Consider the following 115,343-nt stretch of genomic DNA (forward strand, 5'->3'; position numbering starts at 1 on the left):
CGCACCGCCGCACCGCCGCACCGCCGCACCGCCGCACCGCCGCACCGCCGCACCGCCGCACCGCGTCCCGTACGACCCGGTACCACCGCTTCGCGCGAGCCGCACCCGCGCCGTACGGGTCAGACCGCACGTCGCACCGCACGCGCGTGCACCCCACACGCACGCCGCGCACCGCCCGTACCGACACCGCAGGCCGCGCCGCGGCCGTCCCGCGGCCCCGGCCGCCGCACACGCCGAGGGGATACGCCATGGCACCAGCGCCACCCGACCCAGCACTGCTCACCATGTCCGGCATCACCAAGTCCTTCCCCGGCGTCCGCGCCCTCGACGGTGTGGAACTGTCCGTCAGGGCCGGCGAGGTCCACTGCCTGCTCGGGCAGAACGGCGCGGGGAAGTCGACCCTGATCAAGGTGCTCGCCGGCGTACACCAGCCCGACAGCGGTGTGATCACCTGGCGCGGCGAGCAGGTCTCCCTGAAGTCGCCGACCGCCGCCATGCGCCTCGGCATCGCGACCATCTACCAGGAACTCGACCTGGTGGAAGGCCTGTCGGTGGCCGAGAACACCTTCCTCGGCCACGAGCCCACCGCCGCGGGCTTCGTCGTCAGAGGGCGGGAGGCCCGCCGCAGGGCCGCCGCCCTGCTCGCCCGCCTCGGCCACCCGGAGATCCCGCCCGGCCGGCTCGTCGGCGACCTGTCGGCCGCCCAGCGACAGATCGTCTCGATGGCCCGCGCGCTCTCCCACGACGTCCGGCTGATCGTGATGGACGAGCCGTCCGCCGCACTCGACCCCGACGAGGTCGACAACCTCTTCAGGATCGTGGCGACCCTCGTCGCCGACGGCGTCGCCGTCGTCTACATCTCGCACCGGCTCGGGGAGATCCGCCGCATCGGGGACCGGGTCACCGTGCTCAAGGACGGCAGGACCGTCGCGGTGGACCTGCCCGCCAAGCGGACCCCGGCCGCCGAGGTCGTGACCCTGATGACCGGGCGCGCCGTGGAACACGCCTTCCCCGAGCGCCCGGCCCCCGCGGCCGAGCGGGGCGAACCGCTGCTGCGGGTCGAAGGACTCAGCAGGCGGGGCGAGTTCGCGCCGCTCGACCTGACCGTGCACCCCGGCGAGATCGTCGGGCTCGCGGGCCTCGTCGGCTCCGGCAGGTCGGAGATCCTGGAGACGGTCTACGGCGCGCGCAAACCCACCACAGGCCGGGTCGTCGTCGCGGGCAGGCCGCTGCGTCCCGGCAGTGTGCGTTCCGCCGTGCGCGCCGGGCTCGGCCTCGCACCCGAGGAGCGCAAGGCCCAGGGCCTGCTGACGCTGGACACCGTCACCCGCAACGTGTCGGTGTCCACCCTCTCCCGCTTCTCCCGCGGCGGCTGGCTCGACCGAGGCGCGGAGCGCACCGCGGCCCGCGCCGCCACCAGGGAGCTGTCCCTGCGCCCCGACAACCCCGACGCTCCCGTGCGCACCCTCTCGGGCGGCAATCAGCAGAAGGCCGTGCTCGCGCGCTGGCTGCTGCGCGGCTGCCGGGTCCTGCTGCTCGACGAGCCGACCCGCGGGGTCGACGTCGGCGCGCGCGCCGAGCTCTACGCCGTGATCAGGCGGCTGGCCGGCGAAGGGCTCGCCGTGCTGCTCGTCTCCAGCGAGGTGCCCGAGGTGCTCGGCCTCGCCGACCGGGTGCTGGTGCTCCGCGAGGGCCGGGTCGTGCACCGCGCCCCCGCCGCCGAACTCGACGAACACCGCGTGCTCGACCTTGTGATGGAAGGGAGCCCGACACCATGACACAGCCTGCCTCCGAGGCACAGCAGGGTGGGCCCGCCCCCGCCGCGAAGGCGCCGCCCGCGGGCGGCGCGGACGCCGCCGGGGGGCCGCCGGGCCGGGGCGCGGGCGGCCGGAGACCCGCGGGGCTGCGCTTCGACGCCCGCAACCTGTCGCTGCTCGGTGTGCTCGCCGCGCTCGTCCTGGTCGGCGGGGTCACAAGACCGGACGAGTTCCTCGCGCTCAGCAACCTGCAACTGGTACTGACCCAGGCGTCGGTGATCGGCGTGGTCACGGTCGGCGCGACTTTCGTCATCACCAGCGGCGGCATCGACCTGTCGGTCGGCGCGATCGTCGCCCTCGCCTCCGTGTGGGCCACCACCCTGGCCACCCAGAGCTACGGCTTCCTCGGCATCGCCTTCACCGCCGTGGTGGTGGGCCTCGGCTGCGGCCTCGTCAACGGCGTGCTCATCGCGTACGGCCGGATGGTGCCGTTCATCGCCACGCTGGCGATGCTCGCCTCGGCCCGGGGCCTCGCGCTCCAGCTCACCGACGGCAAGACGCAGGTCGTGAGCGTGAGTTCGGTCCTCCGCCTCGGCTCGCGCGACAGCTACATCCTCGGCGTGCCGCCGCTCGTGCTGGTCTTCGCAGGGGTCACGGTCGCCGGCTGGCTCGTCCTGAACCGCACCACCTTCGGGCGCCGCACCGTCGCCGTCGGCGGCAACCCGGAGGCCGCGCGGCTCGCCGGCATCGACGTGCGCAGGCAGCGGCTCTACCTCTACCTGCTGTCCGGCCTGTGCTGCGGCATCGCCGCCTTCCTGCTGGTCGTCCTCTCCGGCTCGGGCCAGAACACCAACGGCAACCTGTACGAACTCGACTCGATAGCCGCCGCCATCATCGGCGGCACCCTGCTCAGCGGCGGCCGCGGGACCATCGTCGGCTCCGTGCTCGGCGTGCTGGTGTTCACCACCATCACCAACATCTTCGCCCTGAACAACCTCCAGACCGACGTGCAGCAGATCGCCAAGGGCGTGATCATCGTCGCCGCCGTGCTCGTGCAGCGCAGGAGCGCGCGCCCCGGCGAGGTCTGACCCCGCTCCCGTACCCCTGTGCCCCCGTACTTCCTGTGCCCCTATGCGAAAGGCCACTTCCCTCATGCCTGTAACGAGCCGCAGAGGACTGCTGTTCGGCACCGCAGCGATCGGCGCGGGTGCCCTCCTGACCGCGTGCACCAGCAACGAGCCCGAGGCCGAGGCCTCCACCACCCCGCGGGACGCCGCGGACGACAAGCCCGGCAAGCGCGTCACCATCGGCTTCGCCGGGCCGCAGGCCGACCACGGCTGGCTCAACGCCATCAACGTGCAGGCCAAGCAGCGCGCCGAGTCCTACTCCGACGTGACGTTCGTGCCGACCGAGGGCTCCAACGACACCGCGGTGCAGATCGGCCAGATCGACACGCTGATCAACAAGAAGGTCGACGTGCTCGTGGTCCTGCCGGGCGACGGCAAGGCGCTCACCCAGGCGGGCCTGAAGGCGATGCGGGCCGGCATCCCGGTGATCAACCTCGACCGCGTCTTCGCCACCCCGCAGGCGTACCGCTGCTGGATCGGCGGCGACAACTACGGCATGGGCCTCAACGCGGGCCGCTACATCGGCGAGAAGCTCAAGGACAAGCCCGACGCCAAGGTCGTCGAACTGGCGGGGATCGACAACCTGGAGCTGACCAGGCAGCGCACCCAGGGCTTCGACGACGCGCTCAAGACCTACCCCAACATCCGGAAGGTGGCCCGCCAGGCCGCCGACTTCACCGTCGAGTCCGGCCAGGCGAAGATGGCCCAACTCCTCCAGGCGCAGAAGCAGTTCGATGCCATCTGGAACCACGACGACGACCAGGGCGTGGGCGCTCTGCGCGCCGTCGACCAGGCCGGGCGCGACGGCTTCCTGATGGTCGGCGGCGCCGGCGCCAAGTCCGCCATGGACCACATCAAGGCCGACGACAGCGTGCTCAAGGCGACCGTGCTCTACCCGCCGAGCATGGCGGCGTCCGCCATCGACCTGGCCCGCGCCCTCGGCCAGTCGAAGGGCATCAGCGGGATCTCCGAGGCGGAGATCCCCACCCAGATCGCGGTGTTCTCCGCCGTCGTCGACAGGTCCAACATCGACACGTACCTGCCGACCGGGTTCAACTGACCGGCTCGGGCGGGTGCGGTACACCCGCCCGCACGGCCGGAACCACCGCCCACGACACAGACGAGGAGTGTCCCGTATGACCCCCACGGAAGCATCGGAGGACGAGGCCGGTGCGCCGCCGACACTGGGTGTCGGCATGGTCGGATACGCCTTCATGGGCGCCGCGCACTCCCAGGGGTGGCGCACCGTGGGCCATGTGTTCGACCTGCCGCTGCGGCCCCGGCTCGCCGCGGTCTGCGGCCGGGACCCGGCCGCCGTGCGGGACGCGGCCGCCCGACTCGGCTGGGCGGCGGCCGAGACCGACTGGCGGGTGCTGATCGCCCGGGACGACATCGATCTTGTCGACGTGTGCACACCGGGCGACAGCCACGCCGAGATCGCGATCGCCGCGCTGGAGGCGGGCAAGCACGTCCTGTGCGAGAAGCCGCTCGCCAACTCGGTGGCGGAGGCGGAGCAGATGGTGCGGGCCGCGGAAGCGGCGCGGGCCAGGGGCCAGTTGGCGATGGTCGGCTTCAACTACCGCAGGGTGCCCGCCGTCGCCCACGCCAGGACGCTGATCGAGCAGGGCAGGCTCGGCACCCTGCGGCACGTGCGGGTCACCTACCTCCAGGACTGGCTGGCCGACCCGGACTTCCCGCTGACGTGGCGGCTGCGCCGCGAGTACGCCGGCTCCGGCGCGCTCGGCGACCTTGGCGCGCACATCGTCGACCTGGTGCAGTACCTGGCCGGGGAGCCGATCGCGGGTGTGTCCGCGCTCTCGGAGACCTTCGTCAAGGAGCGTCCCGTGCCCACCGGCCCTTCACAGGGCCTTTCGGGCAGTGGCGGAGGCGCCCTCGGGCCGGTCACGGTGGACGACGCGGCCCTGTTCACCGGGCGTCTGGCGTCCGGCGCGCTGGCCTCCTTCGAGGCCACCCGGTTCGCGGCGGGCCGCAAGAACGCGCTGAAGCTGGAGCTCAACGGCTCGGAGGGCTCGCTCGCCTTCGACCTGGAGCGGCTCAACGAACTGTCCTTCCACGACCACACCGAACGGGCGGTCTCCGCGGGCTTCCGCCGGATCCTGGTGACGGAGCCGGAGCACCCGTACCTCGCGGCGTGGTGGCCGCCGGGGCACGCGCTCGGCTACGAGCACACCTTCGTGCACCAGGCGCGCGACCTGGTGGAGGCCGTCGCGCGCGGCGAGCAGCCCGCGCCGTCGTTCGCGGACGGCCTCCAGGTGCAGCGGGTGCTCGCCGCCGTCGAGCAGAGCGCGGCGGACGACGCCCGCTACACCCCCGTCCCCGCGCCGCGGCCCGGGGCCACCACGCCCCTCGCCGCGGGTGCGGCCGGCCGACCCTGAGGAGCATCCGCCATGCCACGCCCGTTCACCCTGTTCACCGGACAGTGGGCCGACCTGCCGCTGGAGGAGGTGTGCCGCCTCGCCCGGGACTTCGGCTACGACGGCCTCGAACTCGCCTGCTGGGGCGACCACTTCGAGGTCGACAAGGCCCTGAGCGAACCCGGCTATCTCGCCGGGAGGCGCCAGTTGCTCGACACGTACGGCCTGAAGTGCTGGGCGGTCTCCAACCACCTGGTGGGCCAGGCCGTCTGCGACGCCATCATCGATGAGCGCCACCAGGACATCCTGCCGGCCAGGATCTGGGGCGACGGCGACCCCGAGGGCGTCAGGCGGCGCGCCGCGGCCGAGATCGAGGACACCGCGCGGGCCGCGGCCGCCTTCGGCGTCGGCACCGTCATCGGCTTCACCGGATCGCCGATCTGGCACCTGGTGGCGATGTTCCCGCCCGTGCCGCCCGGCATGATCGAGCGCGGCTACGACGGGTTCGCCGAGCGCTGGAACCCGATCCTCGACGTCTTCGACGCCGAGGGCGTCCGTTTCGCCCACGAGGTGCACCCGGGCGAGATCGCGTACGACTACTGGACCACCCACAGGGCGCTCGAAGCGGTCGGCCACCGCACCGCGTTCGGGCTGAACTTCGACCCGAGCCACTTCGTGTGGCAGGACCTCGACCCGGTCGGCTTCCTCTACGACTTCCGCGACCGGATCTACCACGTCGACTGCAAGGAGGCCCGCAAGCGCCTCGACGGCCGCAACGGCCGCCTCGGCTCCCACCTGCCCTGGGGCGACCCGCGGCGCGGCTGGGACTTCGTCTCCGCGGGCCACGGCGACGTGCCCTGGGAGGACGTCTTCAGAATGCTGCGCTCCATCGGCTACGAGGGGCCCGTCTCCGTCGAGTGGGAGGACGCCGGCATGGACCGCCTCGCGGGCGCCCCCGAGGCGCTGCGCGACCTGAAGAGGTTCGACTTCGACCCGCCGAGCGCGTCGTTCGACGCGGCCTTCGGCGGCGGCCGCTAGCCCCGCCACGGGGAGGTGCCGGCCGGCCCGGTGGCGCGCACCGCCACCGGGCGGGCCGCCCTGGCCGCGCAGGCTTTGTCCTGACGCAGCGAAAAGAAGAAGCGCATCCGTGCGCAAGGTCTTTCCGCCAAGGACGAACCCCGCTACCGTCCACAGAGGGCGCACAGGCCCGAACGAGCGGGGCGCGACGGCCCGCGCCACCACCGCCGTCGCCCCGCCGCGATAACCGGGCGAGCCCGGCAGAGGTACGAACAGCCCGCGTGACGGAGGACTTTCGTGCACGGACGACGCTCGGGACCGGCCACTCCACCGGCCACTCCAAGGACTTCCTGAACCCCGCGCGGGAGCCGGGGCCGGGACACCGCGGGACCCGGGCCCCGCGGCCCCACCGAGCCGGCGGCGGGTGGTACCCCCCGACCGCCGCCCCGCACCAGCGCGGCACCCGCCGCGGGGCGCCGTGCACACCGTCCCGCGGCACCAGGACGCGGACCGGGCCGCGCGGACACCACAGCACAGCACAGCACACCGGCACGCACATCGGCGGCAGGAGGCAGTCCGTGACGACGACAAGCAGTGAAACGGCCACAGCGCGCACCGGGGTCTGGCTCGTCGGGGCCCGCGGCTCCGTCGCGACCACCGCCGTCGCGGGGTGCGCGGCGGTCACCGCGGGCCTGCACCCCGCGACCGGCATGGCCACGGAGACACCGCACTTCGCCGCCGCCGGGCTGCCACCGCTGTCCTCCCTCGTCTTCGGCGGGCACGACACCGCGAGCTGCCCGCTGCCCAAGCGCGCCGAGGCCCTCGCCGCCGCGGGTGTGCTGCCGCACGGCCTCGCCGGTGCCGTCGCGGCCGAACTGGCCGCCGCGGACGCGGAGATCAGACCGGGAGGGCCAGCGCCCGGCGACACCAGGAGCGACGAGGAGCTCGTCAGCGCGTTCGCCGGCGACATCGCGGACTTCGCCCGCCGCACGGGAGTGGAACGCACCGTCGTCGTCAACGTCTCCTCCACGGAGCCACTGCCCGCGCCGGGCGATCCGCGCCTGCCCGCGAGCGCGCTCTACGCGTCCGCCGCACTGCGCGCGGGCTGCGGATACGTCAACTTCACCCCGTCGACGGGTCTGCGCACGCCCGCGCTCGCCGAAGCGGCCACCGCGAGCGGCCTGCCCCACGCGGGCAGGGACGGCAAGACGGGCCAGACCCTGCTGCGCTCGGTGCTCGCCCCGATGTTCGCCCAGCGCGCGCTCCCCGTACGGGCCTGGTCGGGCACCAACCTGCTGGGCGGGGGAGACGGCGCCGCGCTCGCCGACCCGGCCGCGGCGGCGGCCAAGAACGCGGGCAAGGAGCGCGTGCTCGCCGACGTGCTCGGCACCGTGCCCGAGGGCGAGGTCCACATCGACGACGTGCCCGCGCTCGGTGACTGGAAGACCGCGTGGGACCACGTCGCGTTCGACGGGTTCCTCGGCGCGCGGATGGTCCTCCAGACCATCTGGCAGGGGTGCGACTCGGCGCTCGCCGCGCCCCTCGTGCTCGACCTCGCGCGCCTCGTCGCCCGCGCGCACCAGGCCGGGCTCTGCGGGCCGCTGCCGGAACTCGGCTTCTACTTCAAGGACCCGGACGGGCCCTCCGCCGCCCTCGCCGAGCAGTACGCGGACCTGCTGGCCTTCGCCGCCCGGCTCGGGGCGAGCGCGTGAGCCCGCTGCGCCGCGCCCGCGACTGGGCCGAGCTGCTGCGCGTCTCGGCGCTTTTCACCGTGCCGGGGGACGCGCTCGCCGGAGCCTCGGCGGTCGGCGCGCGGCCGGGGCGCGCCACCGCGCTCGCCGTCGGCTCCTCGCTGTGCCTGTACGAGGCGGGCATGGCGCTCAACGACTGGGCCGACCGTGCCGAGGACGCGGTGGAGCGGGTGCGGCGCCCGATCCCCTCGGGCCGGATCTCCCCGCGCGCGGCGCTCACGGCGGCCGCCGCGCTCACCGCGGCGGGGCTCGCCCTCGCGGCCCGCGCGGGCCGCCGCCCGCTCGCCGTGTCCTCGGCCGTGGCCGCGACGGTGTGGGCGTACGACCTGGGGCTGAAACACACCGCCGCGGGGCCGCTCGCGATGGGCGCGGCCCGCTCGCTCGACCTGCTGCTCGGCGCGGTGGCGGCCCCCGGCGCGAGCATCCGCGCCGCCCTGCCGGCGGCCCTCGTACTCGGCGCCCACACCACCGCCGTCACCGCCGTCTCCCGCTCCGAGACCGAGGGCGGCGCCCTCGCCGCGCCCCTGGCGGCCCTGGCGACCGCGGCCACCCTCACCGCCGCCCTCCTGCCCCGCACGGTGGCGGGAGGCGCCGGGCCCGCGAGGCCCACGCCCGGCGCCCGGTCCCGGGGCGCCGCCGCGGGCGCCGCCACCGGAGCCGGGCGGGCCGCAGCCCCAAGGACCGACGCCGTACGCACCGGAGCCGTCCCGCCCGGCGCCCCCCTGGCGGCCGGGGTCCCCCCGGCCGGAGCCGTACGCACCGCAGCCGCCCCGCCCCTCCCCGCTTCCCTCGCCGCCGGGGTCCTCGCCGTCGGCTATCTGCGGACCGCAGGACTCCCGATGTGGCATGTCCTGCTCAATCCCTCGCCACCGCTCACCCAGCGCGCGGTCGGCGGCGGCATCCGCGCCATGATCCCGCTCCAGGCCGCGCTCGCGGCCCGCGCGGGAGCCCCGCGGGCCGGGCTCGCCGTCGCCGCGCTCGCCCCCGCCGCGCGGCTGCTCGCCAGGAAGGTGAGCCCCACATGAGCCTCCGCCTCGGCTACGGCACCAACGGCCTCACCGACCTCAGGCTCGACGACGCCCTCGCCCTCCTCGCGGACCTCGGCTACGAGGGCGTGGGCCTGACCCTCGACCACATGCACCTCGACCCCCTCGCCCCCGGGCTCGCCCGGCGCACCGCCGCCGTCGCCGCCCGCCTCGCCGCACTCGGGCTCACCGCCACCGTGGAGACCGGCGCGCGCTACGTCCTCGACCCGCGCCGCAAACACGGCCCCACCCTCCTCGACCCCGACCCCGCGGCCCGCGCGGCCCGCGCCGGCCTGCTGCTCACCGCCGTACGCGTCGCCGCCGACCTCGGCGCGCACGCCGTGCACTGCTTCAGCGGCGTGCCCCGACCCGGCTGCGCCCCCGAGACCGCCTGGGGCCGGCTCGAAGCGGGCTTCACGCCGCTGCTCGACGCCGCCGGGCGCGCGGGCGTCCCGCTCGCGGTGGAGCCCGAGCCGGGCCACCTCGTGGGCGACCTCGCCGCCTTCCACCGGCTGCGGCGCCGCCTCGGCGACCCCGGGCCCCTCGGCCTGACCCTGGACATCGGCCACTGCCAGTGCCTCGAACCCGAGCCGCCCGCGGCCTGCGTGCGGGCCGCCGCGCCCTGGCTGCGCCACGTGCAGATCGAGGACATGCAACGCGGCATCCACGAGCACCTGCCGTTCGGCGACGGCGAGATCGACTTCCCGCCCGTGCTCGACGCCCTCGACGCCGTCGGCTACCGAGGCCTCACCGTCGTGGAACTGCCGCGCCACTCGCACGCGGGACCCGAACTCGCCCGCCGATCCGTCGAGTTCCTGCGAGCTGCCCGTACCGCGCCGAAGGGGGCACCCGCATGACCCCCACCCGGGACGGCCTCGCGCCCCGCCTCACCGCGGCGGGCCTCGCCTGGCTCGACGCCGCGCTCGCCGAGGCCGCCGCACCCGACGACGGCGCCTGGGAGCTGCGGTTCGCCGCCGCCGGACGCCACGTCGGCCAGGACGCCGCCGACGACGCCCGCTTCCTCCTTCTGGAGTGCGCGGGCGCGGGACCCGCCGTCCTGACCCGCCTCTACCGGCAGGGCACCGGCGCCGAACGGCGCGCCGTGCTGCTCGCCCTGCCCGCCCTGGTCCCGGGCCCCGAGGCCGTCCCGCTAATCGAGGACGCCCTGCGCGCCAACGACACCCGGCTCGTCGCCGCCGCCGTCGGACCGTACGCCGCCACCCACCTCGACCCGCACGCCTGGCGGCACGCCGTCCTCAAGTGCCTCTTCACCAAAGTGCCCGTCGACCGGGTCGCCGGCCTCGCGAAGCGCGCCGAGGGCGACGGCGAACTCGCCCGCATGCTCGGCGACTTCGCCGCAGAACGCAGCGCGGCAGGCCGCCCCGTGCCCGCCGGCCTGCACCGCGTACTCGCCCTCACGGGACTGGAGTCCTGATGCGCATCTTCGACCCCCACATCCACATGACCTCCCGCACCACGGACGACTACCTGGCCATGTACGACAGCGGGGTGCGCGCCCTCGTCGAGCCCTCCTTCTGGCTCGGCCAGCCCCGCACCTCGCCCGCCAGCTTCTACGACTACTTCGACGCGCTCCTCGGCTGGGAGCCCTTCCGCGCGGCGCAGTACGGCATCGCCCACCACTGCACCCTCGCCCTCAACCCCAAGGAGGCCGGCGACCCCCGCTGCGCTCCCGTGCTCGACGCGCTGCCCCGCTACCTCGTCAAGGACGGAGTCGTGGCCGTCGGCGAGATCGGCTACGACTCGATGACACCGGCCGAGGACCACGCGCTCGCCGCGCAGCTCCAACTCGCCGCCGACCACGGCCTGCCCGCCCTCGTCCACACCCCGCACCGCGACAAGCTCGCCGGACTGCGCCGCACCGTCGACGCCGTACGCGAGTCCGCGCTGCCGCCCGAGCGCGTACTCCTCGACCACCTGAACGAGACCACCGTCAAGGAGGCCAGGGACAGCGGCTGCTGGCTCGGCTTCTCCATCTACCCCGACACCAAGATGGACGAGGACCGCATGGTCGCCGTCCTGCGCGCGTACGGCACCGAGAAGGTCCTCGTCAACTCCGCGGCCGACTGGGGCAGGAGCGACCCGCTCAAGACCCGCAAGGTCGCCGACGCCATGCTCGCCGCCGGGTTCACCAGCGCCGACGTGGAGCAGGTGCTCTGGGCCAACCCCGTCGCGTTCTACGGCCAGAGCGGACGCCTCCAACTCGACGTGCCCGCCCCACGGAGCGCCCACGAGGGCAACTCCATCCTGCGCGGCGGGGAGTGAGGCCATGCGCTTCCGCCACCCCGACGGCTCGACCGTCCACCTCTCCTACTGCACCAACGTCCACCCCGCCGAGACCCTCGACGGCGTGCTCGCCCAACTGCGCGACCACTGCGAACCCGTCCGCAGACGGCTCGGCCGCGACCGCCTCGGCATCGGCCTGTGGCTCGCGCGACCCGCCGCCCGCTCCCTGGTCGACGACCCCGCCCGGCTGCGGGGGCTGCGCGGCGAACTGGACAGGCGCGGCCTCGAAGTCGTCACCCTCAACGGCTTCCCCTACGACGGGTTCGGCTCCGACGAGGTCAAGTACCGCGTGTACAGACCCGACTGGGCCGACCCGGAGCGCCTCGCCCACACCACCGACCTCGCCCGGCTGCTGGCCGCCCTGCTGCCCGACGACGTCACCGAGGGCACGGTCTCCACCCTGCCGCTCGCCTGGCGCACCGCCTACGGCGCCGACGCGGCCCGCACCGCGCACACCGCCCTGACCACGCTCGCCCGCCGGCTCGACGCCCTGGAGGAACTCACCGGCAAGTCCATCAGGATCGCCCTGGAACCCGAACCCGGCTGCACCGTCGAGACCACCGCGGACGCCATCGCCCCCCTCTCCGCGATCGCCTCGGACCGCATCGGTGTGTGTGTCGACACCTGCCACCTCGCGACCTCCTTCGAGGACCCGCTCCCCGCGCTCGCCGCGCTCGCCGCCGCCGGCATCCGCGTGCCCAAGGCCCAGCTCTCCGCCGCACTGCACGCCGAACACCCCCACCTGCCCGACGTGCGGGCGGCGCTCGGCGCGTTCGCCGAACCCCGCTTCCTGCACCAGACCCGCACCCGCACCCCCGCGGGCCTCCACGGCACCGACGACCTCGACGAGGCCCTGGCCGGCGGCGCGCTGCCGGACGGCGCGCCCTGGCGCGCCCACTTCCACGTGCCCCTGCACGCGCCGCCCGCGCCCCCGCTCACCTCCACCCTCGACGTCCTGCGCACCGCCCTGACCGCCCTCGTCGGCGCCGCGCGGCCCCGCACCCGCCACCTGGAGGTCGAGACCTACACCTGGCAGGCGCTCCCCGCCGCGCTGCGGCCCCGCACCCGCGGCCGGCTCGCCGACGGCATCGCGGCCGAACTCGTCCTCGCCCGCGACCTGCTGACCGACCTCGGCCTCAAGGAGCTGCCGTGACCACGTCCCCGCACGACGGTCCCGTACCCCTCCTCGTCCTCGACGTCGTCGGTCTCACCCCCCGCCTCCTCACCCACATGCCGAGGCTGCGGCAGCTCGCGGACGACGGCTCGCAGGCCGCGCTGGAGACCGTGCTCCCCGCCGTCACCTGCAGCGCCCAGTCCACATTCCTCACCGGCACACTCCCCGCACAGCACGGCATCGTGGGCAACGGGTGGTACTTCCGCGAACTCGGCGACATCCTGCTGTGGCGCCAGCACAACGGACTCGTCGCGGGCGACCGGCTGTGGGACGCCGCGCGGCGCGCGCACCCCGGTTACACCGTCGCCAACATCTGCTGGTGGTACGCGATGGGCGCCGACACCGACTGGACCGTCACCCCGCGCCCCGTCTACTACGCCGACGGCCGCAAGGAACCCGACTGCTACACCCGGCCGCCCGGCCTGCACGACGAACTCACCGCCGAACTCGGCACGTTCCCCCTCTTCCACTTCTGGGGACCGGGAGCCGACCTGGTCTCCTCGCAGTGGATCATCGACGCGACCCGGCACATCCTGCGCACCCGCGCCCCCGACCTCGCGCTCGCCTACGTGCCGCACCTCGACTACGACCTCCAGCGCCACGGCCCCGACGACCCGCGCTCCCTGCGCGCCGCCGCCGACCTCGACGCCGCACTCGCACCGCTCCTCGACGAGGCGAGGGAGCAGGGCCGCACCGTCGTCGTGCTCTCCGAGTACGGCATCACCAGCGTGTCGCGGCCCGTCGACATCAACCGCGCCCTGCGCAGGGCCGGACTGCTCGACGTGCACACCCAGGACGGCATGGAGTACCTCGACCCGATGGCCTCGCGCGCCTTCGCCGTCGCCGACCACCAGGTCGCCCACGTCTACGTCCGCAGGCCCGGCCGCCCGGGCGAGCTGACGGCCGTGCGGGAGGCGCTCGCCGGACTCGGCGGCATCGCCGAACTCCTCGACGACGCGGGCAAGAAGCGCCACGGCCTCGACCACCCGCGCGCAGGCGAACTGGTCGCGGTCGCGGAACCCGACGCCTGGTTCACCTACTACTACTGGCTCGACGACGCCCGCGCCCCCGACTTCGCGCGGCTCGTGGAGATCCACCGCAAGCCGGGCTACGACCCGGCCGAACTGTTCATGGACCCCCACGACCCCTACGTACGGCTCAGGGCCGCAGCCGCGATCGCCCGCAAGAAGACCGGCATGCGCTACCGGCTCGCCGTCGTCCCCCTCGACGCGGCCCCGGTCCGCGGCAGCCACGGCCGCCTCCCGGCGAGCGACGAGGAGGGCCCCGTCCTGCTGTGCTCCACGCCCGGTGCCGTCGGCGGCCGTGTGGCGGCGACCGGCGTGAAGTCCCTGCTGCTCGGCCTCGCAGACCCCCAAGGAACCCCGAAGGAGACCCGTCCATGAAGCGCAGGAAGACCGTCGACGCCGCACTCGCCCACCGGCTCAGCAGGCGCGGCATGCTCGGCGTCACGGCGGGCGCGGGCGCCACCGCCCTGCTCGGCCTCGGCGCGGGCACCGCGGGCGCGGCGCCCCGCGCCCCGGCGGCGGGCAGGCCGGCGCCGACCAGGCCCGTGCTGCCGCCCGGCCGCCTCGGCATCCAGCTGTACTCGCTGCGCGACAAGATCCAGGAGATCGGCTTCGCCTCCGTCTTCAAGGAGCTGTCGGAGTTCGGCTACGACGAGATCGAGTACGCCGGCTACACCCAGGGCATCGGGCCGATCTCCGTGAAGCAGATCGCCCGACTCGCCAAGAGCTACGGCCTGGGCGGCATCGGCAGCCACGTCAACTACCACAGCGACGACCCGGCCGCCTACACCTTCGCCACCAGCCTCGGCACGGTCCTCGACGACGCCGAGACCCTCGGCCTCGAACACATCGGCACCGCCTCGAGCCCCGGCCGCTACGGCAACACCGTCGACGCCTGGAAGCGCGCCGCCGCCGAGTTCAACACGTACGGCGAGGCCGCGAGAGCCCGCGGCATGAAGTTCTACCAGCACAACCACGGTGACGAGTTCGCCTTCGCCGCCGACGACCCGGACGTGCGCCTCTACGACGTCCTGCTCGCCGAGACCGACCCGCGCTACGTCTTCCTCGAAATGGACATCTACTGGGCGTACACCGCCCAGTTCCGCTTCAGCGTCACCCCCGAGGGCAGGCCGCGCCCCTTCGAGCCCATCGACTACGTGGTCCAGCAGCCCCACCGCTACCCGCTGTTCCACGTCAAGGACGGCGTCCACGACCCGCAGGCCGCGGACGGCTACGACATGGTCGACGTCGGCGACGGCGACATCGACTACAAGACCTTCATCCAGAAGGTCAACGCCACCCACAAGGGCCGCACCACCCACCACTGGCAGGTCGAGCACGACCAGCCCGTGGACTCCCTCAAGTTCGCCCGCAGGTCCGCGGACCACCTGCACGCGCTGACGGAGCGGCGCCGGGGCTGACCCCCGGCCGCCGGGACCGGCGGGAGCACGCACCGCGGCGGACGGCGACCCCGTGCGCCGCCCGCCGCCGGTCGGGGTGCGGTCAGGTGGCCCCGCCCACCGGGCTCGGCGCGGGCACAGAGCCGCGCCGCCCGGCCCCCGGATGCCGCAGCAGCAGTGCGAGCGCCGCTGCGACCAGCGAGATCACGCCGGCCGTGACATACGCGCCGTTGTAACCCCAGGCGTCGATCACCATCGAACCGAGCCCCGAGCCGAACAGGCCGCTGATCACCTTGCCGCTGTACGCGATGCCGTAGTTCGTCGCGTTGTTGTTCTCACCGAAGTAGTCCGGCACAAGCGTGGCGAACATCGGGTAGAACGCGCCGCCGCCGAACCCGGAGAAGAACGCGAACACCAGGAACAGCCACTCGCTGTGGATGTCGCCCGCCCACAACACGCCGAACTGCGAGAGGCCGAGCACCAGGATCACGATGATCAGGGCCGTCTTGCGGCCCACCACGTCGGACATCCAGCCGACGACCGCGCGCCCGACGCCGTTGACGACGGACAGGACACCCGCGGAGTTGGCCGCGACCAGCGGCCCGAAGCCGACCTCCTTCGCGAACGGCACCTGGAAGGACACCCCGAAGATGGACACGCCCGCGGTGATCACGAGCAGCACCCAGATCAGCGGCAGCTGGCCCGTCCGCAGGGCCTCCATGGGGGTGTACTGCTTCACGGCAGGCGGGTTCTTCGCCAGGGCCCTCGCGGTCCTCGCGTCGCCCTGCCGCCGCGCGAGCGGGTCCACGTGCGCAGGCCACCAGTTCTTCGGCGGGTCCTTGAAGAACCAGGCCACCGCGAGCAGCACCACCATCACGTACACACCGACCAGGTCGAGCACCGTCCGGTAGTTGCTGGTGTCGAACGCGAAGTTGAACACGAAGATGAACGGCACGGCGCCGTACGCGAAGCCGCCGTTGACGAAGCCGGTCGTACTGCCGCGCCGCTCGGGAAACCACTTGCCCGTCATGTTGATGCAGGTCGAGTAGACCAGACCGGAACCCACCCCGCCGAACACACCGAAGCCGATGACGGCGAGGAACACGTTGTGGAAGTGGGATATCGCCAGGAACCCCAGCAGGGCGAGGACCGAGCCGAGCAGCACGGCGCCCCTGGCCTTCAGATACCCTTTCTCCCGCAGCCAGCCGGTCGGGAACGACACGCCTGCCTGGAAGAACGTCCACACACTGAGGATCCAGAAGGTGTTGCTCTGGGTCCAGTGGTGGGCCTGCGAGAGCACGTCCTCGGCCGAACCGTAGGCGTACTCGAACACACTGATCGCGAACATCGCCGCCCACGGCAGCCACATCATCAGCCTGCGCGAGTGGCCGAGGATCTCCCGGTCGCTCTCGCCCACGCGGTAGACGCGGCCCCTGCCGTCCGTGACCTCGCGGTAGCCGGCCGACGCCGCCTCCCGCCCCACGTCGCTGCTCATCTCTGTGATCGTCTCCTTCGGCTTCCAAAGAACCTGGCCAGCGCCCCCTGTCCGGACTCTTGGTGCTTCAGGAGTTCGGTTACGTGGTGAGCAGCCCCGCCGCGCGGGCCCACCGGTACTTGGCGCCCAGCGCCTCCACCGGCTTCTCCGTGGTGTACGGGTACGCCACCACGCCGTGCTCGTAGAGGTAGGCGCACGCCTCCTCCACCTCGGTGTCGCCCGCGAGCGACGCGACGACGGGCTTCTCGATGCCCCGCTCCCTGAACTCCGCGACGACCCGCGCCGTCAGCTCGGCGAAGACCATCGGGGGAGTGACGATCGTGTGCCAGTAGCCGAGCACCAGCGCGTGGATGCGGGGGTCCTCAAGACCGAGCCGGATCGTCTTCTCGTACGTCGAGGGCGGCTCGCCGCCCGTGATGTCCACCGGGTTGCCCGCGGCGCCGAACGGCGGGATGAACTTCCTGAAGGCCGCGTCGAGATCCTCCGGGATCTCCATCAGCTGCAGGCCGTTGTCCACGATCGCGTCGGACAGCAGCACCCCCGACCCGCCGGCCCCGGTGATGATGACGACGTTGTCGCCCTTCGGCGCGGGCAGCACGGGCAGCGCCCGCGCGTACTCCAGCATCTCGCCGAGGCCCGGCGCCCTGATGACGCCCGCCTGCCGCAGCACGTCGTCGTAGACGGCGTCGTCGCCCGCGAGCGCGCCCGTGTGGCTGCCGGCCGCCTTCGCGCCCGCCGCCGTGCGGCCCGCCTTCAGCACCACCACGGGCTTCTTCGGCACGGTGGCCCTGGCCGCCTCGACGAAAGCCCGGCCGTCCTTGAGGTCCTCAAGGTGCATCGCGATGCACTCGGTATGCGGGTCCTCGCCGAACCAGGTGAGCAGGTCGTCCTCGTCCAGGTCCGACTTGTTGCCGAGGCCGACGATCGCCGACACACCGGTCTTCGTGGTCCGCGCGAAGCCGAGGATCGCCATGCCGATGCCGCCGGACTGCGAGGTGAGCGCGACCCCGCCCTTCACGTCGTACGGTGTGCAGAACGTGGCGCACAGGTCCTGCCAGGTCGAGTAGTAGCCGTAGATGTTGGGCCCGAGCAGCCGGACGCCGTACTCCTCTGCGATGGCCACGATCCGTGCCTGGAGCTCGTGTTCGCCCGTCTCGGCGAAGCCGGAGGGGATCAGCACCGCGTTGGGTATGCCCTTGCGGCCCACCTCTTCGAGCGCGCCGGGCACGGACTTCGCCGGGATCGCGAACACCGCCACGTCCGGCTCGCCCGGCACGTCGGTGACGCTCCTGTACGCCTTGCGGCCGAGGATGTCGTCGGCCTTCGGGTTCACCGGGTGGATGTCGCCGCGGAAGCCGCCGTCGACCAGGTTGCGCATGACCGAGTTCCCGATCTTGCCCTGCTCGTTGGAGGCGCCGATCACCGCGATCGCATCCGGCTCCATCAGCCTGCGCATCGAGGTGAGGATCTCCTCGCGGCCGAACCGCCGCCTGGCGGGCGGCTGCTGTGTGCTGAGGATGACCCGCACGTCGGCGGCCATCACGCCGGAGTCCGTCGCGAACACCGGGTTGAGGTCGACCTCAGCGATCTCCGGGAAGTCCGCCGCGAGCCGCGACACCCGCACGATCAGGCCGGCGAGCGCCGCCCGGTCCACGGCCGCGCCGCCGCGCACCCCGCGCAGCACCTCGGCCGCGCGGATGCCGTCCAGCATCGACAGGGCGTCCTCCTCGCTCGCAGGCGCGAGCCGGAAGGTCACGTCCCTGAGCACCTCGACCAGCACACCGCCGAGCCCGAAGGCGACGATCTTGCCGAAGGTCGGGTCGGTGACCGTGCCCACCAGCACCTCGGTGCCCTCCGGCACCATCTGCTGGACCTGCACCCCGAGGATCCGCGCGTCCGGCGCGTACGCCTTCGCGTTGGACACGATCGAGGTGAAGGCGCCGCGTACCTCGGCCGCCGACGACAGGCCGACCCGCACACCGCCCGCGTCGGTCTTGTGCAGGATGTCGGGCGAGACGATCTTCAGCGCCACCGGGAAGCCGATCCGGTCCGCGAGGCGGACCGCGTCGTCGGAGCACTCCGCGAGCGCCTCCGCGGGGGTGGGGATGCCGTACGCGTCGGCGACCGCCTTTCCCTCGGGCGCGGTCAGCGCGGTGCGGCCCTCGGCCAGCGCCGCGTCCAGCACGGCCCGTACGGCCGGCCTGGCAGTCCCGTTTCGAGACACTAGATGACTCCGTTCGTCTTCAGGATGCTCAGCTCCTCGTCGTCGAGGCCGAGTTCGCCGTACACCTCGGTGTTGTGCTCGCCGAGGAGGGGGGACGTCGTCACGGTGACGGGGGAGTCCGACAGCTTGAGCGGGCTGCCGACCGTGGTGAAGCTGCCGCGCGTGGGGTGCTCGACCTCCACGACCATCCCGTTGGCGGCGAGCGAGGCGTCCTCGATGATCTCCTTGGTGGAGAGGATCGGGCCGCAGGGGATGTTGTGGGCGTTGAGCTTCTCCAGCACCTCCCACTTGGGCAGGCCTGAGGTCCACTCCTCGATCAGCTGGAACATCTTCCCCAGCTTCGGCAGCCGCACCTCGGGCGTCGCCCAGTCGGGGTCGTTGGCCAGCTCGGGCCTGCCGATCAGTTCGGTCATCGGGGCCCAGCCCACCGGCTGGACGATCACGTACACGTAGTCGTTGGGTCCGCCGGGCGCGCACCGCACCGCCCAGCCGGGCTGGCCGCCGCCGCTCGCGTTGCCGCTGCGCGGGACCTCGTCGCCGAAGTCCCTGTTGGGGTACTCGCGCAGCGGGCCGTGCGCGAGGCGCTGCTGGTCGCGCAGCTTGACCCGGCACAGGTTGAGCACGGCGTGCTGCATCGCGACGTTCACCCGCTGGCCGCGCCCGGTGGACTCCCGCTGGTACAGCGCGGCGAGGATGCCGGCCACCGCGTGCACCCCGGTGCCCGAGTCGCCGATCTGCGCGCCGGTCGCGGTCGGCGGGCCGTCCTCGAATCCGGTGGTGGCCATCGAGCCGCCCATCGCCTGCGCGACCACCTCGTACGCCTTGAAGTCGGTGTACGGGCCCTCGCCGAAGCCCTTGATGGAGGCGTAGACGATCCGCGGGTTGATCGCGTGGATCCGCTCCCAGGTGAAGCCCATCCGGTCCACTGCGCCGGGGCCGAAGTTCTCCACCATCACGTCGGAGCGGCGGATCAGCTCGGTCAGGATCTCCTTGCCGCGCTCCGTCTTGGTGTTGAGGGTGATGGACCGCTTGTTGCAGTTGAGCATGGTGAAGTACAGCGAGTCCGCGTCCGGGAGGTCCCGCAGCTGCTTGCGGGTGATGTCACCGCTCGGCGCCTCCAGCTTGACCACGTCCGCCCCGAGCCACGCGAGCAGCTGGGTGGCGGAGGGGCCCGACTGCACGTGCGTCATGTCGAGGACGCGCACGCCGGCCAGCGCCCGGGTGCCCGCGGCGGCTTCCACTGCCTGGGTCATGAGAGCGACTCCTCACTTGTACATGGTCTGGTTCATCGTTCCGGGCGCGTACGCGTCCGGGTCGACCCACACGTTGATGAGGGAGGGCAGCCCGGACTCGCGGGCGCGGCGCAGCGCGGGGCCGATGTCCGCGGGATCGCGCACCTCCTCGCCGTAACCGCCCAGCATCCGGGCGAACATGTCGTAGTGCACGTCCCCGAGGGTGTTGCCGACCCGCTCGCGGTCCTTGCCGTACTTGACGGCCTGGCCGTAACGGATCTGGTTCATCGAGGAGTTGTTGCCGACGATCCCGACGAACGGCAGGTTGTAGCGGACGAGCGTCTCGAAGTCCCAGCCGGTCAGCGAGAACGCGCCGTCGCCGAAGAGGGCGACGACCTCCTTGTCCGGGCGCGCCTGCTTGGCCGCGAGGACGAAGGGGACGCCCACGCCGAGGGTGCCGAGCGGGCCCGGGTCCATCCAGTGGCCCGGCGACTTGGGCTGGACGACCTGGCCGGAGAAGGTGACGATGTCGCCGCCGTCGCCGATGTAGATCGAGTCCTCGGTGAGGAAGTCGTTGATCTCGCTGACCAGTCGGTAGGGGTGGATCGGGGAGGCGTCGGAGCGCAGGCTCGGCAGCCGCTTCTCCAGCGCGGCCCGCTCCACGGCGCGCAGCTCGTCGAGCCAGCTCTTGCGGCGTGCCGCCCCGCCGTTGACGCGGCCGCTCGCCGCCTCGGCGACGGACTTGAGGACGAGGCCCGCGTCGCCGACGATGCCGAGGTCGATGTCGCGGTTCTTGCCGACGGTGCGGTAGTCGAGGTCGATCTGCACGACCGTCGCGCCGGGGGAGAGCCGCTTGCCGTACCCCATCCGGAAGTCGAAGGGCGTGCCGACGATCACGATCACGTCGGCGTTGGAGAACGCGTAGCGCCGGGAGAGCTGGAAGTGGTGCGGGTCGCCGGGTGGCAGCGAGCCGCGCGCGGCGCCGTTCATGTACGCCGGGATGTTGAGCGTGCGCACCAGGCCGACGGCGGCGTCGGTGCCGCGCGTCGACCACACCTGGCTGCCCAGCAGGACGGCCGGCTTCTCGGCCGCGACCAGCAGGTCGGCGAGCCTCTCGATCGCGTCGGGGTCGCCCGCGGTGCGGGTGGAGGCGCGGTACCCGCCGGCCCGTGGTACCCGCGCCTTCTCCACCGGGACCCTGGCGTCGAGCACGTCGCGGGGGATCTCGAGGAAGGACGGACCAGGAGCGCCGTGGTAGCACTCGCGGAAGGCCATCGAGACCATGTCGGCGGCGCGCGCGGTGTCCGGCACCGTGGAGGCGAACTTGGTGATGGGCGTCATCATGTCGACGTGCGGCAGGTCCTGGAGTGAGCCCATCTTGTGCTGGGTGTGGGCGCCCTGACCGCCGATCAGCAGCATCGGCGACTCGGCGCGGAAGGCGTTGGCGACGCCGGTGACGGCGTCGGTGGTACCGGGTCCCGCGGTGACCACCGCGCACCCCGGCCTGCCGGTGATGCGCGCGTAGCCGTCCGCGGCGTGCGCGGCGACCTGTTCGTGGCGTACGTCGACGACGTCGATGCCCTCGTCCACGCACCCGTCGTAGATGTCGATGATGTGGCCGCCGCAGAGGGTGTAGACGCGCTCCACCCCCTCCGCCTTGAGCGCCTTGGCGACGAGGTGGCCACCGGATATCTGTCCCTGGGGATCGTCGGGCATGGAGTGTTCCCGTCCCTTCGTCAGAACGCCGCGAAGCGCTCCCGGTACATTGCATACAGTCTACGAATACTGTATGAACCTTGTTATCCCTCATCCGTGGGGTGGTGTCCAGGGGGCGTGCGGCACTTGACGCAAAAAGAGGAGCGGCATGGATCTGTACGAGTACCAAGCCAGGGAACTCTTCGCGGACCACGGCATACCGGTCTCCGCGGCGGAGACCGTCCGAAGTCCGCAGGAGGCGCGCGCCGCGGCCGAACGCCTCGGCGGGCGCGTCGTGGTGAAGGCGCAGGTGAAGACCGGTGGCCGCGGCAAGGCAGGCGGGGTGAAGCTCGCGTCCGATCCCGCGGCCGCAGAACTGACGGCCCGTCAGATGTTCGGTATGGACATCAAGGGACACACCGTGCGCACGGTGATGCTCGCGGAAACCGTCGACATCGAGCGGGAGTTCTACGCCTCCTACGTCCTCGACCGGGCCGCGGGCACGTTCCTCGCCATCGCCTCGGCCGAGGGCGGCATGGAGATCGAGGAGGTGGCGGCCACCCGGCCGGAGGCCGTCGCCAGGATCCCCGTCGACCCGGCGGAGGGCGTCACCGAGGCCAGGGCGGCGGAGATCGCGGTCGCCGCGGGGCTGCCCGCGGACACCGCCCCCGTGCTGCGCGGCCTGTGGCAGGTGCTCGTGCGCGAGGACGCCCTGCTGGTCGAGGTCAACCCGCTCGTGCGGGCCGCAGACGGCCGCATCGTCGCCCTCGACGGCAAGGTCACCCTCGACGACAACGCCCGCTTCCGTCAGGAGCGTTGGGGTGAGAGCAGGCGCGACTCCGGGACGGACGCGCTGGAGGCGGCGGCTGCGGAGAGAGGCCTCAACTACGTCAAGCTCGACGGCGAGGTCGGCGTCATCGGCAACGGCGCGGGACTCGTCATGTCGACCCTCGACGTGGTCGCGGGCTGCGGCGCGCGCCCCGCCAACTTCCTCGACATCGGCGGCGGAGCCTCCGCCCAGGTCATGGCGGACGGCCTGGCCGTCATCCTCTCCGACCCGGACGTGCGGTCCGTGTTCGTCAACGTCTTCGGCGGCATCACCGCGTGCGACGCCGTCGCCGAGGGCATCGTCAGGGCCCTGGAGTCGGTCGCCCTCACCAAGCCGCTCGTCGTCCGCCTCGACGGCAACAGCGCGGCACGCGGCCGGCGGATACTCGAAGACCGCGCGCACCCGCTCGTCCAGCAGGCCACCACCATGGACGGCGCGGCGCGCCAGGCCGCCGTCCTCGCGCACGCCGAGTGAGGAGCGAAAACGTGGCGATCTTCCTGACCAAGGAGAGCAGGGTCCTCGTGCAGGGCATGACCGGCGGCGAGGGCATGAAGCACACCCGCAGGATGCTGGCCGCAGGGACCCGGGTGGTCGGCGGCGTCAATCCCCGCAAGGCCGGCAGGACCGTCGACTTCGACGTCCCCCCTGGGCCCGGGGGCGGGGAAGGCGCCCGGGTCGCGGTGCCCGTCTTCGGCTCCGTCGCCGAGGGCATGGCGGCCACCGGCGCCACGGTCAGCGTGGTCTTCGTGCCGCCGCCGTCCGCCAAGGCGGCCGTGCTGGAGGCCGCAGACGCGGGCATCGCGCTCGCCGTCGTGATCACGGAGGGCATTCCCGTACACGACGCCGTCGTCTTCCTGGCGTACGCTGGGGAGAAGGGCACGAGGGTCGTCGGTCCCAACTGTCCCGGCCTCATCAGTCCGGGACAGTCGAACGCGGGAATCATCCCGGCCGACATCGCCCCCGAGCCCGGCCGGATCGGACTCGTCTCCAAGTCCGGCACGCTCACCTACCAACTCATGTACGAACTGCGGGAGATCGGCTTCTCCTCGGCGGTCGGCATCGGCGGCGACCCCGTCGTGGGCACCAGCCACATCGACTGCCTCTCCGCCTTCCAGCACGACCCGGAGACGGAGCTGATCGTGCTCATCGGTGAGATCGGCGGCGACGCGGAGGAACGCGCCGCCGCCTACATAGCCGAGCACGTCACGAAGCCGGTCGTCGGCTACCTCGCCGGATTCACCGCGCCGGAGGGCAGGACCATGGGTCATGCGGGAGCCATCGTGTCCGGCTCCTCCGGTACGGCGGACGCCAAGAAGAAGGCGCTTGAGGAGGTGGGTGTGCGCGTCGGGTCCACCCCGTCAGAAACGGCACGGCTGGTCCGCGACCGCCTCTGAGGGCGGCCGCGCCACCGGCGGCGTACCGCGCCCGGCGAACACCGGTGCGGCCCGGCGGCCGCACCCGCACGGCACCGCCGGGGCGCGTCCGGCCCGCAGGGCGGGACCGGACGCGCCCCGGCGCGCACCACAGCAGCCATACAACCCCGCCCACCTCACGAGCGGAGACCCTCCATGGCACCCACGACCACCCCCGCCGCCACCGCACAGCGCCCCCTCGCCCGCAAGCCGGGCACCGGCTGGGACGACGCCTGGCGCCGCGCGCTCGCCGCCGCCCCCGAGGCGTTCCAGGACGACCGCGTCCGCAACCTCTGGGCCGGCACCTGGCACGCGGACGGCAGCTCCCTGTCCGCCACCAGCCCCGTCGACGGCACCGCCGTCGCCGGGCCGCCCATGCTCGACCCGGGGACCGCGGGCCGGGCGGTGCGCGCCTGCCTCGACCAGCACAGGGCCTGGCGCCACACCCCGCTCGCCGAGCGCAAGGCCCGCGTCTCGGCCGCGCTCGACGCCCTCGCCGACCACCGCGACCTGCTGGCCCTGCTGCTCGTCTGGGAGATCGGCAAGCCCTGGCGGCTCGCCCGCGCCGACGTCGACCGGGCGATCGACGGCGTGCGCTGGTACGTGGCCGAGATCGACCGGATGACGGCGGGACGCACCCCCCTCGACGGCCCCGTCTCCAACATCGCCAGCTGGAACTATCCGATGTCCGTGCTGGTCCACGCGATGCTGGTACAGGTGCTCGCGGGCAACGCCGTCATCGCCAAGACCCCCACCGACGGCGGAGTGGCCTGCCTGACCCTCGCGTGCGCCCTCGCCGCCCGCGCGGGGCTGCCCGTCTCCCTGGTCAGCGGCAGCGGCAGGGAGCTCTCCGCGGCGCTCGTCAACTCACCCGAGATCGGATGCGTCTCGTTCGTCGGCGGCCGGGACACCGGCGCGCGCATCGCCACCGCCGTCACCGACCTGGGCAAGCGGCACATCCTCGAACAGGAGGGCCTCAACACCTGGGGCGTCTGGAACTTCACCGACTTCTCCGCGCTGGCCGCCGTCGTACCGAAGCTGTTCGACTACGGCAAGCAGCGGTGCACCGCCTACCCGCGCTTCGTGGTGCAGCGCTCGCTGTTCGCCGACTTCCTCGACGCCTACCTGCCGGCCGTGCGGTCGGTGCGCGTCGGCCACCCCCTCGCCGTCGCCGACCCCGACGACCCGCTGCCCGAGCTGGACTTCGGCCCGCTCGTCAACGCCGCCAAGGCGAAGGAGCTGCGCGACCAGGTCGCCGAGGCCGTCGACCGCGGCGCGGTCCCGCTGCACGAGGGTACCCTGCGCGACGCCGCCTTCCCCGCGGGCGGCTCCCGCGACGCCTATCTGGCGCCCGTCACCCTGCTCAACCCGCCGCCGTCCTCGCCGCTGCACCACGCCGAGCCGTTCGGCCCCGTCGACACGATCGTCCTCGTCGACACCGAGGCGGAGCTGCTCGCCGCGATGAACGCGTCCAACGGCGCGCTCGTCGCCACCCTGTCCACCGACGACCCGGCCGCCTACGACCGGCTCGCGCCCCAGGTGCGGGCCTTCAAGGTCGGCCGGGGCAAGCCCCGTTCGCGTGGCGACCGCGACGAGCTGTTCGGCGGCTTCGGCCACGCCTGGCGCGGCGCCTTCGTCGGCGGGGACCTGCTCGTACGCGCCGTGACCGACGGCCCCGCCGGGGAGCGCCTGCCCGGCAACTTCCCCGACTACCACCTGATGCCCTGACCCCGGGCACCGAGGACCCCGCCGGACCGGCCCGTCACCCGGGCCGCCCGGCGGGGCCCAGCCCTGACCACCGGATATGGCGGTGAAACACGCCCCGAACCCCTGGTATCGTTGACCACGTCACCGCGGCGGCAGCGCTGCGGCAGACCACTCGTCCGGGTGGCGGAATGGCAGACGCGCTAGCTTGAGGTGCTAGTGCCCTTTATCGGGCGTGGGGGTTCAAGTCCCCCCTCGGACACCAGCAGTCACCTTCAGGCGCCCACCGGCATCCGGTGGGCGCCTGAAGGCTCTCGGGGGCCGCCCGGGGCGGTGCGTCAGCCCGCGGTCCGCGTGGCGGAACGCGCGTGGGCCCGGCGGGGGTACCGGGCCCACGCGCGCGAGCGGCTCAGTGCTCGGTGAGCATGCCGGAACGCAGCGTCTTCAAGGTGCGGTTGAGCAGCCGTGACACGTGCATCTGCGAGATGCCGAGCGCGTTGCCGATCTCCGTCTGCGTCCACTCCTTGCCGAAGCGCAGCTCCAGGATCGTGCGGTCCCGCTCGTCAAGCCGCGCGAGGAGCGGCGCGAGCGAGGTCAGGTCCTCCACCAGCTCCATCCCGGGATCGCAGGCGCCGATCGAGTCGGCGAGCGTCGCCGACCTGTGCGCGCCGCCGTCCCCGCCCTCGTACGGCATGTCGAGGGAGTCGGTGCTGTAGCCGTTCGCGGCGATCAGGCCGTCGGTGATCTCCTCCTCCGAGCGGCCGAGGTGGGCCGCGAGCTCCGCGACCGTGGGCTCGCGGTCGAGGCGCGCGGAGAGCACGTCGCGCGCCTTGGCCAGCTCGACGCGCATCTCCTGGAGGCGGCGCGGGACGTGCACCGCCCAGGTGCTGTCCCGGAAGAACCGCTTGATCTCCCCGACGATGTACGGCACGGCGAACGTGGCGAACTCGTTCTCCCGGCTCAGGTCGAACCGGTCGATCGCCTTGATCAGGCCGATCATGCCGACCTGGATCATGTCCTCGGTCTGGTCGCGGCGGCCGAAGCGCCGGGCCGCGAAGTGCACGAGGGACATGTTCATCTCGATGAGGGTGTTGCGGGCGTACGCGTACTCGGGCGTGCCCTCCTCAAGGACCTGCAGCCGGTCGAAGAACAGCTTCGACAGGGCCCGCGCGTCGACGGGTGAGACGGCCTCCGGGTCCTCGATCCTCGGCAGTTCGGTGGCACGCTCCGTGGCGCTCGCGGTGGTGACGGACATGACCTTTCCCTTCACGGTCGAGGTGGGGCAGCCCCCTTCTGCCCTCGATTCCACCCGACAATACTTGTCACAGGGAAATCTTTTGCAAGCACTCCCGGAGCCGGGCGGGGACGCGGGGTCCGAAGGCCCCCGGAAACGGCTCCGCCGCCGGTCGCGCGAGGCGGCCGGCGGCAGAGTGCGGAGCGGGGGGACGTCAGCAGTACGGGACGGGCGAGAGGTTCTGCACGTAGCGGGCGGCGACGTACCCGCCTCGCCCGCCGCCGAGGCGGTACCAGAGGTTGTTGCCGTCGACGTTCTGGCCGCGGACCTTGCAGCGCAGGTAGACGACCGAACCGGGCTGGAGGCTGCCCAGGGAGCGGGAGTTGGTCGTGGCCCGCTCGCGGATCGAGAGCGGGAGGCGCGCCACGACCTTGCCGCGCGGCTGCCCCGCGGGGGCCTGGCCGGGCTGGGCGGCCGCGGCGTGCGAGTCGCCCTGGGGGACCGGGGAGGCCGCGTTCGCCGGGGTGGCGGCCAGGGCGGCCGTGCCCGCGATCAGAAGCCCGGAGACGGTGGTGGCGACCCGGCGCCCCACACGCGATGCGTGCATGAAGTCCTTCTTTCGCTGGAGTTGCTGTGCTCCTCCTTCATGGCACGTCCCACGTCCGAATCGCCCGTAAGAAACAGCCATATCACTCTTATGGCTGTATAAAAGTATGCGTAAAGTCCGCCGGCCCGGTCGACGGCTCAGGGTCGAAGACCCCATCCTGACCTGCGAGTTCATCGCCATCCGTGCGGCGGGGCCCGGGGGCTCAGGGCAGCTTGGCGTGTCCGAGCAGCCGGACCGGTCCGAACAGTCCCGACCTGACCTGGCCCGCGGCCACGGCCCGGGTCGGCGACGCGTCGTCGAGGTATCCGGCGAGCGTGCCCCGCACCACCACCTCCACGGTGTTGGCGCCCGCGCGCAGCGCGTCCGTCACCTCCACCGCCCACGGACCCCACACGCGCTCCCCGCAGGGCACCCCGTTGACGGCGACCTCCACCGTGCCGCGCACCTCGCCGAGGTCGAGCAGCGTGCGGCCCTCCGGGCGGGCGGGGAGCGTCACCTCGGCCCGGTAGCGCACCGCGCCGCCCAGCGCGCGGAGCCCCAGCTCCTCCCAACTCACCAGCGGCGCGGGCACCTCCGCGAGCTCCGCGGTGACCGGTCCTGACAGCAGCGCGCCGCCCCTGCGCCCGTCGCGCGCACGCACCCGCAGCACCACCTGTGTCCCCGCGGGGGCCGGTCGCGGCAGCGCCACCCGGCCGGCCGCGTCCGGCGTGTACGTGACCCCGCCGACCAGTACCTCGACGGGCAGCGCCGTCGGCACCCGCAGGGCGCGCGCGCCGAGCGGCGCGGTGAACCGCAGCCACTCCACCCGCTCGGGCCCCGGCGCCAGGTCGGGCACCACCGGCTCGACGGCGCCGCCCTGCGCCGCCGCGGGCTCCAGCCAGTGCGCCCCTGGCAGCGGATGGGGACGCGCCCACGCGCAGACGCACCGCGGATCGCGGCCCAGCTGCGTGGGGCGCAGCACGGCGGGCGCGGCGACGCCGTCGACGACGGCCGTCCACGAGGCGTCGCCGCACAGCCCGAGGCCGCCCCGGCGGGCGGGCGGCGAGTCGAGCACGGCGGCCGTCGCCCGGCCACCCGCGTCGGTCAGCCGCAGGGTCAGCGTGTTCTCCCCGACGCGCAGCAGCCCGCCCAGGTCATAGGGGTGCACCCGGACCTCGCGGTGGCCCGGGTACGGGTTGAAGTCGCCCTGACGGCCCACCTCCACGCCGTTCAGCAGCACCGTGCACGCCCCGTCGCTGCCGACCTGCACCACGGGGTCGGCGGGCGGCGCGTCCAGCACGAACCGCCGCGTCAGGTCGCACGTACGGCCCCCGCGCGGGGTGCCGCCCGCCGACATCCACTCCGGCCTGCGGTACGCCTCCCGGTCGCGCACCACCGCGAAGGAGGCCCGCACCGGGCCGTCCTCGCGGGCCGTGAGGACCAGCTCGACCGGGACCGTGCGGCCCGCGAGGTCCGCGGGCAGCGGGCTGAACGACTGGTAGCCGTCGCCCTCGACGGGCAGCTCGCGCCCGTCCGCCAGGACCCGGCGCGCCGCGTTCGCGCCCACCGCGAGCCACCGGGGCCCGGGTGCCGGCGGCAGCGCCAGGTGCGTCCGTACGGACACCTCGCCACCCGCCGCGACCTGCCGCACGTCGAGGAACTCCTCCGGCACGTACCCCTTCGGGCCGAGCCGGTAGTCGTGCGCGGGGTCCTTGCGCACCCCGCGCGAGAGCGACCACTCGACCGGCTCGTAGTCGCCCCCGCCGTGCCGCACCAGGGCGAAGGGGCCGAAGCCCGCCGTCACGGGACGCCAGCTCCCACTGCCCCCTGGGCTGCCGGTCCTGTGCTCCATCCGCCACACCTCCACCGGCAGCACACCGCGCCGGTCGGCGGCGGCCAGGTCGCCCTCGTCGTTGTCGAGGGTCGAGACGGCCAGTGCCCGCCAGGGCCCCACCGCGACGGCACCGGTGGGCGGCGGCAGCGGACGCCGGGTCGGCGCGGGCAGGTCAGCGCCGAACACCACAAGCGCCACCGCGCCGTCGGCGAACGGCACGTCGAGGCGCCAGCCGCCCCCGGCGGCCGGCGCCACGGCCAGCTCCGTGCGCTCGCCGGTGCCCGGGTCCCAGCGCTGGGCGCGGGGCGCCGCCGCGAGCCCCTCGATCCGCACCGCGGCGGTGCGCCCGGCGGGGGAGACATAGGCGTAGCCGTTCTCGTGCAGTTGCCGCCAGTACTCCGACCAGGAGAAGTTGTCCTGCGCCGTCCAGTCGCCGGTGCCGAGCGAGACGATCGGGGCCCGGGTGCCCGTCTCCTCGTCGTGGGCCGTCAGCGCGAGGACGTGCGTGGAGCCCGCGCGGCGCAGCAGGAAGGGCGCGTCGGCCGCGACACGCACCGGGCCCCGCACGACGGCTGCGGGCACCTCCTCCGGGTCCTCGACCACGGTGACCAGGCCGTCCGCGAGAGCCCCGGCGAAAGCGCCGCCACCGTCGCCTTCGCCGCCACCGAGGAACAGACCGGGCGCCCGGCCCGCGCACACCACCCGCCCGCCGGCCCGCGCGAAGGCCGCGAGCACGCCCGCGGCGGCCGTGTGCAGCGCGGGGGGTCCCGGCAGCACCACCGTCCGGTACTTCTCGCCGCGCAGCGCGAGCAGCGGCCCCGCGGCGTCCACCGTGACGGCCGCCGCGGCGAGCGCCGTCTCGTCGAGGACGTCGTGGTCGAGCCCCGCGCGCTCCAGCACGCCGCGCCGCTCGGCGAACCAGGTGCCCACGCCGTTCAGCCAGTGGTAGAGAGCCGCCGCCTCGCGCGCGCCCGGCAACGGGCCGTCCGGCGTCAGCAGCGCCTGCGCCGTCGTGGTGGGCGAGAGCAGGACCGTATCGCAGACGTGGTCGCCCGCCGTCAGTACCGAGCACAGCCGCGCCACCGCGCGGGCGAACACGTGGTATTGGGGCCAGTACGGCTGCCGCCAGCAGGTGGACGGCGGCGCCCACTCCCACCAGCCGCCCGGCGTCGCGTAGTAGACGGCGTGCGGGTCGTAGAGGTTCGCGCCCCTGCGCAGGAACGGCGCGAGCCAGTCGTACGTCTCCTCCAGCGTGCCGCCCCAGCCCGACGAGTGGAACGCCTCGATCCAGGTGCGGGGCTCGCCGCCCGCGTGCGCCATGGAGCTGTGCACCTTGGCGTCGCCCCAGTGGTCGCTGCCCGGCGCGCCGTAGCCGCGGTGCGTGGCGTGGTAGTCGCCGTACACCTGCACCCCGCCGACCGGGTCGCCCTCGCGCGCGGGGGACGGCTGGTCGAAGCCGCAGAGCAGTCCGTGCCGGGCGAGCCGGGCGCGCTGCGGGCCGAAGAACGCGCGGGTGCCGAGCTGCGCCCTGTGCTCCTGGTAGTCGCGCCGCACGCGGGCCGCCGCGGCGTCGCCCGCGTCCGCGTCCCACAGGCAGGGCAGCCGCGGCACCAGGTCGTAGCCGTACGCCTCGGCGAAGGTGGCGGCGAAGTCCCGGCCCCAGGTGGGCAGGGCGGGCAGCTCGTCCTGGAAGAAGCCGCCGATGGAACGGCCGAACCACTTGCCGACGTGGCGCTCAAGCGTCCCGTGCACCCGGTCGAGGAGCGCGGCGCACGCCTCCTCGCCGAAGTAGTCGAAGCCGCTGACGCCGCTGTGCACCAGGGTGAGCAGCGCGGGCGGGCCGTCCCAGTGTGCCGCGCCGTCCGCGTCGAGCGGTACCGGAACCGGCCCGCCCGCCCCGCCGCCGAGCGGGGTGGCGCGCGCGGCGAGCGCCGTGTGCCCCGCGGGCGGGCGCACCACCGCGCGCCCGTGGCCGGTGCGTTCGGTGGTGCGGTGCAGGGCGAGCCCGGCGAACCCGGGGTTCCGCGCGGTCAGCAGCCCCTGGAAGTTGGCCCCGGAGAAGCCGATCTGGTCGTACATCCACAGGGTGAAACCCAGCTCGTCGGCGTCCGCGCAGGCGCCGTCGAGGAGGGCGAGCCACTCCGGGCTCAGATACGGCGGGTCGTCGGCCAGTGAGCCGAACATCGGGCCCGTCGGCGCGAGGCAGATCACCACCGCCTGGTGCACGCCCTGCGCGAGCAGCCGGCCCATCTGCCGCCGCAGCCGCTCCCTGGTGACCGTGGCGCCGCTCCACCACCACAGCGGCAGCGGCCCGTACTCGGGGGCCGGGTCGGTGAAGCGGGACAGCAGCCGTGCCTGCCCGGCCGGCCGCAGGGGCTCGTCGACGGTCACGGGGGGAACCTTTCTGCGCTCAGGTCGTGCGTTCCAGCTGGATGCGGTCGAGCGGCTTGCCCACGGTGTTCGGCATGAAGAAGAACCCGACGCACCCGCTGATCAGCAGGAACGCGCACAGCAGCGCCGCGACGGAGGTGATGCCTGCGCTCGCCAGATGCGGCACGTAGTAGCTCCACACGCCGAGGCAGGCGCGCGCCACACCGAAGGTGAAGCCCTGCGCGGTGCCCCGCAGCATCGTCGGGAACAGCTCCTGGCTGACGGTCTTGTAGAAGGCGTCGCCCGCGAGCGAGGCGCCCACCCCGAAGAGGAACGTGTTGAGCAGGATCGTCGGCACCGTGAAGGGGAAGATCAGGAACAGCGCGTACGCGGCGATCTGCATCACCGCGCCCGCCGCCCACAGCTGTTTGCGGGTGTGGTGGTCCCGGTCGCTCAGCGGCATGTAGACGAAGACCGTCGCGACGATCCCGATGCCGAAGCCCGCGCAGGACAGGGCGACGGAGACGGTCTGGTCGCCCGCGCCCAGGTTCTTGACCATGTACGGGGTGAAGAGACCGGCGGTCCCGGCCGCGAGGCCCTGGAAGACGTAGAAGCCGCCCGTCCAGCACAGCGCCTTGAGGTGGGTGCCGCGGAACAGGGCCCGCACCCGCGCCGTGTTCGCCGCGCCGCGCTCGGCCGCGGCCTTCCACATCGCGGACTCGGTCATGCCGCGGCGCATCGCCCAGGTCACGATCGCGACCGCCACCAGGTGCAGGAAGACGATCCGGATGCCGAGCAGGCCCAGGTGGGACAGGGCGAGCGCGAGCAGCAGCACGATCATGGGCCCGATGTTCCACGCCACCTGGGTCAGCCCGAGCAGTTTGCCGCGCGCCCTGACCGGCGAGAACTCGCCGACCAGCGCGAGCGACGTGGGCACGTCGGCGCCCACCGCGACGCCGACCACGAACGTGCCGAGAAAGAGCATCCAGGAGTTCACGGAGAGCGCGATCAGCAGCACGGCGGCCGCGTACACCAGCAGGTCGTACTGGTAGATCCGCTTGCGGCCGAGCCTGTCGCCGAGCCGGCCGCCGATGAACGAGCCGATGGCCGCGCCGATCGCGTTGGGCCCTATGGCGGCGAGCGCGCCGACGCCGGTGAAGCCCGAGGTGGCGAGGTGGAGGTGCTCCTGGAAGAGGGCGAGACCCGAGCCGATCGCCACGATCGAGCCCGCGTCGAGATAGGACGCCATGCCGGCGAGCGCGGACCACCGCCACTGCCGGCGGCTGACACGGTCGGCCTGGACGCCGTCCTTGACCTGTACGTCTTCCGCGGAGCTTCCGGCGGTACGGTCGCCGGGCGCCGACTGTCCCATGGTGCGGCTCCTCGCTGTAGAACGTTCTCCGACCGGGGGTGGCCAACCGTAGGACCGAGCACCCGTTCGAGGTCAAGACGCGTGCGTAGGGTTGGAGAACGTTGTAGTGAAACCACGACTGTACCCGATCGCGGACGGCCGGAAAGCGGAGGCGCGGCAATGCACCCGGTCGGCGGCGGGCGGCGCGTGACGATCACCGATGTGGCCCGGCACGCGGGCGTGTCCACCTCGGCGGTCTCGAAGGTGCTCAGGAACGCATACGGAGTCAGCGACGCGATGCGGGAGCGGGTCCGTGGCGCGATGGCCGAGCTGGACTACCGGCCGCACGCCGCCGCGCGGGGCATGAGAGGCCGTACGTACACGATCGGCGTGCTCCTGGACAACCTGCGCAACGCGTCCTTCGCGGACATCCTCGACGGGGTGGGCGAGCACCTGCGCGCCACCGAGTACCAGCTGTTGCTCGGCGCCGCCGGCTTCGGCGCCGAGGACCAGGCGCGGCTCGCGCGGGCCATGGTGGACCGGCAGATGGACGGGCTGATCCTGATCGGGCCCGGCTTCGCCCGCCGGGAGGTGCTCGGCGTGGCGGCGTCCGTGCCGACCGTGGTCATCGGCCACCACGACACCGCCGACGCGTACGACACGGTGGTGGACGCCGACGCGGAGGGCGCGGCGCTGGTCGTCGACCACCTGGCGGGCCTCGGGCACCGGCGGATAGCCCTGACCTCCGCGCACGGCAACGCGGGCACGGGGTGGACCGGCACGCCCGAGCGGGTACAGCGCCGTGGCTACCGGCAGGCGATGCGGCGGCACGGCCTCGACGCGTACGCGCGGATCGCGACGACCGCCTACTCGGAGGAGGGCGGCTACCGCGCCGGCATGGAGCTGCTGACCTCGGGCCCCCGGCCCACCGCCGTGTTCGCGGGCGCCGACGTGGCGGCGATGGGCGTCTTCAGGGCCGCCCGCGAGCTTGGCCTCGCCGTACCGGACGACCTCTCCCTCGCCGGCTACAACAACACGGCGCTGGCGGCGCTCGCCCCGGTGCGGCTGACCAGCGTCGACCAGGCCGGCGGCCTGATGGGGCGGACGGCGGCCCGCCTGCTCCTCGAACGGGTGGAGGGCCGCGGCACGCCGGTACGCGTCTCCGTCTCGCCCACCCTGGTGGTCCGGGGCACGACGGGCCCCGCGCCCCGCTGACGCCCGCCCGCGCGGCGGAAGGCCCCGGCCGGCGGAAGGCCCCGGCCGGCGCCCCGCTTCGCCGAGCGGCGGGGGCGGCGGGCGGGTGACGTGGCGGCGCGGGACCATGGACCATGGACGCGGAGAACGGGACCGCGCCCCGGACGCCGCGCCCGCATCCGCGGCGCCCGGCAGCCCGCCGGGGCGGGTGGAGCACCGGCTCAGGAGGGCGAGGAGCAGTGGCGCGCACGGCCGGGGCCCGAGGCGGGTCCCGCATCCCCGAGTGGCTCGCCGCGGCCCTGCGCCCGAACCCGGGGCCCGTGCCCTGGCCCGCCGCGCTGCGCGCGTGCGTCGGCGTCGCGGGCCCGCTCGCCCTGGGGTTCGCGCTCGGCAGGCCCGCGTACGGGGCGCTCGCCGCGATCGGCGCGCAGTTCGCCGTCATCAACGACACCGCGGACTCCTACCGGATGCGCTTCCTCGGCATCGCCGTGCCGCAGCTCGCCGGCGCGTGCGGCGTCGTCGTCGGGGCCGCCGTCCTCGGCCACGGCGCCCTCGCCGTCGTCGCCCTCACCCTCGTCGGCCTGGTGTCGGGTCTCGTCTCCTCGATCGGGCCGCTCGCCTCGGCCGCCGGGCTGCTGCTGCTCATCAGCACCGTCATCGAGGCGGGCCTCCCGGTGCCCGGACCCTGGTGGCTCGCGCCCGCGCTGTTCCTCGGCGGCGGCGCCTTCGTCCTGCTGCTCTCCCTGCTCGCCTGGCCGGTCAGGGGCGCGGCGCCCGAGCGGCGCGCCGTCGCCGACGCCTACCGGGCGGTCGCCGGCCAGCTCGCGGCCGCGGGCGGCGCCGACTACGAGACCCAGCGGCAGACCACCACCCGCCGTGTCGACCACGCCTACGACGTGGTCCTCGCGCGCCGCGCGAGGGAGCGCGCCCAGCGGACCACGGCGTTCGCCCTCTTCGCCCGGCTCGACGCGCTGACCGCTTTGCTGGAGGCGGCGCCCGCCGCGCACCACGCGGGCCGCCCGCTGCCCGCGGCCGTGCCCGCCGCCGTACGGGAGCTCGCCGACGCCGTCGAGCACCCAGGGCCCGCCGCGGACCGCCCGGCACTCGACGCGACCAGCGGCCCGGGCGACCGGGCGGGGCGCGCGGTCGTGGCGGCGCTGCGCCACGCCGCCGACGTGGTCCACGGCGCCGACCCGGCCCCCGGCGACCGGCTCGGCCGCCCCGCCCCCCTCGGGACGCGCGCGGCGCGCACCGCGCGCGCCACCCTGCGCTCGGCCCCTGCCTGGCGCTACGGGCTGCGGCTCGCCCTGTGCGTCGGCATCGCGCAGACCCTGGTCTCCGTGGTGGCCGTGCCCCGCTCCTACTGGGTGGCCCTCACGGTCGCCTTCGTCCTCAAGCCGGACCTCGGCTCCGTCTTCTCCCGCGCGGTGATGCGCGCCGTCGGCACCGTCGTCGGCCTCGGCGTGGCGGCCGCCGTGCTGGTGGCCGCCCCGCACGGCTGGTGGTCCGCGGCGCTGATGGCGGTGCTCGCCGCGCTGCTGCCGGTCATGGCGGCGAAGGGGTACGCGTACCAGACCACCGCCGTCACCCCGCTGATCCTGCTCCTGTCCGACGTGCTGAACCACCTCGGCGCCGGGCTGCTGCTGCCGCGGCTCGTGGACAGCTTCATCGGCTGCGCGATCGCGCTGGTCGCCGGATACCTGCTGTGGCCGGAGAGCTGGCACGCCCGGGTCGGCGACCGGCTCGCGGACATCGTCGACGACGCCGCGCGCTACGTCGTGACCTGCCTCGTCAGGGACCCCGCGGCGCCCGGCGGGGCGGCCCCAGGCGCCGACGAGGACGCCTCGGCCCGGTCCCGCAGGCGGCTGTACCGCGAACTGTCCGCCGTACGCGGCGAGTTCCAGCGGGCCATGACCGAACCGCGGCCCGCGGCGACGCTCGCGGCCGAGTGGTGGCCGCTGGTCGTCGCCGTGGAGCGGGTGGTGGACGCGACCACGGCCGCGCAGCAGGACGTCGGGCACGGCGCCGAACCGCCGCGGCCCGCCGAGGCGCGGGCCGTCGCGGAGCAGCTCGGGCAGCTCGCCGCGGGCATCAGGACGCACACCGCGCTGCCGCGCGTCGAGACGGAGCACGACCCCGCGGGCAGCCCCGTCCTCGACGCGCTGCGCGAGCAGGTCGGCGCGGCGCGCGCCGTGGCCACCTCGGAGCAGGCGCGGGGCCGTCCCAGGCCGGGGCGCCGCCGGGGGAGCACCGCACGCTGACGGGGCGGGCGCGAGCGCCGGGGCTGCACCGGCGGAGTCCGCCCCGCCGTGCCCCGGACCGGTTTGCTCCGCGCGCGGCGAGCAGCGCGGGCGGGCAGGACCGCGCAGGCCCCCGGCGGGCAGCACCACCCGCTCGGCTGCGGGGCCGCCGCCCGCCTGCCCGGTCGCGAGGAGGAACCCCGCGACCGCCCGGGCCGCCCCCCGCGAAAAAGCGGAGCGCCGCCGCGGCGGCGGGGAGCACGGGCCTCCCGTGCTCCCCGCCGCGCGGAACCCGCCCTCAGCCGCGGTGCGGCGCCAGCGCCACGACCGCCTCCGACGTGTACGTCAGGAACGTGAAGGACTCCTGGAAGTACAGCTCGACGCTGGTCGCGTCGTGGCTCAGGTAGCCGATCGAGACGTCCTGGCCGATCCGCAGCTCGAAGTCGCCGCCCCGGGTGGCCAGCAGGAACGCCCCGTCGATCGCGGGCGCCCAGACGATGTCCCCGCTCAGCAGCCGCGCCAGGTGCTCGTGGATCGGGTAGCCGTGGTCCGAGGTCTCGCTGACCTCGGTGTACGCGTCCGCGCTCAGCGCCAGCGAGTACGGCCCGTCCACACCGGCGAGCCGCAGCTCGGAGATGGCCTGGCTGACCGCGTTCGGGTACTCGCGCACATCGGCGGGGAGCGTGAACGAGCGGTTGGAGGAGCTCGCCCTGATGCCCTCGATCCCGGCCGCCGCGTACCCCTCGAAGACCGCGCGGTCCTCGGCGAACGCCAGCTTGCGCGCCGCGTCCTTCACCGGGTCCCAGTCCGCGTCCTTGGCGCCGCGCTCCACGATGTCGACCTGCTCGCGCGAGACCGTGAACGGCACCCGCAGCTCCACCAGCGGCTGCGCCTCGCGCAGGTGCGCCCGTACGCCCTCGGCGGGCGCCTCGACGCCCCGCAGATGCCCGGTCGGCACGGCGGCGAACCCGGAACCCTCGGGCTCCGGCACGTCCACCAGGCGGCGGGCCGCCACATGGCGCTTGAACGTACGCCGCGCCTCCTCCTCCAGGTCGGCCCAGGCCGCGGCGGAGACGGGGGCCAGTTCGCGGTGCAGATTGTTCACTTGGCGGTGCTCCTGTTCAGGTCTCCGATGCCCAGGCTGCCGTCGGCACGGGCGCCGTCCGGACCCTCGGTCCGGGTGTGCGGTACGGGTGGTACGGGCCGCTCCTCGGCCGCGGCCGGCGGATCCGGCAGGTCGTCGAGGAAGTCCGCGGACGGCGTGAAGAACAGCGTGCCCGTGACCGCGGTGGAGAAGTCGAGGATGCGGTCGTGCGTCGCCGCGGCCGTGCCGAGGAACATGTTGCGCAGCATCTGCTCGGTGACGTCGGGCGTGCGGCTGTACCCGATGAAGTACGTGCCGAACTCGCCGTGCCCCGGGCTGCCGAACGGCATGTTGTCGCGGAGGATCTGCGACTCCTCGCCGTCCGGGCCCTCGACCGTGTTCAGCGCCACGTGCGAGGCGGGCTCGTCCAGCTCGACGTTGGTGAGCTTGCGGCGGCCGATGATCTTCTCCTGCGCCTCCACCGGCAGGGCGTTCCACGCCGGGAGGTCGTGCAGGTACTTCTGCACGATCACATAGCTGCCGCCGGCGAACTCCGGGTCCTCGTCCTCGACCAGGACCGCCGCGCGGGCCGCGGGGCCCTGCGGGTTCTCCGTGCCGTCCACGAACCCCATCAGGTCGCGGGCGTCCAGGTACTTGAACCCCTGGACCTCGTCCTCGACCGTGACGTACGCGCGCAGCCTGTCCATGATCTCGGAGGCCAGCCCGAAGCAGAGGTCCTGCCGGGTCGCCCTGAGGTGGAACAGCAGGTCCCCAGGGGTGGCGACGGCGCGGTGCCGAGGACCCGTCAGCTCCCTGAACGGGTGCAGCCGCGCCGGGCGCGGCCCGTCGAACAGCCGCCCCCACACGCCGGAGCCGATGCTCACCACGCAGCTGAGCTCGCCGTCCGGCGCGCCGAAGCCGTAGGCGCGCTGGAGGCCCGGCAGGTCGGCGAGCAGGTCGCGCACCGGCTGTTCGCCGCCCTCGTCGACCGTCACGACCAGGAAGATCGCCGCCGTCGTGAGCGGACTGAGCACCGGCTGGGGCTCCGGTGCTCCGGATGGTTCGACCGTCAATCCGCTCTCCCGTTCTCCTCGTGCCCGGGGCGTCTGCCCCGCTCGTGGCCGCGTCACGCGCGTGCCGAGCCCGGCCGCATCCTATGACCCGCGCCCGTGCGGCCCGTCACTTTGTGACGCGCCGCACCCGTACCGTGTTGTCGGTCCTCGTCACCCGCGTGCCGTCGGGCGCGGTCTGCACCCGCTGGTGCTCCTCGCAGCGCTCCACCACCCACGCGCCCTGCGCGAGCCGCAGCCCGGCGAGCACCTCGGCGGGGGACGGCAGGACGACCCCGGAATGGCCGTGCTCCCAGGGCGCGCCGCCCGAGTGGCCGGTGATCAGCAGCACCCCGCCCGGCGCGACGGCCGCCGCGGCCCGCCGCAGGATCTCCTCGCGCGGCAGGTCGCCCACCGAGTGCAGGAACTGCGCCGACACCAGGTCGAACTCGCCCTCGGGGAAGGTGGCGCCCAGGTCGTGCCACTGCCAGTCGATCAGGCCGCCGACCCCGGCCTCCCCGGCGTGCCGCTCCGCGCGTTCGAGCGCGAGCCGCGAGATGTCGGCGGCGGTGACCCGCCAGCCGCGGCCCGCAAGCCAGACGGCGTCCCCGCCCTCACCGCACGCCAGGTCGAGGGCGCGGCCCGCGGGCAGCCCCGAAACCTCCCGCACCAGCTCGGCGTTGGGCTCACCGCTCCAGATCCGGTCGCTCTGCGCGTACCGCGCCTCCCAGTGCTCCCGCAGGTCCACGGGACCGCCGTCCGCGCCGGGCACGGGGGAGCCGGCAGCGCGCCGCGCGGTGACGGCCGCCGCGGTGTCGGCCGCGACCAGGTCGGCGTTGATGGCCGCGCCCGCCCTGACCCCGGCGGCCGCCGCCCCGATGACCTGATCCGCCGGCGAGGCCACGTTGCCCGCGACCCACACGCCTGGCACCTCCGTCGCGCCGGTCGCGTCGGACGGCACGTAAGTGCCCATCACCTGCCCCGCCACGGCCTGTTCCGCCGTCGCGAGACCGAGCCCGGCGAGCAGCGCGGAGCGCGCGGTGAAGCGCGGGGCGACCACCAGCGCGCCTCGCGGGACGACCCGGTCACCGAGCCTGACCCCGGTCAGCCGGTCCTGCGCGACCTCGACGCCGGTCACCTCGCCGTCCACGACGGCGATCCCGCGCGCCGCCAGCTGCTCGTACGCGTCGTCGTCGAACTGCGGCGCGGTGTGCGCGAACACCGTCACGTCGTCGCTCCACTGCCGCCACAGCAGTGCCTGGTGCACCGCGAGAGCGCTGGTGGCGAGGACGCCCACGGCGGCGTCCCGCACCTCCCAGCCGTGGCAGTACGGGCAGTGCAGCACGTCGCGGCCGAACCGCTCGGCGAGCCCAGGCACCGGAGGCAGCTCGTCCACGAGCCCGGTCGCCACCAGCAGCCTGCGGGCCTCGACGCGGGTGCCGTCGTCCCGTACGACGAAAAAGCCGCCGCCCTCGGCGGCCGGCAGCCGCTCGGCCGAGGCGGCCGTGCCGGCGACGACGGTGGCGCCGTAGCCCTCCACCTCGGCGCGGCCGGCGGCCAGCAGCTCCGCGGGCGGCGTGCCCTCGCGCGCGGGATAGGCGTGGACGTGGCCCGCGCGGGCGTTGCGGGGCTCGCCGCCGTCGATCACCAGCACCGAGCGGCGGGCGCGCGCCAGCGCGAGCGCCCCGCCGAGGCCGGCCGCGCCACCCCCGACCACGATCGCGTCGTACCGCCCGCCGCGGCTCCCCGCCCGCCGTCTTCCGGTTTCCGGCATGTCCGGCTCCTTCGTTCTTGTCTCCCGGGTGCTCCGACAGGGCCGAGGGTGCGTCCGGACTCGCGTGTTTGACAAACCCTGTTGCCGAGTCGGCAAATGGAGGCATGGCGCACGACACCGACTCCGGGACCGGAACCGGTACCCGGGGCTCCTCAGAACCAGACGGCGGCCCCGGCCGCGACGGCCTCGCCGAGGTGCTGACCGCGGTCGGGCCCCGCCTGCGGGAGGTACGGCACCGGCAGGGCACCACGCTCGCCGCGGTCAGCGAGGCCACCGGCATATCGCTGAGCACGCTGTCGCGGCTGGAGTCCGGCAGGCGGCGGCCGACCCTGGAGCTGCTGCTCCCGCTCTCCAGGGCGTACGGGGTGCCGCTCGACGAACTCGTCGGCACCCGGGGGAGCGAGGATCCGCGCGTCAGGCCCCGCCCGTTCGTCCGCGACGGCACCACCTTCGTGCCGCTGACCCGCCACATCGGCGGACTCCTCGCCTACAAGGAGATCATTCCGCCGGCCCCGGCGGAGGCCCGGGGCCGGAAGCTGGAGCAGCGGGTCCACGAGGGCTACGAGTGGCTCTACGTGCTCTCGGGACGGCTGCGCCTCGCGCTGGGCGAGCACGATCTCGTGCTCGGCGCGGGCGAGGCCGCCGAGTTCGACACCCGCACCCCGCACGGGCTCGCCAACGCGGGGGAGCGGCCGGTCGAGTTCATCGCCATCTTCGGCCCCCAGGGCGAGCGGATGCACGTGCGGGCCCGCCCGGCGGCGCGCGACTGACCGGCCCTGGGCCCGGCGGCGCGCGAGTCCGGCCCGTACCCGCCGCGTGCGACTCCGGCACCGGCCCGGCCGCGCGCTCGGTTGGTTGCCGCGCGCTCGGTTGGTCGAGGGGACCACAGGGCCGGAGCCGTACGCCGGGGCGCGCGACCGAGGGGTCCGCGGGGCCGGAGCCGTACGCCGGGGCCCGCGGGCTACGGGCGGTAGACCATCAGCACCGCGACGACCACCCACAGCAGGTTGAAGACGCCCGCGAGCATCGCGAGCCTGCCGGGCGCGGCCGGGGCGGCGGCAGGCGCGGTGGCCGCGCCCGCGGAGCCCGCGAGCGCACCCTCGGCGCTCGCGCCGCCCAGCGCGTCGAGCGCGCCCTGCTGCGCGGGCAGCAGGAAGACCAGGACGCCCGCGGCGAGCACGGTCAGCACGATCGACGCCACCAGCCAGGGCTTCCCGAGGCCGCCGTGCATGCTCGCGAGCCCGAAGCCGAAGACCGGCACCGCGATGGACACCGCCGCGTACACCCGGCAGATCCGGCCGAGCACCCCCAGCGCGCCCCGGGCGGCCGCCGGGTCGGAGCCGGCCTGCGCGCGGCGCAGCACCGAAGGGAACATGCTCGAAGCGACCATCACGGGGCCGAGCCCGACCACCACGGCCAGGATGTGCAGGATCAGGAGCAGTTTCGACATGGGCCGAGGCTAGCCGGGGTCTTCCCGGGGTCCGGTGGGTGGGACTGCCCACCGCCCCGCGGGCCGGCCATGCGATGCTTGGACCGACTCTGACCATGGTCGGAAGGCAGGTGCGGGGAGACGATGCCAGCGACGCGCGGGGCCGCGCAACGGGCCAGGACGCGGCTCTGGGACCGCTTCTCCGCGTCCGATCCCGGCCTCATCCGGCTGATGGCCGCGCTGCGCACCGTGGGCTCGATCGTGCTCACCCTCGGGGTCCTCTTCCTGCTGCACACCCCCGTGATCCACTTGGTGGCCGGCGCGATGGGCGCGATGGTCGCCACCTTCGCCATCCGCGAGAAGGAAGAGGGCAAGCAGGCCGTCACCCTTGCCCTCGGGCTGCTGACGGCGCTCGTGTCGGTGTCGCTCGGCGCCCTGCTCGGCGGCCAGATCATCGTGAGCGACCTGGTGTTCCTCGCGCTGATCTTCGGTGCCGTCTACGCCCGCAGATTCGGCGACCGCGGCTACACGATCGGCCTCTTCGGCTTCCAGTTCTACTTCGTGTCGCTGTTCGTGCACGCGACCCCCGGCGCGCTGCCAAGGCTCTGGCTCGCCCTGGCCGTCGCCTTCGCGTGCAGCGCAATCTCCCGTTTCCTCCTCTTCCGGCAGACCACCGCGGGCACCCTCAGCCGCCTGCGCACCGCCTTCCGCGCGCGCCTGTCCCAACTCATCGCCATCCAGATCGAGATGTTCGACGCCGCGCCGGACGAGCTGGAGAAGGTCCTCGACGACCTGCGGCGGCACACCGCGCGGCTGCACGAGGCCGCGCTGATGATCCAGGGCAGGCTCGACGACTCGCCGGAAGACCCGGCCACCGCCGATGTCCTCCAGCGCCGCATCGCCGACGCCGAGATCAGCGCCGAGCGCCTCGGCGTGCTGCTGCTCAACGCCCGCAGCGCGGAGCGCGCCGACACCCTCACCCTGCACCTGCCGCACGCCCCCGTGCCCGCCCAGCCCACCACGGGCGGCCTCGGCGCCGACACCACCGCGCTGCTGCGCCGCGACCTCAAGGCGCTGCACCTGCTGATCACCCGGCTCGGCCCCGAACACCGCGGCACCGCGCTCACCCGGGTCCGCAACCGGCTCCTCGGCTACCGCGAAGAGGAGAACCTCCCGCAGGGCCCGGCCGCCGTGCAGGACGTCTTCCGCGGCATCGGCGAGGCCACCCGCGCCGTGCTCGGCCTGCGGCTCGCCCTCGACGGTCCTGGCGACGAGTCCGACGACACGGCGGAGACGGCCAGGTCCCGCGAGGAGTTCGAGGCGGAGGAGGTCTCGGCGGGCAGCGCCGTCGACACGGACGAGGGCGAGGAGACCGGGCTGAAGCGGCGCTCCACACGCGCCGCCTTCCAGGTGGCCGTCGGCTCGGTACTGGCCATGACCGGCGGCGAGTTCCTCTCCGACCAGCGCTGGTACTGGGCCGTGCTGACATGCTGGGTCGTCTTCCTCAACACCTCGTCGACGGGCGAGATCCTGGTCAAGGGCTACCGCCGCCTCATCGGCACCGTGTGCGGCGTGATCTGCGGTGTCGTGCTCGCCGGGCTCGTGGGCAACCACACGTGGACCGCCTTCGGCCTGGTGCTGCTGTGCATCTTCGGCATGTTCTTCACCGCGCCGCTCAGCTACGCCCTGATGTCCTTCTTCGTCACCTCCATGCTCGGCGTGCTCTACACGCTGCTGCACACCTACAGCGTCTCCGTGCTGATCCTGCGCATCGAGGAGACGGCCCTCGGCGCCGCGTGCGGCATCGTCGCCGCGCTCGTCGTCCTGCCCGTCCACACCGACCGGCGCACCGACCAGCTGCTGCACACCGTCCTGCTGCGGCTCGGCGAGGTCGCCTCAGCGGCCGTCGCCCAGCTCAGCGGCGGCCCCACCGCCGACCTCCTCGACATGGCGCGCGACCTCGACAGCGCCCTCGACGACCTCCGCCGCTCCGTGCAGCCCCTCACCCACCCCTTCACCCCGCTGCGGGAGCGGCGCCAGACGGTGCGCTACCTGGTGGCGCTGCTGGAGAGCTGCGCCTACCACGCCAGGTCGCTGGCCGCGACCGCCGAACTCGTCCCCTACAGCAAGCGGATCGCCGCCGACCCCCGGCTCGCCGGCGCCGGGGACCGGATCGCCCACAACATCGCCGTGCTCGCCGCCCGCGCCGCGGACGAGGACGCGGCGGGCGAGGTCGAGTCGGGCGCCAGCATCGCGTCCATGCTGGAGGAGACCGATCCCACAGCCCTGCGCAGCGGCACGGTGACCTTCCGGGTCCTGCGCCACCTCCAGCGGCTCGACGAGGGCGTCGTCGGCCTCGCCCGCCCGCTGGGGGTGCCGGTCGAGACCCCGGAGGGCCGGCGGGCGCACCGCACGGCCGCCTGACCGGACGCCGACCTGACCCCGGGCCGCGCCCCGGCCCGCTCGTCCCGGCCGACGGCCCTCAGCGGGCGGGCGAGGCCGACGGCACCAGGCCCGGGGGCCCGCCGACCCCCGCACGCCCGGGTGCCCCTGGCGTGCGCGTCAGGAGCCGAGCGCCGCCGCCACCACCCCCTTGGCCTCCTCCTGGACCCGCGCCAGGTGGCCGGGGCCCTGGAAGGACTCGGCGTAGATCTTGTACACGTCCTCCGTGCCGGAGGGCCGGGCCGCGAACCACGCGGACTCCGTCGTGACCTTGATGCCGCCGATCGCCGCCCCGTTGCCCGGGGCCTCGGTGAGCACGCCCGTCACCGGCTCGCCCGCCAGCCGGTCCGCCGCGACCTGGTCGGGGGAGAGCTTCGCGAGCACCGCCTTCTCCTCGCGCGTCGCGGGCGCGTCGATCCGCGCGTACGCGGGGGAGCCGAAGCGCTCCGTCAGCTCGCCGTAGTGCTCGGACGGGGTGCGGCCGGTCACCGCGAGGATCTCCGAGGCGAGCAGCGCGAGAATGACGCCGTCCTTGTCGGTCGTCCACACCGAGCCGTCCCTGCGCAGGAACGAGGCGCCCGCCGACTCCTCGCCGCCGAAGCCGATCGACCCGTCCACCAGGCCGTCCACGAACCACTTGAAGCCGACCGGCACCTCCACGAGCCGCCGCCCGAGGTCGGCCGCGACCCGGTCGATCATCGAGGACGACACCAGTGTCTTGCCGATCCCCACGCCCCCGGGCCAGCCGTCGCGGTGGCCGTAGAGGTACTGGATCGCCGTCGCCAGGTAGTGGTTCGGGTTCATCAGGCCCGCGTCGGGCGTGACGATGCCGTGCCGGTCGGAGTCCGCGTCGTTGCCCGTCGCGATCTGGAACCTGTCGCGCTGCCCGATCAGGGACGCCATCGCGTACGGCGAGGAGCAGTCCATGCGGATCTTCCCGTCCCAGTCCAGCGTCATGAACCGCCAGGTCGGGTCCGTCAGCGGATTGACGACCGTCAGGTCGATCCCGTGCTGCTCCGCGATCCGGCCCCAGTACGCGACGGACGCCCCGCCCAGCGGGTCCGCCCCGATCCGCACGCCCGCCGCGCGCACGGCGTCCAGGTCGAGGACCGAGGGCAGGTCCGCGACATAGGTGCCGAGGAAGTCGTACCTCCCGGTGGTGTCCGCTGCGAGCGCCCGGGTGTACGGCACGCGGCGCACGTCCTTCAGGCCCGCCGCGATGATCTCGTTGGCCCGGTCCTGGATCCAGCCCGTCGCCTCCGAGCCCGCTGGCCCGCCGCTCGGCGGGTTGTACTTGAAGCCGCCGTCCGCGGGCGGATTGTGCGACGGCGTGACCACCACGCCGTCCGCGAGCGAGGAGGCCCTGTTCCGGTTGTACGTCAGGATCGCGTGCGACACGGCGGGCGTCGGGGTGTACCCGTCCGCGGCATCGAGCAGCAGCCGCACGCCGTTGGCCGCGAACACCTCCGCCGCCGTCACCTTGGCGGGCTCCGAAAGGGCATGGGTGTCCGCCCCGAGGAACAGCGGCCCGTCAGTGCCCTGCCGGGCCCGGTACTCGCAGATGGCCTGGCTGGTGGCCGCGATGTGGTCCTCGTTGAACGCGGTCGCGAGCGACGAGCCGCGGTGGCCCGACGTGCCGAACGCGACGCGCTGGTCCACCTCGCCCGGGTCCGGGTGCAGCGCGTAGTACGCGGTCACCAGGCGGGCCACGTCCGTGAGGTCCTCAGGACCGGCCGGCCTGCCCGCTCGCTCGTGTGCCATCTGCCACTCCTCCGTGTCGGTCGTCACGCGATCGATCTCCTGCCCCATCCTCTCAACCCGCACGCGGCTCGGCGCGCGGTTGTCCACAGGCGGGGCCCGCCGGTCGGACAGTGTGATGAATACCTGTGGAAAAACGTGGCTGACGGCCCGCGACACGGGTACGGAAGAGGTCGGAGGACGCCTGTGACCACGCACCCCGACCACCCGCACCCCGACGCACCGCGCCCCCGCGCGACCGGCCCGCGCGAGAGTGCGGACCCGGGCCCCGAGGCCCTCGCCGCCGCCCTGCGCCGCGCCGGCCTCGCCGAGGTCGACACCTCGTCGAGGCGCCGCGCCGAGTACTCCTCGGACGCGTCCAACTACCGGGTCGTGCCCACCGTGGTCGCCTTCCCCCGCCACGCCGACGAGGCGGCGGCCGCCCTGGACGTGTGCAGGCGCCTCGGCGTGCCGCTGACGGCGCGCGGCGCGGGCACCTCCATCGCGGGCAACGCGGTCGGCACGGGAGCCGTCCTCGACTTCTCCCGCCATCTGCACCGCGTGCTCGCCGTGGACCCCGACGCCCGTACCGCGGCCGTCGAGCCCGGCGCCGTCCTCGACACGATCACCGCGGCCGCCGCCCCGCACGGCCTGCGCTTCGGCCCCGACCCGTCCACCCACGCACGGGCCACCATCGGCGGCGCGCTCGGCAACAACGCCTGCGGCTCCCGCGCCCTCGCCTACGGCAGGACCGCGGACAACGTCGTCGACCTCGACGTGCTCACCGGCTCGGGGGTGCGCTTCACCGCCCGCGCCGGGCTGGGCTCCCCGGGCCCGGAGACCGGCCGCGAGGCCGAGCTGCTCGCCGGTCTCCACGCCCTCGTGCGCGACCGGCTCGCGCTGATCCGCACCGAGTTCGGCCGCTTCCGCCGCCAGGTCTCCGGCTACGGGCTCGAACACCTGCTGCCCGAGAACGGCGGCGACGTCGCGAAGTTCCTCGTCGGCACCGAGGGCACCCTCGGTGTGCTGCTCGGTGCCACCGTCTCCCTGGTCGAGGCGCCCCGGCACACCGTGCTCGCCGTCCTCGGCTACCCCGGCATGGCCGAGGCCGCCGACGCCGCGCCCGCACTGCTGCCGCACCGCCCGGTGGCGCTCGAAGGCATGAACGCCCGCCTCGTCGACGTCGTACGGGCCAGGCGCGGCGCCGCCGCCGTACCCGACGTACTGCCACGCGGCGACGGCTGGCTGTTCGCGGAGACCGCGGGCGACACCCCGGCCGAGGCCGAGGCCGCGGCCCGGCGCCTCACCGCCGCCTCAGGCTGCCTCGACTCCGCCGTCGTCCAGGGCCCCGCGGCCCGCGCCCTGTGGCACATCAGGGAGGACGGGGCGGGGCTCGGCGGCCGTACCCCCGCGGGCGCCCCCGCCTGGCCCGGGTGGGAGGACTCCGCCGTCCCGCCCGAGCGCTTCGGCGCGTACGTACGCGCCGTCACCGCCCTGCTCGCCCGGCACGGCCTCGACGGGCTGATGTACGGCCACTTCGGCGACGGCTGCCTGCACGTGCGGATCGACTTCCCGCTCGCCCACCGGCCCGCCGCCCTGCGCGCGTTCGTCACCGAGGCGGCAGAACTCGCGGGCAGCCACGGCGGGTCGGTGTCCGGCGAGCACGGCGACGGCCGCGCGCGCGGCGAACTGCTCGGCCGCATGTACGGTCCTGAGGCGCTCGACGCCCTCGCCGCCGTCAAGCACCTCTTCGACCCGGACGACTTGCTCAACCCCGGGGTGATCGTGCGGCCGAGGCCTCTCGACGCCGATCTCAGGGTGCCGGCGGCGGCTGCGCCGCCGCGCCGTCTCGCCTTCGCCTACCCGGACGACGGCGGCGACTTCACCACCGCCGTGCACCGCTGCGTCGGCGTCGGCAGGTGCCGGGCCGACGCCACCGGGGTCGGCGCAGTGATGTGCCCGTCCTTCCTCGCCACCCGGGACGAGAAGGACTCCACCCGGGGCCGGGCGCGCGTCCTGCAGGAACTCGCCAACGGCCGCCTCGTACGGGGCGGATGGCGCTCAGCGGAAGTCGCTGAATCCCTCGACCTGTGCCTGTCCTGCAAGGGCTGCGCCGTCGACTGCCCGGCGGGCGTCGACATGGCCACCTACAAGGCGGAGGCGCTCCACCAGCGCTACCGCCGCAGGCCGCGCCCCGCCGCCCACTACGCGCTCGGCCAACTGCCGCGCTGGGCGCGGCTCGCCGCGCGCGCTCCCCGCCTCGCGAACGCGCTGCTCGGCGGCGGCCTCGCAGCCGCGCTCGCCAAGCGTGCGGGAGGCGTCGACCCGCGCAGGCCGCTGCCGCGCTTCGCGCCGCGTACCTTCAGGTCGTGGTTCGCCGAGCACCCCCGCGCGCAGGGCGAGCCCCTCACCCTCTGGGTCGACACCTTCACCGACCACTTCAGCCCGCACGTGGGCCGGGCCGCCGTACGCGTCCTGGAGGACGCCGGATACTCCGTCCGGATCCCCGACGGGCCGGTCTGCTGTGGGCTCACCTGGCTCAGTACGGGCCAACTCGACGGTGCCAGAAGGCAGTTGAGCCACACCCTGCGGGCCCTCGAACCGTCCCTCGCGGCCGGGACGCCGATCGTGGGCCTCGAACCGTCCTGCACGGCCGTCCTGCGCGGCGACCTCACCGCGCTGCTGCCGGACGACCCGCGCGCCGGGCGCACCGCCGCCGCCACCCGCACCCTCGCGGAACTGCTCGCCTCCACCCCCGGCTGGTCGCCGCCCGACCTCACCGGGGTGCGCGGTGTGGCCCAGCCGCACTGCCACCAGCACGCCGTCCTCGGCTGGGACGCGGACGCGGCGCTGCTGCGCGCCGCGGGCGCCGACGTCGACGCGGTCGGCGGCTGCTGCGGCCTCGCCGGCAACTTCGGCGTGGAGAAGGGGCATTACGACGTGTCGGTGGCGGTGGCCGAGACGGCGCTGCTGCCCGCGGTGCGCGCGGCGGGCGAGGACGCCGTGGTGCTGGCCGACGGCTTCTCCTGCCGCACCCAGCTCGACCACCTCGCCCACCGGGGCGGAACCCACCTCGCGGAACTGCTCGCCGACCGCCTGCCGGACACACCGCACGCGTAGCCGGGGCCGGACCGCTGCGCCGGACGGTGTCAGGCGCGCCCGCGCGCGGCCCACACGGGACCGTCCGGGTAGCGGAACTCCTTGAGCGTCTCGTCGCGCATCCGCGTGCCGAAGCCGGGGGCCGTGGGCGCCGCGTAGTGCCCGTCCACGATCCGCACCGGGTCGGTGAAGTGCTCGTGCAGGTGGTCCACGTACTCGATGACCCGGTCCTCCGTGGTGCCGGAGACGGCGACGTAGTCGAACATGGACAGGTGCTGCACCATCTCGCACAGCCCCACGCCGCCCGCGTGCGGGCACACCGGCACGCCGGACTTCGCGGCGAGCAGCAGGATCGCGATGTTCTCGTTCACACCGCCCACCCGCGCCGCGTCGATCTGCACCACGTCGACCGCGCCCGCCTGCAACAGCTGCTTGAAGACGACCCTGTTGGCGACGTGCTCACCGGTCGCCACCTTGACCGGCGCGACGCCGCGCCGCACCGCCGCGTGGCCCAGCACGTCGTCGGGCGAGGTGGGCTCCTCGATCCAGTACGGGGCGTACGGCGCGAGCCTGCGCATCCACTCCACGGCGGGGCCGACGTCCCAGCGCTGGTTGGCGTCGACGGCGATCCGGACTCCGTCCCCGACCGCCTCCCGCGCGACCCGCATCCGGCGCACGTCGTCCTCGACCGAGCCGCCCACCTTCAGCTTGATCTGGGTGAAGCCGTCCGCGACGGCCTCCCGGGCGAGCCGCGCCAGCTTCTCGTCCGAGTAGCCGAGCCAACCGGGCGTGGTGGTGTAGGCGGGATAGCCGCGCTCCAGCAGCCGCGCGACGCGCTCGGCGCGGCCGGGGACGGCGGCGCGCAGGATCCCCAGGGCCTCGTCCCGGGTGAGCGCGTCGCTGAGGTAGCGGAAGTCCACCAGGTCGACCAGGTCCTCGGGGGACATCTCGGCGAGCAGCCGCCACAGCGGCTTGCCCGCCCTGCGGGCTGCGAGGTCCCAGGCGGCATTCACCACGGCGCCGACCGCCATGTGCATCACGCCCTTCTCCGGGCCGAGCCAGCGCAGCTGCGAGTCGTGCACCAGATCGCGCGAGAGGCCGCCGAGGTCCCCGCACAGCTCTTCGACCGAACGCCCCACCACGTACGGCGCGAGCACCTCGATGGCCTTGGCCTGCACGTCGTTGCCGCGGCCGATGGTGAACGCGAGCGCGTGCCCTTCGAGTCCTTCGGGCGTGTCGGTGCGCAGCACGACGTAGGCGGCCGAGTAGTCGGGCTCGGGGTTCATGGCGTCCGAGCCGTCCAGCTGCTCGGAGGTGGGAAACCTGATGTCCAGCACGGACAGCTCAGTGACGCGTGCGGTGGACGGCGGTACAGGCGGCATGGCAACACTCCAGACGAGGCGGAGGCGCGGCGGTTCCATGGCGGCCCCCACGGCCGCGGCACAGCCTAGGACGGCATACATCCAATGTCTAGTGAGAGATGGGATGTATGTGCTGGGCCTGACCGGTGCGTAATCGCGGTATATCGCGCAAGGCGCAGGGGAGCGATGGTCAGTCATGGGATGTATGGCGAAGGGTGTCGGAGGTGGGCCGCGCCGGGTGGACCGCGCCCGGCGGGCCGCCTGTTTCAAGGGATCGCAAAGCCGGAGGGGGTGCGTGACGGCGAGTGTTGACGCCGTGCCTCGAAGTGACTGACTATCGCACGGTGCGCCACCGGCCGGGGCCGCGCGCGGAGCGCCGCGACAGCGGAGCGACGGAGCAAGGGGGCGCTCGCGGACCGGGGCGCCGGGAACCGGAAAGCGAACAAGCGGGAAACGAACAACCGAACAACCGACAACCGACAACACAGACAGATCGGAAGGCTGTGCCGCCGCGCTACCCCACCGTCGGTGAACTGACCGCACGAGCCGGAGCGCTGGCCGCCGCGCATCCAGGGCGCGCCGCGCTGCGGCGCGTCGGACGCTCCCGCGGCGGCGAACCGCTGACCCTGCTCACTGTCGGCCGCGGCGAGCGGGACGTCCTCGTCGTCGCGGGGCCGCACGCCAATGAGCCCGTCGGCGGGGCCACCGCGCTCCGCCTCGCCGAACACCTCCTGGCCGCCGCGCCCGGCGACGGCGCCGGGGCCGCCTGGCACCTGCTGATCTGTCTCGACCCGGACGGCGCCCGCCGCAACGAGCGCTGGCTGAGCGGCCCGATGACTCTGGACCACCACTTCCGGCGCATGTTCCGGCCCAGCTTCCACGAGCAGCCCGAGTGGCTGCACGCCCGCTCCCGTGCCGAACTCCTCCCCGAGACCCGGGCGCTCGTCGACCTCCAGGACGAACTGCGGCCCTTCGTCCAGTTCTCCCTGCACGGCGTCGACATCGGCGGCAGCTTCGTCCAGCTGACCCGGCCGCTGCCCGGCATCGGGGACGCCCTCGCGCGCTCGGCGGCCGACCGGAACATCCCGCTGGAACTCTCGCCGTTCGACGCGTTCTTCTGCCCCAGCTCCGGCGCCGGGGTCTTCGACATGCCGCCGCCCTCCCGGCGCGACCTGTTCACCGGATCGCTCTCCCCGAGCCACGCCTCGACCTGGTACCACCCGTACCGCTACGGCACCACGACCGCCATCGTCGAGGCCCCGATGTGGGCCGCGGACGAGATGGCCGATCCCTCGCCGCACCCCGACCCGCGCGGGGCTGTCACCGGCATCGGCCGCCTCACCGAGCGCGACGCCGAGTTCCTCGCCGGGCTCGCCGACCGGGTCAGGCCGCGCGTACCCGTGCACGTGGCGCCGCTGCTGCGGACCGTGGACGACTTCCGCCGCAGCTGCCCCGCCCTCGTCGCCGAGTGGGCGCCCGAGTCGTTCGCCGGCTTCCCCGGCGGCCTGTCCGGGCTCAACAGCGCCCAGGTGCTCGCGCTCACCATCGCCGCCCGCCGCCTCGTCCTGCGCACCGCGGGCATGCTCTACCAGACGGTCGAGGCCTGCGGTCCCGCGGCCCACGACGTGCGGGACGCGCTCGACCGGTTCCTCACCGCGCGCTGCGCGGTGTTCGAGCGGCGCTGCCGGCCCCGCTGGGTCCCGGTGGCGGACCAGGTGGAGCACCAGTTCCAGGTCGTACGGGCCGCCTTCGCGCTGCTCACGGAGGGTGCCCGTACCCCGGGGGCGGCCGCGGCCCCTGCCTGAGGCCGGCCGCCCCGGCCACCGGGGCGGGGCAGGGTACTCCCTTCCGGCTCGCACCGCGGGCGACTCGCCGCGAAACCCGGAAATCGAGACGGATCCCTGCCCCGGCGCCGTGCCCCGCGGCTACCCTCGACTCCTCACGTCCGAGAAGCGTGTGCCGCACGTGCGAGAAGGGAGCTGGCGGATGGACCTCAGGCCCGGTCTCCCGCACGACCTCCCGCTGCTGGAACGCGAGTCGGAACTCGCCGCCGCCACCCAGGCCGTACGGGCGCTGTGCGGCGACGCCTCGCCCGGCGCGCGCCCCACCGGCGGCGTCCTCGTCTACCGGGGTGCCGCCGGGCTCGGCAAGACCGCGCTGCTCGCCCGGGTCCGCGAGATCGCCGCCGAGCGGTGCGTGGTGTGGTCGGCGCGCGGCGGCGAGACGCTCTCCTCCGTGCCCTTCCACGTGGCGCGCCAGCTCCTGCAGCCCGCGCTCACCGCCGGCCCCGGCGAACTCCTCGGCGACTGGTACCCGATCGCGGGTCCCGCGCTCGGCGTCGCCCCGCCAGGTGCCCAGTACGGCGACCCGCAGGGCGTCAGGGAAGGACTCGACGTCCTGGCGGCGGAACTCGCCGACGCCTACGGCCCGTTGGTCCTCCTCATCGACGACGCCCAGTGGGCCGACCTGGAGACGCTGTCGTGGCTCGCGTCCTTCGCCCACCGGCCGGGTCCCGGACTGCCGGTCCTGCTGGTCGTGGCCTACCGCACGGGCGGCGCGACCGGCGTCGCCGCCGACCTGCTGGAGTCGATCGGGCAGGGCGCCAGGCTCCGCACCACCCTCGGCGCCCTCACCGCCGACGCCGCAGGACTGCTCGCCCGCACGGTCCTCGGCCCGCGGGCCGACCCCGCGTTCTGCCGCGAGGTGTGGGACGTCACAGGCGGCAACGCGTACGGGACCGTGGAACTGCTCGCGCGGGTCAGGGACAGCAGCCTCGACCCGGTCGGCGGGTCCGCCGCCGCGCTGCACGACCTCGCGGCCTCCACCCGCGGCACGGGCCTCGTCCGGCGGCTCGCCGAACTCGGTACCGCCACCATTCAGTTCGCCCGCGCCGCCGCCATCCTCGGCACCGGCATCCCGCTCGGCACCGCGCGGGCCCTGGCCGGCATGGGCCGCGCGGAGGCGGAGGAGTGCGCCGAGCGGCTGCGGGCCGCCCGCATACTCGTCGGCACCGACCCGCTGGAGTTCGTGCACCCGCTCATCGCGAGCGCCGTGTACGACTCGATCCCGCCCGCCACCCGCACCGCCCTGCACGGACGCGCCGCGTGGACGCTGGCCCGGAGCGGCGGGGGAGCGGCCGCCGCGGCCCCGCACCTGCTCGAAGTGCACCCGGACGGCGACCCCGAACTCGTACAGCAGCTGCGCGAGGCCGCGGCCGGGCACCTCGCGGTCGGCGCGCCCGCCGCGGCCAGGCGCTGCCTCGAACGCGCCCTCGAAGAACCGCCGCCGCCCGCCGTGCGCGCCGAGGTCCTCTACGAGCTCGGCTGCGCCTGGCTGCTGACCGCGCCCGCGACCACCGTCTCCCACCTGCGGGACGCGCTCGACCTACCGGGGCTCGCGGGCGTGCACCGGGTCGACGCCGTGCTCAGGCTCGCGCAGGCGCTGGCCCACAACGACCAGAGCGCGGAGGCCGCCCGGGTCGTCGCGGCCGAGGCCGAGGTCTGCCTGCCCGGCCCCTTCAAGGAGCGGCTGACCGCGGCGCGCTTCCTCTGGGAGGGCGTCAGGGACGCGGAGTCGGACGGGGCCGGGCGCTCCCGCCGCCTCGCCGAGGCAGCCGACGGGCTCACCGGCGCGGACGGCACAGAACGCGTACTGCTCGCCCTGCGGGCCTTCGACTGCGCCCTGCGCGGGGAGAGCGCGGCGCGCGTGGTGGCCACCGCGGAGCGCGCCCTGCCGGACGGACGCCTCGCGCCCGGCATGCGGTGGACCGACACCGAGTGGAGCTTCGAAGTGCCCGGCGTGCTGGGCCTCGCCTACGCGGTCACGGACCGGCTCGACCGCGCGGAGGCCCTGTTCACGGAGGCGCTGCACGCGTTCGAGCGCTCCGGCTGGAGCGGCGGCCACCTGGCCTTCGCCCACGCCATGACGGGGTACGTGCACCGCAGGCGCGGGCGGCTCGCGGAGGCCGAGGCGTACCTGTGGGAGGCCGTACGTCTCGCCGAGGGCGTCGGGACCAACCTGCCCGTGCAGTGGCAGGCCGTCAGCGCTCTCATCGACACCCTGCTCGCCCGCGGCCACGTGGAGCGCGCGGCGGCCTGTGCGGACCGGTACGGCTTCGCGCGGCCCTACCCGAGCACGATGATCCTGCCCGACGCCGCCTGCGTGCGCGGCCGGCTGCTGCTCGCCCTCGGCCGCACCGGCGAGGCCGTCACCGAACTGACCGCCGCCGGCCGGGCGCTCACCGCGCGCGGGCGGCACAACGTCGTCGCAGGGCCCTGGGCGCTCGACCTGGCGGAGGCGCTCGCCGGCACCGAGCCGCGGCGCGCCGCCGCGCTGGCCGCCCGCGCCCTGGGGGAGGCAGAGCGGTTCGGGACCCCCACCGCGGTCGGTACCGTCCTGCTCTGCCAGGCGTCGCTCGCCGAAGACGGGGCGCGCGCCGCGCTGCTCGAACGGGCCGTGGCACACCTGGAGGCGTCCCCGTGCGCCGACCTGCGCGCCCGCGCCCGGATCGAGCACGGCATCGCCTCCGGGTCCGCGGCGGACGTGGACGCCGGCGTCTTGCTCGCCGGGCGGTGCGGCGCCGACGGGCTGATCGCGCGCGGCGCGGGAACGGCCGCCTCCGGCGGGCCCCGGTCCTGACCCGCCCTCCCGCGCCCCCGTACCCTCGCAGGGTGCCCGCGCCATCCGACGACCCCCGCCCAGGTACGGTGCCCCCGCCCGGGGCGCCCGAGCTGCGCGGCGACTGCGCCGACTGCTTCGGCCTGTGCTGCGTCGCCCTCTCCTTCTCCGCCGTCGAGGGCTTCCCCTCGGACAAGGGCGCGGGCGAGCCCTGCGGACACCTGCGCGACGACTTCGGCTGCGCCGTCCACCGGGAGCTGCGGCCGCGCGGCTACGCGGGCTGCGCCACGTACGACTGCTTCGGGGCGGGGCAGAAGGCGTCCCGCCACACCTTCGGCGGCGTGGACTGGCGCCAGGAGCCCGCGACGGCGCCCGCGATGTTCGCCGTGCTGCCGGTGCTGCGGCAGCTCCAGGAACTCCTCCACTACCTCGCGGAGGCCCGCGCCCTGCCGGCCGCGCACCCGCTGCACACCGAACTCGCCCGCGTGTACGGACTGACGGAGCGGCTCACGCTCGCCGACGCCGACACCCTGCTCGTCACGGACGTGGCGCGGCACCGCGCCGAGGTGGTGGCGCCGCTGCTGGCCCGCGCCGCCGAGCTGGCACGCGGCACCCGGCCCGATGGCCGCACAGGCCGTGGCGCGGGGCCGCGGCGGCTGCGGGGCGCCGACCTGTCAGGCGCCCGGTTCACCGGCGCCGACCTGCGCGGCGCGGACCTGCGGGGCGCCCGTCTGATCGCCGCCGACCTGCGCGGTGCCGACCTGCGCGGGGCCGATCTGATCGGTGCGGACCTCAGGGGCGCCGACCTCGCGGGCGCCGACCTGCGGGACACGCTGTTCCTCACGCAGTCCCAGCTGGATGCGGCGAAGGGCGACAGCACGACCGCGCTGCCGCCCCGGCCGGTGCGCCCCGCCCACTGGGGCACGGCGCCCTGAAGGAGCCGCGGCGGGCCCGCGCTCAGTGGGCGCGCCGCGCGCGCCGCACCAGGAACAGCGTCGCCCCGGCGAGGACCGCGGCCCCGACGAGCGCGAGCGGCACCAGCACCCCGGTGCCGTCGCCGGTGCTCGACGCCTGGGCCACCGCGCCGTGCCGGTCCGCCGTGGCGCGGCCGGACTCCGCGGTGTCCGCGCCCGCCGCCTTCACCTGCGGGGCGGGGGCCAGCGAGCCCACCGGGGTGGTGTGCCCGTCCGCGGTGAAACCCCAGTCGAGCAGGCGCCGCGCCTCCTCGTAGACGGCGTCGGGCTCGCCGGACTGCGGGTTCATCAGGGTCACCAGGATCGTTCTGTCGCCGTGCCGGGCGGCGGCGACCAGGGTGTTGCCCGCGTTCGTGGTGTATCCGTTCTTCACGCCGATCATGCCGGGGTACGTGCGCACCCCGTGGGCGCCGCTGAGCAGCCTGTTGGTGTTCTGGATGCCGAAGGTCCTGCCGCCCTCGCCGGGGAACTGGGCGTCGGGCGTGGACGCGTACGACGCGAACTGCGGGTCGGCGAGCCCCGTGCGCCCGAACACCGCCAGGTCGAAGGCGGACGACACCTGGCCGGGCGTGTCGTAGCCGTCGCAGGAGACCACGTGCGTGTCGAGTGCGCCGAGCTGCCGGGCGCGGCGCTGCATCTCGGCGACGGTCGTGTCCCAGCCGCCGTTGAGCGACGCCAGCACGTGCACCGCGTCGTTGCCCGAACTGAGGAAGACGCCGCGCCACAGGTCCGCGACCCGGTACGAGTGCCCCTGCTCGACGCCGACGAGGCTGCTGCCCTCGCCGATGCCCGACAGGTCGGCCTGGGTGACCCGGTGACGGGACGCGGCGGACAGGTGCGGCATGGTGGTGAGTGCGAACAGGGTCTTCAGGGTCGACGCGGGCGGCAGCTTGCGGTGCGCGTCGTGCGCGGCGAGCACGGCGCCCGAGTCGGCGTCGGAGACCAGCCAGGACAGCGACGAGACGTCCTTCGGCGGCGCGGGGGTGCCGGGCCCTGGCCGCGCGACGGTGCCGCTCCCGTAGAGGTCGGAACTGTCGACGTACGCGGGGGCGGGCGCGGGCGGGAGTGGATCGGTACGGGTCAGGGCGGGCGGGGACTGGGGGCGTGCGGCGTGCGCGGTGGCCGCGGGCCCGAAGGCCAGCAGACCGGAGGCCAGGGCCGCCGTCCCGGTGAGCGCGGTGCGCTTCGCGGATCTGATGATCATTCAGCCACGGTAGGAAGGCCCCGGCGCGCCCGCACCGCCACGTGCGCCGACCGGAGGTACGCGGCCGCCCGGCCGGGTCCACCCGGCTGACGCGGGCCGCGGGCGCCCGGCGAGGGCCGCTCCGCCGACGCGCGCGGGGTGGGCGCGGCCGTCCTGGCCGCGCCCACCCCGGGACCCACCGCCGGTGCCCCGTTCCCGGGATCCCGGCCTCACGAGCCCGCGGGCGGGTCCGTCAGGAACCCGCCCGGACGGGCTCCTGGCCGCGCCCGTCGCCGAACGCGTGCCCCGTCTCCGCGACGGGGACCGGCGGCGCGTACGCGCCCAGCGCTCCGGGCCGGCCGAGCACCCCCGCGCTCAGCGCCCCGAGCCGGCCGAGGGCCTCCGCGTCCGGGGTGCCCGGCCTGGCCGACTGGGCGATGATCCGCAGGTCGCAGCCGGGCACCGTGATGACGTCGCAGTCCACCGCGACCGCGCCGACGTCCGGATGGCGCACCGTCACCCACTCGCCCTCGTGGGAGCCGGTGTAGCGGGACGTCCACAGCTCCGCGAACCGCGTGCTCGACCGCCGCAGACCCGCGACCAGGGACCGCAGCTCCCCATCGGTCGGATAGCGGGCGGCCGCCGCCCGCAGGTCCCCCACGAGCGCCGTCTCGAACCTGGCCGCCTGCTCCGGCGTACGGGTGACACGGCTCGGCGCCGCGGTGAAGTGCCGCCAGGCGACATTGCGGCAGGGACTGGCGACGGCCGGGGCGGGGTCGCCCAGCAGCGCCGCCCACAGCGGGTTCCAGGCGATCAGCGACCAGGTGGCGTCGTGCACGCCCACGGCGGCCCCCGCCAGGCCGTCGAGCAGCCGCCGCACGCTCGGCGGCACCCGCCGCGGCACCAGGTCGGTGGCCGGGGGCGCGTGCCCGGCCAGCAGGAACAGATGGCGCCGCTCCGCGTCGTCGAGGTCGAGCGCCCGCGCGAGCGACGCCAGCACCTGGGACGAGGGCATGGTCGCCCTGCCCTGCTCCAGACGGGTGATGTGGTCGACGGACAGTCCGGTCAGCCGTGCCAGCTCCGCGCGCCCCATCCCGGGGCCCCCGGCGCCGTCCCCCGGCAGTCCGGCCCCGGTGGATGCGATCCGGTCACGCCAGCGATGCAGCGCCGCGCCCAGCTCTCCATGTCGGGTCATGGCCTCAGTATCGGCGGCACACCCCGGACCTGCGCGGCGTCCGCCCGCCGGCCACGCGCCGTGACGGATCACGCAGCGTGGCCGCGCCTCGGCGTGGCCGCGCCCGGCCCTGCACGTGGTCGGCGCGCGAGCCCTGTCCGACATGTGGCCGCCCCGCCGTGCGGCGGGTTCAGCGGCCCGGCGAGGCCACCCGCAGGTCCTCCTCGACGCGGGCGACGGTGGCCAGCAGGTGCGGCAGCAGGCCGGTCCGTACGGACTCGACCGAGTGCCGGCTCGCGTGGACGGGGATGTTGACGGCCGCGACCACCGCGCCCGCGCCGTCGCGCACCGGCGCGGCGACCGAACGCAGCCCGGCCTCCAGCTCCTGGTCGACGACGGCGTAGCCCTGCTCCCTGATCGCGCGGAGCTCGGCGCGCAGCTGCCCGGCGGAGACGATGGTGCGGTCCGTGGGTGCGGTCGGGCGCCCCCGGTCCACGAAGCCGTCCCAGCGGTCCTCGGGCAGGTCCGCGATCAGCACCCGGCCGACCGAGGTCGCGTACGCGGGGAAGCGGGTGCCGACCGTGATCGTCGTCGTCATGATCCGGCTGACCGGCACCCGGGCGACGTACACCACGTCGTCGCCGTCCAGCACGCAGAGCGAGGACGACTCGTGGACCTCGGCCACCAGCCGCTCCAGGTGCGGCTGGGCGATCTCGGGCAGCGTGACACTCGACAGGTAGGCGTAGCCGAGTTCGAGCACCCGCGGGCTGAGCCGGAACACGCGGCCGTCGGTGTGCACATAGCCGAGGTCGGCCAGCGTGAGCAGGAAGCGGCGCGCGGCGGCTCGCGTCAGGCCGCAGGCGCGGGCCACCTCGCTCAGCGTCAGCTCCGGGCGGTCGGCGCCGAACGCCCGGATCACGGCGAGGCCGCGTTCGAAGGAGCGGACGAAGTGGGGTCCGCGCTCCCGCTCGCCGTCCGCGCCGCTCGCGCCGTCCGCGCCGGTCATGGGGGATCCTCCCTGGTACGCCCGCGTGGCCCGCCGGGCGGCGGGCGGGGGACACCCGCGATTCTCGCAGGGGGCCGGGGGCGTACGCGCGCCGGTGGGCCTCCGGGGGGAGGCCCACCGGCCGGTGGTGCGCCGCGCCCGTCCCCACGGTGCGGCGCCCGGCGGCCCCTGCCCTCCGCTCGTGGGCGCGGGGCCGCCGTCTCGGGGGCCGGGCCCTCAGCCGGCCGGCGCGGGCGCGGTCCGGGAGGCGGGTGCGATGCCGAGCGCAGGCAGGACCGACGCCTCCACGAACCGCACGAGGTACTCCTCGTCCGCGTGGACGCCCCGCAGCAGCAGCCGCGCCCGCAGCACGCCGAACAGCTGCACCGCCACGAACTCCACGGCCGGGTTGTCCTGCGCGACCTCGCCGCGCTCGACGGCCCTGCGCACCATCGCGTCGATCTCCGCGACCGCCGGCTCGACCAGGTTCTCGCGCAGCGCCGCAAGCAGGTCGGGGTTCTGCTGGGCCGCGTGCGCGAGGGCCTGCGTCAGGGCCGTGTCCGCGTGCGCCTTCGTGCCGGTGGCCCGTGCCACCGCCCGCAGGTCGCCCGCGAGCGTGCCCGTGTCGATCTCCCCGAGCCGCACACCGCGCATCCCGCGCAGCGCGGCGCACACGAGCTGCGGCTTGGTGCCCCACTGGCGGTACAGCGTCGACTTGCCGCACCGGGTGCGGGCCGCGATGCCCTCCATGGTCAGCGCCTCGTATCCGCCCTCGCGGAGCAGGTCGAGCGCGGCCGTGTAGAACTCGCGCTCGCGCTCGGGTGTGATCTTGGAGCGGCGCTGTGTTGACGCCATCGACTCTCCTTCCGGGTCCCGGAGGTGACGAGTGAGCGGGGTTCGGGTGCTCGGATGTACGTGCGACATCGATACGCCAGTGTACCGATACGGCCCCGTATCGGTACACTGGCGTATCGATAAGGGCGAGGCGCGTGCCGAGCCGCCACCGCACCACGACGTCGCACGCCGTGCCGCACACGCGAAGGGGTCGGGTGAATGAAGGCCCGGACTGATCCCGCCCTGCGGAGCCCCGCCCCGCTCACCGCCCGGCGACCCGGCTCCCCGCGAATACCCTCCGCCTCCTCCGCCCCCCTGCGCTCGCTGCGGCCGGTCGCCGCGCGGACCGCGCCGGCCCCTGCGCCCCGGCCGGACCGCAGGCCGCCCCTCACCCGGGAGCTGACCCTCGTCGTCGCCCTCTTCCTCGTCTACAAGCTCGGCAGGCAGCTCGCGGCCGGCCGCACGGCGGACGCCTTCCGGCACGCCGGGGACGTCTGGCGGCTCGAACGTTCCCTGCGCCTGCCGAGCGAGGCAGGCGTCCAGCACCTGCTGCTGCACAGCCACCCGCTGGTCCACGCCGCCAACACCTACTACGCGGCCGTCCACTTCCCCGCGACGGTCCTCTTCCTCGCCTGGCTGTACTGGAAGCGCCCCCGGCACTACGTCTGGTCGCGCCGCGTCCTGACCGCCGTGACCGGCGGTGCCCTCGCGCTCCACCTGCTGCTGCCGCTCGCCCCGCCCCGGATGCTCACCGCGACCGGGCTCATCGACACCGCGCGGGTCTTCGGCCCCTCGGTGTACGCGGCCGACCCCGCGGCGAACTCGGTCGAGAACCAGTTCGCCGCCATGCCCTCGCTGCACTTCGGCTGGGCGCTGATGGTGGCGGTCGGGCTGATCGCCGCGAGCGCGTCCCGCCTGCGGTGGCTGTGGCTGCTGCACCCGCTGGCCACCCTCTTCGTGGTGATCTCCACCGCCAACCACTACTGGCTCGACACGCTGGTCGCCGCGGCCCTGCTGGCCGCCGCGCTCGCCGTGCTGCGGGTGCCCGAGGCGACGGGCCGGCCGCTCGCCGCCTGCGGGCACCTGCCGGGCCGCAGGACGGGGCACCTCGCCCCCGCGTATCCCGCCGGGGCGCGCCGGTGAACGCCGCGACCCTGGCCGCCGTGGCCCTCTCGCTCATCTCCGCCGTCGCCTACGCGGTGGCCGCCGTCGCCCAGGAGCGCCTCGCCGCCCGGGGCGCCGCACGGCCCGGCGGGCTGCCCGCGCTGCTGCGGCGCGGCGCCTGGTGGTGGGCCGTGGGGCTGAACGCCATGGGGGCCCTGCTGCACGTCGCCGCGCTCACCTACGGGCCGCTCACCGTCGTCCAGCCGCTCGGCGCGCTCACCCTCGTCGCGGCCGTGCCGCTCGGCGCGTACCGTGCGGGGCGCCGCGTCACCAGGGGGGAGTGGACGGGCACCGCGTACACGCTCGTCGGCCTCGCCGCGATCCTGGTGGCGGCCGCAGGCGGCGCACCCTCCCGCGCGCTCTCGCTGCCGCAGGCCCTCGGTGTCGCCGTGGCGGCCGCCGCGCTCGCCGCGCTGCTCGTGGTCTCGCTGCCGGGCGCGCGCCCCGGGCTGCGCCACGCCACCGCGTCCGGCATCGCCTCCGGCGTCGCCTCCGCGCTCACCCAGACCGTCACCCTCAGCCTCACCGCGCACGGTGGCCTGCCCGCCTGGGGGATCGCGCTGGTCGCCGCGCTCGTCGCCGTGTCCGCCTGTGCCGGGCTGCTGCTCGCGCAGGCGTCCTACCGCGGCGGCCTCGGCGCCCCGCTCTCGCTGCTCACGCTCGCCAACCCGGTGGCCGCGTCGGCGGTCGGGATCATCCTGCTGGGCGAACGCGTGCAGGGCGGTCCGCTCGGCATCGCCGCCGCCGCGGCCGGCGCGGTCCTCGCCGCGCGCGGCGTCGTCCTGCTGACCCGCGCCGTCGACCCGGTACGGCGGCCGAGCAGCGACGACGCGCCGGAAGCCGGCACGGGGAGCGGACGGGCAGGGAGCCTGCCCGCCGTCCCCTCCCAGCGGCCGAGGCGCCGTGCGGGGCACGTGTGAAGCTCCCCTGTGGGCCCGGTTAAGAAATCCTCGATGGACGGCGGCGGCCCCCTGCGGCGAGATTGGTCGCGGAACACGATCACCGTCCGCCCCACCACCCGCCGGGAGCCACGCCGATGAAGGCACTCGTCAAGCAGCACGCCGCACCAGGGCTGTGGCTCATGGACGTCCCGGAGCCCGAGTACGGCCCCGGCGACGTGCTGATCCGGGTCCTGCGCACCGGCATCTGCGGCACGGACCTGCACATCAGGTCGTGGGACGGCTGGGCGCGGGGCGCGATCCGCACACCGCTGGTCATCGGCCACGAGTTCGTCGGCGAGGTCGCGGCGGTCGGCGCCGACGTGTCCGAGGCCGCCGTGGGGGACCTCGTCAGCGGCGAGGGCCACCTGGTCTGCGGCACGTGCCGCAACTGTCTGGCGGGCCGCCGCCACCTGTGCCGCAACACCGTCGGCCTCGGCGTCGGCCGCGACGGCGCCTTCGCCGAGTACGTGGTGCTGCCCGCCGCCAACGTCTGGGTGCACCGCACCCGGGTCGACCTGGACGTGGCCGCGATCTTCGACCCGTTCGGCAACGCCGTGCACACCGCGCTCACCTTCCCCTCCCTCAACGAGGACGTGCTGATCACCGGCGCGGGCCCGATCGGCATCATGGCCGCCGCCGTGGTCAGGCACGCCGGGGCGCGCAACGTCGTCATCACCGACGTCAGCCCCGAGCGCCTCGCGCTCGCCCGCAAAGTCGGCGTCACACTCGCCCTCGACGTCTCCCGCCACACGATCGCGGACGCGCAGGAGCAGCTCGGCCTCAAGGAGGGCTTCGACATCGGCCTGGAGATGTCAGGACGCCCCGAGGCCGTGCGGGACATGCTCGACAACATGACGCACGGCGGGCGGATCGCGATGCTCGGGCTGCCCGCGGCGGAGTTCGCCGTCGACTGGGCGAAGGTCGTGCAGCACATGATCACGATCAAGGGCATCTACGGCCGCGAGATGTTCGAGACCTGGTACGGCATGCAGGTGCTCATCGAGGGCGGCCTCGACCTCACCCCGGTCATCACCGGCAGCTACGGGTACGAGGACTTCGACGCCGCGTTCGACGAGGCGGCCACCGCGCGCAGCGGCAAGATCATCCTCAACTGGGACAACTGAACACGCCCACCGATCCGGGAGCTCATCACATGTTCGCGTCTGTACGGGACGACCTGCGTGCCACCCTCGACGAGATCCGCGAGGCGGGACTCTTCAAGCCCGAGCGGGTGATCACCACCCCGCAGAGCGCCTCGGTCGGGGTCGGGGCCGACGGCTCGGCCGCCGAGGTCCTCAACTTCTGCGCCAACAACTACCTCGGCCTCGCCGACCACCCCGAGGTGCTCGCCGCCGCCAAGGACGCCCTGGACCGGTGGGGCTACGGCATGGCGTCCGTGCGCTTCATCTGCGGCACCCAGGAGATCCACAAGGAGCTGGAGGCGCGGCTGAGCGCGTTCCTCGGCCAGGAGGACACGATCCTCTACTCGTCCTGCTTCGACGCCAACGGCGGCGTCTTCGAGACCCTGCTCGACGCGCAGGACGCCGTCATCTCCGACGCGCTCAACCACGCCAGCATCATCGACGGCATCCGGCTGTCGAAGGCCCGCCGCTACCGGTACGCCAACCGGGACATGGCCGAACTCGAACAGCGCCTCAAGGAGGCGGGCGACGCGCGCCGCCGCCTCGTCGTCACCGACGGCGTCTTCTCGATGGACGGCTACGTCGCCCCGCTGCCGGAGATCTGCGACCTCGCCGAGCGCTACGACGCGATGGTCATGGTCGACGACTCGCACGCCGTCGGCTTCGTCGGCGACGGCGGGCGCGGCACCCCGGAGCTGCACGGGGTCATGGACCGCGTCGACATCATCACCGGCACCCTCGGCAAGGCGCTGGGCGGCGCCTCCGGCGGCTATGTCGCCGCGCGCGCGGAGATCGTCGCGCTGCTGCGCCAGCGCTCCCGCCCGTACCTGTTCTCCAACTCGCTCGCCCCGGCGATCGCCGCCGCCTCCCTGAAGGTCCTCGATCTGCTGGAGAGCGCGGGCGAGCTGCGCGAACGGCTGAAGGCGAACACGGCGCTCTTTCGCCGCCGCATGGCAAAGGAGGGCTTCGACGTGCTGCCCGGCGACCACCCCATCACCCCGGTGATGATCGGGGACGCGGGCGAGGCGGGCCGGATGGCCGAACTGCTCCTGGAGCGCGGCGTGTACGTGATCGGCTTCTCGTACCCCGTGGTGCCGATGGACAAGGCCCGCATCCGGGTCCAGCTGTCCGCGGCGCACTCCGCCGAGGACATCGAGCGCGCGGTCACCGCCTTCACCGCCGCGCGGGCCGCCCTGCACGGCTGACCCGCGCCCCGCTCGGGCCGCTGTCCGCCCATGCCTGACAAAATGGACGGGTGATCGACCCGAAGCGCCTGCGCGTCCTGCGGGCCGTGGCGGACCACCGTACGGTGACCGCCGCGGCCGCCGCGCTGTACCTCACGCCCTCCGCGGTCTCCCAGCAGCTGGCCGCGCTCGAACAGGAGACCGGGCACGCGCTGCTGGTGCGCAGCGGGCGCGGCGTGCGGCTCACGGCCGCGGGCGAGATCCTGCTGACCCACGCCCACGCGGTGCTCGCGCAGCTGGAGCGCGCCGAGGCCGAGCTCGCGGCGTACGAGGGCGGGACCGCGGGCGAGGTCACCGTGGCGTCCTTCGCCACCGGCATCGCCGAGGTGCTCGCGCCCGCCGTGCGCTCGCTGTCCGCCGCACACCCGGGCATCCGGGTGCGGGTGCGCGACGCGGAGGGCGACGAGAGCCTGCCCATGGTCCTGGACGGCGCGGCGGACGTGGCGGTGGCCGTCGAGTACCGGGGCGCGCCGAAGGAGGACGACGTACGGCTCTCGCGGGTGCCGCTGTACGCCGAGCCGTTCGACGCGGTCCTCCCCGACGACCACCCGCTGGCCGCCCGCACGGACGTGCAGCTCGCCGCCCTCGCGGACGACGACTGGATCGGCCAGCACCCGGGCAACCCCTGCCACGAGGTGACCAGGCTCGCCTGCGAGCAGGCCGGGTTCGAGCACGTGCCGGTGCACTTCTCCGACGACTTCCGCGCCGTGGCCGCGCTGACCGGCGCGGGCGCGGGGGTCGCGCTCGTCCCGCGCTCCGCGCTGCACGGCATGGAGCTCAAGGGCACGGTCGTACGCCCGGTGGCCGGGCCCCTGGCGACCCGCAGGGTCTTCGCCGCGGTCCGCAGGGGAGCGGCGGGCCATCCCCTGATCGCCCCCGTGCTCGCGGCCCTGTCCGCGGCGGCGGCGGGGCTGAGCACGGGCTGAGTCCCGCCCCGCGCCCCACCGGCGGGTCACGAAAGGAGGCTCGGCGCCGACCGCTCAAGCACGGAGGCGATGCGCTGCCACGCCCGCGTGTCCCGCGCGACCGGGTCGAGCTCGGGGCCCTCGCCCGTGCCCCACTCGGTGGCCACGGCCACCGGGTCGCCGCCGCCCGCCGCGGCCGCCGCGAGCGCCGCGGCGCCGAGCGCCACCAGTTCACCGCTGGCCGGGACGATCACCGGACGGCCCGAGAGGCGCAGCACCGTCGACGTCCAGGCGCGGCCCCGCGCGCCGCCGCCGATCAGCCGCAGCGGACGGCCGGCGGCACCGGGCTCGTCGGGGTCGAGACCGCAGGCGCGCAGCACCTCGTCGAGCGCGCGCAGCACCGTGAAGGCCGCGCCCTCGTAGGCGGCGCCGAGCAGCTGCCGTGCCGTGGTGTCGTGGCGCAGCCCGGTCAGCAACCCGGCGGCGGTCGGCAGGTCGGGGGTGCGCTCGCCGTCCAGGTACGGCAGGAGCACGGCCTCGCCCCCCGGCTCCGCGTCCTCCCTGCCGAGTCCGAGCAGCTCCGCCACCTTGTCGACGGCCTGCGTGCAGTTGAGGGTGCAGCCGAGCGGCAGGTATGTGCCGTCGGCGGCGGCGAAGCCGTTGAGCGCGGCCGAGCGCGGCCGGGTCCTGGTCGCCGCGAAGACCGTGCCCGAGGTGCCGAGGCTCAGCACCGGATGGTCGAGGAGGCCCTCGCCGCCGAGCCCGAGCCCCACCGCCGCGCTCATGTTGTCGCCGGTGCCGGCGGCCACGGCGATCCCCGCGGGCAGGCCGAGCGCCTCGGCCGCCGCGGCGGTCAGCGCGCCGGCCCTGGTGCCGCCGGTGGGCGCCACGGCGGGCAGCAGGTCGGTGTCGAGGCCGACGAGCGCGAGCAGTTCGGGGTCGTACGCGCCGGTCGCGGTCGCGTACCAGCCGGTGCCCGAGGCGTCGCCCGGGTCGGTGACCGCCGTACCGGAGAGCCGCTCGGTCAGGAAGTCGTGCGGCAGCCGCACCGCCGCGGCGGCCTCCGCGACGGCGGGCTCGTGCTCGCGCAGCCACTGCCACTTCGTCGCGGTGATGGAGGCGACCGGCACGGACCCGGTGCGCTCGGCCCACGCCTGCGGGCCGCCGAGCGCCTCGGTGAGGGCGGCGGCCTGCGGCGCGGAGCGGGTGTCGTTCCACAGCATGGCGGGGCGCAGCGGCCGGCCCGCGCCGTCCAGCACCACCAGGCCGTGCTGCTGGCCCGCGACGGCTATCCCGGTCACGGCGGCGGGGTCGGCCCCGGCCTCGGCGAGGCCGGCGGCGACCGCCTCGCGCAGTGCCCGCCACCACACCTCGGGGTCCGTCTCCCGGGCGCCGGCCTCCCCGCTCACCCGGTGCTGCGCGCGCCCCACGGCGAGCAGCTTGCCGGTGACGGCGTCGGTGACGGCGGCCTTCGTGGACTGGGTGGAACTGTCCACGCCGATCACGAGGGGGCTTCGCGACATGGGGTCCTCTTCTCCGGGCCACGGCGGCCGGCGCCGTGGTGAAACGCGGTTGTGAACGAGCGGGAACAAATTACGCGAGCCGAGGCCGCCGCGTCACGGCCGCGGAGGAGCGCGATCCCCTCCCGGGCGTCCGCCCGCTCCTTCCCGCGTTCCCTGCCGGGAGGGGGCTGTTGCCGCCCCGAAGGCCCGTGCCATATTAGTCATGTCAGAAAACAAAAAGGTTCGGACGGACCTTTGAGGCAGCGAAGGCGGCCAACGCGATGACGGAACGCTTCACCCCCACGCGCGAGGACAAGTTCAGCTTCGGCCTGTGGACCGTCGGCTGGCAGGGCAGGGACCCCTTCGGCGACGCCACCCGGCCCGTCCTCGACCCCGCCGAGTCGGTGCGGCGGCTCTCCGACCTCGGCGCGTACGCGGTCACCTTCCACGACGACGACGTCATCCCGTTCGGGGCCTCGGACAGCGAGCGTGAGGCGCACCTCAAGAACTTCCGGCAGGCGCTCGACGCGACGGGCGTCGTGGTGGAGATGGCCACCACCAACCTCTTCACCCACCCCGTCTTCAAGGACGGCGGCTTCACCGCCAACGACCGCGACGTGCGCCGCTTCGCGCTGCGCAAGGTCATCCGCAACATCGACCTCGCCGCGGAGCTCGGCGCGCAGACCTATGTGGCCTGGGGCGGGCGCGAGGGCGCCGAGTCGGGCGGCGCCAAGGACGTGCGCCTGGCGCTGGACCGGATGAAGGAGGCCTTCGACCTCCTCGCCGACTACGTCACGGAGCAGGGCTACGACCTGCGCTTCGCGATCGAACCCAAGCCCAACGAGCCGCGCGGCGACATCCTGCTGCCCACCGTCGGGCACGCGCTCGCCTTCATCGAGCGCCTGGAGCGCCCCGAGCTGTTCGGCGTGAACCCGGAGGTCGGCCACGAGCAGATGGCCGGGCTCAACTTCCCGCACTCCATCGCCCAGGCGCTGTGGGCAGGCAAGCTCTACCACATCGACCTCAACGGCCAGAGCGGCATCAAGTACGACCAGGACCTGCGCTTCGGCGCGGGCGACGTGCGCGCCGCCTTCTGGCTGGTGGACCTGCTGGAGTCCGCGGGCTGGGACGGCTGCCGCCACTTCGACTTCAAGCCCCCGCGCACCGAGGACTTCGACGGTGTGTGGGCGTCGGCCGCCGGCTGCATGCGCAACTACCTCATCCTCAAGGAGCACGCGGCTGCGTTCCGCGCCGACCCCGAGGTCCAGGAGGCGCTGCGGGCCTCCCGGCTCGACCAGCTCGCGCTGCCCACCGCCGAGGACGGCCTCGCCGGGCTGCTCGCCGACCGCGGCGCGTACGAGGAGTTCGACGCGGCGGCCGCCGCCGAGCGCGGCATGGCGTTCGAGCGCCTCGACCAGCTCGCCATGGACCACCTGCTCGGCGTCCGCTGACCCGCGCGCGGTGACCGGCGCGCCGCTGCCCCGGGGCAGCGGCGCGCCCCCGTGTGCCGCCGGCGCCTCACGCCGGGCGCGGCACGTACGCCAGCGGGTCGGCGAGGACCGCGCGCACCACGAGGGCCGCGGCGCCCCGCGCCGCGTCGCCCGCGGCGGAGGACGCGCGCAGCCGCCCGCTGCCGCGCGGCCACAGCCCGGAGACCACCCGCGCGGTGAGCTCGTGGTCGGCCGCGGGGGAGAGCCAGGGCATCAGCGCCCGGTAGATGCCGCCGAGGACGACCGCGTCCGGGTCGAAGAGGTTCACCGCGCCCGACAGCACGCGCCCCAGCATCGTCCCCGCGCGCTCCACGGCCGCCACCGCCGCGGTGTCGCCGCCGCGGGCGCGGCGCTCCAGCTCCGCCACGCCCGCCACGCCCGCGTCCTCGTCGATGCCCGCGGCGCGCAGCAGCGCCGACTGCCCCGCGTACTGTTCGAGGCAGCCGCGCGAGCCGCACCGGCACAGCGGGCCCTCGGAGTCGACCACCACATGGCCGATCTCGCCCGCGAACCCGTGCGCGCCGCGCAGGAGTTCACCGTCCACGACCAGCGCGCCGCCCACCCCGATCTCGCCGGTGAGGTAGAGGAACGACCGCAGCGGACCGAGGCCGCCGAACCACAGCTCGGCCAGCGCCGCCAGATTCGCCTCGTTCTCCGAGCTGACCGGCAACTCCGCGCCGCCGGGCCGCAGCGGGGCCAGCGCGCGGGCGAAGTGCTCCTGCGCGGGCACCCTGTTCCACCCGAGGTTCGGTGCCTGCCGCACCGCGCCGCCCGACACGAGTCCCGGCAGGGCGAGTTCGACTCCGACCGGCAGCAGCCCCTGCTCGGCGGCCGACTCCAGGGTGCGGGCCGCGATGCGCGCGCCGCGCGCCAGGACCTCCGCGGGCCGCGCGCCCCGGTTGTCGATGTGCTCGGTCAGCCGTACCCGGTCGGTGCCCGACAGGTCCACCACGCACACCGAGACGTAGTCGATGTTGATCTCGACGCCGATGCCCGCGGGGCCCGTGCGGGTCACCTTCAGCACCGTGCCAGGACGCCCCGCCTGCCCGCTGAACGTCTTGCCGGACTCGCTCAGGAACCCGCTGTCGATCAACTGCTCCACCAGGGAGGACACGGCCGCCCTCGTCAGCCCCACCCGCGCAGCGACCCCCGCGCGGGTCGCCTCGCCCTCGTCCCGCACGGCGCGCAGGACCAGGCTCAGGTTGTGCCGCCGCACCGTCTCCTTGCCGGCCTTGGGGCCGAGCGACCCCGGCGGCCCTGAAGGCGCCGCGGATGCGTGATTGGTGTTCATGTCACCGGCGACCCTATGCGATCGCTCCCCGGCCGGGGCAGGGCGCACCGCCCCGCCCCGGCGCTCAGGACGCGGACTGCGGCCCCGCCCCCGCCGGCGCGAACAGCCGCTGGGCCGCGACCGCCGCGCCGCCGCGCGCCCACGCCTCGAACGGCAGCGGCCGCACCACGAGGTCGCACTCCGCGGCCGTGCCGAACGCCTGTGCCGTGAACGACCTGCGGATCTGGTCGGCGAACAGGTCGTACGACGCGACGCCCTCACCGGAGATGATGATCCGCTCGGGTCCGATCAGATTGGCCACCGACGCGATCGCGAGCCCCAGCGCGCGGCCCGCCCTGGTGAAGACCGCGCGCGCCGCCTCGTCGCCGCTGTGGGCGAGCCGTACGGCCTCGGCCAGCGTCAGACCGGGATCGCCGGTCTCCTCGCGCGCCTGGTCCACGATGGCCTGGGTGGACGCGATCGCCTCGACACAGCCGGTGTTGCCGCAGGTGCACACCTGGGCGGAGCCCAGCGCGCCGCCCACCGGCAGATGGCCGATCTCGCCGGACACCCCGTGCGCCCCCGACACCAGGCGACCGCCGACCGAAATGCCGCAGCCGATCCCCGCGCCCACCGTGACCAGCGCGAACGAGGAGAGTCCCGCGCCGGAACCGAACCACTGCTCGGCGACCGTGAGCGCCCGCACGTCGTTGTCGATGACGGTGGGGACGCCCGTGGCGCGCTCCACGAGGTCCGCGAGGCGCACACCGCGCCAGTCGAGGAACGGCGAGTAGCGCACCACTCCGGTGTGCCCGTCCACGTCGCCGGAGATGGTCACGCCGACACTGTGCACCGCGGGACCGCCCCCGCCGTCCGCGAGCCGCGCGACGAGCCGCGCGATGGCGCGCACCACCGTGCCCACGTCGCGTGAGCCGAGGGGGGTCCTGCGGGTGGCGAGCGGGGTGGCCGTCAGGTCGGCGGCCACCCCGATCAGCTCGTCCGCCGTGACCTTGACCCCGATGAATCTGGCGCGCTCCGGCCGCACTGCGACGAGAGTGGCCGGCCTGCCGGGCTGCCGTTCCCCCGCGGGCTGCCCCATCTCGGTGATCCAGCCGTCCGCGAGCAGCGGCGTGGACACCTTGGTGACGGCGCCGGACGACAGGCCCGTGCGCCGGCCGAGTTCGGCCCGGGTGAGCGGGCCCTGCGTCAGGAGGGTCTGGAACACCAGGGCGGCGGCGGGGGGCTGGCTGGAGAGACTCACAGCCGCACATTACCTTCTGTCGGAAGTCAATGGGACAGAGATCTGCCCAGGCGGTCGCTTCGAAGTTTCTCGGTCATGCGCGCGGTCCTCCCGGATCTCCCGGAAAAACCGCCGGAACAATATATTGACCACGGAAGGAAACACTGTCTACAGTCGCGGCACCTCGTCCCCCTCAGGGGCGAGCCCCGGGCGTGTGGGCCGGCAGAGCCGAGCGGGACCCGCACACGTCCGATCCTCCTTCTACCGGGACACCGCCCATGACCAGCCGCAGCGCAGCGGCGGGACGGAGCAGACCATGGCGCTCAGAGGGCCGTACAGAGCGACACCCGCACAGGCACAGGAGGGGAGACCCGCGGACGCCCCGCGCGCCGCGCCGGCCCCGGGCCGGGCGGGGAGGGGCTGGGTGGCCGCGCTCGGCACCCTCGCGGCCCTGGCACTCGCGACGGCGGGACTCGCCGCGCCGGCCGCCGCGACCCCCGCCGCCACCCCGCAGGCGGCGGCCGCACACCGGGCGCCGGACCAGGCAGGCCACCGGGCCCCGCTCGCCCAGAAGCCCTACATGGGCTGGAGCAGCTGGAGCCTGGAGTCCACCAACTACCCGGGCGTCAACCCCGACGGGGCGGCGAGCTACCTCACCGAGGCCCATGTCCTCCAGCAGGCCAAGGTGCTCGCCGCGACCTTCAAGAAGCACGGCTACGACCACGTCAACATCGACGCGGGCTGGTCCACCAGCTTCGACCGCTACGGTCGCCCCGTCCCCGACGCCAAGCGCTTCCCCCACGGCATCGCCTACGTCGACGCGAGACTCCACGCCCTCGGCCTCAAGGCAGGCATCTACCAGGCGGTCGGCCTCGACCCCGAGGCGTACGGCGACGGCACCACGCCCGTCCACGGGGCGCCCGGCTGCACCACAGGCGACATCGTCTACCCCGACCTGCGCACCACCAACGGCTGGGACAGCGCCTACAAGATCGACTACTCCCGGCCCTGCGCGCAGAAGTACACGGACTCCGTCGCGGACCTCTACGCGAGCTGGGGCGTCGACTTCCTCAAGCTCGACGGTGTGGGCCCCGGCTCCTTCAAGGGCGGCGACCAGTACGACAACCGCGCCGACGCCGCGGCCTGGCGGACCGCGCTCGACGACACCGGCAGGCCCGTCGAGTTCACCCTCTCCTGGGCCCTCAGCCACGCCTACGCCGACGACTGGAAGAAGAACAGCAACGGCTGGCGCATCGACACCGACGTCGAGTGCTACTGCGACACCCTCGTCACCTGGGACGCCTCGGTGAAGCAGCGCTGGCGCGACGTCGTGCAGTGGATACCCGACGCGGGGCCCGGCCACTGGAACAACCTCGACTCCGTCGACGTCGGCAGCGGTGCGATGGACGGCCTCACCGAGGACGAGCGGCAGAGCTACCTGACCCTGTGGGCCGTCGAGGCCGCGCCGCTCTACCTCGGCGACGACCTCACCAGACTCGACAGCTTCGGCAAGAAGCTCCTCACCAACGACGACGTCATCGCCATCGACCAGGCCGGGCGTCCGGCCAAGCCCGTCAGCCAGTCGTCCGAGCAGCAGACCTGGTACGCGCGCAACGCCGACGGCAGCTACACCGTCGCCCTGTTCAACCTCGGCTCCTCCGCCGCGCCCGCCACCGCGCACTGGCGCGACCTCGGCTTCGACGGCACCGCCGACGTCAAGGACGTGTGGAGCCACCGCGACCTCGGCGCGGCGAAGGGCGCATTCGGCGCGGCCCTGCCCGCCCACGGCTCCCGCCTGCTGACCGTCACCCCGCGCGGTACCGCGGCCCCCACCGTCCCGACCGGCGCCCACGGCACCTCCGCCACCGCCACCTCCGTCTCCCTGGCCTGGGACCCCGCCGTCCCGGCGAAGGGCGCGACGATCGCCCGCTACGACCTCCGCGACCACGGCAGGAAGGTCGCCGCCACCGGCGCCGCCACCACCTCGGCCACCGTCTCCGGGCTCGCCCCCGCGTCAGCACACCGCTACACCGTCACCGCGGTGGACTCCCGCGGCAGGAGCTCCGCGGCGAGCACCGCCGTGCCGGTCACCACAGCGGGCCCCGGCGGCCCCGTCACCTACCAGGGCGAGGACGCCGTGCTCGCGGGCGGCGCCACCGCGTCCGGCTGCGCCGGGTGCGCCGGCGGCAAGAAGGCGGGCAACATCGGCGGCGCCGCCACCGTCACCTTCGACCACGTCACCGCGGACCGCGACGGCACCTACCTGGTCACCGTCGCCTACGCAGACGGCGACACCAGCCGCCAGGGCGTCGTCACCGTCAACGGGCACATCCTCCAGCTGCCGTTCTCCGGTACCGGCGACAACGACTGGGACCACACCCAGAGCGTCACCGTCCCGATGGAGCTGACGGCGGGCGACAACACCATCGCCTTCGGCAACCCGGGCGACAGCGTCGCCGACATCGACCAGATCACCGTCCAGTAGCCGCAGCGCGGCCCGTCCCACCAACCGTCCGAGTGCCGAGGAGTGCGCCGTGGCGCAGATCGTCAACGAACACCCCGCTGCGCCGGGGCGCCGCTCGGGCGGCCGCCGTCCGCCGCGCACCGCGGCGGCGCCGGCCGCCCACCGCAGGGGAGACGGGAGACTCGCGTGGCTGCTGATCACGCCCGCGGTCGCCGGGTTCCTCGTCTTCTTCGCCTACCCCACCGTCCGCGGGATCTACTACAGCTTCACGTCCTTCCACATCCTCACCGCGCCCCGGTGGGTCGGCCTGGCCAACTGGCGCGAGTTGGCCGGCGACGCGGTGTTCTGGCACTCGCTGCTCGTCACCGTGTACTTCGTGGCGCTCTCCGTCGTCATCGGCGTGCTCCTTTCGCTGGTGACCGCGGTCGTCCTGCACCGGCTCACCCGCTCCACCGTGATCAGGGGCCTGATCATCCTGCCGTTCCTGATCTCCGGGGTGGTCGCCGCCCTGGTGTGGCAGTGGATGCTCGACCCGCAACTCGGCATCGTCAGCCAGCTGCTGGAGAAGATCACCGGGGTCCACCTGCTGTTCTTCAGCGACAGCAGCTGGGCCGTCCCCTCGCTCGCCGCGGTGAGCGTGTGGAAGTCGATGGGCTACAACGCCGTCCTGATCTTCGCCGGGCTCCAGACCATCCCGCCGTCCGTCTACGAGGCGGGGCGGCTCGACGGCGCGAGCGAGTTCCAGATGTTCCGCCGCCTGACCGTCCCGCTGCTGCGGCCGATCCTGGTGATGGTCGTCATCCTCACCGTCATCGGCTCGTTCCAGGTCTTCGACATCGTGTCGGTCACCACCCAGGGAGGCCCGGCGAACGCCTCCAACGTGCTCCAGATGTACATCTACGAGAAGGGCTTCGGCGAACTCGACTTCGGCTACGCCTCGACCATGTCGCTCGCCCTGTTCGTCCTCCTCATCGCCATCACCTTCACGCAGATGCGCCTCGCACGCGCGGGCGAGACCGACCTGAACTAGAGGAGCCCGTCCATGTCCATGCTCACGTCGGGCGGGACCCGCACCACCGAGGGCACCGGCGGACGCGGGGCCCCGCCGGGCAAGCGCCGCCCCTTCTCGCCCGGCAGGCTCGCCGCCTGGGTCTTCGTCGCCGTCGTGCTGGTCGTGACGGTCTTCCCCTTCTACTGGATCCTGCGGACCGCGCTGTCCAACAACGTGGCGCTGCCCACCGCCCCGTCGTCCTTCCTGCCCGTCGACTTCACCTGGGGCGCCTTCGAACGCGCCCTGGGCCTCGCCTCACGCGCCGAGGCCCAGGCCCAGGGCGGCTCGGGCGCCTCGCTCGACACCGCCCTGTACCTGCGGAACTCGATCGTGTACGCGACGGTGCAGACCGCCCTCGTGGTGTTCTGTTCGGCGATGGCCGCGTACGCCTTCTCCCGGCTGCGCTGGCGCGGCCGGGGCGCCGTGTTCAACGTCCTCCTCGGCGCGCTGATGGTCCCCGCGATCCTCACCCTGCTGCCCAACTTCATCTTCATCCGCGACATCCACCAGCTGAACTCGTTCACCGGCCTGATCCTGCCCGGGGCCTTCTTCTCCGCCTTCGACATCTTCTTCCTGCGCCAGTTCATGCTCGGACTCAGCACCGAGGTCGAGGAGGCCGCCGTGGTGGACGGCGCGAGCCGGATGCGGATCTTCTTCACCATCACCCTGCCGATGACGTCCGCGCCCCTCGCGACGCTCTCCCTGCTGACGTTCATCAACACCTGGAACGACTACTTCTGGCCGCTGCTCGTCACCAACGACGAGCACGCGCGGCCCCTCACCCTCGCGCTCGGCGTGTTCAAGCAGTCCTCGCCGCAGGCCGCACCCGACTGGGCGGGCCTGATGGCCGCCACCATGATCGCCGCCCTGCCGATGCTCGTCCTCTTCATGGTCTTCGGCCGACGCATCGTCAACTCCATCGGCTTCACCGGCATCAAGTAGAAAACCAGGAACCGCCACCCATGAACGACGACCTGCGACTGCACTGGCCGAGGCCGGCCGCCGCATGGCACGAGGCCGCACCGGTCGGCAACGGCCGCCTCGGTGCCATGGTCTTCGGGGGCACCACGTCCGCGCGTGTCCAGATCAACGACTCGACGCTGTGGTCCGGCACCCCCGCCACCCCCGCCGAGGGCCTCGCCGCCGTACGGGCCGCGGGCGCGGGCCCCGGCAGGCTCGCCGCGGCGCGCGACGCGCTGCGCGCGGGCGACCACCGCGGCGCGGAGTCCCTTCTGATGGCCTTCGAGGGCCGCTACAGCCAGGAGTACCTGCCGTTCGCCGACCTCACCCTCGGCCTCGGCCTGACCGCGGCGGCGCGCTACGGCGGACGCACCCTCGGCCTCGACGACGGCGTGGTCGAGGAGTCGGCCACCGAGGGGCCGCTGACCGTGCGCCGCAGGACCTGGGCGAGCCGCCCCGCCGAGGCGCTCTGCCTCGACCTCGCGGTCACCGGCGGCACCCTCGCCGCCACCCTCGCCCTGACGACCCCGCTGCGCGCCCTGCGCCGCACCGCGTCGCCCGAGGGCCTCACACTGGCGGCCGCCCTGCCCGTCGACGGCGCGCCCCTGCACGAACAGGGCGTCGCCGAGCCGCTGCGCTACGCCGAGCACCCGGGGGACGAGGCCGCCGCCGACGCCGCGACCCGCGCGGGCGGCTACGACCCGTACGCCGTGCTCGCCGTGCGCGTCGACACCGACGGCCGGGTGACCGTCGCCGACGGCACCTGGTCGGTCTCCGGCATGACCCGGCTGCTCGTCACCGTCTCGTCCTCCTCGGCCGCCGCCGACGTGTGGCACGGCAGGGCCCCCGCCGCCCGCGCCGAGCACCGCGCCAGGGCCGCGGCCACCGCGCACCGCGCCCTCACCCAGGGCCCCGAGGCCCTCCTGCGCGCCCACCGAGACGACCTGCGGCCCCTCCTCGCCGCCGCGCGCCTGACCTTCGGCACCCGCCGCGCAGGCACCCACGACGTCGCCCGCGACCTCCTCTCCGGCGCGGACGAACACCTCACCGCGACGGTGATGTTCCAGCTCGGCCGCTACCTGCTGGCGTCCTGCTCCCGTCCGGGCGGCGGCCCGCCCGCGAACCTCCAGGGCATGTGGAACGCGGAGCTGCGCCCCGCCTGGTCCTCCAACTACACCCTCAACATCAACACCGAGATGAACTACTGGCCCGCCGAGCCGACCGGCCTCGGCGAGTGCCACGAACCGCTGTTCCGGCTGCTCGACCGGCTCGCCGCGACCGGCGCGGAGGCCGCCCGCTCCCTGTACGGCACCCGGGGCTGGGTCGCCCACCACAACACGGACATGTGGGGCTGGGCCCTGCCCGTCGGCATGGGCCACGGCGACCCGTCGTGGGCGCTGTGGATGATGGGCGGCGCCTGGCTCGCCCAGCACCTGTGGGACCACTACGACTTCACCCGCGACACCGCCTTCCTGCGCGAGCGGGCCTGGCCCGTGCTGCGCGGGCAGGCGGCCTTCTGCCTCGACTGGCTCGTCGAGGGCGACGACGGCCTCCTCGACACGCTCCCCTCCACCTCGCCGGAGAACCACTTCCTCTCCCCGCGGGGCAGGCCCGAGGCGCTCACCCGGTCCGCCGCCATCGACACCGCCCTCGTCCGCGCCACCCTCACCAGGGCGCTGGCCGCCGCCCGGATCACCGGCGCGGGCGACGATCCGCTGTGCGCCGAGATCGAGGCGGCCCTGCCCCGCCTGCGCACCCCCGGCGCCACGGCGGCCGGCCACCTCAGGGAGTGGGCCGACGACCTGCCGGAGGAGGACCCCCGGCACCGGCACCTGTCGCCGATGGCCGCCGTCTACCCGCTCGACCAGATCACCCCCGACACCACCCCGGAACTCGCGGCGGCGGCCCTGCGGCTGCTTGAGCGCCGGGGGCCTGGCGCCATGGGCTGGTCATGGGCGTGGAAGATCGCGCTGCGCGCCCGCCTCGGCGACGGCGACACCGCACGCGCGCTGTTCGCCGAGGCCGTACGCCCGCTGGACCACGACACGGGCACGCACGCGCCCGTCGACGGCTCTGTCTGGGGCGGCCTGCTGCCGAACCTCCTCTCCACCCACCCGCCGTTCCAGATGGACGGCAACTTCGGCCTCCCCGCCGGCCTCGCCGAACTCGTCGTGCAGAGCCACGGCGGCCGGATCAGACTGCTCCCCGCCCTGCCCGCGGGCTGGGGCGAGGGCAGCGCCACGGGCCTGCGGTGCCGTGGCGGCCTCGCCGTCGACCTCGCCTGGCGCGACGGTGCCCTGACCGCCGTCACGCTCCGGCGGGTCGGCGGCGACGGCGCGGAGCCCGTACCCGTCGTGCACGGCTCGGCCGAGACCGAGGTCACCGTGGCCGCGGGCGCCGCCGTCACCCTCGACGGCGAGCTGAGGCCCGCATGCTGAGCGATCTGGACCTCCCCGCGCTGTGGGAGTACCGCAGCGGCCACCAGGACCCGCCCGGGTTCGACGCGTTCTGGCACGGCACGCTCGCCGGGGCACGCGCGGCCGGCGACGGCGCCGTCCTCACCCCCGTCCCCACCGCGCTGCGCACCGTCGACGTCTACGACGCCGAGTTCCCCGGCTTCGGCGGCCACCCCGTGCGGGGCTGGCTGCGCCTGCCCAGGGACCGCGGCGACGCGCCGCTGCCCGCCGTCGTCCAGTACCACGGCTACGGCAGCGGTCGCGGCGGCCCCTACGACGACCTCGTCTGGGCGTCCGCGGGCTACGCACACCTGATCATGGACGCGCGCGGCCAGGGCGGGGCCCACGCGGGCGGCGCCACCGGCGACCCCGTCGGCAGCGCCCCCGCGCACCCCGGCTTCGCCACCCGGGGCATCGAGGACAAGGAGACGTACTACTACCGCAGGGTCTTCACCGACGCCGTACGCGCGGTGGACGCGGTCCGCGGTCTGGAGTGCGTCGACGCCCGGCGCGTCGCCGTGTGGGGCAACAGCCAGGGCGGCGGCATCGCTCTCGCGGTGGCCGGCCTCGTGCCCGGCCTCGCCGCCGGGTTCTTCCAGGCCCCGCTCCTCACCGACGTGCGCCGCGCCCTGCGCGTCACGGGCACCGGCCCCTACCGCGAGATCACCGGCTACCTCGGGGCCCGCAGGTCCTCGGCCGACGCGGTGTTCGAGACGCTCGCCCACTTCGACGGGGTCGGCTTCGCCCGGCGCGCCCTGGCGCCCGGCCGCTTCTCCACCGGGCTCGCGGACGACGTCTGCCCGCCCTCCACCGTCTTCGGCGCGTACCACGCCTACGCGGGCCCGAAGACCATCAGGGCCTGGGAGTTCAACGGCCACGAGGCGGGCGGGCACGAGGACCTCGCCGACGCGCTGTCCGCGTTCGGCGCCGCGACCGCACGAGGAGACGAGGAACGATGAGGATGCGCACCAGGGCACGCAGGCTGGTCGCGGCGGCCGCGGCCGCCGGGCTCGCCGCCGTCGTCAGCGGCTGCGGCGCCGGGTCCGCCACGGCGGGCGGCACCACCGTCAACTGGTGGACCTGGGACGACAAGCAGGCCGCCGCCTACCAGACGTGCGCCGACGCCTTCGAGAAGGACCACCCGGGCGTCACCGTCAGGATCAGCCAGTACGACGTCAACGACTACTTCACCAAGCTGCTCTCCGGCTTCGTCGCCGACACCGCGCCCGACGCCTTCATGAACAGCGGCCAGTTCTTCCAGCAGTACGCCGCCCTCGGCCAACTGGAGCCGCTCGACGGGTACGTGAAGAAGTCGGGACTCGACCTGAAGCAGTACGCGACGGGCACCGACTCGTACCGCTACACCGACGGCAAGCTGTACGCGCTGCCGATGGACTGGGCCACCGCGGGCCTCTACTACAACAAGGACATGCTCACGAAGGCCGGCTACACCGCGGCCGACATCGACGACCTCACCTGGAACCCGGACGACGGAGGCACCTTCGGCGCCATGATCGCCCACCTCACCGTCGACTCCCACGGCCGCCGCGGCGACCAGAGCGGCTTCGACAGGAAGCACGTCGAGGTCTACGGGATCGGCGCCCTCGGCGTGCAGGACTTCACCGGCCAGACCTCCTGGAACCCGCTGGTCTCCACCCTCGGCTGGCGCATGGGCGACAGGCCGCAGTGGCCCACCGTCTTCCGCTACGACGACCCCCGGTTCGTCAGGACGATGAACTGGGTGCGGAAGATCACCGACGAGGGGTACGCGCCCACCGAGGGCGAGTTCACCTCGGCGGGCAACGCGCCGAGCAGCTCCCAGCTCCTCGGCTCGGGCAAGGTCGCCATCGCCGACGACGGCTCCTGGTCCGCGACCCAGTACCCGGGCATCCCGAAGCTCCGCTTCGGCCTCGCGCCCGAGCCCAAGGGCCCGACCGGCAGGCGGGCGGCGGAGAGCAACTCCAACGGCAACATGATCTGGTCCGGCTCCCGGCACAAGGACCTGGCCTGGCAGTGGGTCTCCTACCAGGAGTCCGAGCCGTGCCAGACCGCGGCCGGCCGCAGCGGCACGTTCTTCCCGTCCATCCCGGCGTCCATGGACGCCTCCGCCGCGGCGCTGAAGAAGAAGGGCGTCGACCTGTCGTCCTTCGTCGACGCGCAGAAGTCCGGCGCCCTCTACCCGGTGCCCGCCTACGGCAACGGCACGGCGATCCAGAAGACCGTCCAGCCCCTGCTCCAGTCCTTCTTCGCCCACGACCGCGGCGACGACGTGTTCCCGCAGATCGCCCGGGAGACGAGGAAGCTCCTCGCGCAGCGCGACGACTGACACCCGCAGGGCGCGCCACCCCCCAACGGTTCGAGAGGACACTGCATTGACCCGCACCACCGCGCGGATCGCCCATCTGCGTGCGGCCGGAGTGAGCTTCGTCGTGGAGCTCTGCGACCCCCTGCCCCGCGTCCTGCACTGGGGCGCGGACCTCGGGGAGCGCGGCGCGGACGACCTCGCCGCGCTGAGCGCGACCGCGGACGGCGCCGTCCTCAACAGCGCGCCCGACGTGCCGCGGCGCTTCACCGTCTGGCCCACCGAGGCAGACGGATGGAGCGGCACCCCGGCCCACGAGGGCCACCGCGGCGGCACGGGCACCACGCCGCGCCCCCGGCTCGCGGGGGCCGACGTCGGCGAGCGCGAGCTCACCCTGCGCCTCGACGACGAGGTGAGCGGGCTCGCCCTGACCCTCGTCTACCGGCTCGACGCGGCCGGCGTCCTCGGCGTCACCACCGAGGTCGCCCGCCCGGCCGGGGACGGAGCGGACGGGGCGCCGTACGACCTGGCGGCGGTGACCACGCTGCTGCCGGTGCCCGCGCGCGCCACCGAGGTGCTCGACTTCACCGGCAAGTGGTGCAGGGAGCGGGTCCCGCAGCGCGCCGCCCTCGCCCACGGGAGCCATGTGCGCTCCGTGCGGCGCGGCAGGCCGGGCCTCGAAGCCCCGTACCTGCTGGCGCTCGGCGTGCCGGGCTTCGGCTTCAGGGACGGCGAGGTGTGGGGGCTGCACGTGGCGTGGAGCGGTGACCAGCGCTGGCTGGCCGAGCGGCTGCCGGAGGGTGCCGGCGTGCACGGCGCGGTCCTCGGCGGCGGCGAACTGCTCGCGCCGGGCGAGATCCGGCTCGCGCCGGGGGAGTCGTACACCTCGCCCGAGTCCCTCTTCACCTGGTCCGACCGGGGGCTCGACGGCCTCGCCGACCGGTTCCACGACCGGCTGCGTGCGAGGCCCGGCCACCCGGCGGGCCCGCGCCCCCTGACCCTCAACACCTGGGAGGCCGTCTACTTCGACCACCGCATCGAGCGGCTGCTCGAACTCGCCGACCTCGCGGCCGACGTGGGGGTGGAGCGCCTCGTCCTCGACGACGGCTGGTTCGCGGGGCGCCGGGACGACACGGCGGGGCTCGGCGACTGGACCGTCGACGAGGAGGTGTGGCCGGACGGCCTCGGGCCGCTGGCGGACCGGGTGCACGGGCACGGCATGCAGTTCGGCCTCTGGGTCGAGCCCGAGATGGCCAACCTCGACTCGCGGCTCGCCAGGGAGCACCCGGAGTGGCTGCTCGGCCCCTCGGCGGGCCTCGGCCCGAGCATGCGCCACCAGTACGCCGTCAACCTCGGCCACCCGGACGCCTGGGCGTACCTGCTGGGTGCGCTCGACACGATCGTCACCCGGTACGCCGTCGACTACCTCAAGTGGGACTACAACCGCGATCTGCTCGAAGCCGTCCACCGCGGCGCCGGCGGCCGGGACCGGCCTGGCGTGCACGCGCAGACGGAGGCGCTGTACCGGCTCCTCGACACGCTCAGACAGCGCCATCCCGGTCTTGAGATCGAGAGCTGCTCCTCCGGCGGCGGCCGGGTCGACCTCGGCATCCTCGCGCGTACGGACCGGGTGTGGGCCTCCGACTGCAACGATCCGGTGGAGCGGCAGGCGATCCAGCGCTGGACCGCGCAGGTCCTGCCGCCCGAGCTGATCGGCACACATGTCGGGGCCCCGGTCGCGCACACCACGGGCCGGACGACCGACGCGTCGTTCCGGCTGGCCACCGCGCTGTTCGGGCACGCGGGCATCGAGGACGACCTCACCGCGCGCGACGCGGGGGAGCGGGCCGCGCTGACCCGGTGGGCCGCGCTGTACAAGGAGAAGCGGCCGCTGCTGCACGGCGGCCGCACCGTGCGGGCCGACCTGCCCGACGACGCGGTGCTGCTGCACGGCGTCGTCGCGCGCGACGGCTCCGAGGCGCTGTACTGCTGGGCGCGGGTGGCGACGTCGGCGGACGCGCAGGCGGGCCGGGTCCTGCTGCCGGGCCTCGACGCGGCGGGCCGGTACCGCGTGCGGGTGCGCGACGAGCCGGGGCTGCCCCGGCTGCACCAGGTGTCGGGTCCCGCGTGGTTCGCCGCCGCGCTCGACGGCTGGGTGACGCTGCCGGGCGCGGTCCTCGCGACCGCCGGCGTGCCGCTGCCCACCCTCGCCCCCGGCCAGGCGCTCCTGCTCGACGTGGTCCGCACGGACTGAGCCGGGGGACGGGAGAGGACGGGAGGGCCGGGGCGGGCGCCCGCGGCTCAGGCGCGGGCGCTCCCGCGCGGCGCGGGCAGGGCGCCCCCGGTCCAGGCGGGGGCGGTGCCCGCGAGCTGGCAGACCATGAGGTAGAAGGGGATCGGCGGGGTGTAGGGCGTGCGGTCGTCCGGCCAGTGGATCAGGCGCGGCCGCGCTGCGGGGACGCTGATCCCCGCCACGTACCGCGCGGGCGCGGGCCAGGAGAGTTCGAGGTCGGAGCCGGCCGGCACGATCCACCACCACCAGTCGGTGTCGGCGAAGACGCAGCCGGTGCGCGGCATCCGCGCCATCAGCCGGAAGCCGTGGCGCGCGGGCACCCCCACCGCGTCGCACCCCAGCGAGGCGGGCAGCGTGTCCGGGAGCGGGAGCCGGACGGTGCCGTCGGCGCGGACGGGGCCCGCGGCGCGCGGTCCGCGGCCGAGGCGCAGGAGCGCCGCCCGCGCGCTCCTCAACACGGCGCGTCCGTCCGCAGCGGCAGCTCGGCCCACACGACGCGTCCGGGACCGTAGCCCGAGGTGTCCTGGGCTCCCCAGCAGCTGCACACGGAGTCGACGAGGAAGAGGCCCCGGCCGCCCTCGTCCGCGCTGCCCCGCTGGAGCTGGGGTCCCGTCGGCCCGTATCCCTGGTCCTCGACGGCTATCCGCAGCTTCTCCTGGTCGACCCGCAGCTCGCAGATCACGTGGTCGCCCGCGGCGTGCACGACGGCGTTCGTGACCAGTTCGGAGACGACCAGCACCGCGGTCTGCGACGTTCCCTTGCCGATGCCCCAGCCGAGCAGGCGGTCCTCGGTGAGTTTCCTGGCCCGGCCCACGGACTCCGCGCGCGCCGGCAATTCGAAACCGTAACGGCGGACAACGTTGCCAGGGCACATAGGCGCGAGCCGGGGGGTGAGCGCGTTACCAGGTGCCACGACCGATTCCTAACGGTGGGAAGCGACTTCTCCGCGCTGTGCCTCTCCCGTGGCACAGCGCGACAACCGCGTGAACTGGTTCACTCCGACCACTCTCCACCTGTCCGCGACACTTGGCAAGTGGCACTCTGAAAATTCCAGAGTGCCGTGTTCTAACTGGCAGAGTCATGGCACACTGCTTGCACATCGTGGCAACGGGGAGGTCCCTGAAGTGAGTGAACCGCGGTCGGCCCCGACCGTGGGGCAGGTCGTGCTCGGCAGGCGTCTACAGGACCTGCGGGAGCGCTCCGGCCTGAAACGCGAGGAGGCCGCGAAGCTCCTGCGCGTCGCTCCCGCCACGATCCGCAGGATGGAGACGGCCGAGGTCGCGCTCAAGATCCCCTATGTGCAGGTGCTGCTCACCGCCTACGGCGTGGGCCCCGAGGAGGCGGGAGTCTTCACGGGCCTCGTCGAAGAGGCCAACAAGCCGGGCTGGTGGCAGCGCTTCCACGACATCCTGCCCGACTGGTTCAGCGTGTACGTCAGCCTGGAGGGCGCCGCGGCCCTGCTGCGCGAGTACGAACCGCACTTCGTCCCCGGCCTGCTCCAGACCGAGGACTACGCGCGCGCCGTACTCACCGCGGGTGCCGTCGGACGCTCCTCGCCCGGCGAGACGGAGCGGCACGTCGCGCTCCGGATGGCCAGGCAGTCGCTGCTCACCAGGGAGAACGCACCGCGATTCTGGGTAGTCATGGACGAGACGGTCATCCGCCGTCCCGTGGGCGACGGCCCTGAGGTGATGCGGGCGCAGATCGACCGGCTGCTCGAAGCCGCCGACCTGCCCCATGTGACCCTGCAGATCGCGGAGTTCGCCAGCGGACATCACCCGGGCACCTACGGGCCGTTCGTGATCTTCCGATTCGCGGAACCAGAGCTGCCGGACATGGTCTTCAGCGAGTACCTGACCGGCGCCGTCTACCTCGACGCGCGCCCGGAAGTGGCCACTCACCTGGAGGTCATGGACCGGATGGCGGCGCAGGCCGCAACTGCACAAAGCACGAAGGAGATCCTCAAGGATGTCCGCAAGGAGCTGTGAATGGATCGCATATACAACGGCATGCCCGCCCGAGAGCTCGGCGCAGAGGGCTGGCACAAGCCGTGGAGCGGCGGCAACGGCGGGAACTGCATCGAGGCCATGAAGCTGGCCGACGGCAGAGTCGCGGTGCGTCAGTCCTCCGACCCTGACGGCCCCGCACTGATCTACACACCGGCCGAGATCGCCGCCTTCATCCAGGGCGCGAAGTCGGGCCAGGCGGACTTCCTCCTGACCTGAGGGCCCTTGAGACCATCACGACAGGGTGGGGCACGTGTGCGGCGTCGCAGCGTTTTTCAGGTGCGCTGCGGCGCCGCACGCGGAGAGTGCTCCCCCCGCCGCGGGGCCCGGTCAGCCGCGCAGATGGCCGAGGCCCGGGTGGACGGCCGCGTAGCCGTCCACCAGCCGGCGCGCCACGGAGACCGAGTCGACCAGCGGATGCAGGGCGAAAGCGGCGACCGCGTCGGGCCGCTCCCCGCTCTCCGCGGCCCGCAGCACCGCACGCTCCACCGCCTTCACCGACGTCACCAGGCCCGTCGCGTGCAGCGGCAGCGGCTCCGCCGCCAGCGGTCGCGCCCCGTTCGCATCCACCGCGCAGGGCACCTCCACCACCGCCTCCGCGTCCAGCGCGGCCAGCGTGCCGCGGTTGCGCACGTTCAGGATCAGCGTCGCCCGTTCGTCGTGGGCGATCGCCCGCATCAGGGCAAGCGCCACCTTCTCGTAGCCGCCGGACTCCAGGTCGGCCTCGTCCCGCTCGCCCATGCCCGCCGCGTCCCTGTTGGCCGCCATGTACGTGGCCTCGCGCTCCGCGAGCGTACGGTGCCAGGCCGCGAGCGCCGCTCCGGGCCCCGGCGCGTCCGCGCCGCCCACCTCCGCGTAGAAGCCCGACTGCTGGTCGGCGAGGAACGCGCCGCGGGTGCGCCGCGCCGCGCGGTACGCCTCCACCGTCTCGCGGTTGAAGTAGTAGTAGTGCAGGTACTCGTTGGGCACCGCGCCGAGCGACGCCAGCCACGGCGCGCCGAACAGCCTGCCCTCCTCGAACGAGCCGAGCAGCGCCGGATCGCCGAGCAGCCTGGGCAGCTCGTCCCGCCCCGCCACGTACACGCCCCGCAGCCACCCCAGGTGGTTGAGGCCCACATAGTCGAAGCGCGCCGTGTCCGGGTCCACGCCCAGCGTCCGCGCCACCCGCCGGCCGAGCCCCACGGGCGAGTCGCAGATCCCGATGACCCGGTCGCCGAGCACCTCGGCCATCGCCTCCGTGACGAGCCCCGCCGGGTTGGTGAAGTTGATCACCCAGGCGTCCGGCGCCACGGCGGCCACCCGCCGGGCGATCTCCCGCGCCACCGGCACCGTGCGCAGGCCGTACGCGATCCCGCCCGCGCCCACCGTCTCCTGGCCGAGCACGCCCTCCGCGAGCGCCACCCGCTCGTCCGCGGCCCGGCCCGCAAGGCCGCCCACCCGGATCGCGGAGAACACGAAGTCCGTGCCGCGCAGCGCCTCGTCCAGGTCGCGGGTGGCCGTGAAGGACGGCGCCCCCGCGACCCCCGCCGCCTGGTCCGCGAGCACCCGTGCCACGGCGGCGAGCCGCTCGGCGTCCACGTCGTACAGCGCGACCTCGGTGATCCGGCCCGCGCCCCGGTCGCCCAGCAGCGCCCCGTACACCAGCGGCACCCGGAACCCGCCGCCGCCCAGAATCGTCAGCCTCATGACCGGGCCGCCTCCCTCTCGCTCACGTCCACGCCCCGATCATCGCCGAGCGGCCGGCCCGCGCGGGCCCCGGGGCCCGCGCGTCGCCCACCGCGACGGCACGGGGCGACAATGTCCCGCATGGCCCGACGCACCCGCCGCCCCACGACCCCCGCCGCGCCCGCCGACTCCGCGCCCTGCCCGTGCGGGCTGCCCGCGCCCTACGGTGCCTGCTGCGGCCCCTTCCACCGGGGCGACGCCGCCCCGGCGACGGCCGAGGCGCTGATGCGCTCCCGCTACAGTGCCTTCGCCGTGCGCGACGAGCCGTACCTGCTGCGCACCTGGGCCGCCGCCACCCGCCCCGCCGCACTCGGCCTCGACGCCGCGACCCGCTGGACCGGGCTTGAGATCACCGCCGCCACCGGCGGCACCGCCTTCCACACGACCGGCACCGTCGCCTTCCGCGCCCACTACACCGAGTCGGGCACGCCCGGCGTGCTCGGCGAACTCAGCCGCTTCGCGCGGGAGCAGGGCCGCTGGGTGTACGTGGACGGCACGGTCTCCGGCTGATCCCGCGGCCGGCCCCGGGCGCCGGGCCGCCACACGTCCCTTCACCAAGAGTTCGTGATCGGTTCGCGGCCAGGCCCCCTGCCGTGCGGGCGGGGCGGCGGAGTCTGTCCCCGACCCACGCACCGCAACTCGAAGGGGCCACCCGATGGTCGACCTGAACCGTCGCCGATTCCTCCAGATGGCCGGCGGCACCGCCGCCTTCTCCACGCTCTCGACGAGCATCGCCCGCGCCGCCGCCATCCCGGCCCACCACCGCACGGGAAGCCTGCGCGACATCGAGCACATCGTCGTCCTGATGCAGGAGAACCGCTCCTTCGACATGTACTTCGGCTCGCTCGGCGGCGTGAGAGGCTTCGCCGACCCCCGCGCCGTGACCCTGCCGGGCGGCAAGTCCGTCTTCCACCAGCCGGGCGGCGACGGCGAGGTGCTGCCCTTCCACCCCTCAACCGGCTCGGGCAGCGACCTCGGCCTGGCCTTCCTCGAAGACCTCGACCACAGCTGGGAAGGCACCCACGCCGCCTTCAACCACGGCAGGTACGACTCCTGGGTCTCCGCCAAGTCCGCCGCGTCCATGGCGTACCTCACGCGCGACGACATCCCGTTCCACTACGCGATGGCCGACGCGTTCACCGTCTGCGACGCCTACCACTGCTCGCTGCTGGGCCCGACCGACCCCAACCGGTACTACATGTGGTCCGGTTACGTCGGGGGCGACGGCGTCGGCGGCGGGCCCGTCATCACCAACGACGAGCGCGGCTACGGCTGGACCACCTACCCCGAGCGCCTGGAGAAGGCCGGCGTCTCCTGGAAGATCTACCAGGACCGCGGCACGGGGCTGGACGCCGCCGGCTCCTGGGGCTGGACCGACGACGCGTACATCGGCAACTACGGCGACAACTCGCTGCTGTACTTCGACGCCTACCGCGACGCGAAGCCGGGCGACCCGCTCTACGAGAAGGCCCGCACCGGCACGGACGCCGCCGCGGGCGACGGCCTCATGGACATCCTCAAGGCCGACGTACAGGCCGGCAGGCTCCCGCAGATCTCCTGGATCGCGGCACCCGAGGCGTTCACCGAGCACCCCAACTGGCCCGCCAACTACGGCGCCTGGTACGTCTCCCAGGTGATCGACGCGCTCACCTCCGACCCCGAGGTATGGAGCAGGACCGCGCTGCTGATCACCTACGACGAGAACGACGGCTACTTCGACCACGTCGTGCCGCCGTTCCCGCCCTCCTCGCCCGCCCAGGGCGGCTCGACGGTCTCCGTCGAGGAGGAGCTGTTCGGCTCCCGCACCAGCCCCTCGGCCCCGGCGAGCAGCGGCGCGGGCCCCTACGGCCTCGGTGTGCGCGTCCCGATGTTCGTGCTCTCGCCGTGGAGCAGGGGCGGCCGGGTCTGCTCCGAGGTCTTCGACCACACCTCGATCCTCCGCCTCATGGAGCGCCGCTTCGGCGTCGCGGAGCCCCATATCTCGCCCTGGCGGCGCGCCGTCACCGGCGACCTCACCTCCGCGTTCGACTTCAGCCGCGCCTCGAAGGGCGTGCCGTCCCTGCCGAGCACCGCGGCCTACAGGCCGAAGGACGCGGACCGCCACCCCGACGTGGTGCCGAGGCCCCCGGCCGACCAGGCGCTGCCCCGCCAGGAGCGCGACCGCAGGCCCCTGATGCCCGCCCCCTACGACCTGGCGGCCGACGCGGCCGTCGGCCAGGACGGGCTGAGCCTGCGCTTCGCCTCCCACGGCACGGCGGGCGCGGCCTTCCTCGTGACGTCCACGACGTCGGCCGACGGGCCCTGGACCTGGACCGTCGCCGCGGGCCGGCGGATCACCGGCACCGTGCCGCTGCCCGCGGCCGGCCGTCACGACCACGCGGTGCACGGGCCGAACGGCTTCCTGCGGCAGGTCTCGGGCACGGGCGTCCGCAAGGGCCCCGAGGTCACGGCCGAGCACGATCGGCACTCCGGCACCGTACGGCTGCGTCTCACCCACCACGGCGGCACGCCCGTACGCCTGACGATCAAGGACGAGTACGGCCACCAGGCGCCGGCCTCCGTGCGGCTGCGGCCGGGCGCGAGCGCCCTGCACACGGTGCGGACGGCCAGGGCCGACCACTGGTACGACGTGTCGGTCACCTCCGACCACGACGACACCTACCTGCGGCGGCTCGCGGGACACGTGGAGACCGGCAGGCAGAGCGTCACCGACCCGGCCCTGTCCCGCGGCTGATTCGCGTCCCGCGCCCGGCCGGGGCGCGGGACGCGGTCCACGGCACCCCGGTCCCGCCGCGCCCCGGGGCCGGGGGCCCGGTCCCTCCGGGGCTCCGGGCAGCACTGCCGCAGGCTGCCGGCCGCCGGCGGCGGCGCTGCCGGCCCCGGGCCCGGGCGACGGCCTCCAGGAGACCGGTACCTGTGGCGGCGTCTCAGTCCCGCCGGACGGCGTCAGGGCGCCGCGGCCCCGCTGGACGCCGTGGCCCCGGCAGGGAGGCCGCGGCGCGGCGGGCCGGCGTCGGAGAGGTCCTCGGCCAGCAGGCGCTTCGCGATGGCGTCCACGGCGCGCCGCAGCTCGGCGCCGCTCGGCCCGCCCCGATCGGCGGCCAGCCGGTCGTTGAGCCAGGACGCCCACGCCGCGGTGATCGCCGCGGCCTCCCGGCGGCCCGCCTCCGTGTGCGACAAGAGGCTGCCCGAGCGCGTCAGGTACCCCTCGTCGACCATCCGGTCGAAGACCGGGAGCAGCACCTCGGGCGGCACGTTCTTGCGCCCCGCGACCAGGCCGAGGCTCGCGTGCCCGACCATCCGGGTCAGCAGCTCCACCTGCATCACCGCCCACGCGCCCGCGATGTCGAGCCGCGTGGCGGAGCCGCGCACCACGCTGCGCGCCGTGTCGGGGCCCGCCTCCCGCAGAATGGCGCAGACGGACAGTTCGAGCAGCCGCCCCGAGTCGCCGGGGTCCGGCGAGGCGAACCCCTCGCCCAGGTCGGTCGAGGTGGCGCGGGCCGAGTCGCGCAGCCTCACCTGCCGCAGGAACAGCGCCACGACGAAGCCGCCAAGCGCCACGGGCACCGTCCACAGGAAGACCGTGTGCAGCGCGTCCGCGTACGCCCCGATCAGCGGTGCCGACTGCGCGCCCGGCAGCCGGTGCAGCCCCTCGGGGCTGCGGGCCGCCGCGGCCACCGCGCCGGGTGCCGCGCCGCCCGCCCGCGCCGCCTCGGGCAGCGCGTCCCGCAGCCCCGGGGTGAGCGCGTTGGTGTAGATCGTGCCGAAGACGGCGGTGCCGAACGAGCTGCCGAGCGTACGGAAGAACGTCACGCCCGAGGTCGCGGTGCCGAGGTCGGCGTAGTCGACGGTGTTCTGCACGGCGATGGTGAGCACCTGCATCGAGAGGCCGATGCCGGTGCCCAGCACGAACATCGCCCCGGACTCCGCCCAGAACCCGGAGCCTGGACCGACCCGGGAGAGCAGCAGCAGCCCCGCCGCCATCACCACCGTGCCCGCCACCGGGAACCAGCGGTAGCGGCCCGTCCTGCTGACGACGTTGCCGCTGAAGACCGACGCGATCAGCAGGCCGATCACCATGGGCAGCGTCCGCACCCCCGAGACGGTCGCCGAGTCGCCGTCCACGTACTGCAGGTACGTCGGCAGGAAGGTCAGCGCGCCGAGCATCGCGAAGCCGACAATGAAGCTGAGGATCGAGCAGACCGCGAACACCGGGCCGCGGAACAGCCGCATCGGCAGCATCGGCTGGGCCGCGCGGGTCTCCGCAAGGCAGAAGAGGCCGAGCGCGGCCACGCCGGCCGCGAACAGGCCGATGACCACGGGCGAGCCCCAGGCGTACTGGTTGCCGCCCCAGCTGGTCGCCAGGATCAGCGCGCCCGCCCCCACCGCCACCAGCGCGATGCCCAGGTAGTCGATCACGGGACGGGACGCGGAGCGGACGGCCGGGATGGTGCGGGCCGCGGCGGCCACCACCACGACCGCGATCGGCACGTTCACATAGAACGCCCAGCGCCAGGTCAGATGGTCGGTGAACACCCCGCCGAGCAGCGGCCCGACGACCGTCGCGAGGCCGAACACGGCCCCCAGGGCGCCCTGGTACTTGCCGCGCTCGCGCAGCGGGATCACATCGGCGATGAGCGCCATCGCCGTCACCATCAGCCCGCCGGCGCCGACGCCCTGGACGGCGCGCCAGACGATCAGCAGTGTCATGTCAGTGGCGAGGCCGCACAGGAACGAGCCGGTGACGAAGACGACCGCGGACAGCTGGAAGATCAGCTTGCGCCCGAACAGGTCGCCGAACTTGCCGACGAGCGCCGTCGAGATCGTCTCCGCGAGCAGGTACGCCGTGACCACCCAGGACATGTGCTCGGCCCCGCCGAGGTCGGCCACGATCGTCGGCAGGGCCGTGCCCACGATGGTCTGGTCGAGCGCGGCGAGCAGCAGGCCGAGGACGATCGTCGCGAACACGATGTTCCTGCGGCGTCCGCTGAGCACCGGCGGTTCGGCGGCGGGCGGCGGTGCCGGCGCGGGCACCGGCTCGGGACGCTTCTCACTCACAGTGCTCACCCCTGCACGCTCACACCGCGCCACCCCGCCCGCACGCGGGGCCACCCGGACGGGGGTACGGCGCCCCCGGCCGGCCGCCGCGGGGCTCACGCCCCGCCGAGCACCCGCGCGAGGTCGTAGCGCACCGGCTCCACCAACTGGCCGTACGTGCAGGACGCCGGGTCCCGGTCCTGGCGCCACCTGCGCCACTGCGCCGTGTGGCGGAAGCGGGTGCCCTCCATGTGGTCGTACGCCACCTCGCACACCCGCGACGGCGCGAGCGCCACCCAGGACAGGTCCTTCTTGCCGCTCCAGCGCGACGGCGCCCCCGGCAGCCGCGCGCCCTCGTGCGCGGACGCCTCGGCCCATGCGGCCCACGGGTGGTCGGCCGCGTCGATCCGCAGCGGCGCGAGCTCCTCCATCAGCTCGGCCCTGCGGCGCATCGGGAACGCCGCGCAGACGCCCACGTGCTGGAGCGTGCCCGCCGCGTCGTACAGGCCGAGCAGCAGGGAGCCCACGACGGGGCCGCTCTTGTGCGGGCGGTAGCCCGCCACCACCACGTCCGCGGTCCGCTCGTGCTTGATCTTGTAGAGGGCGCGGGTGTCCGGCAGATAGGGCCGGTCGAGCGGCTTCGCGACGATACCGTCGAGTCCGGCACCCTCGTACCGGTCGAACCACTCGGCCGCGACCCGCTCGTCCGTCGTCGCGGGCGCCGTGTACACCGGCGGCCGGGCGCCGGTGAGCACCGCCTCCAGCGCCTCCCTGCGACTCTCCTGCGCCAGCCCGAGCAGCGACGCGTCGCCCTTGGCGAGCAGGTCGAACGCGACGAGGCCCGCCGGCGTGCGCTCCGCGAGCGCCGCGACCCGGGACGCGGCCGGGTGGATGCGCTCGGTGAGCCGGTCGAAGTCGAGCCGCCCGTCGTGGACGATCACGATCTCCCCGTCCACCACGCACCGCTCGGGCAGCTCGGCCCGCACCGCGGTCACCAGCTCGGGGAAGTAGCGGGTGAGCGGCTTGCCGTTCCTGCTGCCGATGACGACCTCGTCGCCGTCCCGGTGCACGATCGCCCGGAAGCCGTCCCATTTCGCCTCGTACTGCATGCCCGGCGGGATCCGCTGCACGGGCTTCGCGAGCATCGGCAGCAGGGGCGGCATCACCGGCAGGTCCATGGCTCGATTCTCACCGCGTCTGCGGCGCTCCGCCCGGCGTGCGGCGCGCCCGTGCCGCACATACCGTGGCGCACATGGGAGCGGCGGTGGAGCTGGAGGCGGGCGGCAGGGCCGTGCGGCTGTCCAACCCGGACAAGGTGTACTTCCCCGAGCGCGGTTTCACCAAGCTGGACGTGGCCCGCTACTACCTCGCCGTGGGCGAGGGCATCGTCCGCGCGCTGCGTGAGCGGCCCACCACGATGGAGCGCTTCCCCGAGGGCGTCACCGGCGAGTCGTTCTTCCAGAAGCGCGCCCCGAAGAACCTCCCCGAGTGGATCCCCACCGCGCGGATCGCCTTCCCCAGCGGCCGGTACGCGGACGAGGTCTGCCCGACCGAGGTGGCCGCGGTGGTGTGGGCGGCCAACCTCGGCTGCCTCACCTTCCACCCCTGGCCGGTGCGGCGCGGGGACACCGACCACCCCGACGAACTGCGCATCGACCTCGACCCGCAGCCCGGCACCGGCTTCGCGGAGGCGGTGGCCGCCGCCCACGAGCTGCGCGCCGTGCTGGACGAACACGGGCTGCGCGGCTGGCCCAAGACCTCGGGCGGCCGGGGCCTGCACGTCTTCGTGCCGATCGCGCCGCGCTGGACCTTCGCCCAGGTCCGCAGGTGCGCCATCGCCGTGGGCCGGGAGCTGGAGCGGCGGATGCCGCAGCGGGTGACCACGGCGTGGTGGAAGGAGGAGCGCGGGCCGAGGATCTTCGTGGACTACAACCAGACGGCCCGCGACCGCACCATCGCCTCCGCCTACTCGGTGCGCCCGAAGGCGCACGCCCCGGTCTCCGCGCCACTGCGCTGGGAGGAGATGGGGGACGTGGCGCCGCGCGACTTCGACATCGCGACCATGCCGGCCAGGTACGCGGAACTCGGCGACGTGCACGCCGACATGGCGGACCACGCCTTCGGTCTTGAGGGCCTGCTCGACCTCGCGGCCCGCGACGAGCGGGAGCACGGCCTCGGCGACCTGCCCTACCCGCCCGACCACCCGAAGGCGCCGGGCGAACCCACCCGCGTCCAGCCGAGCAGGGCCCGCCGCAAGCCCTGAGGAGCGCCTGCCGCGGGCCCCCTCCCGGCGGGGGAGGGGGCCCGCGGCCGTGCGGACGGGTGCGGGGACTGCTACAGCTCCTTGATCCGCACGTTCCGGTAGGAGATCAGGTCGGCGGTGCTGTGGTTCTGGAGCCCGATGTAACCCGACGCGTAGCGCCTGCCGTCCGTGCCGGGGTCACCCGCCCTGGGCGGGTCGAAGACCTGGCCGGGGCCGTTGTCGAACTCGTTGATCAGGACACCGTTGCGGAAGATCTCGAAGTGCTGCTTCTCGGCCCGGATCTCGTAGTCGTTCCAGGTGCCCTTGGTGGTGGGGTGGGCGCCGGCGAGCCCCACCCGGTCGAAGCCGTACACCGAGCCGGTCTTGTACATGTCGCCGCCAGGACCGTCGAAGATCTGGATCTCGTGGCCGTAGTTGACGGCCACCCAGGCGGGGCGGGACTCCAGCGGGAAGCCGTGCGGGTTCGGGAAGCGCACGAAGACACCGCCGTTGGCGTTGGCCGTGCCCGCCGCGTCATCCCTGAACTGGAGCTTCAGCGAGAAGTCCGTGTACTGCCGCGCCGGGTACCACATCATGCCGAGGTCGCCGCCGACCGTCGGGTCGACGCTCATCGCACCGTCCTTCAGATCGACCCGGCCGCCGCCGACGTGCTCCCACTTCGCGAACGACTCCCCGGTGCCGTCGAAGATCGTCCGGTAGCCGGCGGTCTGGCCCGGCAGGCCGATCTTCGACTGCTTGGCCGCCTTGGCGATCTTCTTCTGCTCGCGCCTGTCGATGACGTTCTGGTCGACGAGCCGGTCGAGCACGCCGTCCACGTGCTTGAGGAACAGCGCCTGCGAGGTCCACTCGCGCTCGTCCTCGATCAGCTCGTTGACGGTGCACCGGTTGGGCGTGAGCCGGTTGGGCACGCCCGTGTCGACCGTGCCGACGATCACCGTGAGCCGCTCGTCGTGCTCCGCGCACGGCGGCGCGGGCACGCCCCCGCCCTCGGCCACGGTGAACGCCGCGCTCTGCGCCTCTGAGGTGTTGCCCGCCGCGTCGGTGGCCCGGTAGGCGAGCGTGTGCGCCCCGACCCGGTCCACGATGACCGGCTCGGTGTAGCTGAGGTACGGGCCGCCGTCGAGCGTGTACTCGGTGGAGGCGACCCCCGACTCGGCGTCCTCCGCGGTCAGGGTCACCGTGGCACTGCTGATGAACGCGCCGTAGGAGTTCTTGGTGCCCGTGACCGCGGCGGCGACCACCGGGGCCGTGGTGTCCTCGGCCGGGGGCGCGGCGACGGTGAAGCCGACGGACTTCTCGGCCGCCGCGTTGCCGGCCTTGTCGGTCGCCCGGTAGCGCACGGTGTGCGCGCCGGCCTCGTCGACCGCGACCGGCCGGGTGTAGGGCTGCCAGTCGCCGTCGGCGCCGAGCGCGTACTCGATGGTATTGACGCCCGAGCCGGTGTCGGAGGCCGTCACCGTGACCGTGGCCGTCCCCAGGTAGGTGCCTTCGTCGTCCTGCTCGCCGCCGACCGTCGCCGAGGTCTCGGGCGGTGTGGTGTCGTCCGTGGGCGGCGCGGCGACGGTGAAGTCGACGGACTTCTCGGCCGCCGCGTTGCCGGCCTTGTCGGTCGCCCGGTAGCGCAGGGTCTGCGCGCCGGCCTGGTCCACCACGACGGGGTCGGTGTAGGGCTGCCAGTCGCCTTCGGCGCCGAGCGCGTACTCGACGCTCGCGACGCCCGAGCCGCCCTCCTCGTCCGCGGCCGAGACGGTCACCGTGGCGGAGCCGACGTACGCGCCGTCCGCGTTCTGCTGTCCGGCGACCTTCGCCGAGGTGGTCGGCGCCGTGGTGTCGTCACCGCCGCCGCCCGCCGTCACGGTGAGCGTGCCGCTCATCATGATGTGGCCCGGCATCGAGCAGAAGTAGTGGTACGTGCCGGGCGTCAGCGTGACCTGCACGCTGTGCTTGCCGCCCTCCGCGTCGGCCGGGTTGGCGAGGATGTTGACCTGCGCGTCGTTGTTGTACTGCGGGTCCGACGTGTCGAAGGTCAGGGTGTGCGGCAGGCCCGTGGTGTTGCCGGTCGCCGCGCTGTTCTCGAAGACGATGGTGGCCGTGCCCGCCACCGCGGTCGTGGGGGCGCTCGCGTAGTGCTCGATGGAGTCGCCCGCCGTCCAGGTCAGGATCTGCCCGGCGGCCGGCGCGGCGGGCGTCTGCCCCCGCCCGTACGCCGCGGTCGACGTCAGCCCGAGCACCAGGAGGAACGCTCCGACCAGTGACACCCACAGCCGCGGCGGTCGCCGCCGCGAGGTCCGCGGGACTCCTCGGGTGGTGGCTCTCACCCGCCTCACGCTCCCTTCTCGACCAGGTCCTTGGCGGCCGGGGTCGGCGCGCCGCCGGTGTACGTCACGCGCCACAGCGCGGACTCGGAGTCGGAGTTGAAGAAGCCGCGCCCGTAGTCGAGGACGTACAGCGAGCCGTCAGGGGCGAACTTCCAGTCCATCAGGTTGCGGATGCCGCCGCTGCCGACGGGGATGATCCTCCGCAGCGAGTCGGCGTGCACGGGCAGCCCGCCCTCGCCCTGGTTCGCGGGGTCCATGGTGACCGCGTGGCGCGGGTTGGTGGCGTCGTAGAAGTCCGCGACGAACCACTTGCCGTCCCAGTACTGCGGCCACTTGACGCTGCTCTTGTACGTCGGGTCGAAGCGGTAGACCGGGCCGTCCATGGTGGCCTGGCCGCCGCCCTTCAGCCACGGCAGCCGGTAGGTGGCCCTGGCCGGGTCGTAGACCGGCACGCCGTCCTCGCCGCGCGGGTAGTCGGGCGCCCCGCCCTGCGGCGAGTACCAGATGTTGTTGGCCTCGGCGGGCGGGATGTTGACGAGTCCGTCGTTGTTCGGCGACTCGTTCCTCAGGTGGTCGCAGTCGTACCAGCCGAGCGGCTTGTCCGGGTCGGGCAGGTTGCGGTCGCGGTAGGGCTGCTTGTTCCCCATGCAGTACGGCCAGCCGCGGTTGCTCGCGTGCGTGATTACGGCGAACGTGTCGTACTTGGCGGGTCCCCAGGTCGTGGAGGGCTCCCCGGCGTCCGGGCCGACCCAGCCGACGTAGAGCACGTCCGTCTTCTTGTCGATGGACAGCCTCGCGGGGTTGCGCACGCCCATCGCGTAGATCTCGCCGCGCGTCTTGCCGCCGCCCTCGGCGGTCTCCTTGCCGGTGAACAGGTTGCCCGCGGGCAGCGTGTAGGTGCCGTCGTCCTCGGGGTGGATGCGCAGGATCTTCCCGTTGAGGTCGTGGGTGTTGCCGGCCGTGCGGCGCGCGTCGGCGAAGGAGACGCCCCTGTAGTGGGGCTCCGGGTTGTTGCCCGAGTAACCGTCGCTGTAGAGGGAGGAGTTGTTGTCACCGACGCCGACGTAGAGGTTGCCCTTGGAGTCGAAGGCCATCCCGCCGCCCGCGTGGCAGCAGCTGTGGATCTGCATCGGCCACTGGAGCAGGACCTTCTCCGAGGTGGTGTCGATCCTGCCGGTCGCGAGGTCCATGGTGAAGCGGGAGATGCGGCGCTTGCCCATCTGGGTGTCCCGGTCGATCTGCGAGTGCGGCGACCAGTAGACGTAGACCCAGCCGTTGGACTCGTACTGCGGATCGAGCGTGATGCCGAGGAGGCCCTCCTCGGTCTTGTTGAGCTCGTCGCCGCCGCCCCGGTTGCCGAAGACCGTCAGCGAGGCCGCGACCGTGGCCTTCTGGGTCTTCGGGTCCCAGACGTAGATCCGTCCCGTGCCCTTGCCGACGTTCGGGTCGCTCCAGTCGGTGACGACCGGGTCGGTCGCCGTGCCGCCGCCGCGGCCGATGTAGAAAACCTTCCCGTCGGGCGCGACGGTCAGGCCGTGCGGCTCGCCGATCTGGTCCTGCTGACCCGGCTGGTTGGGCGCGGTGATCCGCTCGGCCTTGTAGTGGGCGTCGATGGTCGCCTTGCAGTCGGCGCGCGTCAGGCGCGAGGTCCACTCCAGGGCGCCGCGCAGGTGGTCGCGGAAGTCGGTCTCGGCGAAGGAGGCGACCGTGCCGCCCATGGCGGTGTAGAAGGACCGGCCGCCGTCGTAGTCGCGGCACCAGGAGACCGGGTGGTCCTCGGTGCCCGCCGCGCCCTCGCCCGGCTTGTACGTGGACTCCCGCACGCTCGCCACGGTGTGCACCGTGCCGGTCGGGTCGGCCTCCCAGTTGAACCAGGTGTCGGCGCGCTTCCATTCGAGCGGCAGGTTCCTGGTCGCCGGGTTGACGCGGTCGCCGACCTCGACGGTCGCCTGCTGCACGGCGGCGGGGCTGCCCGCCGCGGGCCGCGCGCCGACGAGCCCGGTGTACCAGTCCGAGTACGGCTCGGTGCGCGCCGCGTCGTGGATGCCCACGAAGCCGCCGCCCGCCTCGACGTACGTTTCGAGCCCGGCCTCCTGCTCGGGGTCGAGCACGTCGCCGGGGCCGGTCAGGAAGACGACCGCGTTGAAGGTGCCGAGCCGGTTCGCGTTGGTGAAGACGGACGCGTCGTCCGTGGCGACGGTCTTGAACCGCTTGGCGAGCGGCCCGGTCCGACCGATGTTCTCGACGGCCTCGATCCCGGCGTCCACGGTCGGGGACTCCTCGTCCGCGGAGCCGTAGTAGACCAGCACCTTGACGTTCGTGCCGCCGGGCGGCGACGGGAGCGCGAGGGCCGCGGCCCCGCGTTCCTGCGCCGGCTCGGCCGAGGCCGCCGCCGTGCCCAGCAGGGACGCCGCGAGGGCGCCCGTGGCCAGGCCCACGATGAGCCGGCGCCGCGTTCTCGACCGGTGATGTGGTGCACGCTGCATGTGTTCACCCACCCCTCATTGGTCTGTGCAACAGCCTTGGAACGTAGACCGCTTTCGGCGGTCCGCCAATAGGTAAGGCTGGAATCCCACCAACTTTGTCCTGGGTGTGGATAAACGGGAGGCGCTGCTCTACCGTATGGCCGTCCCCGGGGTCTGTTTCACCCCGCAACTTCCATCCCGTACGGGGGAGTTCGGCATGGCCATGGACAGAAGGAGCTTCAACGGGCGACTGCTCGCGGGCGGCGCCGCCGTCGCGGGGGTCGCCGGAGCAGGGGTGGCCTCGGCGCCCGTGGCCACCTCCGCGCCCGTGCCCGCCGTCCGCACCGCCCCCGCAGGGGGACAGGTGCGCCACCTCACCCTCTTCGCCGAGAAGCTCGCGGACGGCCGCACCGGCTACGGCCTGGAGCGCGGCAAGGCGACCGTTCCCGGCCCGCTCATCGAGCTGGTCGAGGGCGACACCCTGCACATCGACTTCGAGAACACCCTCGACGTGGACGTCAGCCTGCACGCGCACGGCGTCGACTACGACGTCGCGAGCGACGGAACCCGCCTCAACCGCAGCCATGTGCCGCCCGGCGGCAGGCGCACGTACACCTGGCGCACCCACGCCCCGGCGCGGCGCCCCGACGGCACGTTCCAGCCGGGCAGCGCGGGCTACTGGCACTACCACGACCACGTCGTCGGCACCGACCACGGCACCGGGGGCATCAGGGCGGGGCTCTACGGGGGCCTCGTGGTCCGCAGGAAGGGCGATCCGCTGCCCGACCGCACGTTCACCGTCGTCTTCAACGACATGCAGGTCAACAACCTGGAGATGGGGCCGGACCTCAAGGCGACCGTGGGGGAGCGGGTCGAGTTCGTCTCGATCACGCACGGCGAGTTCTACCACACGTTCCACATCCACGGGCACCGCTGGGCCGACAACAGGACGGGCCTGCTCGCCGGCGCAGACGACACCAGCCCGGTCGTCGACACGAAGATCGTCGGACCCGCCAACTCCTTCGGCTTCCAGGTGATCGCGGGCGAACACGTCGGCGCCGGCGCCTGGATGTACCACTGCCACGTGCAGAGCCACTCCGACCTCGGCATGGCCGGACTGTTCCTCGTGTACAAGGAGGACGGCACCATCCCCCCGTACGAGCAGATGCACCACCCCTCCGCCGCGCAGCGCGACAAGGCGGAGCGCAGCGCGCGCGAGGCGGCGGAGGCCATGGGTGCCATGTCCATGAACTCGGCGGGTTCCATGGGTTCCATGGACATGAAGGGCATGGAGCCCACGCACCACTGAGCGGCGGCGCGCCGGGCCCGGACGCCTGTACTTCGCCGCCCGCGCCTGGGACGCTACGGGCGGTGGCCGCGCCCGGCGGCAGGCGCAGGCGGCCCGTGGCGTGGCCCTGACGGCCCGTCGAGCAGGGTTGATGGTTCATCAATCGGATGTTTATCGGCGTGCGGAAACCTGTCGGCATGCCGATCAACATCACCACCGGTACGGCCGCGGACGGCGGCGACCGCTCCACGGACTCGTCCCTCGCCTGGCAGGACAGCGCGCTCTGCGCCCAGACGGGGCCCGACTTCTTCTTCCCTGCGCCCGGTTCCTCGACCCGCGAGGCCAAGAGGCTGTGCGGTGCCTGCACCGAGCGCGAGGCGTGCCTCGCCTACGCCCTGGAACACGACGAGCGGTTCGGGGTCTGGGGCGGGCTCTCCGAGCGGGAGCGCCTCGGGCTGCGGCGCTCTCGCCGCTGAGCGCGGCGGCCGCCCCGGGGAACGGCCGCCGGGGCGCGAGACGTCCCGGGTGCACGCCGCCCCGCCGTCCGTCAGACGCGGCCGCGCGCCGCCATCCGCGCCTTGCGTGCGGCGAGCTTGTCGTCGAACTTCGCCGCCTCGGTGTCCAGGCCGTTCATGAACAGGCCCAGCTCCTCCTGCGCCCGCAGCCCGGCGGGGCCGAGCCCGTCGATGTCCAGCACCTTCAGATAGCGCAGCACGGGCTGGAGCACGTCGTCGTGGTGGATGCGCAGGTTGTAGACCTCGCCGACGGCCATCGCGACTGCGGCGCGCTCGAAGCCCGGCATGCCGTGCCCCGGCATCCGGAAGCCCGTGACGACGTCGCGCACCGCCTGCATCGTCTCGTCGGGGGCGATCTCGAACGCCGCGCCCAGCAGATTGCGGTAGAAGACCATGTGCAGGTTCTCGTCGGTGGAGATCCGCGCCAGCATCCGGTCGCAGACCGGGTCGCCCGACTGGTGGCCGGTGTTGCGGTGGGAGACGCGGGTGGCCAGCTCCTGGAACGCGACATACGCGACGGAGTGCAGCATCGAGTGGCGGTTGTCCGACTCGTAGCCCTCCGACATGTGGGCCATCCGGAACCGCTCAAGCTCGTCCGGGTCGACGGCCCGGGAGGCGAGCAGGTAGTCCCGCATCACCGTGCCGTGCCGGCCCTCCTCAGCCGTCCAGCGGTGCACCCAGGTGCCCCAGGCGCCGTCGCGGCCGAACAGCGTCGCGATCTCGTGGTGGTAGCTCGGCAGGTTGTCCTCGGTCAGCAGGTTGACCACGAGGGCGGTCCGCCCGAGCTGGGTCACCTTGGACTGCGCGGGGTCCCACGGCTCGCCGTCCTCGAAGAAGCCGGGGAAGTTGCGGCCCTCGGTCCACGGCACGTACTCGTGCGGCATCCAGTCCTTGGCCACTTTCAGATGGCGGTTGAGCTCCTTCTCCACCACTTCCTCCAGCGCGTACAGCAGCCGGGCGTCTGTCCACGCGTCCGTGCCGGCGAGGTGGGAGGGGGTGAGGGTCACGGGTGCTCCTGGGGGACGGGAAACTACCTACGGACTCGTAGGTTACGAGACCGTAGGTTAAAGAGCGGGTAAGACTGTCTGAGGAACCACGGTGGGGACCGCGGCCCGTGGACGGTTCGCCTACCCGAGGGCTCCTGCCGCATGCGTGTCGTTTCCACACAAGCGGCCGTACGGCGTCCGCTTGATCGCGGCGGGTGTCCCCGCGGGCCGGCGCGTGCTTCCCCCGCGGGTTGGTGTGTGCTTCCCCCGGGGGTGGGCGGGGCGCGAACGGCCCGGCATCCGGAATCCCGGGGCCCGCGGGCGGACAGGCGCGCGCGGCCGGCTCCCCGGGCGGCGTGCGGACGGGACCGGAATCACACGTACAGGTCGCGCAGGCGCACCGAGAGGCACGTCACGCACCCCTCAAGCTTCTCGAACTCGCCGATCTCCACGAGCACCGGCTCGTAGCCGAGCCCCGCGAGCAGCTCCGCGGTCTTCGGCGCGCTCGCCGCCATCAGCAGCCGGCCGCCGCCCAGCAGCACCACGTGCGCGCCGGACGGCTCGGGCACCGGCAGGAAGCGCGGGAACAGCGTCGGCACGTCCACCAGCGGAGGATGCCCGAGCACCGTACCGTCGGGCAGGGCCGTCACCGCCGACTTCAGGTGCAGCACCCGGCTCACCGGTACGGCCACGACCCGCGCGCCGAGCGGCTCGAACGCGGCCCGCAGCTGGGCCACCCCCGCCGCGTTGGTGCGGCCGCCCTGCCCGACGTAGACCGTGTCGCCGACCTTCAGCACGTCGCCGCCGTCCAGCGTGCCCGGCTCCCACACCCAGTTGACGGAGCAGCCGAGCCGCGCCAGCTCCTCCTCGACCGCGGCGGTCTCGGGCCGCCGGGACGCGGCGCCCGGCCGGGTGATCAGCGCGACGTTGCGGAACATCACCACCGTGTCCTCGACGAAGACCCCGTCCGGGCAGTCGTCGGCCGGCGCCACCTCGATGCTCTCCCAGCCGTGCTCGGCCAGGGCGCCGACGTACCCCTCCCACTGCCGCAGTGCCACCACGGCGTCCACGGGGGTGCGTTGCAGATGGGTGACGAGGCCCTCGTCCAGGCGCGAACTCGGCTGACGGATCAGGGCTTTCCTGCTGGGCACGTGCGGGTCTCCAGGTCCTGGCGGGGTTCCGGTCGCGCCCCATCATGACCCGCGGGCGGGCCGACGCGGAACGGCCGCTTCCCCCCGGGGCGGTGAACACCGCACGGCGCGGGGCCCGCGCCGGGCCTCAGCGGGCGTCGCGCAGCAACTCGGCGAGCGCCGAGTCCAGGTCCAGATAGAGGGGTTCGTGCCCCTCGGGCACCAGGGACCGCGACCGGTCGAGGAACCTGACCAGGTCGGCCGAGCGCAGGTGCACCATCGCGGTGCCCTCGGGGGCGTGGAACTCCACCACCGTGCGCCCGTATCCGAACGGCCGCACCCGCACGTCGCCCTCGCCCGCGGGCGCAGCCAGCCCCGAGGCCAGCAGCTCGCGGGAGAACTCCCAGACCACCTCGGTGCCTTCGAGGGTGGCGAGCGGGGGGAAGACCATCCGGACGGTGAAGGGGTCGGTCCTGTCGTAGAGCAGGGTGGCAGGCACGGTCTCCAGGCTGGGCGACGACGCGACGACGCGCGCCTGCACTGCCTGTTCGACCACAGGTGACATGGCTGCTCCCCTTCGTCGGCGCCGGGCCGGGCGACACGGTGCGTGATCTGTTACCTGTACAGACGTCGGAACCATGCATTCCGTGCACCGGCCAGGGGCGTGAGTTGTGTCACCGCACGCCCGTACGCCCTCCGCGCACCCGTCGCGCACGGGCCCCGACGCGCGTGGGGGCGCCGCCGCGGCCCCGCACACCCGGGAGGGCGCCGGCGCGGTTCGCGCCCGCGCCCTGCGCCCCGTCAGAAGGGCGCCGCCGGGCTCCGCGAGGCTTGTGCGCGGCCCGCCGCGTTCCTAGCATCGCGGGTGTTACACCACGTGTGTCAGACTCGGCCGGGCCCCGGCCCGCGGTCCGTGCCGCCGGCGGGCGGCCAGGACCGGCAGGAAGGCTCCCGCACATGGAGATCTCACTCCAGCTCGACCACACCGGCGACGCCAGGGCGGCGTGCGACGCGGCGGTGGCGCTGGAGCCCGCGGGGCTCGACGCCATCTGGGTCGCCGAGGCATGGGGCTTCGACTCCGCCACGATCATGGGATATCTGGCCGCCCGCACGGAGCGCTCCGCCATCGGCTCCGCCATCGTCAACGTCTTCTCGCGGACCCCCGCGCTGATCGCCCAGACCGCCGCGGGCCTCGACGCGGTCTCCGGAGGGCGCGCCCTCCTCGGCCTCGGCGCGTCCGGGCCCCAGGTCGTCGAGGGCTGGCACGGCCTGCCGTACGAGAAGCCGCTCGCCCGCACCAGGGAGACCGTCGGGATCTGCCGCCGGATCTGGCGCCGCGAGACCGTCGAGCACCACGGCCTGTTCGACCTGCCGCTGCCGCCGGAGAAGGGCGGCGGGCACGGCAAGCCGCTGCGGATGCTCACCCGGCCCGTCCGCCGGGAGATCCCCGTCTTCCTCGCCGCCCTCGGCCCGGCCAACGTCGAGATGGCGGCGGAGATCGCCGACGGCTGGCTGCCCCACCTGTTCCTGCCGGAGAAGGCGCACCACGTCTGGGGCGCGCCCCTGGCCGCGGGCGCCGCCAAGCGCGACCCGGCCCGCGGCCCGCTGCGCACCGCCGCGGGCGGCCTCCTCGCCATCGGGGACGACGCGGCGCGCTTCCGCGACAAGGCGCGCGCCCAGATCGCCCTGTACGTCGGCGGGATGGGCGCCCGCGGCAGGAACTTCTACCACGACCTCGCGGTCGCCTACGGCTACGGGAAGGCGGCGGCCGAGATCCAGGACCTCTACCTCGCGGGCCGCATCCGCGACGCGGCGGCGGCCGTGCCCGACGAGTTCTGCGAACTGGCCACGCTCTGCGGGCCCGAGGGCTACGTCCGCGACCGCGTCGCCGCCTTCCGCGACGCCGGCGTCACCATGCTCAACGTCACCCCCGTGGGCCCCGACCCGTTCAGGTCCGTGGCGACGGTCAAGGGCTGGCTCACCTGACCCCGCGCGGGGAGCGGCCCATCCCCGACCCCCGGCCGGCACCCGAGGCCCACTCACCTGACCCCGCGCGGGGACCGGCCCCCGGACGCCACGCCCCCAGCGCCCCGACAGAAAGGCACGCCGTGAGCACCGAAGCGTACGTGTACGACGCCGTCCGCACCCCGCGCGGCCGCGGCAAGGCGAACGGTGCCCTGCACGGCACCAAGCCCATCGACCTCGTCGTCGGCCTCATCCACGAGCTGCGCGCGCGCTTCCCCGGCCTCGACCCCGCGGCCGTGGACGACATCGTCCTCGGCGTCGTCACCCCCATCGGCGACCAGGGCTCCGACATCGCGCGCATCGCTGCGCTCGCCGCGGGCCTGCCCGACACCGTCGCGGGCGTGCAGGAGAACCGCTTCTGCGCCTCCGGGCTCGAAGCCGTCAACCTGGCAGCTGCGAAGGTGCGTTCCGGCTGGGAGGATTTCGTGCTCGCCGGCGGCGTCGAGTCGATGTCCCGGGTGCCGATGGGCTCGGACGGCGGCGCCTGGGCCATGGACCCCATGACCAGCTACGAGACAGGCTTCGCGCCCCAGGGCATCGGCGCCGACCTCATCGCCACCCTCGGCGGATACGGCCGCAGGGCCGTCGACGAGTTCGCCGCGCTCTCCCAAAAGCGCGCCGCGGCAGCCTGGAAGGACGGCAGGTTCGCCCGCTCCGTGGTCCCCGTGCGCGACCGCTCGGGCCTCACCGTCCTCGACCACGACGAGCACCTGCGCCCCGGCACCACCGCGGACGGCCTCGCCGCGCTCCCCCCGTCCTTCGCGCAGATCGGCGAGGCCGGCGGGTTCGACGCCGTCGCGCTCCAGAAGTACCACTGGGTCGAGCGCATCGACCACGTCCACCACGCGGGCAACTCCTCGGGCATCGTGGACGGCGCCGCGCTCGTCGCCGTCGGCTCCCGGGAGGCGGGCGAGCGCTCCGGGCTCACCCCGCGCGCCCGGATCGTCTCCGCCGCCGTCACCGGCTCCGAGCCCACGATCATGCTCACGGGCCCCGCGCCCGCCAGCCGCAAGGCGCTCGCCAGGGCCGGGCTCACCATCGGCGACATCGACCTGGTGGAGATCAACGAGGCGTTCGCCGCCGTCGTGCTGCACTACGTGGACGAGATGGGCCTCGACCTCGACAGGGTCAACGTCAACGGCGGCGCCATCGCCCTCGGCCACCCCCTCGGCGCGACCGGCGCGATGATCCTCGGCACGCTCGTGGACGAACTGGAGCGCCGGGACCTCCGCTACGGGCTCGCCACGCTGTGCGTCGGCGGCGGCATGGGCGTCGCCACCGTGGTCGAACGCGTCTGACCCGCCGCCCCGTACGCCCCGCCCGTACGCCCCCGCCCCCGACTTCGCGACGGAGCCGCAACATGAGCGAGTCCACCACCATCCGCTGGGAGCAGGACGGCACCGGCGTCGTCACTCTCGTACTCGACGACCCCGGCCAGTCCGCCAACACCATGAACGACGCCTTCCGCGCGTCGCTCACCGCCGTCGCCGACCGCCTCGAAGCCGAACGCGGCACCGTGCGCGGCGTCATCGTCACCTCGGCCAAGAAGACCTTCTTCGCCGGCGGCGACCTGCGTGAACTCATCCGGCTGCGGCCCGAGGACGCCGAGCAGGCCCTCGCGCGCGGCATGGCCGTCAAACGCGACCTGCGCCGCATCGAGACCCTCGGCAAACCCGTCGTCGCGGCGCTGGGCGGCGCCGCGCTCGGCGGCGGCTACGAGATCGCGCTCGCCTGCCACCACCGCGTGGCCCTCGACGCGCCAGGGTCGCGCATCGGCCTGCCCGAAGTCACCCTCGGCCTGCTGCCGGGCGGCGGCGGTGTCGTCAGGACCGTACGGCTCCTCGGCATCGCGGACGCGCTGCTCAAGATCCTCCTCAAGGGCACCCGCCACACCCCGCGCCGCGCCCTCGACGCCGGGCTCGTCCACGAGGTCGCCGACACGCCCGAGGCGATGCTCGCGAGCGCCCGCGCCTACATCGACGCGCACCCCGAGTCGCACCAGCCCTGGGACCTCCCCGGCTACCGGATCCCCGGCGGCACCCCCGCCGACCCGCGCTTCGCCGCGACCCTCCCGGCCTTCCCCGCGACCCTCAGGAAGCAGACCGCGGGCGCCCCGCTGCCCGCGCCCCGCGCCATACTCGCCGCCGCCGTAGAGAGCTCCCAGGTCGACATCGAGACCGCCTTCGCGATCGAGGCGCGCTACTTCGTGGAACTGGCCACGGGGCAGACCGCGAAGAACATGATCCAGGGCTTCTTCTTCGACCTCCAGACCGTCAACTCCGGCGCCGGGCGGCCCCCGGGCGTGCCCCGGCACACCGTGCGCCGGATCGCCGTCCTGGGCGCGGGGACGATGGGCGCGGGCATCGCGTACGCCTGCGCCCGCGCCGGCATCGCCGTCGTGCTCAAGGACGTCACCCGCGAGGCCGCCGAGCGCGGCAGGGCGCACTGCGCGGCGCTCCTCGACCGGGCCGTCGGGCGCGGCCGGACCACCCCGGAGGAGCGCGACGCCGTCCTCGCCAGGATCACCCCCACCGAGCACCCCGCCGACCTCGCCGGGTGCGACGCCGTGATCGAGGCGGTCTTCGAGGACACCGCGCTCAAGCACACGGTGTTCCAGGAGGCACAGAAGGCCGTCGCCCCCGACGCGCTGCTCTGCTCCAACACCTCCACGCTGCCGGTCACCGCGCTCGCCGAGGGCGTCGACCGCCCCGCCGACTTCCTCGGGCTGCACTTCTTCTCGCCCGTCGACAGGATGCCGCTCGTCGAGATCGTCAGGGGCCGCCGCACCGGCGACGAAGCGCTCGCCCGCGCCTACGACCTGGTGCGGCAGATCCGCAAGACACCGATCGCGGTCAACGACTCGCGGGGCTTCTTCACCTCGCGCGTCATCGGGCAGTTCCTCAACGAGGGCGTCGCGATGGTCGGCGAGGGCATCGAGCCCGCCTCCGTGGAACAGGCCGCGGCGCAGGCCGGGTACCCCGCCAAGGTGCTCGCCCTGATGGACGAGCTGACGCTCACCCTGCCGAGGAGGATCCGCGCCGAGGCCCGGCGCGCGGCCGAGGAGGCGGGCGGCACCTGGCACCCGCACCCGGCGGACGCCGTCGTGGACCGGATGGTCGACGAGTTCGGCAGGGCGGGGCGCTCCGCGGGCGGCGGCTTCTACACGTACGGGGAGGACGGCGCCCGCACCGGCCTGTGGCCGGGACTGCGGGAGCACTTCACCCGGCCCGGCACCGCCATCCCCTTCGAGGACATGCGCGAGCGGATGCTGTTCGCCGAGGCACTCGACACCGTCCGCTGCCTCGACGAGGGCGTCCTCACCTCGGTCGCCGACGCCAATGTCGGCTCCCTGCTCGGCATCGGCTTCCCCGCGTGGACCGGCGGCGCCCTCCAGTACGCCAACGGCTACCCCGGCGGCCTGCCCGGCTTCACGGCCCGCGCCCGCGAACTCGCGGCCCGCTACGGCGACCGCTTCGCGCCGCCCGCCTCCCTCGCCGCCCGCGCGGCGGAAGGCCGCCCGTACACCGACGCCTGAGCCCTGCGACCCCGGCCCGGGAGCCGCCCCGGACGCGGCCCCTCACGGCGTCGGCGGCTGCTTCCCGGCGCGCGGGTCCGCCGCCAGGTCGCGCAGCTCCGCGCGCAGCGAGCGCTGGAACGCCGTCACCAGGGCCTGCACCACCACGGGCTGGAGCGGCGCGGACAGCGAGCGCAGCGCCGCCTCCCGGTCGCCGGTGTCCTCGCCGCGCTCCTCGTACGGGCCCCACACCTCGTCGCGGAACAGCCGGCCGAGTTCGTGCGCGGCCGCCCGGGTGTGCTCGGCGAGCACCGCGCGCGCCGCCAGGATCGTCTCCTCCGTGATCGGCACGTCGAGCAGTTCCACGCCGAGGCGCAGCATCGCCGCGTCCACCAGGAACGCGCCGTCAGCGCCATGACCGCTGTCAGCACTGTCAGCACTGTCAGTAGGTGTCAGCGCGCCCATCGCAGTGAGACGCTCCACGTCCTCGTCGGCGAGCGCCCGCCCCGCCCGCCGCTCCAGCTCGCCGCGCGTCGCCCGCTCCGCCGTGCCGGGCGCCCAGGACGCGACGAGGGCCCGGTGGATGGCGAGGTCGTGGGCGCTCAGGCCGGCCGGCAGCCCGGAGACGTACCGCTCGATGCCCGCGAGCGTCATGCCCTGGGCCCGCAACTCCTCGATGAGGGCGAGCCGCGACAGGTGCGCGGGCCCGTACCTGCCCACCCTGCGCGGCCCGAGGCGCGGCGGCGGCAGCAGTCCGCGCGTGCCGTAGAACCGTACGGTCCGCACACTGACGCCGGCCCGCCGCGCCAGTTCGTCCACGGTGTACGTCCGCGGGCCGCCGTCCTCGCCCGCCCCGGCGTCCCGGCCCGCCATCGCCCCGCCTCCCGCCGTACGACCGCACCCGCCCCGCCCGGGGCCCGCCCCTGCCCCGGCAGTATCACCGCGGGGCCGCACGCCGGGAAAGCCCCGGGGCACCGGCGCGCCCCGCGGTCAGGCCGTGGCCCGCCGCACCAGCGTCGTCCGCATGATCACCGAGTCGCTGTCGGGCGCCGCCGCCAGCGGGGCCACCCCGTCCTGCCCGGCCGGGGCCGCCGCCTCGTCGAGGCCGTGCAGCAGCAGGCGTGCCATCAGCCGGCCCTGGCCCTCCACGTCCTGGCGCACCGTCGTCAGCGGCGGGTCCGTGGACGCGGCCACCGAGTCCATGTCGTCGAACCCCACGAGCGCCACGTCCCGGGGCACCCGGCGGCCGCTCTCCTTGAGCACCCGCAGCGCGCCCGATGCCATCAGGTCGTTCGCGGCGAACACCGCGTCCAGGTCGGGCCTGCGCGCGAGCAGTTCCGCCATCGCCAGGGCCCCGCTCTCCGGCGTGAACGCGCCCTGCGCGACCAGCGTCTCGTCGTAGTCGGCCCCGAGCACGTCGCGGTACCCGTCGAGCCGGTCGGTGCCCGAGGTCTGGTCGAGCGGCCCCGCGATGTGCGCGATGCGGCCACGGCCCAGGTCGCGCAGCAGCCGCACCGCGACCCGCGCGCCGTCCCTGTTGTCCGCGTCCACGTACGGCACCGCCTGCCGGTCGGGCGCGGCCGTCCACACGGGCCGGCCGCCGTACACCGTCGGGATGCCGGCGCGCCGGGTGATCGCGGGGATCGGGTCCTCGGTGTGCAGCGAGAACGCCAGCGCGCCGTCGACGTGGCCGCCCGCCAGATAGCGCGACACCCGCTCGAAGTCGCCGCTGCCCTCCACGAGCATCAGCACCAGCTGGGTGTCGTGCGCCGTGAGCTCCTTGCTGATGCCGCGGATCTGCCGGAAGAAGAAGGGGTCGGAGAAGATGCGCACCTCGGGCTCGGGGATGATCACCGCCACCGCGCCGGTGCGCCGCGTGACCAGGGTGCGCGCCGCGTGGTTCGGCACGTAGCCCAGCTCCTCCACGGCGCGGTGCACCTTGTCCGCCAGCGACTGCCGCACACCCGTGCTGCCGTTGACCACCCGCGAGACCGTGGCGCGCGAGACACCGGCGCGCGCCGCGACGGCCTCGAGCGTCGGGCGGGGCCCTGCCGGCGGTCTCGACCCGGCGGGTGCCTGCGGGGGCGTGTCGGGCACGGTGCGCTCCTCGTCTCGGGGTGCGCCACAGCCTAGTTCCTGCGGCGCCCATGATCGGCCCGCGTGACGCGGCCCCCGCAGCCCCCGCGCACCGCGAAACCCGGCTGCCGCGCGCCGCCGGCCCCCGTTAGGATCGGCGGCCTGATGACTGCCACGCTCGTAGCCAAAGCCCTCGCCGCAGGCCACGGCGCCCGCTCCCTGTTCTCGGGGCTCGACCTCGTCGTCGCGCCCGGCGACGTGATCGGGCTCGTCGGCGCCAACGGCGCGGGCAAGTCGACCCTGCTCCGGCTGCTCGCCGGGCTCGACACACCCGAGGAGGGCACCCTGTCGCTCTCCCCGCCCACGGCGGCGGTCGGCCACCTCCCGCAGGAGCCCGAACGCCGGCCGGGCGAGAGCGTACGGGAGTTCCTCGCCCGCCGCACCGGTGTCGCCGAGGCGCAGGCCGCCCTGGACACGGCGACGGCGGCGCTGGTCGACGCCGTGCCCGGCGCCGACGACGCGTACGCGTCCGGCCTGGAGCGCTGGCTCGCCCTCGGCGGCGCCGACCTGGACGAACGGGCCGAGGAGACCGCCGCGTCGCTCGGCCTCACCGTGGGGCTCGACCAGCCGATGGCCACGCTCTCCGGCGGGCAGGCGGCCCGCGCCTCGCTCGCCTCCCTGCTGCTCTCCCGCTACGACGTCTTCCTGCTCGACGAGCCGACCAACGACCTCGACCTCGACGGCCTCGAACGCCTTGAGCAGTTCGTGCGCGGCCTGCGCGCCGGCACCGTCGTCGTCAGCCACGACCGAGAGTTCCTCGCCCGCACCGCCACCGGGATCCTCGAACTCGACCTGGCGCAGCACAGGACCGCCCTGTACGGCGGCGGCTACGAGGCGTATCTGGAGGAGCGCGAGCGGGCGCGCAGACACGCGCGCGAGGAGTACGAGGAGTACGCGGACCGCAGGTCGGCGCTGGAGAGCCGCGCCCACACCCAGCGCTCCTGGATGGAGAAGGGCGTCAAGAACGCCCGCAGGAAGGCCCCGGACAACGACAAGATCGGCCGCAAGTTCCGCACCGAGGCCACCGAGAAGCAGGCCGCGAAGGCACGCCAGACGGAGCGGCTGATCGAGCGCCTCGACGCGGTGGAGGAGCCGCGCAAGGAGTGGCAGCTGCGGATGGAGATCGCCGCCGCCGACCGCTCTGGCGCCGTCGTCGCGACGCTGGGCGGCGCGGTGGTGCGGCGCGGTGCCTTCGCGCTCGGACCCGTGACGCTCCAGATCGACCGCACCGACCGAATCGCCATCACCGGGCCCAACGGCTCGGGCAAGACCACTCTGCTCGGCGCGCTGCTCGGGCGGTTGCCGCTCGACGCGGGCACCGCGTCCCTCGGCTCCGGCGTGGTGGTCGGCGAAGTCGACCAGACGCGGCGCCTGTTCCTCGGTACGGACACCCTGCTCGACGGCTTCCGCGTCGCGGTGCCCGACGCCGAACCCGCCGAACTGCGCACCTTGCTCGCTAAGTTCGGCCTCAAGGCGGACCACCTGACGCGGCCCGCCACGACCCTGTCGCCGGGTGAGCGCACCCGCGCCGCGCTCGCACTCCTCCAGGGCAGGGGCGTCAACCTGCTGGTCCTCGACGAGCCCACCAACCACCTCGACCTGCCGGCCATCGAGCAGCTGGAGTCCGCGCTCGGCTCCTACGACGGCACACTCCTGCTGGTCACCCACGACCGGCGCATGCTCGGCGCCGTGCGCACCACGCGCAGGCTCGACGTGTTTGAGGGCCGCGTCACGGAGCGTTGACCCGCATCCGCGACGCGGCCCTGCCCTCGTCCCGCCCGGAGCGAGGGGAGGTGCCACCGCCGGTGCCGCCTCACCGGTGACATGACCGAACATCACCGGCCCGTGGGCCCGGCGGCGCGGACGGCCACGGGACGCGGCCCGCGCGCCGAGAGGGCGCCGGGAACCCACCGCACACCGGCCCGCCGGACCACACCGCTCCCACCTGCCCACCGCACCGCGGGTCAGGGCGGTCACACCGGCACACCGGAGGCACGGGTGCCTCCGCGTCGTGTCCCACTGCCGTCACGGCAACGCGGCTACCCGGCCGCCGCGCCCCCACGCGCGCCACGGCCCGATCGCTCACCCTTCCTTCACACCACACGGCCGCGACCCGGCGCCGCGGACCCGCGCCCGACGCCGCGCCGTCAGCGCTCCTTGCCGAGGAGGCCCGCCTTGCGGAGCGCGTCGGCCATCGCGCTGTTGGCGGGCGCGGGCGCCTGGCGGCGCTGGCCACCACCACCCACGCTGCCGCGCCGGTCGCGCCCGCCGCTCTGCCGCTGCTGCGGAGCCCGCCCGCCGGCGCCGCCGCCCCCCGGGCGCTCGTGGCCGCCGTCGGCGCGGCCCGCCGCGGCCCCGGCCTCGTCGTCGAGCCGCAGGGTCAGCGAGATCCGCTTGCGCGGGATGTCCACGTCGAGCACCTTCACCCGGACCACGTCGCCCGGCTTCACCACGTCGCGCGGGTCCTTCACGAAGGTCCGCGACATCGCCGAGACGTGCACGAGCCCGTCCTGGTGGACGCCGATGTCCACGAAGGCGCCGAAGGCGGCCACGTTCGTCACCACGCCCTCAAGGACCATCTCGGGGGAGAGGTCGCCGATCTTCTCCACGCCCTCCTTGAAGGTGGCGGTCCTGAACGCGGGCCGCGGGTCGCGCCCCGGCTTCTCCAGCTCCCGCAGGATGTCCGTGACCGTGGGCAGGCCCACCGACTCGCCCACGAAGTCACCGGGCCGCAGCGAGCGCAGCACCGAGGTGTTGCCGATGAGCGCGGCGACCTCGGTGCCCGCGGCCTTCACCATCCTCCGCACCACGGGGTACGACTCCGGGTGCACGCTGGACGCGTCCAGCGGATCCTCGCCGTCGCGGATGCGCAGGAACCCCGCACACTGCTCGTACGCCTTGGGACCGAGCCGCGGCACGTCCTTGAGCGCCCTGCGCGAGGTGAACGGGCCGTTGGCGTCCCGGTGGGCGACGATGTTCTCCGCGAGGCCCGAGGTGACGCCAGAGACCCGGGAGAGCAGTGGCGCCGACGCGGTGTTGACGTCCACGCCGACGCCGTTCACACAGTCCTCGACCACCGCGTCGAGCGAGCGGGACAGCTTCACCTCGGAGAGGTCGTGCTGGTACTGGCCCACGCCGATCGACTTCGGGTCGATCTTCACCAACTCGGCCAGCGGGTCCTGCAGCCTGCGCGCGATGGACACCGCGCCGCGCAGTGACACGTCCATGCCGGGCAGCTCCTGCGAGGCGAAGGCGGACGCCGAGTACACCGAGGCGCCGGCCTCCGACACCATCACCTTGGTGAGTTTCAGCTCCGGGTGCCTGGCGCACAGTTCCGCGGCGAGCTTGTCGGTCTCGCGGGACGCCGTCCCGTTGCCGATCGCGATCAGCTCGACCGCGTGCTCCTTCGCGAGCCGCGCCAGCGTGTCGAGCGCCGCGTCCCACTTGTTGGCGGGCACGTGCGGGTAGACCGTGTCCGTCGCGACGACCTTGCCGGTGGCGTCGACGACGGCCACCTTCACACCCGTGCGGAAGCCGGGGTCGAGGCCCAGCGTGGCCCGCGTCCCCGCGGGGGCGGCCAGCAGCAGGTCCCGCAGGTTCGCCGCGAAGACCCGCACCGCCTCGTCCTCGGCGGCCGTGCGCAGCCGCAGCCGAAGGTCGATGCCGAGGCGGACGAGGATCCGGGTGCGCCAGGCCCACCGCACCGTGTCGGCGAGCCACTTGTCCGCGGGCCTGCCGCGGTCCGCCACGCCGAAGCGGCGCGCGATCATGTTCTCGTACGTGCTGGGTCCCGGCACCTCCGACGGCTCCTCGGGCTCCAGGGTGAGGTCGAGGACCTCCTCCTTCTCGCCGCGGAACATCGCGAGCACCCGGTGCGAGGGCAACTGGGTGAACGGCTCGGAGAAGTCGAAGTAGTCGGCGAACTTGGCGCCCGCCTCCTCCTTGCCCTCCCGCACCTTCGCGGCCAGCCTGCCGCGCTCCCACATGCGCTCGCGTACCTCGCCGATCAGGTCGGCGTCCTCCGAGAACCGCTCGGTGAGGACGGCCCGCGCGCCTTCCAGGGCGGCGGCGGTGTCGGCGACGCCCCTGGCGTCGTCCACGAACGCGGCCGCCGCCGCTGCCGGTTCCACCGACGGGTCGGCGAGCAGCCGCTCCGCCAGTGGTTCGAGCCCCGCCTCCCGCGCGATCTGCGCCTTGGTGCGCCGCTTGGGCTTGAAGGGCAGATAGATGTCCTCAAGGCGCGCCTTGGTGTCCGCCGACCGGATTCGCGCCTCCAGGGCCTCGTCCAGCTTGCCCTGCTCGCGCACGGACTCCAGCACGGCCGCGCGGCGCTCCTCCAGCTCCCGCAGATAGCGCAGCCGCTCCTCCAGGGTCCGCAGCTGCGCGTCGTCGAGCATCTCGGTCGCTTCCTTGCGGTAGCGCGCGATGAACGGGACGGTCGACCCGCCGTCGAGCAGCTTCACGGCCGCCTCGACCTGCCGCTCCCGTACGCCGAGCTCCTCGGCGATCCTGCCTTCGATGGACGTCGTCACTGTCACGCTCCGCTTGAGGGTCCGTTACGCGCTCTGCATTGTGGCAGGTGGCTCGGACAGGGAAGGGCACGACCGGTAGGTCTGTCACCGTCCGTGCACGGTGTCCGCACCCGGCCCGCCGGGGGCAGACCGCGGGCTTTCCGGCAGGTCAGGGCCGAACGGGCCCGCGCGACACGGAAGATGGCCGGGGCGTGGCGGGGCGGCAGGACCGCCGTGGCGCTGCCGGTGGAGTATGCCGGAAGCCCGTGCCGATTCCGTACACCGTGCAGGTGGCCGGTTCCGTACAGGCGGCGCGCACAACCGGTCTTCTCTGCCCCCTTTTCGCGCGGTTCCGGTCGTGAACAGCCGATAGCCGCTGACTTGTGTTCAGTGCGCCACGACGCGTCGCCCCGCGCCAACACTCGGTGACGCGAGTGGACAACGGGGAACGAGACGAGGGTGGGTGCCGCAGATGGAGAGCCGCGGGAGTGTTCCGGTCCGGCCACTGCCGTACGAGGGGGTGTGGCGCTTCAGCGCCCCTGCCGTGGACGCGTCCGTGCCGCGGGCGCGGCACGCCGTCCGCGACCTCCTGGTGCGCCAGGCAGTGCCGGCCGACGAGGACCTGGTGCAGCGGGTGCTGCTGATCGTCTCCGAGCTGGTGACCAACGCCGTGCGCCACGCCGCGGTCCTCTCACCCGAGGTCGGCGTGGAGCTCTCCGTCGACGCGGGCTGGATCAGGGTCTCGGTGGAGGACGACCACCCCTACCGGCCGAAGCCGCTGGCGCGCGACCAGACCCAGACGGGCGGGCGCGGACTGCTGCTGGTGCAGGAGCTCTCCCGGGAGGCCGGCGGTGCCTGCGACGTCGAGCACACCGCCGGCGGCGGGAAGGTGGTCTGGGCGGC

The 115,343-nt window shown here is 74.2% G+C and carries 83 protein-coding genes and 1 tRNA gene (1 of these 84 running past the window's edge); 50 read left to right on the plus strand and 34 right to left on the minus strand.

The genetic code is table 11. The features are described 5' to 3' along the window. Nucleotides 1-248: 248 nt before the first annotated feature. From ABEA77_RS05130 to ABEA77_RS05190, 13 genes are all read left to right on the plus strand, one after another. Nucleotides 249-1,778: a sugar ABC transporter ATP-binding protein gene (locus ABEA77_RS05130; RefSeq protein ID WP_345641778.1), complete on the plus strand. Its 1,530-nt coding sequence runs from the start codon at nucleotides 249-251 to the stop codon at nucleotides 1,776-1,778. Then, on the plus strand, nucleotides 1,775-2,845 hold the full coding sequence (locus tag ABEA77_RS05135) for an ABC transporter permease (protein ID WP_345641781.1): 1,071 nt from the start codon (nucleotides 1,775-1,777) through the stop codon (nucleotides 2,843-2,845). The genes ABEA77_RS05130 and ABEA77_RS05135 overlap by 4 nt, the downstream gene beginning before the upstream one ends. Before the next feature lie 64 nt (nucleotides 2,846-2,909). Continuing rightward, entirely contained in the window at nucleotides 2,910-3,944 is a 1,035-nt protein-coding gene (locus ABEA77_RS05140) for a substrate-binding domain-containing protein (RefSeq protein ID WP_345641784.1), read from the plus strand. Nucleotides 3,945-4,020: 76 nt separating this feature from the next. Continuing rightward, nucleotides 4,021-5,280, plus strand: coding sequence for a Gfo/Idh/MocA family protein (locus tag ABEA77_RS05145; RefSeq protein WP_345641786.1), 1,260 nt, complete (start codon nucleotides 4,021-4,023; stop codon nucleotides 5,278-5,280). A 12-nt stretch (nucleotides 5,281-5,292) separates the two neighbouring features. After that, nucleotides 5,293-6,297 carry a sugar phosphate isomerase/epimerase family protein gene (locus tag ABEA77_RS05150; protein ID WP_345641789.1) on the plus strand — a complete coding sequence of 335 codons (1,005 nt, stop codon included), beginning with the start codon at nucleotides 5,293-5,295 and terminating at the stop codon, nucleotides 6,295-6,297. Nucleotides 6,298-6,854: 557 nt separating this feature from the next. Next, nucleotides 6,855-7,988 (plus strand): inositol-3-phosphate synthase, encoded by a 1,134-nt coding sequence (locus ABEA77_RS05155; RefSeq protein WP_345641791.1) that lies wholly within the window; start codon nucleotides 6,855-6,857, stop codon nucleotides 7,986-7,988. After that, nucleotides 7,985-9,052 carry an SCO3242 family prenyltransferase gene (locus tag ABEA77_RS05160; protein ID WP_345641794.1) on the plus strand — a complete coding sequence of 356 codons (1,068 nt, stop codon included), beginning with the start codon at nucleotides 7,985-7,987 and terminating at the stop codon, nucleotides 9,050-9,052. The genes ABEA77_RS05155 and ABEA77_RS05160 overlap by 4 nt, the downstream gene beginning before the upstream one ends. Then, nucleotides 9,049-9,909: a sugar phosphate isomerase/epimerase family protein gene (locus ABEA77_RS05165; protein WP_345641797.1), complete on the plus strand. Its 861-nt coding sequence runs from the start codon at nucleotides 9,049-9,051 to the stop codon at nucleotides 9,907-9,909. The genes ABEA77_RS05160 and ABEA77_RS05165 overlap by 4 nt, the downstream gene beginning before the upstream one ends. Then, on the plus strand, nucleotides 9,906-10,487 hold the full coding sequence (locus ABEA77_RS05170; RefSeq protein ID WP_345641800.1) for an EboA domain-containing protein: 582 nt from the start codon (nucleotides 9,906-9,908) through the stop codon (nucleotides 10,485-10,487). Before ABEA77_RS05165 ends, ABEA77_RS05170 begins: the two co-directional genes overlap by 4 nt. After that, complete coding sequence (locus ABEA77_RS05175; protein WP_345641802.1) at nucleotides 10,487-11,335, plus strand: TatD family hydrolase; 849 nt, start codon at nucleotides 10,487-10,489, stop codon at nucleotides 11,333-11,335. Before ABEA77_RS05170 ends, ABEA77_RS05175 begins: the two co-directional genes overlap by 1 nt. Nucleotides 11,336-11,339: 4 nt before the next feature. Then, on the plus strand, nucleotides 11,340-12,509 hold the full coding sequence (gene eboE, locus ABEA77_RS05180) for a metabolite traffic protein EboE (RefSeq protein ID WP_345641804.1): 1,170 nt from the start codon (nucleotides 11,340-11,342) through the stop codon (nucleotides 12,507-12,509). Beyond that, nucleotides 12,506-13,933, plus strand: coding sequence for an alkaline phosphatase family protein (locus ABEA77_RS05185; protein WP_345641807.1), 1,428 nt, complete (start codon nucleotides 12,506-12,508; stop codon nucleotides 13,931-13,933). Before eboE ends, ABEA77_RS05185 begins: the two co-directional genes overlap by 4 nt. Further along, nucleotides 13,930-14,976, plus strand: coding sequence for a sugar phosphate isomerase/epimerase family protein (locus ABEA77_RS05190; RefSeq protein WP_345641810.1), 1,047 nt, complete (start codon nucleotides 13,930-13,932; stop codon nucleotides 14,974-14,976). The genes ABEA77_RS05185 and ABEA77_RS05190 overlap by 4 nt, the downstream gene beginning before the upstream one ends. An 82-nt stretch (nucleotides 14,977-15,058) precedes the next feature. On the opposite strand, the gene ABEA77_RS05195 is transcribed toward ABEA77_RS05190, so the two are convergent. The 4 genes from ABEA77_RS05195 to ABEA77_RS05210 form a co-directional block, all read right to left on the minus strand. After that, the gene (locus ABEA77_RS05195) at nucleotides 15,059-16,450 is read right to left on the minus strand and encodes an OFA family MFS transporter (RefSeq protein WP_345641813.1); all 1,392 of its coding nucleotides are present in this window, start codon (nucleotides 16,448-16,450) and stop codon (nucleotides 15,059-15,061) included. A 79-nt stretch (nucleotides 16,451-16,529) separates the two neighbouring features. Then, entirely contained in the window at nucleotides 16,530-18,674 is a 2,145-nt protein-coding gene (locus tag ABEA77_RS05200) for an acetate--CoA ligase family protein (RefSeq protein WP_345641815.1), read from the minus strand. Continuing rightward, nucleotides 18,674-19,927 (minus strand): formyl-CoA transferase, encoded by a 1,254-nt coding sequence (frc, locus tag ABEA77_RS05205; RefSeq protein WP_345641818.1) that lies wholly within the window; start codon nucleotides 19,925-19,927, stop codon nucleotides 18,674-18,676. Before frc ends, ABEA77_RS05200 begins: the two co-directional genes overlap by 1 nt. 12 nt (nucleotides 19,928-19,939) lie before the next feature. Continuing rightward, nucleotides 19,940-21,622: a thiamine pyrophosphate-binding protein gene (locus tag ABEA77_RS05210; protein WP_345641821.1), complete on the minus strand. Its 1,683-nt coding sequence runs from the start codon at nucleotides 21,620-21,622 to the stop codon at nucleotides 19,940-19,942. Between the two features lie 148 nt (nucleotides 21,623-21,770). On the opposite strand from ABEA77_RS05210, the gene sucC reads away from it, so the two are divergent. The 4 genes from sucC to ABEA77_RS05230 all read left to right on the plus strand — a co-directional run bounded on the left by sucC (nucleotide 21,771) and on the right by ABEA77_RS05230 (nucleotide 25,811). Then, nucleotides 21,771-22,904, plus strand: a complete 1,134-nt coding sequence (sucC, locus tag ABEA77_RS05215; RefSeq protein WP_345641824.1) for an ADP-forming succinate--CoA ligase subunit beta — start codon at nucleotides 21,771-21,773, stop codon at nucleotides 22,902-22,904. 11 nt (nucleotides 22,905-22,915) lie between these two features. After that, complete coding sequence (gene sucD / locus ABEA77_RS05220) at nucleotides 22,916-23,824, plus strand: succinate--CoA ligase subunit alpha (protein ID WP_345641826.1); 909 nt, start codon at nucleotides 22,916-22,918, stop codon at nucleotides 23,822-23,824. A 174-nt stretch (nucleotides 23,825-23,998) separates the two neighbouring features. Beyond that, complete coding sequence (locus ABEA77_RS05225) at nucleotides 23,999-25,570, plus strand: aldehyde dehydrogenase family protein (RefSeq protein WP_345641829.1); 1,572 nt, start codon at nucleotides 23,999-24,001, stop codon at nucleotides 25,568-25,570. Between the two features lie 153 nt (nucleotides 25,571-25,723). After that, nucleotides 25,724-25,811, plus strand: a tRNA-Leu gene (locus tag ABEA77_RS05230). A gap of 144 nt (nucleotides 25,812-25,955) precedes the next feature. On the opposite strand, the gene ABEA77_RS05235 is transcribed toward ABEA77_RS05230, so the two are convergent. From ABEA77_RS05235 to ABEA77_RS05250, 4 genes are all read right to left on the minus strand, one after another. Next, nucleotides 25,956-26,801 (minus strand): RNA polymerase sigma factor SigF, encoded by an 846-nt coding sequence (locus tag ABEA77_RS05235; protein WP_345641831.1) that lies wholly within the window; start codon nucleotides 26,799-26,801, stop codon nucleotides 25,956-25,958. A gap of 193 nt (nucleotides 26,802-26,994) precedes the next feature. Beyond that, the gene (locus ABEA77_RS05240; RefSeq protein WP_345641833.1) at nucleotides 26,995-27,387 is read right to left on the minus strand and encodes an SH3 domain-containing protein; all 393 of its coding nucleotides are present in this window, start codon (nucleotides 27,385-27,387) and stop codon (nucleotides 26,995-26,997) included. Between the two features lie 202 nt (nucleotides 27,388-27,589). Further along, nucleotides 27,590-31,591, minus strand: coding sequence for a hypothetical protein (locus tag ABEA77_RS05245; protein ID WP_345641835.1), 4,002 nt, complete (start codon nucleotides 31,589-31,591; stop codon nucleotides 27,590-27,592). 19 nt (nucleotides 31,592-31,610) lie between these two features. Continuing rightward, nucleotides 31,611-32,942, minus strand: coding sequence for an MFS transporter (locus ABEA77_RS05250; RefSeq protein WP_345641837.1), 1,332 nt, complete (start codon nucleotides 32,940-32,942; stop codon nucleotides 31,611-31,613). 186 nt (nucleotides 32,943-33,128) lie between these two features. On the opposite strand from ABEA77_RS05250, the gene ABEA77_RS05255 reads away from it, so the two are divergent. Together ABEA77_RS05255 and ABEA77_RS05260 are read left to right on the plus strand one after the other, a co-directional pair. Further along, nucleotides 33,129-34,136 (plus strand): LacI family DNA-binding transcriptional regulator, encoded by a 1,008-nt coding sequence (locus ABEA77_RS05255; RefSeq protein WP_425588198.1) that lies wholly within the window; start codon nucleotides 33,129-33,131, stop codon nucleotides 34,134-34,136. Nucleotides 34,137-34,354: 218 nt separating this feature from the next. Continuing rightward, nucleotides 34,355-36,376, plus strand: a complete 2,022-nt coding sequence (locus tag ABEA77_RS05260) for an FUSC family protein (protein WP_345641842.1) — start codon at nucleotides 34,355-34,357, stop codon at nucleotides 36,374-36,376. A gap of 277 nt (nucleotides 36,377-36,653) precedes the next feature. Here ABEA77_RS05260 and ABEA77_RS05265 read toward each other — a convergent pair whose 3' ends face one another. From ABEA77_RS05265 to ABEA77_RS05275, 3 genes are all read right to left on the minus strand, one after another. Further along, nucleotides 36,654-37,460, minus strand: a complete 807-nt coding sequence (locus ABEA77_RS05265; protein WP_345641845.1) for a family 1 encapsulin nanocompartment shell protein — start codon at nucleotides 37,458-37,460, stop codon at nucleotides 36,654-36,656. Continuing rightward, complete coding sequence (locus ABEA77_RS05270; protein ID WP_345641848.1) at nucleotides 37,457-38,512, minus strand: Dyp-type peroxidase; 1,056 nt, start codon at nucleotides 38,510-38,512, stop codon at nucleotides 37,457-37,459. The genes ABEA77_RS05265 and ABEA77_RS05270 overlap by 4 nt, the downstream gene beginning before the upstream one ends. Before the next feature lie 106 nt (nucleotides 38,513-38,618). Then, nucleotides 38,619-40,262 carry an FAD-dependent oxidoreductase gene (locus tag ABEA77_RS05275; protein WP_345641851.1) on the minus strand — a complete coding sequence of 548 codons (1,644 nt, stop codon included), beginning with the start codon at nucleotides 40,260-40,262 and terminating at the stop codon, nucleotides 38,619-38,621. 104 nt (nucleotides 40,263-40,366) lie between these two features. Between ABEA77_RS05275 and ABEA77_RS05280 the strand changes: the two genes are divergently transcribed. Continuing rightward, complete coding sequence (locus ABEA77_RS05280; RefSeq protein ID WP_345641854.1) at nucleotides 40,367-41,032, plus strand: helix-turn-helix domain-containing protein; 666 nt, start codon at nucleotides 40,367-40,369, stop codon at nucleotides 41,030-41,032. 191 nt (nucleotides 41,033-41,223) lie between these two features. Here ABEA77_RS05280 and ABEA77_RS05285 read toward each other — a convergent pair whose 3' ends face one another. Further along, on the minus strand, nucleotides 41,224-41,712 hold the full coding sequence (locus ABEA77_RS05285) for a DUF2269 family protein (RefSeq protein WP_345641856.1): 489 nt from the start codon (nucleotides 41,710-41,712) through the stop codon (nucleotides 41,224-41,226). 123 nt (nucleotides 41,713-41,835) lie between these two features. On the opposite strand from ABEA77_RS05285, the gene ABEA77_RS05290 reads away from it, so the two are divergent. Next, complete coding sequence (locus ABEA77_RS05290; RefSeq protein WP_345641859.1) at nucleotides 41,836-44,115, plus strand: FUSC family protein; 2,280 nt, start codon at nucleotides 41,836-41,838, stop codon at nucleotides 44,113-44,115. A 138-nt stretch (nucleotides 44,116-44,253) separates the two neighbouring features. Here the strand turns inward: ABEA77_RS05290 and pgm are convergent, their stop codons facing one another. Then, a complete protein-coding gene (pgm, locus tag ABEA77_RS05295) occupies nucleotides 44,254-45,894 on the minus strand; it encodes a phosphoglucomutase (alpha-D-glucose-1,6-bisphosphate-dependent) (RefSeq protein WP_345642172.1) in 1,641 nt (546 codons plus the stop codon). Between the two features lie 183 nt (nucleotides 45,895-46,077). On the opposite strand from pgm, the gene ABEA77_RS05300 reads away from it, so the two are divergent. Beyond that, nucleotides 46,078-48,990 carry an FAD-binding and (Fe-S)-binding domain-containing protein gene (locus tag ABEA77_RS05300; RefSeq protein ID WP_345641862.1) on the plus strand — a complete coding sequence of 971 codons (2,913 nt, stop codon included), beginning with the start codon at nucleotides 46,078-46,080 and terminating at the stop codon, nucleotides 48,988-48,990. Between the two features lie 29 nt (nucleotides 48,991-49,019). Here ABEA77_RS05300 and ABEA77_RS05305 read toward each other — a convergent pair whose 3' ends face one another. Continuing rightward, a complete protein-coding gene (locus ABEA77_RS05305) occupies nucleotides 49,020-50,351 on the minus strand; it encodes an L-fuconate dehydratase (RefSeq protein WP_345641863.1) in 1,332 nt (443 codons plus the stop codon). Nucleotides 50,352-50,833: 482 nt separating this feature from the next. Between ABEA77_RS05305 and ABEA77_RS05310 the strand changes: the two genes are divergently transcribed. From ABEA77_RS05310 to ABEA77_RS05320, 3 genes are all read left to right on the plus strand, one after another. Continuing rightward, a complete protein-coding gene (locus ABEA77_RS05310; protein ID WP_345641865.1) occupies nucleotides 50,834-52,135 on the plus strand; it encodes a M14 family zinc carboxypeptidase in 1,302 nt (433 codons plus the stop codon). A gap of 181 nt (nucleotides 52,136-52,316) precedes the next feature. Next, nucleotides 52,317-54,968, plus strand: a complete 2,652-nt coding sequence (locus ABEA77_RS05315) for an ATP-binding protein (protein WP_345641866.1) — start codon at nucleotides 52,317-52,319, stop codon at nucleotides 54,966-54,968. Between the two features lie 32 nt (nucleotides 54,969-55,000). Next, complete coding sequence (locus ABEA77_RS05320; protein WP_345641868.1) at nucleotides 55,001-55,882, plus strand: pentapeptide repeat-containing protein; 882 nt, start codon at nucleotides 55,001-55,003, stop codon at nucleotides 55,880-55,882. A 22-nt stretch (nucleotides 55,883-55,904) separates the two neighbouring features. Here ABEA77_RS05320 and ABEA77_RS05325 read toward each other — a convergent pair whose 3' ends face one another. The 4 genes from ABEA77_RS05325 to ABEA77_RS05340 form a co-directional block, all read right to left on the minus strand. Then, the gene (locus ABEA77_RS05325) at nucleotides 55,905-57,125 is read right to left on the minus strand and encodes a D-alanyl-D-alanine carboxypeptidase family protein (protein WP_345641870.1); all 1,221 of its coding nucleotides are present in this window, start codon (nucleotides 57,123-57,125) and stop codon (nucleotides 55,905-55,907) included. 232 nt (nucleotides 57,126-57,357) lie between these two features. Beyond that, nucleotides 57,358-58,299: a helix-turn-helix transcriptional regulator gene (locus tag ABEA77_RS05330; RefSeq protein WP_345641871.1), complete on the minus strand. Its 942-nt coding sequence runs from the start codon at nucleotides 58,297-58,299 to the stop codon at nucleotides 57,358-57,360. 169 nt (nucleotides 58,300-58,468) lie between these two features. Then, nucleotides 58,469-59,284: an IclR family transcriptional regulator domain-containing protein gene (locus tag ABEA77_RS05335; RefSeq protein ID WP_345641873.1), complete on the minus strand. Its 816-nt coding sequence runs from the start codon at nucleotides 59,282-59,284 to the stop codon at nucleotides 58,469-58,471. Between the two features lie 216 nt (nucleotides 59,285-59,500). Then, nucleotides 59,501-60,118 carry a TetR/AcrR family transcriptional regulator gene (locus ABEA77_RS05340; protein WP_345641875.1) on the minus strand — a complete coding sequence of 206 codons (618 nt, stop codon included), beginning with the start codon at nucleotides 60,116-60,118 and terminating at the stop codon, nucleotides 59,501-59,503. 198 nt (nucleotides 60,119-60,316) lie between these two features. Between ABEA77_RS05340 and ABEA77_RS05345 the strand changes: the two genes are divergently transcribed. The 5 genes from ABEA77_RS05345 (at nucleotide 60,317) to ABEA77_RS05365 (ending at nucleotide 65,514) form a co-directional block, all read left to right on the plus strand. Continuing rightward, the gene (locus ABEA77_RS05345) at nucleotides 60,317-61,240 is read left to right on the plus strand and encodes a phosphatase PAP2 family protein (RefSeq protein WP_345641878.1); all 924 of its coding nucleotides are present in this window, start codon (nucleotides 60,317-60,319) and stop codon (nucleotides 61,238-61,240) included. Continuing rightward, nucleotides 61,237-62,181 carry a DMT family transporter gene (locus ABEA77_RS05350; protein ID WP_345641881.1) on the plus strand — a complete coding sequence of 315 codons (945 nt, stop codon included), beginning with the start codon at nucleotides 61,237-61,239 and terminating at the stop codon, nucleotides 62,179-62,181. The genes ABEA77_RS05345 and ABEA77_RS05350 overlap by 4 nt, the downstream gene beginning before the upstream one ends. Nucleotides 62,182-62,297: 116 nt before the next feature. Continuing rightward, entirely contained in the window at nucleotides 62,298-63,326 is a 1,029-nt protein-coding gene (gene tdh / locus ABEA77_RS05355) for an L-threonine 3-dehydrogenase (protein WP_345641883.1), read from the plus strand. 29 nt (nucleotides 63,327-63,355) lie between these two features. Further along, nucleotides 63,356-64,549 (plus strand): glycine C-acetyltransferase, encoded by a 1,194-nt coding sequence (locus tag ABEA77_RS05360; RefSeq protein WP_345641886.1) that lies wholly within the window; start codon nucleotides 63,356-63,358, stop codon nucleotides 64,547-64,549. Nucleotides 64,550-64,599: 50 nt separating this feature from the next. After that, complete coding sequence (locus tag ABEA77_RS05365) at nucleotides 64,600-65,514, plus strand: LysR family transcriptional regulator (RefSeq protein ID WP_345641889.1); 915 nt, start codon at nucleotides 64,600-64,602, stop codon at nucleotides 65,512-65,514. 26 nt (nucleotides 65,515-65,540) lie between these two features. On the opposite strand, the gene xylB is transcribed toward ABEA77_RS05365, so the two are convergent. Beyond that, nucleotides 65,541-67,016, minus strand: a complete 1,476-nt coding sequence (xylB, locus tag ABEA77_RS05370; RefSeq protein ID WP_345641892.1) for a xylulokinase — start codon at nucleotides 67,014-67,016, stop codon at nucleotides 65,541-65,543. Nucleotides 67,017-67,276: 260 nt separating this feature from the next. Here xylB and xylA point away from each other — a divergent pair, with 260 nt between their 5' ends. Next, a complete protein-coding gene (gene xylA, locus ABEA77_RS05375; RefSeq protein ID WP_345641894.1) occupies nucleotides 67,277-68,446 on the plus strand; it encodes a xylose isomerase in 1,170 nt (389 codons plus the stop codon). A gap of 67 nt (nucleotides 68,447-68,513) precedes the next feature. Here xylA and ABEA77_RS05380 read toward each other — a convergent pair whose 3' ends face one another. Next, complete coding sequence (locus ABEA77_RS05380; RefSeq protein ID WP_345641896.1) at nucleotides 68,514-69,776, minus strand: ROK family transcriptional regulator; 1,263 nt, start codon at nucleotides 69,774-69,776, stop codon at nucleotides 68,514-68,516. A gap of 64 nt (nucleotides 69,777-69,840) precedes the next feature. Next, nucleotides 69,841-71,016: an ROK family transcriptional regulator gene (locus ABEA77_RS05385; protein ID WP_345641898.1), complete on the minus strand. Its 1,176-nt coding sequence runs from the start codon at nucleotides 71,014-71,016 to the stop codon at nucleotides 69,841-69,843. 403 nt (nucleotides 71,017-71,419) lie between these two features. Here ABEA77_RS05385 and ABEA77_RS05390 point away from each other — a divergent pair, with 403 nt between their 5' ends. Genes ABEA77_RS05390 through ABEA77_RS05420 form a run of 7 tightly spaced genes read left to right on the plus strand, consistent with a single transcriptional unit; the run spans nucleotide 71,420 to nucleotide 82,482 of the window. Then, nucleotides 71,420-73,480, plus strand: coding sequence for a fibronectin type III domain-containing protein (locus ABEA77_RS05390; protein ID WP_345641899.1), 2,061 nt, complete (start codon nucleotides 71,420-71,422; stop codon nucleotides 73,478-73,480). 49 nt (nucleotides 73,481-73,529) lie between these two features. Further along, entirely contained in the window at nucleotides 73,530-74,489 is a 960-nt protein-coding gene (locus ABEA77_RS05395) for a carbohydrate ABC transporter permease (protein WP_345641901.1), read from the plus strand. Between the two features lie 12 nt (nucleotides 74,490-74,501). Further along, nucleotides 74,502-75,452 (plus strand): carbohydrate ABC transporter permease, encoded by a 951-nt coding sequence (locus ABEA77_RS05400; RefSeq protein WP_425588199.1) that lies wholly within the window; start codon nucleotides 74,502-74,504, stop codon nucleotides 75,450-75,452. A 20-nt stretch (nucleotides 75,453-75,472) separates the two neighbouring features. Continuing rightward, nucleotides 75,473-77,908 (plus strand): glycosyl hydrolase family 95 catalytic domain-containing protein, encoded by a 2,436-nt coding sequence (locus ABEA77_RS05405; protein WP_345641904.1) that lies wholly within the window; start codon nucleotides 75,473-75,475, stop codon nucleotides 77,906-77,908. After that, nucleotides 77,902-78,885 (plus strand): acetylxylan esterase, encoded by a 984-nt coding sequence (locus ABEA77_RS05410; RefSeq protein WP_345641906.1) that lies wholly within the window; start codon nucleotides 77,902-77,904, stop codon nucleotides 78,883-78,885. The genes ABEA77_RS05405 and ABEA77_RS05410 overlap by 7 nt, the downstream gene beginning before the upstream one ends. A gap of 2 nt (nucleotides 78,886-78,887) precedes the next feature. Beyond that, entirely contained in the window at nucleotides 78,888-80,252 is a 1,365-nt protein-coding gene (locus ABEA77_RS05415) for an ABC transporter substrate-binding protein (RefSeq protein WP_345641909.1), read from the plus strand. Nucleotides 80,253-80,298: 46 nt separating this feature from the next. Continuing rightward, nucleotides 80,299-82,482 carry an alpha-galactosidase gene (locus ABEA77_RS05420; protein WP_345641912.1) on the plus strand — a complete coding sequence of 728 codons (2,184 nt, stop codon included), beginning with the start codon at nucleotides 80,299-80,301 and terminating at the stop codon, nucleotides 82,480-82,482. Nucleotides 82,483-82,529: 47 nt separating this feature from the next. Here ABEA77_RS05420 and ABEA77_RS05425 read toward each other — a convergent pair whose 3' ends face one another. Continuing rightward, nucleotides 82,530-82,979 (minus strand): hypothetical protein, encoded by a 450-nt coding sequence (locus ABEA77_RS05425; RefSeq protein WP_425588200.1) that lies wholly within the window; start codon nucleotides 82,977-82,979, stop codon nucleotides 82,530-82,532. Next, nucleotides 82,973-83,434: an ATP-binding protein gene (locus ABEA77_RS05430; protein ID WP_345641915.1), complete on the minus strand. Its 462-nt coding sequence runs from the start codon at nucleotides 83,432-83,434 to the stop codon at nucleotides 82,973-82,975. The genes ABEA77_RS05425 and ABEA77_RS05430 overlap by 7 nt, the downstream gene beginning before the upstream one ends. A gap of 211 nt (nucleotides 83,435-83,645) precedes the next feature. Here ABEA77_RS05430 and ABEA77_RS05435 point away from each other — a divergent pair, with 211 nt between their 5' ends. Both ABEA77_RS05435 and ABEA77_RS05440 read left to right on the plus strand, forming a co-directional pair. Further along, nucleotides 83,646-84,509, plus strand: coding sequence for a helix-turn-helix domain-containing protein (locus ABEA77_RS05435; protein ID WP_345641917.1), 864 nt, complete (start codon nucleotides 83,646-83,648; stop codon nucleotides 84,507-84,509). Continuing rightward, nucleotides 84,510-84,746 (plus strand): DUF397 domain-containing protein, encoded by a 237-nt coding sequence (locus ABEA77_RS05440; protein ID WP_345641920.1) that lies wholly within the window; start codon nucleotides 84,510-84,512, stop codon nucleotides 84,744-84,746. Nucleotides 84,747-84,857: 111 nt separating this feature from the next. On the opposite strand, the gene ABEA77_RS05445 is transcribed toward ABEA77_RS05440, so the two are convergent. After that, nucleotides 84,858-86,213, minus strand: coding sequence for a 6-phospho-beta-glucosidase (locus ABEA77_RS05445; protein ID WP_345641923.1), 1,356 nt, complete (start codon nucleotides 86,211-86,213; stop codon nucleotides 84,858-84,860). A 120-nt stretch (nucleotides 86,214-86,333) separates the two neighbouring features. Between ABEA77_RS05445 and ABEA77_RS05450 the strand changes: the two genes are divergently transcribed. Together ABEA77_RS05450 and ABEA77_RS05455 are read left to right on the plus strand one after the other, a co-directional pair. After that, on the plus strand, nucleotides 86,334-86,762 hold the full coding sequence (locus ABEA77_RS05450; protein WP_345641926.1) for a YchJ family protein: 429 nt from the start codon (nucleotides 86,334-86,336) through the stop codon (nucleotides 86,760-86,762). A gap of 145 nt (nucleotides 86,763-86,907) precedes the next feature. Further along, the gene (locus tag ABEA77_RS05455; RefSeq protein ID WP_345641929.1) at nucleotides 86,908-88,986 is read left to right on the plus strand and encodes a phosphocholine-specific phospholipase C; all 2,079 of its coding nucleotides are present in this window, start codon (nucleotides 86,908-86,910) and stop codon (nucleotides 88,984-88,986) included. A 212-nt stretch (nucleotides 88,987-89,198) separates the two neighbouring features. Here the strand turns inward: ABEA77_RS05455 and ABEA77_RS05460 are convergent, their stop codons facing one another. Next, complete coding sequence (locus tag ABEA77_RS05460; protein ID WP_425588201.1) at nucleotides 89,199-91,319, minus strand: MDR family MFS transporter; 2,121 nt, start codon at nucleotides 91,317-91,319, stop codon at nucleotides 89,199-89,201. Between the two features lie 86 nt (nucleotides 91,320-91,405). Beyond that, on the minus strand, nucleotides 91,406-92,467 hold the full coding sequence (locus ABEA77_RS05465; protein ID WP_345641931.1) for an ATP-dependent DNA ligase: 1,062 nt from the start codon (nucleotides 92,465-92,467) through the stop codon (nucleotides 91,406-91,408). Nucleotides 92,468-92,541: 74 nt separating this feature from the next. On the opposite strand from ABEA77_RS05465, the gene ligD reads away from it, so the two are divergent. Beyond that, nucleotides 92,542-93,552, plus strand: a complete 1,011-nt coding sequence (gene ligD, locus ABEA77_RS05470; RefSeq protein ID WP_345641932.1) for a non-homologous end-joining DNA ligase — start codon at nucleotides 92,542-92,544, stop codon at nucleotides 93,550-93,552. A 71-nt stretch (nucleotides 93,553-93,623) separates the two neighbouring features. Here the strand turns inward: ligD and ABEA77_RS05475 are convergent, their stop codons facing one another. After that, complete coding sequence (locus tag ABEA77_RS05475; protein WP_345641935.1) at nucleotides 93,624-95,870, minus strand: OmpL47-type beta-barrel domain-containing protein; 2,247 nt, start codon at nucleotides 95,868-95,870, stop codon at nucleotides 93,624-93,626. A gap of 5 nt (nucleotides 95,871-95,875) precedes the next feature. Next, nucleotides 95,876-98,356: a ThuA domain-containing protein gene (locus tag ABEA77_RS05480; RefSeq protein ID WP_345641937.1), complete on the minus strand. Its 2,481-nt coding sequence runs from the start codon at nucleotides 98,354-98,356 to the stop codon at nucleotides 95,876-95,878. A gap of 202 nt (nucleotides 98,357-98,558) precedes the next feature. Between ABEA77_RS05480 and ABEA77_RS05485 the strand changes: the two genes are divergently transcribed. Further along, nucleotides 98,559-99,644, plus strand: coding sequence for a multicopper oxidase domain-containing protein (locus tag ABEA77_RS05485; RefSeq protein ID WP_345642182.1), 1,086 nt, complete (start codon nucleotides 98,559-98,561; stop codon nucleotides 99,642-99,644). Nucleotides 99,645-99,820: 176 nt separating this feature from the next. Then, entirely contained in the window at nucleotides 99,821-100,099 is a 279-nt protein-coding gene (locus tag ABEA77_RS05490; RefSeq protein ID WP_345641938.1) for a WhiB family transcriptional regulator, read from the plus strand. A gap of 71 nt (nucleotides 100,100-100,170) precedes the next feature. On the opposite strand, the gene ABEA77_RS05495 is transcribed toward ABEA77_RS05490, so the two are convergent. From ABEA77_RS05495 to ssgD, 3 genes are all read right to left on the minus strand, one after another. Continuing rightward, nucleotides 100,171-101,145: an acyl-ACP desaturase gene (locus ABEA77_RS05495; protein WP_345641940.1), complete on the minus strand. Its 975-nt coding sequence runs from the start codon at nucleotides 101,143-101,145 to the stop codon at nucleotides 100,171-100,173. 353 nt (nucleotides 101,146-101,498) lie between these two features. Further along, a complete protein-coding gene (gene ddaH, locus ABEA77_RS05500; RefSeq protein ID WP_345641942.1) occupies nucleotides 101,499-102,275 on the minus strand; it encodes a dimethylargininase in 777 nt (258 codons plus the stop codon). 127 nt (nucleotides 102,276-102,402) lie between these two features. Beyond that, nucleotides 102,403-102,819 (minus strand): spore wall synthesis regulator SsgD, encoded by a 417-nt coding sequence (gene ssgD, locus ABEA77_RS05505; RefSeq protein ID WP_345641945.1) that lies wholly within the window; start codon nucleotides 102,817-102,819, stop codon nucleotides 102,403-102,405. 392 nt (nucleotides 102,820-103,211) lie between these two features. On the opposite strand from ssgD, the gene ABEA77_RS05510 reads away from it, so the two are divergent. The 3 genes from ABEA77_RS05510 (at nucleotide 103,212) to ABEA77_RS05520 (ending at nucleotide 107,814) form a co-directional block, all read left to right on the plus strand. Next, nucleotides 103,212-104,240: an LLM class F420-dependent oxidoreductase gene (locus tag ABEA77_RS05510; protein WP_345641948.1), complete on the plus strand. Its 1,029-nt coding sequence runs from the start codon at nucleotides 103,212-103,214 to the stop codon at nucleotides 104,238-104,240. Between the two features lie 122 nt (nucleotides 104,241-104,362). After that, nucleotides 104,363-105,577 carry an acetyl-CoA C-acetyltransferase gene (locus ABEA77_RS05515; RefSeq protein ID WP_345641950.1) on the plus strand — a complete coding sequence of 405 codons (1,215 nt, stop codon included), beginning with the start codon at nucleotides 104,363-104,365 and terminating at the stop codon, nucleotides 105,575-105,577. A 62-nt stretch (nucleotides 105,578-105,639) separates the two neighbouring features. Beyond that, the gene (locus tag ABEA77_RS05520; protein WP_345641952.1) at nucleotides 105,640-107,814 is read left to right on the plus strand and encodes a 3-hydroxyacyl-CoA dehydrogenase NAD-binding domain-containing protein; all 2,175 of its coding nucleotides are present in this window, start codon (nucleotides 105,640-105,642) and stop codon (nucleotides 107,812-107,814) included. Between the two features lie 42 nt (nucleotides 107,815-107,856). On the opposite strand, the gene ABEA77_RS05525 is transcribed toward ABEA77_RS05520, so the two are convergent. Both ABEA77_RS05525 and ABEA77_RS05530 read right to left on the minus strand, forming a co-directional pair. After that, entirely contained in the window at nucleotides 107,857-108,666 is an 810-nt protein-coding gene (locus tag ABEA77_RS05525; RefSeq protein WP_345641955.1) for a MerR family transcriptional regulator, read from the minus strand. A gap of 117 nt (nucleotides 108,667-108,783) precedes the next feature. Continuing rightward, a complete protein-coding gene (locus tag ABEA77_RS05530; protein ID WP_345641958.1) occupies nucleotides 108,784-109,890 on the minus strand; it encodes a LacI family DNA-binding transcriptional regulator in 1,107 nt (368 codons plus the stop codon). Between the two features lie 144 nt (nucleotides 109,891-110,034). On the opposite strand from ABEA77_RS05530, the gene ABEA77_RS05535 reads away from it, so the two are divergent. Continuing rightward, nucleotides 110,035-111,672 carry an ABC-F family ATP-binding cassette domain-containing protein gene (locus tag ABEA77_RS05535; RefSeq protein ID WP_345641961.1) on the plus strand — a complete coding sequence of 546 codons (1,638 nt, stop codon included), beginning with the start codon at nucleotides 110,035-110,037 and terminating at the stop codon, nucleotides 111,670-111,672. Nucleotides 111,673-112,076: 404 nt separating this feature from the next. Here ABEA77_RS05535 and ABEA77_RS05540 read toward each other — a convergent pair whose 3' ends face one another. After that, a complete protein-coding gene (locus ABEA77_RS05540; protein WP_345641964.1) occupies nucleotides 112,077-114,461 on the minus strand; it encodes a Tex family protein in 2,385 nt (794 codons plus the stop codon). Nucleotides 114,462-114,912: 451 nt separating this feature from the next. Here ABEA77_RS05540 and ABEA77_RS05545 point away from each other — a divergent pair, with 451 nt between their 5' ends. Then, nucleotides 114,913-115,343, plus strand: the 5' portion of a protein-coding gene (locus ABEA77_RS05545; RefSeq protein ID WP_345641966.1) for an ATP-binding protein. 43 nt of this gene lie beyond the right edge of the window; the window shows 431 of its 474 coding nt (coding positions 1-431); the start codon lies at nucleotides 114,913-114,915; the stop codon falls past the right edge of the window.

Origin of the sequence: Streptomyces tremellae (assembly GCF_039540215.1) — a bacterium.
In the GTDB taxonomy this organism is placed as follows: domain Bacteria; phylum Actinomycetota; class Actinomycetes; order Streptomycetales; family Streptomycetaceae; genus Streptomyces; species Streptomyces tremellae.

Excerpts from the sequence above, each read along its gene's own strand:
- ABEA77_RS05450 (WP_345641926.1), top strand. The coding sequence starts at position 86,334 with ATGGCCCGACGCACCCGCCGCCCCACGACCCCCGCCGCGCCCGCCGAC.
- ABEA77_RS05235 (WP_345641831.1), bottom strand. The coding sequence starts at position 26,801 with ATGTCCGTCACCACCGCGAGCGCCACGGAGCGTGCCACCGAACTGCCG.
- ABEA77_RS05520 (WP_345641952.1), top strand. The coding sequence starts at position 105,640 with ATGAGCGAGTCCACCACCATCCGCTGGGAGCAGGACGGCACCGGCGTC.
- ABEA77_RS05455 (WP_345641929.1), top strand. The coding sequence starts at position 86,908 with ATGGTCGACCTGAACCGTCGCCGATTCCTCCAGATGGCCGGCGGCACC.
- ABEA77_RS05225 (WP_345641829.1), top strand. The coding sequence starts at position 23,999 with ATGGCACCCACGACCACCCCCGCCGCCACCGCACAGCGCCCCCTCGCC.
- ABEA77_RS05325 (WP_345641870.1), bottom strand. The coding sequence starts at position 57,125 with ATGATCATCAGATCCGCGAAGCGCACCGCGCTCACCGGGACGGCGGCC.
- ABEA77_RS05380 (WP_345641896.1), bottom strand. The coding sequence starts at position 69,776 with ATGAACACCAATCACGCATCCGCGGCGCCTTCAGGGCCGCCGGGGTCG.
- ABEA77_RS05130 (WP_345641778.1), top strand. The coding sequence starts at position 249 with ATGGCACCAGCGCCACCCGACCCAGCACTGCTCACCATGTCCGGCATC.
- ABEA77_RS05445 (WP_345641923.1), bottom strand. The coding sequence starts at position 86,213 with ATGAGGCTGACGATTCTGGGCGGCGGCGGGTTCCGGGTGCCGCTGGTG.
- ABEA77_RS05150 (WP_345641789.1), top strand. The coding sequence starts at position 5,293 with ATGCCACGCCCGTTCACCCTGTTCACCGGACAGTGGGCCGACCTGCCG.
- xylA (WP_345641894.1), top strand. The coding sequence starts at position 67,277 with ATGACGGAACGCTTCACCCCCACGCGCGAGGACAAGTTCAGCTTCGGC.
- tdh (WP_345641883.1), top strand. The coding sequence starts at position 62,298 with ATGAAGGCACTCGTCAAGCAGCACGCCGCACCAGGGCTGTGGCTCATG.
- ABEA77_RS05535 (WP_345641961.1), top strand. The coding sequence starts at position 110,035 with ATGACTGCCACGCTCGTAGCCAAAGCCCTCGCCGCAGGCCACGGCGCC.
- ABEA77_RS05250 (WP_345641837.1), bottom strand. The coding sequence starts at position 32,942 with ATGGGACAGTCGGCGCCCGGCGACCGTACCGCCGGAAGCTCCGCGGAA.
- ABEA77_RS05190 (WP_345641810.1), top strand. The coding sequence starts at position 13,930 with ATGAAGCGCAGGAAGACCGTCGACGCCGCACTCGCCCACCGGCTCAGC.
- ABEA77_RS05465 (WP_345641931.1), bottom strand. The coding sequence starts at position 92,467 with ATGGACCTGCCGGTGATGCCGCCCCTGCTGCCGATGCTCGCGAAGCCC.
- ABEA77_RS05285 (WP_345641856.1), bottom strand. The coding sequence starts at position 41,712 with ATGTCGAAACTGCTCCTGATCCTGCACATCCTGGCCGTGGTGGTCGGG.
- eboE (WP_345641804.1), top strand. The coding sequence starts at position 11,340 with ATGCGCTTCCGCCACCCCGACGGCTCGACCGTCCACCTCTCCTACTGC.
- ABEA77_RS05145 (WP_345641786.1), top strand. The coding sequence starts at position 4,021 with ATGACCCCCACGGAAGCATCGGAGGACGAGGCCGGTGCGCCGCCGACA.
- ligD (WP_345641932.1), top strand. The coding sequence starts at position 92,542 with ATGGGAGCGGCGGTGGAGCTGGAGGCGGGCGGCAGGGCCGTGCGGCTG.
- ABEA77_RS05280 (WP_345641854.1), top strand. The coding sequence starts at position 40,367 with ATGGCGCACGACACCGACTCCGGGACCGGAACCGGTACCCGGGGCTCC.
- ABEA77_RS05405 (WP_345641904.1), top strand. The coding sequence starts at position 75,473 with ATGAACGACGACCTGCGACTGCACTGGCCGAGGCCGGCCGCCGCATGG.
- ABEA77_RS05415 (WP_345641909.1), top strand. The coding sequence starts at position 78,888 with ATGCGCACCAGGGCACGCAGGCTGGTCGCGGCGGCCGCGGCCGCCGGG.
- ABEA77_RS05360 (WP_345641886.1), top strand. The coding sequence starts at position 63,356 with ATGTTCGCGTCTGTACGGGACGACCTGCGTGCCACCCTCGACGAGATC.
- ABEA77_RS05480 (WP_345641937.1), bottom strand. The coding sequence starts at position 98,356 with ATGCAGCGTGCACCACATCACCGGTCGAGAACGCGGCGCCGGCTCATC.
- sucC (WP_345641824.1), top strand. The coding sequence starts at position 21,771 with ATGGATCTGTACGAGTACCAAGCCAGGGAACTCTTCGCGGACCACGGC.
- ABEA77_RS05195 (WP_345641813.1), bottom strand. The coding sequence starts at position 16,450 with ATGAGCAGCGACGTGGGGCGGGAGGCGGCGTCGGCCGGCTACCGCGAG.
- ABEA77_RS05135 (WP_345641781.1), top strand. The coding sequence starts at position 1,775 with ATGACACAGCCTGCCTCCGAGGCACAGCAGGGTGGGCCCGCCCCCGCC.
- ABEA77_RS05275 (WP_345641851.1), bottom strand. The coding sequence starts at position 40,262 with ATGCCGGAAACCGGAAGACGGCGGGCGGGGAGCCGCGGCGGGCGGTAC.
- ABEA77_RS05440 (WP_345641920.1), top strand. The coding sequence starts at position 84,510 with ATGGATCGCATATACAACGGCATGCCCGCCCGAGAGCTCGGCGCAGAG.
- ABEA77_RS05345 (WP_345641878.1), top strand. The coding sequence starts at position 60,317 with ATGAAGGCCCGGACTGATCCCGCCCTGCGGAGCCCCGCCCCGCTCACC.
- pgm (WP_345642172.1), bottom strand. The coding sequence starts at position 45,894 with ATGGCACACGAGCGAGCGGGCAGGCCGGCCGGTCCTGAGGACCTCACG.
- ABEA77_RS05290 (WP_345641859.1), top strand. The coding sequence starts at position 41,836 with ATGCCAGCGACGCGCGGGGCCGCGCAACGGGCCAGGACGCGGCTCTGG.
- ssgD (WP_345641945.1), bottom strand. The coding sequence starts at position 102,819 with ATGTCACCTGTGGTCGAACAGGCAGTGCAGGCGCGCGTCGTCGCGTCG.
- ABEA77_RS05485 (WP_345642182.1), top strand. The coding sequence starts at position 98,559 with ATGGACAGAAGGAGCTTCAACGGGCGACTGCTCGCGGGCGGCGCCGCC.
- frc (WP_345641818.1), bottom strand. The coding sequence starts at position 19,927 with ATGACCCAGGCAGTGGAAGCCGCCGCGGGCACCCGGGCGCTGGCCGGC.
- ABEA77_RS05525 (WP_345641955.1), bottom strand. The coding sequence starts at position 108,666 with ATGGCGGGCCGGGACGCCGGGGCGGGCGAGGACGGCGGCCCGCGGACG.
- ABEA77_RS05165 (WP_345641797.1), top strand. The coding sequence starts at position 9,049 with ATGAGCCTCCGCCTCGGCTACGGCACCAACGGCCTCACCGACCTCAGG.
- ABEA77_RS05510 (WP_345641948.1), top strand. The coding sequence starts at position 103,212 with ATGGAGATCTCACTCCAGCTCGACCACACCGGCGACGCCAGGGCGGCG.
- ABEA77_RS05305 (WP_345641863.1), bottom strand. The coding sequence starts at position 50,351 with ATGCCGCCTGTACCGCCGTCCACCGCACGCGTCACTGAGCTGTCCGTG.
- ABEA77_RS05210 (WP_345641821.1), bottom strand. The coding sequence starts at position 21,622 with ATGCCCGACGATCCCCAGGGACAGATATCCGGTGGCCACCTCGTCGCC.
- ABEA77_RS05330 (WP_345641871.1), bottom strand. The coding sequence starts at position 58,299 with ATGACCCGACATGGAGAGCTGGGCGCGGCGCTGCATCGCTGGCGTGAC.
- ABEA77_RS05490 (WP_345641938.1), top strand. The coding sequence starts at position 99,821 with ATGCCGATCAACATCACCACCGGTACGGCCGCGGACGGCGGCGACCGC.
- ABEA77_RS05140 (WP_345641784.1), top strand. The coding sequence starts at position 2,910 with ATGCCTGTAACGAGCCGCAGAGGACTGCTGTTCGGCACCGCAGCGATC.
- ABEA77_RS05400 (WP_425588199.1), top strand. The coding sequence starts at position 74,502 with ATGTCCATGCTCACGTCGGGCGGGACCCGCACCACCGAGGGCACCGGC.
- ABEA77_RS05410 (WP_345641906.1), top strand. The coding sequence starts at position 77,902 with ATGCTGAGCGATCTGGACCTCCCCGCGCTGTGGGAGTACCGCAGCGGC.
- ABEA77_RS05335 (WP_345641873.1), bottom strand. The coding sequence starts at position 59,284 with ATGACCGGCGCGGACGGCGCGAGCGGCGCGGACGGCGAGCGGGAGCGC.
- ABEA77_RS05240 (WP_345641833.1), bottom strand. The coding sequence starts at position 27,387 with ATGCACGCATCGCGTGTGGGGCGCCGGGTCGCCACCACCGTCTCCGGG.
- ABEA77_RS05175 (WP_345641802.1), top strand. The coding sequence starts at position 10,487 with ATGCGCATCTTCGACCCCCACATCCACATGACCTCCCGCACCACGGAC.
- xylB (WP_345641892.1), bottom strand. The coding sequence starts at position 67,016 with ATGTCGCGAAGCCCCCTCGTGATCGGCGTGGACAGTTCCACCCAGTCC.
- ABEA77_RS05340 (WP_345641875.1), bottom strand. The coding sequence starts at position 60,118 with ATGGCGTCAACACAGCGCCGCTCCAAGATCACACCCGAGCGCGAGCGC.
- ABEA77_RS05315 (WP_345641866.1), top strand. The coding sequence starts at position 52,317 with ATGGACCTCAGGCCCGGTCTCCCGCACGACCTCCCGCTGCTGGAACGC.
- ABEA77_RS05170 (WP_345641800.1), top strand. The coding sequence starts at position 9,906 with ATGACCCCCACCCGGGACGGCCTCGCGCCCCGCCTCACCGCGGCGGGC.